A 103,123-nucleotide genomic window follows, 5' to 3' on the forward strand; every position below is an offset into this window, starting at 1 on the left:
GCTGTTAAAGTTGTTTTACCATGGTCAACGTGACCAATAGTTCCCACGTTTACGTGTGGTTTATTACGTTCAAACTTGGCTTTAGCCATGATGATTATCCTCGTTTACGCCGAGACTACTCTATCCAGACTCGTCGATTCAAACTCAGTTATCGACTCAAATGTTTAGCAAAAAACTAAACGCCCAATACTTTAAAAGCAGACTAAAAAGCCTGCTTTATTTAAAATCTTTTACTGTATCACTCTAAGCACAATCTGGAGCTCTTATCGAGATTTGAACTCGAGACCTCTCCCTTACCAAGGGAGTGCTCTACCACTGAGCTATAAGAGCGATAGACTACGCTTCGAGATGGAGCGGGAGACGAGGATCGAACTCGCGACATGCAGCTTGGAAGGCTGCCACTCTACCAACTGAGTTACTCCCGCACATGTTGGTACATTTTTATCGAAGACTTTAGATGGTGGTGAGGGAAGGATTCGAACCTTCGAAACTTTCGTGGCAGAGTTACAGTCTGCTCCCTTTGACCGCTCGGGAACCTCACCAAATCACACGCTCTTCAGTGTGCTCTTCTACTACATAAATGGTGCCGACACTCGGATTCGAACTGAGGACCTACTGATTACAAGTCAGTTGCTCTACCAACTGAGCTATGTCGGCGTTTCTTTATGCTTAACACTTATTTGTGTTTCGTATCAGAACGGGGTGCAGTTTAGCAAAACTCTCACATGATGCAAGTACTTTTTGTAAAAAAACTGCGAAAAACCTATAAAATCAATCCGTTTGACGATAATTCAACCGCCTTGATCACTGCGCGAGCTTTTATTTGGGTTTCATTCCACTCTGATGCCGGATTTGAGTCTGCCACCAAGCCTGCGCCTGCCTGCACATAGACCTTATCATCACGGATAATGCCGGTACGAATGGCAATCGACATGTCCATTTCACCATGCCAGCCCAGATAACCGACTGCGCCACCGAATACACCACGTTTAACCGGTTCAACTTCATCAATGATTTCCATGGCGCGGATTTTCGGGGCACCAGACAATGTGCCAGCCGGAAATGTTGCCTTAAGTACATCCAGCGCATCCACACCCTCTTTCACTTCACCCTGTACATTGGAAACAATATGCATTACATGTGAATAGCGCTCTATCACCATTTGATCGGTCACCCACACTTTACCAATCTTGGATACCCGACCAATATCATTACGTCCCAGATCAATCAACATCAAATGCTCGGCAATTTCTTTCTCATCCGATAAAAGATCTTTTTCCAGAGCCAGATCTTCTTCCTGAGTTTTACCACGGGGCCTTGTCCCCGCCAATGGACGCACAGTGGCGATTCCATCTTCCAGACGACACAGAATTTCCGGTGAAGAACCGACAATATAAAATGGTTTTTTATCCTCTAAAGTATAGCCCTGCACCAAAAACAAATAAGGCGATGGGTTTAAATGGCGCAAGGCACGATAAACAGAAATTGGATCACCATCAAAATCGGATACCATGCGATGTCCAGGTACAACCTGCATGACATCACCTGCCCGAATATATTCCTTGACCACCTCTATTGTTTCTAGAAATTTTTGTTCGCCAGTTAAGGAATGAAATACGGGTGCAGTATGCGGTTTTGCCACCAGACTGACTGGCTGTGCCAATAAGGCTTCAAGTTCATCTAGTCGTTGTTGCGCTTGTTGATAAGCATCTTCTTGTTCAATATCGGCATGGGTAATCAAAAACATGGTGTCTTTAAGATTATCAAACACGATGACTGTCTTGGATAACATCATCCATAAATCAGGCAAACCGATCGGATCGGCTTCGGGCACATTTTTCAGGCGTGGTTCGATATAACGTACCGAGTCGTAACCAAAATAGCCCACCAATCCACCAGTAAATTGTGGCAATGCAGGGACTAACGCATGCGGCGGCACTTTAAACTGTGCCTGATAATCACGAATATATTGAAACGGATCCAGACATTGCTGCGTGGAAACATTGCCCTGCTCATCCTGAATGGTTAATATGCCAGCATTACAAGAAAATACCGTACTTTCGCCCAGACCAATAATGGAATAACGTGCCCAAGTTTCGCCGCCCTCAACCGATTCAAATAAATAAGCCAGTTGTTGCTGGCGCAAACGGGCAAAAACAGTTAAGGGAGTTTCAGTATCAGCCAGACGCTGACGAAATACAGGAATGGTTAAATAGCCAGCTTGTTTTAATTGCTCAAATTGCGCAATAGAAGTCATGATCCGCTCTCAATGTGTCGATAGAAAATAGTGTTTTATTCGTTAATTTTTTAACGCCATCGAAACATCGTTGACTGGTTCATAATATCCTCAAATTTATGCTGGAATAAGTTGTTGCAAAGAGTCGATCACCCACTGCGGCTGACACAATTGTATGTCTTCTCCATGATTATAGCCATAGCTTAAAACAATACAATCTATTCCCGCGGCACGCGCCGCTTCGACATCATTACGGGAATCGCCAATCATTAAGGTCTGTGCCGCAGATTGACCAAAATATTGCATGGCATGTAACAGCGGTTCTGGATGCGGTTTACGATGGGTTAAGGAATCACCACCCAATACCAGTGCAAAGCATTCCAGTAAATTAAGCTGCCTGAGTAACTCCACTGCTGCCTGATAAGGTTTATTGGTGACACAGACCAGCGTTTTATTCTGAATTTTGCAATACTCCAGAAAATTCAGCACCCCTTCATAAATTGTGGTTTCTACACACAAATTATGCTGATACACCGGCAAAAAGTGCTGCAAAAGGATTTGCTGTTGCGCTGGATCAAGCTTTTGATCCTGATATTGAATCACGCAACCACATAATTGTGCCGCACCCTTGCCAACCCAGACCCGTACCTGCTGTTCGGTTACTGTTGGCCGCCCCAAATCCGCAAGGGTTAAATTCATGGCACGATACAAATCCCGTGCTGAATCCACCAGCGTACCATCCAGATCGAATAAAATTAAATTTCTTTGCGAAAGATCCATCAGTGAACTCATGTTAACCCCAAAACATACAACCTATTGCCCTACAAAAAACAGGCTCGCCACTATAATTAAAATGATCAGGATCACCAGACTCATCACGCCGACTTTGGCATTTTTCTGTTGTTGTTCAACCTGCTCGACCCTGCTCTCAAGTTCCTGAGTCGCCACGGGTTCTGGTTCAGGTTCAACTTTCACTTCAACATGTTCTGGAATTGGTGCGGGTTTTGGTACACCAATATTGGTCGGCATTCCATCACGGTTCAATTCTACATCAGCACCACGCTGTTCAAGTGTTGGCATACCTTGATCGCCCGGCACGACTTTTTCAATACTTGGCGCATCTGTCGTTTCAACCTGATCAGCATGCTCTTCAAGAATTTGAAAACGAATGGTTTCAAAATTAATTTCATCTTGATGGTGAAGCTGTTGTTCAGTTACTTGTTGATCGTTCACAAAGGTGCCATTGGAAGAACCCAAATCCTGAATCCAGAGCGAACCATCTTCTTTTAAAAGCAATGCAGCGTGGCGACGCGACACATGCGCCGCTTGCAATACGATATCGGCCTGTTGATGACGCCCAATCACCATATCCCGATCAATCACAAGTGTTTCACCTACAATAGGTTCACTTAATCCTACCAGCTTCCAACGCATGTGCTTATCCTATTCATTTCTCATGACAACTTACATCAGTTTAGCAAAGCCGTCTTTGGGTTTAAACCTTTATTCAGACAAACGATATTGGATTTGTGTTTCAGTATTTGCGGTGCGCTCAATATTTACTTGAGGCTGTACTGGTGTAGCCACAGCTGTTTGAGATACAGAATTCCCTTTAGGTCGTAAATCCACTGTCGTCGTGCTATTCGTTGCTGTTGGTGTCACTGGAATGGTTTGATATTTTTTACCATTCTGAACATTTGAGGGTACTGTTATTTTGGGTTGATAAATGTCATCTACATTTTCTGGCAATACTGCAAAACTACCGTCTTTATCAAATGTCAGTTGCAAACTATGCAGTTGACCATAACGCTGACGAGTGATATTACGACCATCTACATCATCTTTGATAATTGTGGGATGGATAAAAACCAGTAAATTGCGTTTTTCGGTTGAAGCACTATCGGAACGGAATAAACGACCAATGCCGGGAATACGCCCCAAGCCCGGTACCGCTTGCCGTTCATCTATGCGATCATCTTGCATAAGTCCACCCAATACGATGGTCTGCCCATCCTCGGCTAAAATTGCAGTTTTAATCGCACGTTTACTGGTAATAATATCTCTTGCAGCAGTACTGTTTGTGACCGCTGAAACCTCTTGTTCAACCTCTAAACGAATGGTGCCAGCTTCACCAACTTGAGGAACAACTTTAAGCGTAATACCAACGTCTTTACGTTCAATCGTAGTATATGGATTTGCAGTCCCACCACTTGTACTGACAGAACCAGTAACAAAAGGTACATTTTGACCAACGACTATATAGGCCTCCTCATTATCCATCGTCACCACAGAAGGTGCGGATAATAAGTTTGACTTCTGATTTTTTTCCAGTGCTTGTACCAAGATACCAAAAAAACTCTGTGTACCGTCACTGTTTCTCTTAAAATCGCCAATTCCAACTGTAGCACCACTGCTGATGTCACTTAACGCAGAGGCTTGCGTTGTACTTCCCCCCAAATACCCCGCAGCCAGACCCGCCAAACTCGCCCCGGCATTGGCAAAATTGATCAAGCCAACGCCGCTGGATAAATCACCCAATGCCCATTGCACACCGAGTTGATCTGCATTTGTTCCAGCAATCTCAACAATTGCTGCTTCAATCAGAACCTGTTGGCGACGAATATCCAGTTGTTGAACTGCACTTTCAATTTCCCGCATCAATTGTGGATCTGCTTTGACCACCAAGGCATTTTGTGTTGCATCGGCAATAATGCTCACGCCATTACCACTAAAGCTAGTTAAAGCATTCTGGTTGGTATTATTTGATCCAGTTAAATTAATACTAGATCCTGAAGTTCCCGATGTAGAAGACGTGTTTGAATTATTATTGAGCAGAGAGTTAATACTATTACTACTACTCGACGATGAATTATTGGCACTGCTATTGACTGCTTGCCCTGTCACCAAACCTTGCAAGATTTCTGCAAGATTTTTGGCATTGGCATGTTTCAAACGAAAGACCTGTAAACCACCCAAACGATTTGCCGAGGGTACATCCAACATTTCGATTAATTGCCGAATACGTTTACGGCTACTGGTATCGCCCTTAATCAAAATACGATTGGTCCGGGTATCTGCCACCACACGCACACGGGAACCTTTTAAATCCTTTGCCGCGCCTGTTGCACTCATAGAGTCAATTAGACCCAGAATTTCTTCAGCCTGACTCGACTGCAAAGCAATTGCTTCAATATCATTTTCACCAGTCCCATCCAGATTACGAATAATGGTTTCCAGTTGATAGATATTGGCAGCTCGATCAGAAACAATTAAGGCATTAGTCCCCGGTACAGCAGCAAGATTGGCAAATTGTGGCATTAAAGGTCGTAATGCAGGAATTAAATCACTGGGATTAGTATTATCCAGCCAGATAATACGGGTAACAATTTGATCCCCTCTGGCATTATTACGCGCATCATAGGGAATACCCGAGTTTTTTACATTATTATCCGGAACCAGTTTTATGGTATTCCCTGATGGTATGGCCACCACACCATTCACATTCAATACGCCTAGAAACAATTCATACACTTGATCTTTGGTCAGTGCTTTGTTTGAAATAACCGTGACATTACCACGCACACGCGGATCAACCGCAAAATTCTTGCCGGTAATATCAGCAACTTCATTAATAAATGCAGCAAGATCGGCATCACGCAAATTAATTTTCCAGGTTTGCGCATAAGCAACTGTACTTATCGCAGCCATCATTGGTGCTGCTGCCACCAAAGCCCATAGTTGACGATTTTCGATATGTAAACTCATGTGAACTCGTCTTGCCTCATCTCATTGTGCACTTCATGTGCCTTAAAAACTTTGTTGTATGGTCATCGTTTGATCACCACGCTGAATTTCAATTTTTGCCTGACCTGTTTTTCTAATTTGCTCAAGCAATTGTGCTTCATTTGTTCCATTGGAGAGGGTTTGCCCATTGACAGAAAGGATTCGATCACCGGGCTTTAATCCCAATCTAGTTCTTAACGCTGGCGGTGTTTTATCTGTGATTTCAAAACCATTTTGTCCGGCGCTTACACCCATCTGACCCAGATATTGTTCCCGATCTTTTTGCAATTGTTCAATCGCACCGCCAATTGCACCATCTGCTGTACTGTTATTCTGTGTAGGTAGTGATGTAGGATTAGACGGCGCCGTGCTACTCGCAGGTGGTGCTATATTGGCTGTGGTGCTTGCTTCGCCAAATTTCAATTCTCGGGTTTTTCCGCTACTTTCACGAATCATCACCCGATCCCAATAGACATCTGCTAGTTCTAGTCCGGTTTCAGCAATCTTATCACCAATTCGATAACTATCCGCTTTATCATTGACACGTAAAACAGCCGAAGATAAATAGCGAGGACTTGCCACAACAACACCTTCAAGTTTAAGTGGCAAACTTGACTGCGCCTGCACTTGTGGATCTTGTCCCGGCTCTTCAAACAATGAAAATCTTACAATATTGGGCATAACAGGTTGTTGTGAACCCAAAATCACCGGCTGAATAACAGGAATTTGTGGTGGTGCAACAAACCACCAAAATAAACTTGCTAATCGCCAGCATAGCCAAATCATGATGATCAAAAAGAATATCGGGGCAAGCTTATCAAGCTTTTGCAGATCAAATCTGGATAACCATTGTGGCATCATCACTGACCTCTTAGACTTGTCAGTGGTTGACGTGTACTGATTACAGCAGTATCCAGTCCCGCTTTGCCCTGATAACTTGGTGAATGTAGTAAGAAACGCTGGGTGATTTGCACATCCAACATGCCATCTGCACCCACCAACATATCTGCCATACGTTGTTTCTGGCTGTCTTTTAGCAATAATTTTAATTTTTCTTTTTCACCACTCACCTCTCCAACCAAAGGTGGAATATCTATCCGTTCAAAGCGTTGCCCTATAGGATAATTCAGCATGCCCCCCGACCATGACAATTGCCCTTCGGCCGATTGGAATCCGGTTTTTCCTTTATAATTAACACTTAAATCTTTGACATTGATTGAGGTACTGGGCCATTGCCATGCAACCAATGCAGACAAGGTTTCTGGACTGATTTTACCATTAAAGTGTTGTAGATAAATATTTTTGGCTACACCGTAGGCAATCACACCCTGTAATTGAGTTTGCCCGCTATGTATGGTGACCTGACTTGCAACGCGCAAACGTAATAATTCCCAAGGCCGTGTGGACCAGTGTACTGTGCCTTGCAGTGTATTAATATTCCAGTCCGCCTGCCCTTGCCAGATATTTCCACTGACGTTTTGCAACATACGCTGATCCGGAGCAAACTTTTTCAATAACCAGACCGCAGGTACCTGAAGCACGATAAATAGGGCAAATAAGACAAGAAAAAGTATCGCCCAAAATCGAATTCGTTTTTTATTTGTCATCAACATGCATACCTTAACTTACGTCCTGTATTTGATTGTGCTTGTTGTCGTACTCACTATGATGACATTATGCATATTTTACCAACTTAACAATACCTTTTAAGACACAAAAAACCAAGCATTTACGCTTGGTTTGAACTTTATAACTGATAAACATGACAGTGTCATGAACAATTAAAGTTTAGATCAGTAGATCATCGATGCTCTTGCCTTCAGCCAATGCATTCACAACCCAGCGTGGTTGTTTACCACGACCTGTCCATGTTTCATTGCTATTTTTGGGATTACGATATCTTGGCGCAACTGTACGTTTTACTGTAGATTTTTTGGTTTTACGACCATGCTCAATCAGTTCTTCCAGACTCAAACCCACGCTGTTCGCGACATCCAGTAATTCTTGATATGCGTCATCTACTTTTGCACGTTGTTTCTTTTCAATCAGTGCATCAGCTTGTTCTTTTAAAGCTTGCAATTGATTAATATCTAAATTTTCGATATTTGTTGACATATGGAACTCCAGTTAAATCTATAAACTATTTTTAATCTTACTTAGGCCGTATTATATACCACAAAATTATTATTTTTAGAATAAAAAATACACATTATATTATTATTTTGTGATTTATTCTTTATATTATGAAGTTAAGCTTTCATTTACCAGTTAAAAACCTACACAATTTCGACAAAATAAAAATAGAATGTTTTTCGCATGCAAAGATTATAAATCTAATGCATGCTGAACCGTTGCTTCGAATGCAATAATTTGCTGTTTTAATGCCAGCGGCATATTCGATTTTTTATGACTATGTTTATCAAGACAAACGATTACCGCCTCAGCTTCGGCAACTATTTTTTGCTGTTGTTCACTATATAGCATATAAGACATTCGCATCGCAGATTGACGTAACTCTTCAACACGGGTGCCGATATGTAATACATCTGGATAAATCACCGAACTTAAATAACGGCAATTGCTACTAGCGATCACAGTATAAACATCTAAATTAAAAATATTAAGCTGACTTAAATAGGCAATACGGGCACTTTCAACATAGCGATAATATTGCACATTATTGACGTGTCCAAATGCATCCATGTCACCCCAGGCAACAACTTGTTTAAAAACAAGTGGATAGTTAATTAAGGCTGGAACATTCATATGCTTGATCACTATAGGTCGAATTTAAAATCCTGCTTTGAATATTGTAGCAACAGTTTTAAATCTTCTTGCAAAGCATCTGAAGATTTAATTGCTTCCTGAATTCGCAGATATGCCATATAGGCATCATCGGGAAACTGTTTTAAAAGCTGCTCAGCTTGTTCAAAATTCTGCTGCCGTTGATAAATATGCCACTGGGCAAAGGTTAAACTTGGCTGGGCAGGATATATATCCTGCCATTGTTGTAATTGCTGTTCGAGTTGTTGTATTGGCTGCTGTTGGTTTAAAGCTTTATCTAACCAAATATATAACACTTCTGGCACAAATCTTTGCTGTAATATTTTTTGGGCAAACTCAGCACTTTCGGCATTAAATAGCTCAAATTGACTCAATAGTTTTAAAATCAGAATTTGTTCCTGAATGTCCATATCAGGCAGATCCAAAGCAATCGTTTGATACCATTCCAAAAACAACTGCTGATCCTCATCACTGGCCTCAAAACTTTGATCCAGTAAAGCCTGTAACCAGATTAAACTCTGTTCAGGATTAAACTGCGGTTGATGAGAAGCTTTAAATATCCACCAAGGGCAAGTTTTGGACAATAATAACCATTTTTCCCGTAATTCAGCCTGATAGGCTTTTTCCACCGGATGCAACCATATCGATAATGGCTGAACCGTTAAAAACTCCAGACGATCCAGTGCTTCGGCATAATTTTTGTCTGCCAGAGCGATATCGATTTTAAGCAGTTCAGCCAGCTCAAATAGCGGATTCTGGTTTTCTTTAAGCCATTGCTTGGCCTCATCGCCATGGCCTTGATCAATCAACAATCTAGCCGAAATCAGTGGATAAAGCCATTCTGAATTTTGATAGGTAGAGACGACCCGATCCTGCTCCACTTGCTCGGCATGTAATAACCAAACAATACCGATACGCTCATACGGATGCAGTTCCTGAAATGATTTTGGCATCAAATGTTTTTGTAATCGGCGACGAAACACTTTACGCAATAAATGCCATAAAGTAGAAAATGCCGCGATAAAACACACTACACAAACCAGTAATACCAAAAGATTACTTTGTATTTGCCAGCCTAACCATTGAATATAAACATAACCAAAACCAGTATTAAAACTCAGCACAAACATGACGGCTATCAGCAATAAGGTCAGGCAGATATAGCTTACAATCCGATCACGCATTTAATTCTCCTGACATTTTCACTCACCTGTACCTTTAAACTGCCTGTACCAAAGCCAGAGCACTCAGTTGCGGTGGCGCCGATAATGCCAGACGGTCAAGTTTTTGCAAACCCGCTAAAACCTGACGGGCATTATGATCCGGATATGCAGATAATCCTGTTATCATTTCCTGAATTTGTGTACGGTAGAATATGCTTTGACCCGCATATAATGCTTGTTGTGCCAGTAAAAGCTGCAATTGAAGTTGCTTAAAATACAGTTTACGCTGCTGTAAATCAGGAATTTCATCAGCTCTCCCCACACTCAACCAATTTGACCAACGCCATTTATTTTCTACATGATCAAGCGAATCCGCCTGTAAATTTTGTCCAATTTTAAGTAATTGCTGCTGTAAAATCTGCTGATGTTCTGCCCGTTGCTGCATATATAAAGTGATTGCGCTTTGATCTTTGCTTAATGCCTCAATTAATGCCAGGTTTAAACTTTCAGATAATAATTGTTGATCCATCAAACGCTGTCTTAACTGTTGAATCTGCTCCAAAGCCACGGTAAAACGTTGTTGCTGCAACGCTGCCTGAATCAACTGTAACCGATCTTGTACGTAATCCTGTGCTGAATAACTTTCTTCCTCTGTTGCAGTTATACTCGGTGAAGTAGATGTTTTCGATGCAGGTAAGGGTTGATGATTCTGTTGCTTTTGTAAAGCAATCAACTGATCATAAAGACTGGCAATGCGCTGATTTTGTTGTTCTATATTTTTATTTAAGACATCAACTTTACGATTTTCCAGCGAATATACATCCGTACTAAGCTTAAATAGCCATACGCTCAATATAATAAGAATAATCCATAAGACTTTATTCATAACCCATATGCTGCTGTAATCGTTGATGAATGGTATGCGCATCCAAATGATGCACGGTAAGGATAGTGGCAACGACATTATGATCACAAAAATAATGCTGTAATACCTGAGTTACCCTATCTCCAAGAACAATATAAATATTCTGTCCAAGTGCTTTTTGCGCTTGGATAAAATCCTGACATAAGAGAAGCCAGTTTTTCCAGCTTTCTTCACTGCTGATTAAGATAATTGCAGGTAAATGTGAAAATTTTATTGCCAGTTCTACAGGATTATACTGCGGGCATTGCCGACTATATAACAATATATTCTGGATATGACAACCCTGCTTTTGCAAATGTTGCATCATCAGGGTTCGACCGCCTATCCCACGCCAGAATGCAATGGTTTTATCCTGTAAGTGATGCAATACTTCCAGTTGTAACATGCCTTCACTGGTTTCAACCTTGGGACATTCACTATGCAATGCATATTCCTGTAAAGCCAGTTGTGTTGAACGCCCGACTGCAATCCATTTCTTTTGTTGCAGTAAGGCCATGTCCAGCCCAAGCTCACGATAATATTGCACACCCAATTGTGCAGCGATGGGGCTAACAACCACCACAATATCTGCCGAGCAAAACGCCTGAAACTGCAACCTTAGCGCAGCATCAAGTGGCAATGGCTTTAATGCCAGTAAAGGCAGTTCAAACACCTCGTAGCCTAAAGCCTGTAGCGCCTGACTAAGTGGTTGCGCACGTGCTTGCGGGCGTGTATTAAAAATCTGCATAGGCATGTTAAGGAACAAGAACTCTAGTGCTGATAAAGGGCTTGTAGCAGTTCACCTGCCCCCTGATGCAATAGATCCTGAGCCAGCGCAACACCGAGCTGCTCGGCCTGTTCTACATCGCCCTGCTGTGTTGCCACCAGCAACGTCTCACCATCAGCAGAGCCGACCCGGCCTTCAATACTCAAAATTCCGTTATCCTGCAACTGGGCAAACGCAGCAATCGGCACCTGACAACCACCCTCAAGATAGGCATTAAAAGCACGTTCTGCACGTACGCATGCCGAAGTTTCGTTATGTATTAAAAAATCGATATAATCCAGAATCTGGTGATCATTGCTACGACACTCCAGCCCCAAAGCACCTTGTCCTACTGCCGGTAAACTGATCTCCGGGGCAATACGATGGGCAATACGATCCCCTAAACCAAGACGTTTTAAACCTGCACTTGCCAAAATAATGGCATCATATTGACCAGCATCGAGTTTGGACAAACGTGTACCCACGTTGCCACGCAGATCTCGAATATCCAGATCAGGTCGTTTTGCCAATAATTGACTGCGGCGGCGCAAACTGGACGTGCCAACCACGGCGCCATGCGGTAATTGATCGAAACTGACATAGCTGTTGGAAACAAACGCATCAAACGGATCTTCACGCTCACAAATCACCGGCAGCGATAAACCTTCGGGCAGTTGCATCGGAACATCTTTCATGGAATGGACTGCAATATCTGCCCGTCCATCAAGTAATGCGGCTTCCAGTTCTTTGACAAATAAGCCTTTGCCACCAATTTTGGCCAAAGGCGTATCGAGAATTTTATCACCCTGCGTCACAAATTTGACCAACTCCACCTTTAGTGTTGGATAGTGTTGTTGTAATCGTTGCTGAATATATTCCGCTTGCCACAAGGCCAGCGGACTTTGCCGGGTCGCAATTTTTAATACAGACATGGTTTTTCAATTTCACAGACATTTGACCTAAGCCAACACTAACGCCATGCCTTAAAAATGCAAGTATAAATTGATTTTTTAGCTAAAAATTATAGCTTTTGCATTCTTTCTTTAATATGTGGTAAATGCCGCCGGCTGATTAACAACTTCTCATCAATTTCCCTGCATCTCACCTGATATTGACCATTTGCCAGCATTTCCAGACCTTCCAGATGTTTAAGTGAAATTAACGCATTACGATGAATACGAATAAAATCCGCAGTAAATTCATTTTCCAGTTCTTTTAAGGTTTCATCAATCAACACCTGTCCGTGTTTATGACGTACTGTGACATATTTCTGATCAGCAAAGAAATAATAAATATCTTCTATCGGAATTAATTCAACACCCCGATGTGTTCGGGCTACAATATTTTGGCGCGCTGTATTCTGAGAAACTGTGGAATTCAAATCTCTGCTTTGAAGCGGCAGCGCCTGTAATTGTGCTTGATTTAACCGAGTAGCTTTATGCAATGCATGCTGTAAATCATCTAAGGGGATGGGTTTTAATAAATAGGCCATCGCATGGGTTTTAAAAGCATCAATCGCATATTGATCAAATGCAGTACAAAATACAATCGCAGGAGGTGTATCCAGCTGACTCAGTTGTACTGCACAATCCAGACCATTCATTTCAGGCATACGAATATCCAGTAAAATCGCATCTGGTCTAAATTTTTCTACCGCTGCAATGGCCTGTTTGCCATTATTTGCCTGTGCAACCACACAATGCCCCAGCTGTGTTACCATACGCACCAGTCGTTCACGGGCTAAAGCCTCATCGTCACAAATGACAATATCCATGGTATTCCCCATTTTTTCTGACAGATGTCATCATTCACCATCTGCTTTTTATTGGTATTTATAACTCAACAAGGTCGTGAATATGCCATCCCGTGCAAAAATCTTAAAATTCACTGTTGCTCCGTAATAGGCCATCAACCGTTGTTTCACATTATCAATTGCAATGCCATTTCCCTGAGTTGATTGCAATCCGGATTGATAGGGATTGGTGAGCACAATACTCACCTGTCGATCAATCACTTCAATCAATATACTCACTGTACTTTGATCTGACATTGACTCAATGCCATGATAAATGCAGTTTTCAAGCAAAGGCTGCAAGGTAAGCAAAGGAATTTTGGCAAATTTAAGTTGATCTTCACCTTCAATTCGCCATTTTACATGCAGTCGATCGCCCAGCCGTACCGACTCAATTTTTAAATAACGCTGGCATAGCTCAATCTCTTCTTGCAAGGCAACTTCCCGCAATTCCGTCAGACTGGCACGGAATAAACCGGATAAATCAATTAGCATTTGCTCTGCCCGAAAAGGATCAATCGCAATTAAACTCACCACGGTATTTAAACTATTAAATAAAAAATGTGGATGAATACGTGCCTGTAATGCCTGTACCCGTGCCATTAATTCGGATTGTTGCTGTTCAATCCATTGTTCGCGCACATATAAATAACGCAGGCAAATCAACCCGACACCGCCACCTAACACCACATGATGTAAACCACCTGCAAAAATAGTGGATACATCTAATTGCTGTTGAGATCTGTCACCCATAAATTTTAGAATATTGACCGCACAGGTACTCGATAACACCAGCACAATTAAAATAAAAAAACAGATCATCAACGCAATATGACGATCAAAGCGGTTTAGAATTTTTTGTAATTTATCCACACAGACCGCAAAGCAAATCGCCACCCAACTGACAAATAAAAGATAATGCAGTAATGTGATGAATGATAGTTCTGATAAATCCTTAACACTGGCCACCGCCAGAATAATTGCAAGAAGATTGCTGGCCAATAAGAGTTCCAGTACATGCCGCCAACGTCTGAAATCACTGAAATAATAGCGTGATTTGGAAAAAGTCGAAGATAAGCGTTGTGGCGATGGCATTGGCGTACTCTACTTTAGACTGACTTTTTTAGACCAATTGTTTTGCCTAAGGTCTATTGATACTTCTTTTAGCAAGCATGCGATAATCTGCTATACTCTCATCGATTTAATGCTTCTGAAAACTAATTATTGTCATGACTACGCAATCATCAAACTCTCCAGCGACAACATCTGCAACTTCCGGCATGTGGGGTGGTCGTTTTAGTGAAGCAACCGATGCTTTTGTTGCCGAATTCACTGCCTCTGTACAATTTGACCAACGCTTTTATCGACAAGATATCGCAGGTTCCATTGCTCATGCAACCATGCTGGCCAAAGTCGGCGTCCTCACGACACAGGAACGTGATGACATTATCAATGGCTTGACCGCCATTCAAGCAGAAATTGAAGCAGGTCAGTTCGACTGGCGTATCGATCTTGAAGATGTGCATATGAATATTGAAGCACGTTTAACGGATCGGATTGGCATTACCGGCAAAAAATTACACACCGGCCGTAGCCGCAACGATCAGGTTGCAACCGATATTCGCCTGTATTTACGTGACGAAATTGATCAGATTCTGGCATTACTCAAACGTTTGCAAAGCGGCATACTTGTTCTTGCTGCTAAAAATACCGATACCATCATGCCAGGTTTTACCCATCTGCAAACTGCACAGCCAGTCACCTTTGGTCATCATCTGCTGGCATGGTTTGAAATGTTGTTACGTGACAGTGAACGTCTGATTGACTGTCGCAAACGTGTCAATCGTATGCCTTTAGGTTCTGCGGCACTGGCCGGAACAACTTATCCAATTGACCGGGCATATACAGCCGAATTGTTGGGTTTTGAAGCAGTCTGTGAAAATTCACTCGACGGCGTGTCGGATCGTGATTTTGCCATTGAGTTTAATGCTGCTGCGGCGTTGATCATGATGCATTTATCACGTATGTCGGAAGAATTGGTGCTGTGGACCTCTGCACAGTTTAAATTTGTACAGATTCCGGATCGTTTCTGTACCGGTTCATCGATCATGCCACAAAAGAAAAATCCGGATGTTCCAGAATTGGTTCGCGGTAAAACTGGTCGCGTCTATGGTGATTTAATTAGCCTATTGACCTTGATGAAAGGTCAGCCTTTGGCTTACAACAAAGACAATCAGGAAGATAAAGAACCTTTATTCGATGCGATTGATACTGTACGTGGCAGTCTGATGTCGTTTGCCGATATGATTCCGGCACTGGTTCCAAATATCGACAATATGCGTGAAGCTGCGCTACGTGGTTTCTCGACTGCAACCGATCTCGCCGACTATCTGGTTAAAAATGGTGTAGCATTTCGTGATGCGCATGAAATCGTGGGTAAAGCTGTGGCCTTAGGTGTACAGGAAGATAAAGACTTATCCCAACTGACATTGGCGCAATTACAGCAATTTTCGCCTTTAATTCAGGCAGATGTATTTGATAAGGCATTAACACTAGAGGCTTCTGTCGCTGCCCGCAACCATATCGGTGGTACTGCACCCGCTCAGGTTGCAGCCGCAATCGCGCGTGCCCGCACTCGTATCGAACAGCTTTAAATCTCCCTAAATCCCGCTTGGCTAAAAAAGTAAAGCGGGGCTTTTCAGGATCACAATATGACTAGACAAGTATTTTGCCGTAAGTATCAAAAAGACATGGAAGGTTTGGACTTTGCCCCATTCCCGGGTGCAAAAGGTCAGGAATTTTTCGAGACTGTGTCTAAACAGGCATGGCAGGAATGGCTACAACATCAAACCACGCTGATCAATGAAAAGAGATTAAATGTATTTGAAGCAGATGCCAAAAAATTCCTCGAACAACAACGGGAAAAATTCTTAAGCAACGATGATTCTGTCGAAAAAGCCGAAGGCTGGACCGAACAGAAATAAAAATACGCATGTAAAAAAACCTCGTCAATCGAGGTTTTTTTATGACTAGTCAAACCGAGCCAAAGGCTTATATCTTTAAATATTATTCTGGTGTTTTCTTCTGTTCAATGGCTGTGGTTTTCGCCTGTACCTGTTTTTCCACTTTATCCACATCCGTATGACGCACGTCCATACCTTTGACCATATAAATCACCTGCTCAGAGATATTGCGGGCATGATCCCCAATCCGTTCCAGAGAACGTAATACCCACATCACGTTAATCACCCGGCTAATATGACGAGGATCTTCAATCATATACGTCATCAGGGCACGCATGGCGGAAGAATATTCACGGTCAATATCGCCATCAGCACGCATCACCTGTACCGCAGCTTCTGCATCCAGACGTGCAAATGCATCGAGTGCCTCACGGATCATAATCCGCACCTGATTACCAATATGACGTGTTTCCATATAGCCGCGTGGCGATTCACCTTCTTCACAGAGATTCTGTGCAATACGAGCAATTTTTGCCGCTTCATCACCGATACGTTCCAGATCGGTATTGGCTTTACTCATGGCAATGACCATACGCAAATCACTTGCCGCAGGATGACGACGTGCCAGAATCAACGTCAATGCTTCATCAATTTCCTGCTCAAAACGATTCACTGCATTATCTTCAAATTGAACTTTGATCGCCAAATCTAAATCTGTATCCAATAAGGCATGAATGGCATTTGCCACTTGCTGCTCAACCAATCCACCCATGGCCATGAATTTGGTATTCACATCCTGAATGTCTTCGTTAAATTGTGATGATATATGATGACTAAACACAGTATTGTTTGGCTCCAAGGGGTGTACTCCTAAAAATTGTAATATTTTTAAGATTTATTAAATAGAGTTTATATGAAATTATCATGACAACATGAAAGAAAAGCATTTGAACTATTGCAACCAGACATTTAATTGCGCCAAATCATCTTCGGTCAATTGCCCGCTTAATGCACGTAGTTGCAGTACATTCAAAATATAATCATATTGTGCATTAACATAATCCTGCTTGGCAGAAAAAGCATTGCGCTGTGCCAGCAACACATCCACCATACTTTTCAAACCTTCCTGATAACTGGCCTGAGATGCCTCTGATACCAACTGTGCAGACTGCATGGCAACCTTATAGGCATTGAGCTGGCTGGCACCGGTTGATACTTGCAAAAAAGCACGTTTCACATCTGTTTGTACCTGCTTGAGCTCTGTATCAATATCGGTTTGTACTGCACTGGCTTCAAGCTGGGATTTTTTAATGATCTGCGAACGTGTGCCATCATAAGGTACCCAGCTCAACTGCAATCCGACCTGATCTGACCGACCATTACTACTGATAATATTTTCCGGGGTTTGTTTATTCCAAGCAGATGTCGCAAAGGCCTCTAATTGTGGATAATAATCAGCCTGATCCACTTTTATCTGCTGTTGACTGACCTGATACGTCGCTCGTACCTGATTCAAGGAAAGATTATGGCGCTCGGCAAGTGCAATCCATGCGTCAATATTGGAGGGAATTGGTGGCTGAAACTGAAAATCCGCACTTAACTGGGACAAATAAGAAGAATTTGCACCAATATATTGCCACAATTGTTCCAATGCCAATTGATATTGCACCTCCCCTGCCACACGACTGGCGAATGTGCTTTGATATTGTGCATCGGCTTCGCTGACATCCATGCGCGCCACCAAACCTTCTTTAAATTTGGCTTCCATCATTTTATATTGCTGGAGCAATACATGTTCCTGCTGTCGATTGACACTTAATAAACTTTGCTGGCGTAACACATCAAAATAACTTTTTGCAACATTTAGAATCAACTCCTGTTGTTGCGATTGTAATCGTAACTCTGCAAGTTGCTGTGAAATTTTAACTTTTTGATATTGTTGCCAGACATCCATACGAAATAATGGCTGGCGTAAACTCACCGAAGCCTGCCGGGTTGTGGTATTAGCATTATAAAAATGAATGTCTTGCCCACCAATGTTTAAACTACTGTTTGCAGATTGGTCATCATCTTGAAATTGCTTTTGCAAAGATGCATTCACACTCACTGTTGGCAATACTGCGCCTTTGGCAATGCCCAGATTTTGTTGTTCGATCTGAAAACGCTGTTGGTTGGCTTGCCATGCAGGATCATTTGCTAAAGCAAGGCGATAAGCTTCTATCAAGTCCAGTGCCCAGACAGAACTCATCTGCATCAACAATAGAGCACTTAAGCCAAGTTTCTTTTTCATCTTGTTATACAACTTTATTTATTCGCTGCAAGCCTAGCAAGTTTAATCTGAAATTCAAGTCTACATCGCAAATTTCTACATCTCTACCCTGCTAGAGATACAGATATAAAAAAACTGCTATCCAGAGAGTTGAATAAAAAACGGAACATGCTGTCCCGTTTCTTTATTCATCATCAGGTCATCACATTAATGTGCAGAAGATTTAAGTGTATTATCAGTATCAGAGACATTTTCTGTACTTTCTGCTTTTACACCAATATGGTTAAACCATATATTTAACACTACCGCCATTAAGCATGTTGCACTGATCCCAGAATGGAATAATGTTTTAAACCAAGTTGGAAATTGTGCATAAAAATCTCCATTTGCCAAAGGAATCATACCAACAGCCAAAGACGTTGCCACAATAATCAAATTCTTTTGCAAACTATAGTCAATTTTGCCTAAAGTACGAATGCCACTGGCAGCAACGGAACCAAACAGAACCAAACCTGCCCCGCCCAGTACCGGTGTAGGAATAGCAGCTACCACACGTCCCATAATCGGTAATAAACCAAGAATGACCAGAATTGCACCACCTGCGGCCACCACATAACGGCTTTTCACCCCGGTCATGGCAACTAAACCCACATTCTGTGCAAAGGCACTTTGCATAAAGGTACCGAATAATGGTGCAACAGCACTCGATAACATGTCTGCACGTAACCCATCGGCAATTCGTTTGTCATCGACTTTGGTGCCGACGATTTCACCAACCGCAATAATATCTGCTGTGGTTTCAGTCAAAATCACAATGGTCACAATGACCATCGCCAAAATGGCTGAGATGTTAAATACAGGTGCACCAAATGCCAGAAAATCAGGCATGGCAATCCATACACCCGAGGTCACACTGGAGAAATTGCCAAACCCCATGAGTGCCGCCAATACAGCGCCAATCACAATCGATAATAAAATCGATAAACGACGGATGGTTTCATTACCGACTTTACTCAGAATCAATAAAATCAATAAGGTCATGGCTGCCAGACCAATATTTTCCACCGAACCAAAATCTGGCGCTTTATTATTGCCACCCATCGCCCAACGAACTGCAACCGGCATTAATGAAATCCCGATAATGGTGATCACACAACCGGTCACAATCGGCGGGAAGAAACGAATAATTTTGGCAAAGAATGGCGCAATAATTAAACCAATCAAGGCAGCACCAATCACTGCACCAAGTACCACATTAAATCCACCGCCTGTGGTTGCAATCCCCACCATAGTTGCCACGCTGGCAAAAGACACCCCTTGTACCAAAGGTAATCTGGCACCGAAATACTTTACCCCCAGCGTTTGTAACATCGTGGCCAAACCGCCAATAAACAAGGAAGCGGTGATCAACATTGCAATTTGTTCGGCAGTAAATCCGGCTGCTGTACCGACAATCAAGGGTGGTGCGACAATTCCACCATACATGGTTAACACATGCTGCAAACCATAAGCAAAACTTTTTCCAAAGCCTAAAAACTCATGTTCTGGTGCAATCGTTGTTTTCTCATCCGACATATTTTAGGCCCCCATTGCGTTCCAAAAGAAATTTCACAAAAGAAAAAGCATGAAATATGCCAAACAGGCAAAATTTGTAGACATTCATTAAATAAATTGTTAACAACTTTAATTTAAAGTGTAAATCATCTTAATAAGCTGATAACCATTGATGAAAAAAAATTGCACTATTGCCCTTTATTTGCATGCTAAGCTGCGGATCAATTTACAAAAATTGAAAATAAACAAATAGAAATAAATGAGAATAATAAGCAGTAAATTAAATTTTCTTGATAATAACAAGTATTCAAATAAACAAATGACTATTCTTGATAAAATCTGGCTTAACACAATGAGTTTACTCATATTATTAAAAACATTAAACTAACACTTTACTCGAATCATTAAAGCTAATATAACCAACATATAATAATCGGGGGAACACACATGCATTTTTACCGCACTTGTTTATTTGCATTGGGATGTCTTTCTGCGACCCACACTTTTGCAGAACAACCATCACAGGCAGTAGATACAGAAAATGCAGCGACAGGAACATGGCTGGACACTATTCCAAAAACAATTGACAATTTACCCACCTTTTTGCCAGAACAATCTGACCAAGCAAATGTTCCTAGCACAGAAGAAACCAAAGACAACTCTTGGTGGGATAAAAAACAATATCGCTTTAAAGAGAAGTTACAGGATTATGCCCATCATATTGATGACTGGTTTGGAGAACCTGATCCAAATGATGCTGCTTCCGCCAATCTAAGGATTATTCTGGATACCGAATGGAATAAATATGATGAATTCAGTGTAAAACCTCGTATTCGAGGGAAAATCAAATTACCAACACTGGAAAATCGCTTTAGTGTGGTGTTTGGTGATGACTCGCTGGATAACGAAATCCGAGGTAACGTCGCCATTACCAATGAAAATCCGCAAGGTAATTCCAGCCGAACCATTGATCGTAAACAATCTAGAGATGACAACTCCTCCCTTGCACTGCGCTGGGATCAGTGGAAAAACCCTTGGGATATCGATACTGATGTCGATCTGGGTATTCGTTCTGGTGATGACGTGTATCTGCGCTTGAAAGGACAAAGAGATTGGCAATTAAATAATAATTTTAGCACCCATGCCGAGCAAATCTATCGCTATGGTCTAGACAGTAAGCATTATCTGCGGACCAATCTGGAAATTCGCCATGCTCGTCCCAATGAAGCATTTTTATCGGATCAATTCAGCCTAACCTATACCGACGATGGCAAGCAGGATTTCTTCTGGGATAATCGATTATTCCGTGAACACCAGTTTTTCAAAAATAATCGCTTTAACTATGGCGTGTATATGGGTGGTCGCATTGATGACAGTACACCTGATCTCAATAGTTATGGTCCGTTTGTTTCATGGCGACAACCGTTTATTCGTGAATGGCTATTCTTCCAGACCGAAGTCAATTATTACAACGATAAGGAAGAAGATCGTAGTCATAATTTGGGGGCATTGTTACGTCTGGAAACATGGTTCTAATTTAAATAGAAAGCCGATGCTGGTTGTTTATCGCCCCAATAAACGCCAGTATTTTTCATCATTCCCCTAAAAATTAAATACAATCATTCATCTTGGTAGTTGCTAATAATTCTCACTATTACTACAATAAATTATTATCCATGTGCTCCTCACGTCCATGAACAGTGTTTCAAAAACAGATTTATCCCTTGCGCTCGCCAATTTATATCAAGAACACCATCATTGGCTGTACCAATGGCTACGCCGCAAATTAGGCTCATCTGATCGTGCAGAAGATATTTTGCATGATACTTTTATCAAAATCATGAAATCCAAAGATATTCTAAATCTAAAAGAACCCAAAGCTTTTTTACATACCACTGCAAAACATTTGATTATCGATCAGGCTCGACGACAAAAAATAGAACAAAGTTATTTACACTATATTTCCCAATTTGATCATGATCAAGCCTATGCCTCACCAGAAGAAGCAATCATCGCGATCGAAACATTAGACCAGATTGCTCAAGCCTTAAGTCATCTGGAAGATCGACCACGACAAATTTTATTGATGCATTATCTCGATGGAATTTCACAAGTCGATATCGCAACACAGATGCAGCTTTCGATTAAAACCATTCAGCGGGACTTGATGAAAGCACTCATCTACTGTCATCATATTGGTCAAGCTTAATCACACCATTTTTATATGCCAGCGCAATCACCCTCTCCTGCCTCAGCACCGCCTAATTCCGAGGAATTGGTAGAGCAGGCTGCCGAGTGGTTGGTCAAACTTAGTAGTGATGATTGCACTGCACAGGATCATCAGGCATTTGAACAATGGCAGCAACAAAGTCCTGCGCATCAACACGCTGTGGCAGGTATGCAGGGCATGATTGAGCAGTTAAAGCAATTGCATCAAAACAATCAAGCGCAGACCCATATTGTTGAAGATGCGATTCAGGAACAGAGCCAACTGACACAAAAACTTAATTCCCGTTCTTCTCTATTTATTTTTATGATGGGCTGCATGTTTGCTGCCCTGCTGTCTTGGCAAATGCTGCCTGTAGAATATTGGCTGGCAGACCAATCCAGTCGCTATGATCAATGGACAGATCAGACTTTGCTGGATCAAAGCCAAATCAAAATCAGTGGACATAGTGCCTATAATATTCAATTTAATGCGCAGCAACGTCATATCGAGTTACTGGATGGCAATATTCTGGTTGATATTGCCAAAGATGCAACACGTCCATTTGTGGTAAAAACCGAGTTTGCTCAAATCAAGGCATTGGGTACACGCTTTATGGTACAACACAGTGACAATCAGACGATTCTGACCATGTTGGAATCTAAAGTTGAAGTGCGCTCAATACAGGGAAATCAAAGACAGATTATTGAAGCTGGACAGCAAGTGGTGATCAACAAACAAGGGATTCAAACTATACATGCCATTTCCCCTGCGATGCTGGAACAAGCTTGGCAAAAACACAGTCTTATGGTCGATCAAATGCCATTACCTCAAGTGCTGGATATTCTAAAATCGTATAATCAAGGTAAAATTTATTACCATGCGCATGAAATCAAACAGCTTCGTGTGACTGCAATTTTACCCCTCAATGATATAGACCAAGCTTTTACCCTGTTACAGGACAGTTTACCTATACAGGTGAGCCGGCCTGTACCTTATGTGACACGGGTCACGTTAAAAGACTAGATTATAAGCCGCAAAACTGACATTGAATTGTGCCATAAAGCTTTGTATGATGATGTTTAATTCATCAATCTGATTGAGTCAGTACATGCCAAATCTTGCTTATGAATTGCCTGTTTCTGAACAGGATTATCTAATGGGCGAATTAAATAGCCCAATTAAACATGAATATATTGATGGCGTGGTCTATGCCATGTCGGGTGCAAGTGCTGCACATAACCGCCTTGCTGGAAATATTTACCTTGCGTTCGCCAACCATTTAAAAGGCAATCCCTGCCAACCTTATACTTCTGATATGAAAGTCAAAGTAGGCAGCAAATATTTTTATCCCGATGTTTTGGTGGATTGTACTGACCTTGACGATAACAGTTATTTTAGTGAGCAACCCAGTATTATTGTCGAGGTTTTATCCAAATCAACACGGCAATTGGATAAAACCACCAAATTAGACAGCTATATTCAAATTCCCACGTTACAGGAATATGTATTGATTGAACAGGAACACGCTGAAATTGCGGTATTACGTCGTGCAACAGGTTGGCGAGCTGAATATTATTTTCTCGGAGATACCATCACGTTAAACTCGATTGATTTAACCATCAGTGTTGAAGATATTTATCAACGGGTAAAAAATAGCGATATGCTGCAATGGTTAGAACGAAAAGCTCAGGAAGAGGAACAATTACAAGCTGATTCCGCTTCTCACTGATTAATCATGTGATGAAAAGCTTTTTATCAATCTCATATTCATTCAGACACACATTTGCAACCAAAATAATATTGATATGAAATTCAATTAATTAAAAAAATTATAAATTATTTTTACTTTTCTATGTCCTGATTGGGAAACTCACCCGTCAAAGTCTATGTAAGAACAGAAATTTTAATCTTTGTTGACGGGGACGATCATGTCTAATCATTTACGCAGTAATTCCGTTTCAAAAAATATCTTATTAAAACCATTGGTATTGTCAATTCATTTTGCTTTATTTACGGGAACTGGGTTATATAGCACACAGCTTTTGGCTGCCGAACAAATTGCTCATTATTATCAAATTCCGGCGACAACATTAGCCCAGGCTTTGAGTCAATTTGCCTTACAATCAAATGTTACGATTTCCATGAATTCTGATCAATTACAAAATATCAAAAATCAAGGTTTATCAGGATCATATACACTTGAACAAGGTTTTGCCGAAATTTTAAAAAATACCAATTTTCAGATACAAAAATCTGGTTCTGGGTATGTCCTCGTGGAAAAGCAAAAACAGCATCAACCCCAAGCCCGTGATATGGGCCAGTTAAAAGATATTGATGTCATTGCAAGTGGTAACCGTGGGGACATAGCAAGTGATGGTGATACCGTACAGTTGCCAATGATAACTGTGGTGGCTGAAAATATAACTAAAACAGAAGGGACTAATTCCTATACAACACGCGCAACAACAACCGGAAAGTTTGAACAACCTATACGAGAAATTCCACAATCTATTTCTGTGATGACCCGCAAACAATTAGATGATCAAAATATTACCAATTTAAAAGAAGCAATGTTACAAGCAACAGGTGTGACTGTCACCTCAAATGGCGCCTTTGCTCAAACAGGCTATCAAATGCGTGGTTATACGGCATTACAGCAACAAGATGGCATGTCAGTCGGTGCAGGTGACTCCTATACGATTTCGCCCACACGAGATATGGAAATTTATGATCGTATTGAGGTTTTACGTGGCCCGACAGGATTACTTGAAGGTAGCGGCGACCCCAGTGGTGTGATTAATATGGTACGCCGCCGTCCAAGCACACAGCCAGAAGGATTTGTTAATTTATCCTATGGTTCATGGAACAATAAACGTGTGAGTGTGGGGGTGGGTAATGCCTTGAATTCGTCTGGAACTCTGCGTGGACGAATGATCCTAACCCATCAGGATAAAGATTTTTTTTATGATCATGCTGAGGAAAATCGTGATACAGCTTATGCCATTGTAGAAGCGGATTTAACGGATAAAACACTTTTAACCGTTGCAGCAAACTATAGCCAAATGGATAGTATACCTTTTTACGGCTGGCCACCGCATGGTGGTGGATTTTCCCGTAAAAACTATTTAGGCGCGTCATGGAATAAAACCAAAGTACCGCAACAATTAGAGAGTCTAATTGACTTAAGCCATGAATTCAGTAATGGATGGAAAATTAAATCGTCTACGGTATATCAAAAAAATGAGCTAGATACTCAAATGGGACTGGCAACTACACCAAATGCCTCGACTGGCTTAACGAGTTATTATGGCTATAAAGAAAAATCAAAAAATGACTTTATTGGCACCGAACTGAATTTAATAGGAGATTTCGACCTGTTTAATCGGACACATCAATTCGTACTCGGTGCAAACTGGAATCAAGCGGTTGAGAATACAGGCGGTAGTTCAAATTATGACAATGATGATCGTTCTTCCTGGTGGGATTCTGACAGTTTTATCAATCCACATATCAGTGCCGATGATATCCCTAGCCCTGACTTAAACCGCACCAAAACAGAAACAACAAAATCAGGTATTTATGCTGTCGTAAAATACAAATTGCTTGATCCTTTAACTTTAATTGCAGGTGGTCGATGGAGTAATTATGATGCAAAAAGTCGTGGAATTGGTTTATTAAATGCCAGTGATTGGGAGAAATCAACAGCTCAAGCAGATATGGAATTTACCCCATATGGTGGTTTGGTCTGGAATTTGACTGAACACTTCACTTGGTATGCAAGCTATACTGATATTTTTAGTCCACAAACAGCCAAAGATTGGCAAGGCATAATTCTGAATCCTCGTGTAGGCTGGCAAGTTGAAACGGGTATTAAAGGAGAGTTTTTTGATGGTCAACTCAATAGTGCCTTATCGATATTTAGAATCCGCGATAAAAACCGTGCAACAAATGATATGAATCCTGCACATTATCCCAATAATTATTGTTCTGGAGATGGTATTTCTTCTTATGGCTGCTCTATTGCCAGTGGTTTACAACAGACACAAGGTATTGAATTAGAGCTAGTGGGTAAATTAACTGATCAATGGCATGTGATTAGCAGCTATGTCTATACTGATGCTGAAGTCCTAGAAACAAACTCTACCAGTCAATGGGACTATAAAGTTGGAGAAAATTTTGCACCACGCACCCCGAAACATGCCTTTAAACTATGGACAACCTACGATTTCTCTAATGAGAAATTAACTGTAGGTGGGGGCTTAAATGCACAATCATCACTAGATGATAGTCAAGGAAACTTACATAATCCAGGTTTTGCTGTGTTTTCATTACAGGCAGGCTATAAAATTAATCCAGACCTAAATATTTCATTAAATGTGAATAATATTTTTGATACCAACTATTTTGTAGGTATGGGCTATGCAGCCAATCGTTGGATGTATGGCGAACCACGCAACTTTATGTTGACACTTCGAGCGAAATATTAATTTTTCCTATTAAGGCGGAGCACTGTATTATGCCCCGCCCCTCATAGTACTAACATTAATGCATTCATTATAGCTTACATAAAGTTACACAATAAAATGAGCTTTTTCCCATTCTCAAACGTCTTAGTATATAGGAACAAAAAAAATCAGAACAAGCCCATTACCGACCAATAATTCAAAAAGTAATACTTTAAGCTGCTAATTAATCTTTCCCTTTTTAAATCAAAACTAAAATTGCCCTACATTTAAACGCTGCTGCATGGTACGTTTTAACATCACTTGTGGATAAATAAACCATAATCCGATCAAGCAAAAACATGCCCATGCAAAAGCTGGGATATGAAAATGCATATATAATACCCGTACCAATTCGATGATAATAAAAAAGCTAAACATTAACAACATGGATACTGCCGCAGCCACCGTACCTTTACTGACATTAGATGACATCAAGGCAAAACGATACATCACCGAAAAACTAATGCCTTCACCAAAACTAATCAACGCCATGCCAATCAGCAAACACGGTACCAAATAATTATTCCAGATCGCACCAAAAATTAGGAATAACGTACCGAACAACATGATCGGCACACCGATTAAAGCAGTTTTTCCCAAAGGAAAACGGTCAATTATTTTGATTAAAACAATATTGCCTGCGATAAGGGCAAAAAAGATTGGAAACTGAGCCAAACCATATTGCATACTGCTAAAGCCTAACGCCTCAACCAGCATGACCGGTGATAAAGCAATCCACAGCATTAAGGGCATGGTAATGATAGGTAAGGCAAGCGTTAATCCCAAAAAGTTTCGATCAGAATAGATCGTCTTAAAATCCTTAAATAAATAGACAAAAGGTTGTTTGATTGGCTTTTGCACGGGTTCGGGCATTTTACTTTTTAGACCAAACCAGCTTAAAAAAGATAAGCTGGCAATTGCCACAAAGCCCCAATGCCAAGATACATAATCAATTAAAAATGCACCTAATATAGGACCCAGCAAAGGCGCTAGAAGAGAAATATTAGCCATCAATGCCATGACTTTAATCGCATCACGCTCAGCAAAAATTTCCTGAATTGCAGCATAACCCACCGCACTAATCACAGATAAGCCCATGCCCTGTAAAAAGCGTAAAGTCAGAAACTGCTGTATATTCTGTGTGAGTAAGATCAGTAGGCAACACAGCGTAAAAAATATGACGCCTGCCAGTAATACACGTTTGCGTCCCAAGCGATCAGATAAAGGACCCAGTAACCATGCGATACATGCGCCACCCAATAAATAAAAAGACATAGACGAAGGCGCCCAAGTCGCACTCACACCAAAATCTTGTGTAATCGCTAACATGGCCGGCTGAATTAAATCATTGCCAATATAGACTGCAAATTCAAATACCACTAATGCCAGTGGAAATAGTAAAGTTAAACGCGTTAATCGTTGTGCATGAATCGATTGCATGGAAGCTCAAACTATAAAAATAAATAGATGCAGTACTGGCAGAATAACCCCATGCGTTTAAACAAACATGATGATTCCCAGCATAACACTGTCCAAAATAACATTGATGTAAAGCGATAATTTTAAAATTTGCCTAAGATAATCGGCAGATGAAACGAGACACCGTATTCACAAGGTGTTTAAATAGAATCACAGCAAAATGATCAAAAGAGAAAAATTATGCATGCTTAAAGCGCTACAAAAATGTTATCAGTTCCCATTATAAAAGCAAGTTTTTTAAAGCTGATGACTCCACGAAAAATGGCTTATTATGACTGTTTGATACTGCTTGCAATTATAAGATAATGATAAATAAATTTTAAATTATCAATATCTTACAATAAAAACCATAAAAAAGCACACCATATTTCATGATGTGCTTTTTAAACTCAATATAGGTTTATTTTAATAACAAACTATTGATACGTTTAACATATGCTGCCGGATCTTCGGGTAAGCCACCTTCTGCAATCACCGCCTGATCAAAAATTACGTTGGCCAAATCGTCAAATTGCGCTGAATTTTCCAGTTTTTTCACCAATGGATGTTCAGGGTTAATTTCTAGCGTTGGCTTGGTTTCCGGAATGGCCTGCCCAGCTTGTTTTAACATACGGACCAGTTGTGGCGATAGTTCACCTTCACTGGTGACCAGACAAGCGGGTGAATCAACCAGACGGGTTGTAACACGAACTTCTTTGGTTTTATCTTTGAGTGCATCGGTTAATTTATCCACCACTGGTTTAAATTGTTCAGCGGCCTCCTCCAATGCTTTTTTCTCTTCGGCATCCTGTAAATCACCGAGATCAACCGCGCCTTTTGACACGTTTTGCAATGGCGTACCATCAAATTCATGCACAAAATTCATGGCCCATTCATCAACACGATCCGCCATCAATAGCACTTCAATGCCTTTTTTCTTAAATAATTCAAGCTGAGGCGAGTTTTTGGCAGCCGCCAGACTGTCCGCAGTCACATAATAGATGGCTTTTTGACCCTCTTTCATACGAGCTTTGTAATCTGCAAATGAAGTACTGATTTCATCATTGCTTGAGGTTGCATAGCGTAATAATTTTAAAATACGCTCACGATTACCAAAATCCTCACCCAAACCTTCTTTGATCAAAGAACCAAATTCGCTATAGAACTGTTTGAATTTTTCCTGATCTTTTTCATCTTCCGATTTTGCTAGACCATCAATCAGTGTCAGAATACGACGTGCATTTCCTTCACGAATGGTTTTAACATCACGACTTTCCTGTAATAACTCACGACTCACGTTTAAGGGTAAATCGGCACTGTCAATCACACCCTGTACAAAGCGTAAATAATTTGGAATCAGATTATCCGCATCATCCATGATAAATACACGTTTTACATAAAGTTTAATTCCTGCCTTGGCTTCACGGGTAAAAATATCCTGTGATGCTTTGCTAGGAATATAAAGCAATTGCGTATATTCAGTCGTCCCTTCAACACGGTTATGTGTCCATGCCAATGGTGCTTCGAAATCATGGGACAGATTTTTATAAAACTCGATGTATTGTTCATCGCTAATTTCATTTTTATTACGTGTCCATAGTGCACTGGCAGAATTCACAGCTTCCCATTCATCAGTTTTTACATACTGACCACCTTTAGGCTCTTCTCCCTCGGCAACGTCCTCTTCCTGCCAAACTTCTTTTTGCATTTCAATCGGCAAGCTGATGTGATCGGAATATTTATTGATGATTTGTTTTACTTTATAGGATTCCAGATATTCCAGTGCATCATCACGCAAATGCAAAATAATATCGGTACCACGAGAAGCTTTGTTGATTTGCTCAACCTCAAAGTCACCTGTCCCACCACTAATCCAGCGTACACCTTCATTGGCTGGCAAACCCGCACGGCGGGATTCTACTGTGATTTTATCTGCCACAATAAAACCTGAATAAAATCCAACCCCAAATTGACCAATAAGTTGTGCATCAGATTTTTGATCACCGGTTAACTTGGACATAAAATCCTTAGTCCCCGATTTTGCAATGGTCCCCAGATTGTCAATGGCTTCCTGCTCACTTAAACCGATACCATTATCAGAAATCGTAATGGTTTTATTGTCTTTGTCTAGACTTACACGGACGTGTAGATCTGGATCATTTTCATAATAATCAGGATGGTTGATCCCTTCAAAACGCAATTTATCACAAGCATCGGAAGCGTTAGAAATTAATTCACGTAAGAAAATTTCTGGATTGGAATACAAAGAATGCGTGACTAAATGCAATAATTGTGCAACTTCGGCCTGAAAACTATGTTTTTGTGCGGCCTGTTCTTGTGTAGCATTTTGTTCGCTCATTGATAACTCCTTGAATTGTAACTCTGTATTTGTCTGAGTAATCAATGGCGTTTTTAAAGCAAATTTCAATATACAAATTCAAAAAATTTTATTTAATTTTAAAATGGTCCCTGACTCAGCACCCGTTGATTGATGATTTCATCGAGATGCGTTTGTCGTGTCTGATAGGCCTTAGCAATACATCCAGTATTCGCAGCACATTGGTTTCTTTGTTTGAGCCACTGATATTGTAGCCCTTTCTCGGCATCACGGCTGCCCATCGGGACAGCTCTTAAAACAATGTTGTACACCGTTGCCATTTTTACATCCGCATCGTTCAGCTGTCTGACCTGACAAATCTGTTTTTCGGTTGCCAATCTGGCTTTACTACAGTCGAAACTTGCTGCGAAACTGCTTGATGAAAAACATAGAAATATACAACTAACCCAACCAATGGTACGCATTTTTAAACCTTCTTAACTTTATTCTATTTTGTCGTTTTACCAGTCTAATCATAGAAATTTTGAACTTATACTGTTAATCGTTGTACTTATTATGCTTTATGTAAAAAAGATATCTGCATAAAAATGCCCCGCATTCAGCGAGGCAAATTGACCTAATTTTTTAAGACATGATTAGAAGTTATAGCTATAACCTAATGTATAGATCCAAGGATTAACGTCTAAAGTGCCAATCTTGTCACCATTTAATTTTAGATCAGATTCAACTTGTGCATAACGTACATCCGCATATACACCCCAGTTCTTCGCATCAGCAGGTTGGAATTTAAAACCAACTTGTCCAGCAACACCATAACTTTCATCTGCTTCTAATTTTGCACCAGCTAAAGCACCTGACACTTTCTCATCCCAAGGCACTACAATAGTCGCACCTACACCAATATAAGGTGTAAAACGAGATGAATTTTTAAAATTATATTTAGCAGTAATAGTTGGCGGTAAATGTTTAAATGTGGCTGTAGAGTTTACTTCTGGTAATTTCACATCATGCTTAAAAGGTGCAGCAAGCAACAATTCAACAGACCATGGTGTTTCGCCAAAAGCATATTCAATAGAAGGTGTAAAGTTCGCTTCAGTAGATACATCTGGATGCACGGCACCACCCACCAGTGTTCCATTATCAGAATCAGGGACTAATACACTCGCACCGACTTTAACAGTCCATGGACCCGCCATGGCAACAGAAGACATACCCACTAACAAACCAGTGATGAGAGCTTTTTTTAACATTTTAAAGCACCTTAAAGTAAATAAAAAACTTATCTTGGGTTAATCATAAACCCACATATTTATACCTTGCAAGCATATTTATATACATTTTTTAACATTATTTATAATATGATGATTTTAAACATTTTATATTAATTTTACTAATTTGGTTGGATATTAAAACCAACCAAATCAATCTACTTTAAATTCCTACTATTTTAATATGTTTTATATTGATGCAACGATATTATTACAACTGATTTTTTAGACTATAAAATCATGGCTGCAATCCAGCCAAATATTAATAACGGAATATTAAAATGAATAAATGTCGGCACTACCGTATCCCAGATATGATCATGTTGTCCGTCCACACCTAGACCAGCTGTTGGTCCGAGTGTCGAATCCGATGCGGGAGAACCGGCATCACCCAGCGCTGCCGCAGTACCAATCAATGCCACAGTCGCCAAAGGAGAAAAGCCGAACTGTACACATAAAGGCACATAAATCACCGCAAGTACCGGTACACTGGAAAAAGAGGAACCAATCCCAATCGTCACAAATAAACCAATGAACAACATCAGAAATGCCGCCAGTGCATGATTATCGCCAATCAAATGAACCACACCATTGACCAGTTGATTAATATCACCGGTATGTGTCATGACCGAAGCAAAACCTGCTGCCGAGATCATGATAAAACCCACCAATGCCATCATGCGCATGCCTTGTACAAAGACATCATCGGCCTGTTGCCACTTAAAAATACCCGCAGTAGAAAGTATCGCAAAACCAACCAAGCCACCCAGAATCATCGAGCCAGAATACAATTGGGCTGCCAGTGTCAGTACAATTGCCAGAATCGCCATCAACATGACTTTTTTGGAAATCTTGGGTACATCCTGCGCTTCCTGTTTTAATTCCTCGGCATCCTGTTGCAGTGTGTCGTTTTGTAGATGAGCCTGTTGATGTTGCTCATCTTGGGCCGTGGCACGAAGCGGTTTATCCAAGTCAATTGTCGTAACCGGTTTAATTTCCCGATCCTGATAAATACGTGGTTTACGATAAGTGACAAAAACTGCAAATAAGGTTCCGATCACCATACCCAAAACCGAAATTGCCATACCGGCCGGCATCATCCAGCGATCGACATGCAAACCATAGGCTGCGCCAATCTTATTAATATTTCCCATCAGGATTTGTTCGAGAAAAATCGCACCAAAACCGACAGGTAAAAAGATATATGTCCCGACCAGTCCCAGTGTTAAAACACAGGCAGCTGCACGACGATCAAGCTTTAAATGATTCATCACTTTAAGTAAAGGCGGCACCAAAACCGGAATAAAGGCAATATGAACCGGAATCAGGTTTTGTGAGAAAATGGCAGAAATTAATAAAATACCCAGCAATAAATATTTTACCTTGGTGGCCTGATTCTGACTGGCTTCCATCCCGAGAATCCCAATCAACTTATGCGCCAGTAAATCCGGCAAACCGGATTTGGACAATGCCAGCGCAAAAGCCCCCAATACTGCATAAGCCAGCGCAACTTCTGCACCATCACCCAGACCGGCATTAAAGGCCTGAACAGTGTCCGACAGGCTTAATCCTGCAACCAGTCCACCGATAATTGCAGACACAACCAACGTTAAAACAACCGAAACTCTTGCCAATGAGAGTGCAAACATCACTGCAATGGCGACAACTACTGCATTCATATGAATCGTAAGATGAAATAAAAGTCGGTATTCTAACAGCCCAAAACCAGCCGATGATAGCGGCTATACAAAGAAACCCTGATATTTGCTTGAAAATATCAGGGTTAAAATGTGAATCAGGCATGAGCACCTTATTGCTGCTCGGGAAAAACCAATATTTTTTAATGATAGTTTTGTGCAAATGTCGCAATGTAGTTGGCAATTTTTTCCGGTTGACTCAAAATCGCCCAATGATTGGCATCGACTTCGACCTGACTAAAATCCTCGACCCAGTTTGGCATTTCCGCAATATAGTCTGGGCTGACAAAACGATCATATTTTAATACGATGGCTTGTACAGGACACTGTGCATAACGCTTCCGCGGTTTTGTCAAAGCCGGTAAAAAATTGGCACGATAGAGTTGTACCCCAAATTGACCATCTCTAGAGATATTGGAATTGGTCGGTAAACCTTGCTGTCTTTCTAAACTGGCAAGAAATTTTTGCCAAAATTTTTCTGAGGAAAAACGCCAAAATGTCGGTGCCAGCAAAGGTAAATGAAATATCCCGATATACCAGGATTTACTTAATAATTTTAACCACTTGGCCGGATCTTTTTTACGCAATTTGGCCAATGCAAATTGCGCATGGTCCAAACAAGGGCCGGAAATCGTAGAATACGACAAAATCTTGCCGCGAAAACGTGGTTCGGTCACAGACTCCCAACTTTGGATGGAACCCCAGTCATGTGCAGCAAGATGATAGGACCGATCCGGAATCACCTGATTCACCAATGCTTCCAGATCATCAGCCAACTGCGGTAGACGATAACTTTTGACGCTGGCAGGTACACTGGAATGACCAGCTCCACGAACATCATAAGTAATCACATAGAATTGATCACTTAAAAAAGGAATGATCGGTTCCCATGTTTCCTGATTATCTGGATAACCGTGTACCAAAACCAAGGGTGGCAATGTCTCATCACCCCATGTTTTGACATAAAGTTTTTGCTGATCCGTGGTATTTACCCAAAATTCTTGTTTTAACGTCATGGCCACAACCTTTTCTAAAATAGATACTATTGACTCAATCCACCCTACTCAGCGTAGATTGCACCAATGCTTTTACAACATCATGCTCTAGTATGATTAAAAACATCATGAGATAAATTGACCCTATGGACATTCTACGAACTGTAAAAAGCCTACCGGGTATTGCCAAACTTCTGATCAATCGCTATGCACCGTTTCGTGGGGCAGGCATCAGTGTCGATACACTGGATTTAAATCAGGGATATGTGCGGGTAAAAATGCCCTTAACTCGCCAAAACCGTAATATTGTCGGTGTACAATTTGGTGGCAGCCTGTATGCCATGGTCGATCCTTTTTATATGTTGTTACTCCTGCATTTATTAGGCAACAAATATATTGTCTGGGATAAATCGGCCACGATTAATTTTCTGTCACCGAGTCGAGGCACGGTATATGCCGAGATTCGCATTGATGCAGCAGAGATTCGTCATATCAAGTATCTTTGCGCCAATAACGCCCCCATTCTACGGATTTATAAACTGGATATTATCGATGAAACCGGACAGCGTATCGCCGAAGTCGAAAAGACCATCTATATACGCCGCAAAAAAGCCACAGCCTCGCGTTCATTATTTAAATCACGATAACGCTAAAAATAAACATAAGATGATAAAAATCGTCTCTGTACACGACAAAAATTTTTTGATTTATAAAAAATCCCTCCTTGCGTGGCATTGCCACTCACCCATTTGAAAAGGAGGATGAGGCGTGTACGCCGCAAGGAAATCAATATGTTATATGATTCGTGGAAAGTCCCCCTTTTCCAAAGGGGGATTTAGGGGGATTGGAATAAAAATATATAAATCATATAGTTATTTAATTTTGTCGTGTACAAAGAAAATCGTATAGAACTGATCTGATACGCTTTGATGATCACCTTTAATTCTCTGACTTGCGATCAGGATAAGTCAATTGTGCCTTTTGCATTAAGCCAATCATTTCCTGCTTTTGTCCAAACTGATCTGCGCTTGCACCCGCTTTTGCCATGCGGATAATCTCTTGCCACGACATGACAGGAATATCTTTACGTTGTTGCAGCTTAAAGGCAAATTGTGAGGCTGCGACCGCAAAATAAAGATCCTGATCCGCCTTCTCCCATGGCACCAGACTATTTTGTTTAATCGCTTGTTCAATCAGTTTTGATTGTGTCTGCTGCGGCAGTTTATAACGCAATCTCAGGTAGGCGATTTCACCATTTTTACTGCCCTGTACAGTTTTAGCATCAGCCTGATAACGTAGCGGATCAAGGGTTGCTTTTGCACTAACCGGGACAATTTCATACAATGCTGTAACCGTATGTCCAGCACCAATATCCCCTGCATCAACCTGATCATTATTAAAGTCTTCACGCGCCAATTGACGATTATCATAACCCAACAAACGATATTCCTGTACATAGGCCGGATTAAATTCAACCTGAACTTTTACATCATTGGCGACATTGGCAAGCGTCGAACTCATTTCATGAATCAATACTTTACGGGCTTCGCCGAGTGAATCCAGATAGGAATATTTTCCGTTACCAGCATCCGCCAATTGCTCCATCAGCCCATCATTAAACCGATAATTACCCACGCCCATAGTGGATAAGCCAATGCCTTTTTGTTGATGTGTAGCGATCATCTGTTTTAAGGTTTTGGTATCACTGACACCGACATTAAAATCACCATCGGTCAATAATAAAATACGGTTAATACCATGTTTAAGATAATGATTTTCTGCCTGTTGATAGGCCATTTGAATTGCCGATTCGCCATTGGTAGAGCCGGCGGCAGTGAGTCGACTAATCGCAGTTTTGATGGTGTGTTTATCACTCCCCGAAACACCGGATAAAACCACTTCCTCTTTGCCACTATAGGTCACAATCGAAATTTTATCTTGTGGGCGTAATTGATCAACCATTTCCAGTAAGGCAGTTTTCACCAAATTCAATTTATCTTCACTGGCCATTGATCCGGATACATCAATCAGATACACCAGATTGGTGTCTGGCAAATGCTGTGCCTTGATATCCTGCGCTTTTAAAGCAATTCGCAATAATTGATGATTTTTATTCCACGGTGCAGTGGTGAATAAAGTGTTGGTGCTAAAAGGCAGATTTTGATTGCTTTGCGGATAATCGTAACTAAAATAATTGATAAATTCTTCGGCGCGAATCCCTTCCGGCATAATCTTCTGTCCACGCCAGATCATTTGTCGTGCATTGGTATATGAGCCAGTATCCACATCAATTGAAAAGGTCGATACCGGATGCTCCGCCACACGTTTAATCGGATTATCTATTTTATCTTCATATTGCTGAGTATTGGCATTGGAAGACGGCACAGGTCGAGGTGGCAAAATTCCAATACGCTTAGTTTCCGTTGCCATCAGCCGAGTGGTATATAATCCGGTCGGTTGTATAGAAGGCGGCGCAATTTCAGCATTTACACCCGTTGGATGCTGTGCTGTAGAACAGCCGAATAATGTCGTTATACCCACTAAACCCAGTATGCTTAGATTGATCTGTTTCATTTTTATACTCTACTTATGCTTGTAAATTTTATTTTAAACGCGCTTGAAATGACTGCTACATTCCAGTACATCTGCAAGCGTAACAAAATACTGAAAAATCCTTCTTGTTCCTGATCTCAATATCTTTTATCGCACATTATACAAGACATGATGCAGATATGAAAAAAGCCTATCATAACCTCGATAAGCTTTTTCCGATTGAGCTTGCCTTAGCGACGATTTTCCTCAATAGCAGCACCTGCGCCACCGCCAATTGCACCACCAATGGCTGCGCCTTTATCACCACCAAAGATATGTTCACCGACGATTGCACCAATACCTGCCCCCACTGCACTTTTGGTTGTGCCGGATTTAGAACTGCCCTGTGTATTGGTTCCAACACCAGCACCGACCGCGGCACCTGCGGCTGCACCGACTTTACCGCCAGCATGATTTCCTACACCACCACCTAATGCACCACCGACTGCGGCTGCACCAATACGGTTTTGTGATGGAGTTGCACTGGCACAGCCAACCAATAATGCGCTACTGGTAATAATGCTGGCCAAAACAGGAAGGATCACTTTATTCATTCCCTTTTCTCCTTGATGAGATATTTTCTACTGTCATATTAAAAGAACAATGCGTTTAAAGATTAAAATTAAGTCGTATATTTGTGCATAAATGAATGCGGTTTTGTAACGTTTCAGGCCAGCAAATTAGGAGGAATTCAGGTATCGTGGACATAAGTAAAAAGATTTGATTGGATCATGACCACACAACCACAACGATGTTTTTGGGTCTCGCAGGAAGCCCTGTATCAATGCTATCACGATCAAGAATGGGGACAGGTTTGTCTTGATGATCAAGCGTTGTTTGAACAATTTTGTCTGGAAGGACAACAGGCCGGATTATCGTGGTGGATGGTATTAAAAAAACGTGAAAATTATCGACATTATTTTTTTCAATATCCAATTGAGCAAATTGCCAATTTTTCTGATGAACAAATCAAAGAGATATTACTTGATGCCGGTATTATCCGCCACCATGGCAAACTATTGGCAATCCGCGAGAATGCCCGCCTCTGGCTAAAATATACAACCGAATTTGAAAGCTTAAACTCCCATACCGAATTGTCTGCCATGACCTTTTGGCTATGGCAACATGCTTTTTATAGCAAGGCAGAAATTCTTAATCAAATCGCCGTGCGCCGTCATGCAAAATTAATCGATTATGATCTGGATCAGCTACGTAGTTGGTATTTGTCGGAGCGACTCAAGAAACTGGGATTTAAATTTGTCGGTCAATCTATTATTCATGCCTATATGCAGGCAGTCGGTATGTTTAACCATCATGATAAAAGCTGTTTTTGTTATCAACAGGTTGAACCGCAACGCTTTGCAGTTCAACAACGCTTTTTTCCACGACCTGATTAAAAAAGTGACTTAAGCCATTATGACTCAAGTCACTTTAATATGAAATCATCAATTTAATTGCGTCTGATTCCATTGTTCCAATAACTTTACTGCACTGGAAAAATCACTGGGTTGCGGCAAACTGTTACTGGCAGAACGCAACAATTGCTGGGTTAATTGTAAAACCGGCATCACTGTATTGCTATCACTGGCCAGATCCGTGGCAATTTTTGCATCTTTTGCCAGCAGATTCAGGGCAAATGTCAGTGGAAATTCCTGACTCAAAACCCGCTGGGCAAAAATATTATGGGAAATACCACTTTGTCCACTTGAGGCATTGATACATTTTAAGGCAGCATTTAAATCTACAGCTTGTGCTTTCAGGTTACACATCCCTTCGGCCAATGACCATAAATTCACGGCCATTAAAATATTATTCACCGCTTTTACAGCAAAGCCCGCACCACTTTGTCCGACATATTCGATCATGCCAGCAAAAGGCTGAATCGCAACACTGGCTATCGCTAAGGCTTCGGCATCACCGCCGACCATGACTGTCAGCGTACCATTTTCTGCTCCAATAGTTTGACCAGATACAGGTGCGTCCAGATAAGCAACCTGCCGTGCTTTTAAACTCTGTGCCAGTTTTTGAGCAGACTGTGGTTCACCGCTGGTGCAATCCACCCAGATACTTCCTGCCTTTGGCGGCGCCTGCGCAATAATGTCCTCGACCTGCTGGCTGGTTGGCAAACAGGAAAAAATCACATCGGCCTGTACCGCTTGTTGCAGTGAAACTGCTGTCGTAGAAAAAAGTTGCGCATGTTGCTCTGCTTTGCTAAATGTACGATTCCAGACCCGAACATCGGAAAATGCTTTGGGTAAATGGGCTGCCATATGCCAACCCATTGCGCCCAAACCAATAAATGCCACCGATTCAATTGCCATAATAAATCCTATTAAACATAAATAAAAAGAAGAGATTAGATATTAATAACTGTTGTTTATCTCTCCTGGGGAAAGATAAACAGGACAGCTAAATCAGTGTTTTTATTCTTTTAGAGGTGAAGCAGGCGAAGATAAAGGCGCAGTCACCCCAGTACTCGGTTTGCTCGACAAACTGTCACGATTAAATACCAGATTCATTAAAATCGCAGCGAAAGTTGCCGTACCAATCCCACCGAGATCAAAGCTGCCAATATGTAAAGCATAGTTGCCTGTGCCCATGATAATCGCCACCGCAGCCACCAGCATATTGCCATTTTGACTAAAATCGACCTGGTTGCTAATCCAGATTCGTGCGCCTGCAATCGTGATCAAACCAAAGACAACAATCGATGCACCACCCAAAATTGCCACAGGAATAGTGCTAATTAAAGCACCGAATTTTGGCGATAAACCCAGTAAAATTGCAAATGCACCGGCAATCACAAAAACAATGGTCGAATAAATTTTGGTGGCAGCCATGACCCCAATATTTTCGGCATAGGTAGTCATGCCTGTGCCACCGACAGAAGCAGACAGACTGGTACATAAACCATCGGCAAAAAATGCTCGTCCCATATACGGTGAAATGTCTTGTCCTGTCATGGCACTGACGGCTTTAAAATGGCCCAGATTTTCAGCAACCAGAATAATGAAGACTGGTGCAATCAATAAAATCGCTTTGCTATCGAATACAGGGGCTTGAAAATTGGGTAAACCAAACCATGCTGCATTAGAAATCGCATTAAAATCGATAGGCGTGCCCAGTCCCATGACATTTGCCATTATGAAATACAAAATATAGGCAATCACCAACCCGACCAAAAGCAATAAACGACGAACCATGCCTCGGGTAAACACAGCAATCGAAGCAATACTTAAGACGGTCACTAATGCCATCCACGTATCGAAAGTATTGCCAGATACACCCTTAATTGTTACGGGCGCAAGATTCAAACCAATGATCATGACAATTGCCCCGGTGACCACAGGTGGCATGAGTTTTTCAATCCACTGCGTGCCGGTACGCATCACAATGATCCCGACCAACGCATATAAAATTCCGCAAACAATGGTACCGCCTAAGGCCAAGGCAATATTGGGATTACTGCCTGCCCCGGCATAGCCTGTTGCCGCAGCAACAGCACCAATAAAGGCAAAACTTGAACCTAAATAACTGGGTACATGACCACCTGTAATCAGGAAAAATAAGATGGTGCCAATCCCGGTAATAAACATAGTTAAACTAGGGTCAAATCCCATTAACAAGGGTGCCAGTACAGTTGCACCAAACATGGCAAACGCATGTTGCAACCCTAAAGCCACACTTTGCCCTGCGGGTAAATATTCATTCATTGCCACTGGTGTTTTTTCGATATCACCAGTATAAGGTCGCCATTTTACAAACCAGCTTTCTTTCATTATGTACCGCCCCGAGATTACTCATTCATTGCCAAGATCAGGATTGCTTAGAGCAGATAGAATAATATTGAAGCTAAATATTTATAATTTCATAAAAATTTAGGATATAAATGACAACTTCATTAGATAGAACAATATAGTTTATACATTCTTCCATATGTCTATTATATCAATACCAACTACAAGCAATTTTATAAATAAGTAAGCATAAAATATGCCAAAATTATAAATATATTTATCATATAGTTATATAAATTAATCAATAAAAATATTTGACCAATTGTTCTAATTTGAGCCGAAAAAATCATATTGCACAATAATAGATCATTAATATAATTTCGTTTTCAATAAATAATAGATTTATTGCTATTTTTAACCCAAAATAGCAAGCATAGAAATAAAGCATGGAATAATGAGATATTTCATGCCTAAAATTAATTCAATATTTTACTTAATCACTTCATAACAAAAGAATATTAAATCTTCTATCTTTTTTGGATTAAACAATGTTAGAAATGATATTTCACTAAGGCACTGACATTTCTTTCATCTTTATCCGGTACACCATATTTATTGGTCCAGTGTGAATACTCAATCCCCAAATATAACTTGGTATCTGGAGAGATATGTTTCCCAGCATTCCACTTTAACTGGCTAGTCCAGTTCATTTCACTTTCATGATCATCTTCTTCAGTCGACCAATCCAGAAAACCATCAAACAAGAAATCCTCTGAAGCTAACTTGAATGGTACACCGTATGTCAAAGTTAATTGCCAATCATCAGTAGTTAAATCATTTTTTGCACGATATACATTTACACTGGCATATTGAAAATAGGGAATATCAAGGTCAAAACCCAATCCATAAAGATAATTATTCATATTATCTCCACCTTCCCATGTTGTTGATAATAATACATCTTTTAAAATACCAACTTGCATATTATATCCGCTTACAGCCCCCAAACTTAAGCGTGGAGAAACCTCAAAATATGTGTCTTTTTGTCCACCACTTTCAGTACGATCAGCAAAACCAAAAAAATCACCATATTTTAATTTGGCTGCATATTCAAAGGTTACTGTTGTCTGCTTTTCATCTGGTGTGAGTTCATAATTTGTCCCATACAAACCTGTAATACTAAAATCTTGCCAGATTGGTTGAGAATGTGCTGCTATTGGTAGATAACAAATAGCAGTAGAAAATAATATATGACTCAGTTTTTTCATTAACATACCCTCTTAATTTAAAGTTTGCTTTTTGCCATTTTACAAAAGCAAAAAATAAGCCAAATTTGACCAAATGGTCAAATTTTAAAAATAAAAAATTGGTATTATTATTGCTTTATCTATTACTGCGTTAATTATCCATTTTAAAATCATTAAGGTGTGACATGAAAAAAATGTTTCCATTAGGATGTGCTGGTCTTGGAATACAATCTTCCTCAATAGAAAATCCTGTTTCTCTGATTGAACCAACTATTGAAGAAAAATTTAACTTATTAAAAGATTCTGAAGTCTGGGATTTTCTAGATCATATTCCAATTAATGAACAACAAATTGATGCTTACATTAAAGCAAGTCAAAATGTTAACCTTCCCATTTATTCTGGTTATGGATTATATACATTAGGCGATAATGAAAAAAATGAGTTTAAGAAAAATATCGAACTGACTCATGCCGTGGGAGCAAAATATCATAACGTTATGCTTTCTGCCAAAGATATCAACAAGACCTATATCTCTAACGATCAAGTTGCAGAATTATATCTGCACTTTTATGAATATGCCGATAAAAAAGGAATCACCATTACTTTCGAAAATCATGTCGATAACTGGTCAGAAGATTATCGACGCGTGCTTCAAGTCGCAGATATTGTAGAAAGTAAAGGTGTGCGTTTTAATATGGCAATGGACTATAGCCATTGTATTTTTAAGATTGAAAATGAAATCGAAATATTTACCTCCGGCTTCAGAGGTAATAATGAAGCGATTATGAAATTAGACCCATATAATTCAAATAGTTATGCCGATGATTGGCTAAATCGACAATTAATCACTTGGGCACAAATACGCCCTGCTGTGCCAAATGGTCCAAGAAACTGGTGGGCTGGAGAAAGTTGCCCCTGGGATGGTCTAGGAAATGACAGGCCTGGGCGCAGTATACAATATCCTTTTAGTCAACCCAAAGCAGGAGAATGGCATACAGAATTTTGGCATGCACATAAATTAGCCTGTACCAAAGAAATTATTCGAAAAGTAATTGATCACTATCTGTATGACCCATTATCGAATATTAAGCTGATGACTGTCGATAATATTAACTTATGGTCATATGGTTTGGGATGGAAGTATAATATGTTTAATGATAGTTGTTTAGTTGCACAATATATTAGAGAAATTTATGCAGAACGAGCAGCCATTTATGAAGCGAAAAAAGATAAAAGTTCAAATCAATTTGTAGAACAGTATAGACTGTAAAACTTTGAGAGTTATTTTAATCTTGGATTAAAATAACTCTTCTTTTATTTTTAATAATAAGCAGCTTTCTTGGCCATTGATTCTTCTGCTTTCTTATAAGAGCGATTATACATTTGCTCTAAATGTTCTCCAACAGTACACGGCTCAAATTTTGGAATCTCATTTTCTTTAAGTGTTCCGGGTACAGGCGAAATCACAGCATGGTAATCTGGTTCATAAAAAAATGGGATAGAATATCTATATTCACCATTTGAATAGACATTTCTGACCCGATGCGGATTTGAATGATATAGACCATTGGTCCATTTTGGAATCATATCCCCTAAATTAACCACGAAAGTATCTTCAATTGGAGAAGCTTTTACCCATGTTCCATCAGGCATACAAACTTCCAGCCCTCCGATCTGATCCTGAGCTAAAATAGTGACCGAGCCCCAATCTGTATGTGCTCCAGCTCCAAATGTTAATTCATCTGCATCTTTTGGATGTGACGGGTAACGTATCATACGCAGAGTCCCCATAGGATCCTGACTTGAGGCATCAAAATAATTACTTGGCAAAGAAAGTGATAATGCCAATAATTTCATAATGAAATCTGATAATTTATACATTTCATCGATATATTCCAGACAAATGGACTCACATTCTGGTAATTCAGTAGGCCATTGATTTGGGCCATAATTTTGATATTTGGCAATCGCATATGGATGATCTTGTGGATAATTTTTACCACAATAATATCCTTCTTTTAAATCAGGTTTGGCATTTGGATCTAATTGCTGACCATTAATTTTGTCAAATCCCCTAAAACCAAAGAAATTTCTTACATTATACTTTTGCTTTATTTCATCAGATAAACTTAATAGCTTTTTCGCCAAAGTAAATTGTCTGGTAACCGTATCACGACCAACCCCATGATTTTTCACATAAAAAAATCCTGAGTTTGTTGCAGCTTTAAATAGCTCTCTCACAGCTTTTTGAGTTACCTCACTTTCAGGATCATTAATATCTACATCTTTTAAATCTATGACTGGAATACCCATTTCGTTGCTCCTATACCTCTTCAATCAATCATATTAAATAAATTAAAGATCTCACCTTTAAGCTATAATATATATAAGCAAATAACGAACCAATTTATAAAAAATAGACAATTAATATAATAAAAATATTTCCTTTAATTCTATAAACTTAAACCATATTAAATAAAACTTAATTTAAAGTAGTGTTACAATTTTAATATATAAATTAATTTTGCACAATAAAAATACAAGTTGCACATTATTGAAGCAAAATCACAACCAAAAAATATTATTACTTTAGAAATTAAAATATAAAAAAAGCACTTATTTAAAAGTGCCTTTTTAGATTATTGACTTTATACTTTTTTAAGATCAAAATCTTCCGGAACAGATTCTTTTATATTTTTCTCTCGATTTAAAAATAAATTAAGTAATATCGCTGCAAATGTTGCTGTTCCAATACCACCTAAATCAAAACTTCCAATATGAATTGAATAATTACCAGTTCCCATAATAACTGTCACAGCAGCAACAATCATATTACCATTTTTGGTAAAGTCTACTTGATTATTAATCCAGATACGTGCCCCGGCAATGGTAATCAAACCAAAAACGACGATTGATGCTCCGCCCAAAACCGCAGCAGGTAAAGTACTAATCACCGCACCAAATTTTGGTGATAAACCCAATAAAATTGCAAAACAACCAGCAATAACAAAAATAATAGTAGAATAAATTTTAGTTGCGGCCATCACGCCGATATTTTCTGCATAGGTGGTTAACCCTGTACCACCCACGGATCCGGACAATGATGTACAAAAACCATCAGCAAAAAATGCACGTCCCATATAAGGTGAAATATTTTGCCCAGTCATGGCACCAACGACTTTAAAATGAGCCAAATTTTCTGCCATTAAAATAATGGCAATTGGTGCAATCAATAAAATTGCATCCATTCTAAATTCAGGTTGATGTAAAGTTGGTAAACCAAACCATGCTGCATTTGCAATAGGCGTAAAATCAATAGGTTTGCCAAAACCCAATACATTGGCCGTAATAAAATAAATAAAATAGGCCAATAGTAAGCCAACTAATAGTAACAGTCTTCTTAGCATTCCCTTGGTAAATACAGCTACGCTACCAATACATAACACAGTGACCAATGCCATCCATGTATCAAAACTATTATCTGAAATCCCCTTAATCGTAATCGGGGCCAGATTTAAACCCACGATCATGACGATGGCACCCGCCACAACTGGAGGTAATAATTTTTCCAGCCAATCTGACCCCGTCTTCATGATGAGTAAACCCATCAATGCGTAGAAAATTCCACAAACAACTGTACCACCCAATGCCACACCAATATTGGGATTTCCACCACTACCACTATAGCCTGTCACAGCAACAACAGCACCGATAAATGCAAAACTTGCACCTAAATAGCTGGGCACGCGTCCACCCGTAATGATAAAAAACAGGATCGTACCTATACCTGAAAGCAGCATCGTCAAACTAGGATCAAATCCCATCAATAATGGTCCTAACACTGTTGCCCCAAACATGGCAAAAGTGTGTTGCAGTCCCAATACAATAGATTGTCCTGCGGGTAAATATTCATTCATTGCCACCGGTGTTTTTTCGATATCACCAGTATAAGGTCGCCATTTTACAAACCAGCTTTCTTTCATTATGTACCACCCCGAGATTACTCATTCATTGCCAAGATCAGGATTAAAAAATCAGTGATGTTTAGTGAGTTGGTGATATGCCCGGTCAAAATAAATCAGACTACGAGCGCCTTGTTTTTGCTGGATCTCAAGGACTTCGCAAAAGAAAATATCATGTGTTCCCATACTGGTGATCTGGTTGACCTTGCAATCAAATGCCAGCATGGCATCCTGTAATACAGGTGAACCGGTTACCAGTGTTTGCCATTGTCCCTGTGCAAAGCGTTCATCCATGGGGGTTTTGCCACCAAATAAATTACTTAAATCCTGATGTTCCAAAGCCAGCGTATTGACACACAGCACCTGATTTTTTTTAAAGATTTCATAGACCGATGCATTGCGGTTTAAACACACCAAGAGCGTTGGTGGTGTATCCGTGACACTACATACTGCGGAAGCGGTAAAGCCCGCACGCCCAGCATCGCCATCAGTGCTGATAATATTGACAGCAGCAGCCAGATTGCTCATGGCATTTCTAAACAATTGCTGGGTGTCAGATAACACGGGTTTTGCACCTGCGTTGAGGTCTTTTTCCACTTTAGCCACCATGTGATTTGATTGCGCTGTATGTGCTGTCAAATTTCTGGCCTGAACAATCGAATTCATTGATCTATCTCCTTTGCATCCGCAAGACTTGTATAGCCATGACTTGATGACTCACCCAGTCAATCCTGCTCAAAGCACCATACAATTGTCTTGCGTCTGGCGATTTATTGTTTCCAACATAGTGAATGGGCAGATTTATCCAATATGTGCAATTGATGCAATTTCGATTAATGCATCTGGTTTAACCAAACCGCACTGTATGCAATAGCGAGCAGGTTTATCATTGGGGAAAAATTCGGCATAGACCTGATTGATGGCAGCATAATCCGCCCAGTCTTTGACAAAGATCGAATTAAAAGTCACGTCATCCATGCTACCGCCCGCGGTTTCAATCACTTTTTTTATGGTTTCGAGTACATATCGAGCTTGTGCTGCGGCATCTCCAACAAAGACCACATCGTTATTTTCATCCAACGGCAGCGTACCTGAGACATAAACAATATTGTCAGCCAAGGTTGCAGGGACATAAGGGGCTAAAGGTGTTCCAGTACCTTCCGGGATAATGACTGTTTTCGCCATGATCGTTCTCCAAAATTTAAGCAATAATTGAATATGAAAAAATATGTTAGGCCGCAGAACTTTGTGTGGTTTTCACAAAACATTGCTGCATACTGGACACATCAGATACCCAGCCGAAAAAGGTTTTGACGTTATATAAGGTGGCCTCATGTGCTTCACGCGGACCGGCCTGATAACATGCGTCATCGAGTAAAACCCCAAAATATTCAAGGAAGAAACCATCACGCAAGGTGGATTCAACACAGACATTGGTGGCAATCCCAGTAAACAGCAAGTTACGAATGCCACGGGCGCGCAGCACACTATCGAGCGAAGTATTAAAAAAACCGCTATAGCGTGGTTTATCAATTACAATGTCACCTTCGGCTGGCTGTAATTCATCGACCAGTTCATAATCCCAACCGCCTTTGGCCAGTAATTTGCCTTGTAATTCAGGTTTTTTACGCATGGTTTTAATGGCATTGGATTTATGAAAATTGGGGGAACCCGCACCACCAGCTTCGACATATTGGTCGTCCCAGCCATTACGAAAAAAGATCACCTGAATACCAGCTTGATGCGCAATATCAATCGCCTTTTTAATCTGTTCAATCACTGGTTTGGTGGTCGATACATCAAAACCAGCCAGATCCAGATAACCACCAAGACTGGCATAGGCATTTTGCATATCCACCACGATTAATGCGGTTTGTTTCGGATCGAGCTGTAAAGACTCTGGTACAGCACTAAGGACAGGTGCAGATTCAGGGGTGAAATCGGCACGTAAAGTTTCTATATGGCTCATGCGCTTTTCTCCAGATTGGCAACCTGACTTGGAATCGGACTATCTACATCTATACGACTTTTCATGAGTGGTTGAATTTTGCTGCCAAAATCTTCTACGCCCTGCACAAAATCATCAAAGGTTAATAAAATGCCATCGGTCCCTTTGACTTCTGCAATTTCATCAAGCATGGCAGCAACTTTTTGATAAGAACCCACTAAAGTTCCCATATTGATATTGACCGGAGAAACACTCGATGCCATATGACGAATATTGGTATCACTGCCGGATTTGGTATCTTTGGCCCCCTGATCTTGTAACCAGTGAATGGCATCCATATCTGCACCATCGTTATAGTTCTGCCATTTTGCCAATGCTTTTTCATCACTATCGTCAGCAATCACCATAAACAGAACATACGTTGACACATCACGTCCGGTTTTGTCGGTTTGAGCTTTTAAACGATCATTAATACCGGCATAGGCAGTGGGTGTATTTAAGCCTTTACCAAAGACAAAGTTGTAATCTGCATATTTTGCCGAGAATGCCAGACCTTCATCAGATTGACCGGCACAAATAATTTTCATGTCTGCCTGAGGAATCGGTTTGACCTGACAATCATCCATCTTAAAAAATTCACCTTTAAAATCGGAATGTCCGGATGCCCACAAATCACGTAACACTTGCACATATTCAGATAAATATTGGTAGCGTTTGCCAAAATATTCATCACCCGGCCACATGCCCATCTGGCTATATTCCGGTTTTTGCCAGCCTGTGACCACATTTAAACCAAAACGGCCATTTGAGATTGAATCAATGGTAGACGCCATACGCGCCACAATCGCAGGTGGCATCACCAGTGTTGCCGCTGTTGCATAAATTTGAATTTTGGACGTTACGGCTGCCAGACCAGCCATTAAAGTGAAGGTTTCAAGGTTATAATCCCAGAATTCTGTTTCACCACCAAAACCACGCAGTTTGATCATCGACAAGGCAAAGTCAAAACCATAATGTTCAGCCAGTTGTACGATCTCTTTATTTAATTCGAAGCTCGGTTTGTATTGCGGTGCTGTTTTCGAAAGCAACCAGCCATTATTTCCAATTGGACAAAATACACCAACTTTCATGTTGCACCTCTCTTTAAAAATACATTTCAGTAAATGGATTAAAACCATTCTTCATATTTCGCTATATTTTTATTAAAGCAATACTCATGCCAATTAATTTTAATGATATCTATCATATATTTATATAATTTTATATGCTTTATTTTTTTGACCACATGGTCAAACCAAGTGCGCCAAAAAAGCACCTTTCGCACAATTCATGTGCAATTTATGCAAAAAATAAAGTCCTTTTTTTAGTATGGATTTATGACAGCGCAAGCCGTTTTTGCTATGATACGTACACCTTTATTGGCTATGAACCCATCATGACCGTGACCATAAAAAAGCAAACTATTGCCAAATCATCCATTTCAAAAAAACAACAACTGATTATTCAAGCTGCATTAAAAGTTTTTTCGCTCTATGGTTTAACCGGGGCAAGTATGGAGCAAATTTCCCAAGAGGCAGACATGTCCAAATCCAATCTGTTTTATTATTTTGACAGTAAAGATGAGTTATATACCGCTGTACTTTCTCATGTACTAACGGAATGGCTAGCACCGTTAAATGATATCCAGTTGGAACAAGAACCTGCACAGGCACTTAGTCACTATATCGATGTAAAATATCAGCTGTCGAAAAAAATGCCGGAAGCATCTAAATTGTATGCGCTGGAAATTATTCAGGGCGCTCCGCATTTAACCAAGATTTTAAAGGGCCCATTAAAAGCGTTGGTCAAAGAAAAAGTTGCAGTAATCGATGCATGGATTGCTGCGGGAAAACTAAAACCGATTTCTGCCATGCATTTAATTTTTCATATTTGGGCAGTGACACAACATTATTCTGATTTCGCGACACAAGTGGAAGCAGTGAGCGGCAAGAGCTTGTCCAATAAAGTCTTTGCACAAGATGCCAAAGCCACAACACTGCAATTGCTGGTCGAAAGTTTAGTCATTAAAGATGGAACAGCAGTTTAATCTTACTGTTCCAAAAATAAGGGATTGTTGAGATTTAATCTTTTTGATAAAAAATAAAATCCAAATAAGCAATTGTTTTTTTATATTAAAATATTTCTTATCTAATCTTTATTTGCATTATATTTCCGTTGGGCACTTTGAATATAATCAATATTTTGTCCAATCCATTGTGTAAATATCAAAAAATGTGGAACTAATTCCAAGCCAGTTTCGGTTAAATAATAACTCACCTTTGGAGGATTTGCATCTTCAAAAAGTTGCCAAAACCAATCAATCTTATCCTCAGGCTTAATTTGGAATTTTCTTATGAATTATGACGAAATTGCAACATTAATGAAAGAATCGGGCCCTATTGGCAGCTATGTTAAAAAATTAAATCATGCCTTTGAACATCTGATCCGTGATACGCAGTATGGTAAATTTGACCGAGCCGATTGGCAACTGATTAATTATCTTCACACCCATAAAGAACAAACAATTCAGCGTCAATCCGTGATTGAGTTTCTGATTTATTTCGCTGGAAGTGCAGAAGTTGCTAATCTTCGAATTGAAAAATTTATAGAGAAAAATATCATTCAGACCAATGTAGATCAACTGACATGGACAGGCTTAGGGCAAGTCAGTTTTGATGTGGTCTATGCAAAACATAAAATCATTAATGAACAGGTGTTTGAACATATTACATCTGAGCAATATGTGATGACGATTCAAACCTTAGAAAAATTTCTATCGAACATTCATCTATTTTTATATAGTGAACCCATAAAATGAATTCACTATGCAAAAGAGGTTTAATTAAACAACAGCAAAATAATGCTTAATAAAATATTCAGATTTTATTTGCCATATCGTAGAGGTACCCTTCTCTACAACCCAAAAATCGCCAGGTTTATAAGTTGTACAATGACCTGTGACTTCATCAGTAATTGTGATTTCACCAGCAAGAAGAATTGCCTGCTCACTAAATGAATATACTAACTGATACTTCCCTTTTTTAGTGGCAAAATATCCAGCACTGATTGGATCATTGGGCGCACCAAAAGTCATTTTTCCAAATATTTCAATATCTTCTGTTTGATCAACCAACTTACCAGAAATATTTGTAATATATCCCCATGCATCTAAACTCGTTAGTTCCGTTATTTTTTCTATTGCTGTTAGCGCCATGCTATTACCTTTACTATATCCAAAATGAAGTAATAGTAATAACAACTGAAATATTAATATTCTTGTAAAATAGCGACATAAAAAGGCATATCGCACATATAACAATAATTTCCAATCAAATCGATCTGTCTGGTTATTTTAATTCAATTGGCCTCACCTGATCATGATACCCAACTTTTAAATTATATTTTTTACTTAAATTACAACTATTTATATTAATTAAACCAGATTACCATAGTTCTAATCTACTATAGCCTGTAATAAAATTTCCGTTTTCCATTTACTCTACAGATATACTGACACTTTAATACCTACTAATGTCAGACTTGTAAAGCATAGTCATCTGTCCCTTTAATTAAGATACTCATCGAGTCAATTAAAAAACCAAAGAATATTTGTATAACAACGATAAAATAGTTAAAATTGATAATCATTATTGATTAAATTCGTCAGTCATGCACAATATTGTTGAGCATCTCTATCAAAATCACCATGCGTGGCTGTATCGCTGGTTAAAAAGCCGCCTAAAACAAGACTGCATCGCAGCCGATCTTGCACAGGACACGTTTGTGAAGCTCATTGAGCATCAGGAGCGTTATACACATTATGATCATCCACGTGCGTTACTGACCACTATTGCCAAAAATCTTGCCAATCAATGGTGGCGGCGTAAAAAAATCGAGCAGGCCTATCAAGACAACTTAATGCAGCTCGAAGAGCAATATCATCCTTCTCCAGAGCAAGAATTGATGATACTTGAAGCCTTAGATGAGTTGTCTAGCATATTGAATAATTTACAAGGCCGAGAAAAGCAGGTCTTTATACTATGGCAGCTAGATGGTTTGAATTATGCACAAATTGCCGAACAACTTGATGTCGCCTTAATTACCATCAAACGTGATATGAAAAAGATCATGCTGTGTTGTTTAACTGTATTAGATATAGAAGATTAAAAGGTTAACCCGTTGCAAGATTTTGAGCATTCTGATGATAAAACAATCATTTTAGAGCAGGCCGCAGACTGGTTATTGCTGATGGAAGAGCAGCCTTTAACACCGGAACAACAGCAACAATTTGAGCAATGGAAAAATACCAGTCCGCAACATCAAAAAATTTGGCGGCGTGCAGAAAAAATCAGACAAAAACTTTATGGACATGCTCAGCATGTACCAGCCGCTTTAGCAAAAACTATATTAAACCAGCAAGACGATGATAAGCCATTGATTGGCAAACTGGTGCTACTACTGGCAGGCAGTACAGTATTGGGCTTTAGCGGATATATCGCACAGCAACAGGCATGGTTTGCAGACCATCGCACGGCTTATGCCGAACAACAGCACATTACACTAGAGGACGGCACCTCCATTGCCCTCAACAGCAAAACAGCAATTGACGTCAATTACACCACGACCGAGCGACAAATCATTTTACGCTTTGGTGAAATCTATGTGGAAACGGGTAAAGATACTGCCAAGCGTCCATTTAAAGTGCTAAACCAACATGGTGAAATGTTGGCACTCGGTACAGCTTTCAATGTCAATCAACAAAAAGATCAAACCGTGTTGATGGTCACGGAACATGCCGTGCAAGTCACAACGGGGCTATCCAAACAAAAACAAACCATTGCAGCAGGACAACAGATTGGCTTTAATTCACAACACATTTACCCAACACAAGCCGTACAACTTGAACAATTAACATGGCGTAAGGGTTTAGTTACTGTCAATCGACTCAGTTTAGAAGATTTTGCCAAGATTATCGAAAAAAATTACGGGACAACGGTTGAGATAGACTCTCAGTTATTACAGGCAACATCTGAACAGATTGAAATTTCGGGTTCTTATCCGATTAACAACCTTGATCGATTAAGTGTATTACTGCAAAGCACCTACCCTATTCAGATTGAAAAATCATTTTTTGGGCATAAATTAGTGTTAAAAAGCGCCTTTAAGGCTTCTCACTAACTGTGCAAGCATATAAACACGTTACTCAATGAACAATAAATTATTTTTCAAGAAAAAATGATACTTTGTCCAATCTCAAGCATTAACCCTATAAGCACAACATATTTTCATGTTGATTTTCCGTACAACATTTTATGGGGTTAAAACAACGATGTCCAAATTTTTAGCACGTCCGTTAGCAATAGCAATCCAGCGGGCAGTTTTTGTAGGTTTTTTGGGAAGTAGTGCCATGACGACGCAAAGCGTAATGGCTCAAAATGCTGAAAGTTATCAATATAATATTCCTGCAAGCAGTCTAGATCGTGCCTTATCGTTATTTAGTGCACAATCCGGTATTGAATTTGCCTTTGATCCAAAACAGGTCAAACATTTATACAGTCAGGGTTTAAAAGGTGTATATACAGTTGATACCGGCTTTAGTGCATTGCTTGCACCGCATGGTCTGGATATTCAGTACACCACGAATGGCTATAAATTAATAAAAAAAGGACCCAATCAAGTTCGAAATATGGGACAGTTAAAGACCATTGATATTAATGCAAATGGTCAGTTAAATGACACTACCGATGCAGTGCGATTGCCGGTAATCATGATAACTGCGGAACAAAACAATAAAGTCAATCTAGGAAAAGCGGAACAATCCATAAAAGAAATTCCACAATCCATTACTGTAGTTAATCGTGAACAATTAGAGAAGCAGAATTTAACAGATTTATCCACTGCACTGGATAAGGTTGCAGGAATAAGTGTTTGGCAAGGTCAAGTCTTTGAGAATACTTTTATCGCTCGCGGTATGGAAGTGTCAAATATTCGTGTCGATGGCGTATCCAGCGCATTAAAATTACAGGATTTATCCCAATTTGAACAAATTGAAGTATTACGGGGGGCTGATGGTTTATTTAATGGTAACGGTGAAGCCAGTGCCAGTATTAATCTGGTAAGAAAAAAACCATTAAGAGAAAATCAGATTGCAGTTGAACTTTCAGCAGGAAGCTGGGAAAACTATCGTGCATCGATTGATGTCACTGGGCCTATTGCACTTGATGGTGCATTACGCGGTCGTCTGGTCGGCACATGGAATGATCAGGACTTTTTCTATGCAGTTGCAGAAAAAAACCGCCATTCTGTTTATGGCATACTAGAATACGACATTCTACTGACAACAACTGCCTCCATCGGATTTAGTTATGACAAATTACAAGGGAAACAAGACTGGATTGGTCTGCCACGTTATATAGATGGATCTGATATTGGCTTTGATCGTAAAACGTCCTTTGTCACCAACTGGGCAAATATTAAAGCAGAAAGTACGCAATATTTTGCAGGTATTCAGCATGATTTTAATCAGGATTGGAAATTAAAGTTTAATATCACTAAAGAACATATGCTAAAACTGAATGAATATCCACGACTAGGAGGTTCAGTCGATCCCAAAACCAATATCACCCAACTTGCTTTTATTAAAAACGGCGGAGAACCTGACTCTTGGGTTGGAGATATTAATATTCAGGGTAAATTTAACCTCTTTGGAAAACAACATAGTACAGTTTTTGGAATAGATTATCAGGATAAAAAAGATCCCTTTCATTATATGTCTGATCCACTGCAATATTACGATCTTAATATATTTAAATTTGATCCAAATATGAAATATAAAGCAGTCCATGGTTACAAGCCCACACGTACATTATATACCAAGCAACTGGGGTATTATGCGACTGCAAAATGGCAGATTAGTGATCCGTTAAAATTCATTACGGGTGCACGTTTGAATAATTACGATTTTTATCAAAGAAATGATACAACGGGTGCAACAACTTATGATTATGAAGATAACAATGTATTTATCCCTTTTGTCGGTTTGACCTATGATATTACGCCTGATTGGCTGGTCTTTGCTAGTGTTGCAGAAACCTTTAAATCTCAGGCAAATTTACTCGATGTCAATAAAAAACCACTCGACCCGATTACCGGACGTAATTATGAAGTCGGTATAAAAGGCGAACTTTGGGACGGTCAAGGTAATCTATCCTTATCGACTTATCGCACTGAACGAAAAAATCAAGGCAATTTACTTTATAGTGAAACCATGGATGATGGTAATGGCAGTAGCTGTTGTTATGTCGGTGGTAACGCAGTCACCATGAGTGGGGTTGATTTTGAGCTGACTGGAGAAATTCTACCAAATTTAACAGGTTCGATTGGCTATACCTATTTTGATAATAAAGATCATTTTAATGCCATCTCATGGCGTAAAATTACCACCCCACGACATACTTTAAAAGCTTGGCTTGATTACAAGTTGGAAGATTGGACCGTCGGCATCAATGTATCCGCACAATCAGAACAGCAAGCTACAGGCTCAACCCCTACCACTTATGATGAAAGTACCGGACAATGGGGCGAACCATATGTAGATTATCAGTTCAAATCCCCTAGTCGTGCAGTCTGGGGCACACAGGTCGGTTATCAAATTAATCCAAATTTACATGCTGCTTTTAGAATCAATAACCTGTTTGATAAAGTTTATTGGCAAACGATTGGTGATACCGAAGGTTATAACTGGTATGGCGAACCACGCAACTTTATGTTGACTCTAAGAGCCAAATATTAATTTTTCAATAACTTTAAATTTTTGGGGCGTAATTCGGTGCGCCCTTTACAACACCCTTTTTTCCCAGATCATTTTACCCAAGCATTAAAAATAATTTAACAAAACTTTACATACAAAAGTGAGCTTTTTTTCAATCTCGTTCGTCTTAGTATATAGAAACAGGAAATTTTTACAGCCGTCTTACAAGACAAGATTTCCAAGATCGTTTTAATTTTATCCATGTATATGACTCAAGATTCAATTTTGTTGCATAATTGCAATGATATACATTATCCATACATGATTAATCTATAAGCTTATTTAAATCTCTATTGTTCTTAAACTCGGCATAGTTCATAATTCAGCAATGTCTTTTAAGTGACTTTTTGGTTTCTTTTGACATAAAATATTATCAAGATTAATCCCATCCTGTATTTTTATTTCGTCTAAGTACTTGCTGGATGGCAAAATAGGATTGTTTTTAAAAATGACTCAGCATGCAACGACCATTCATGGTTCAATCGTCGCAATTGTCACCCCCATGTTTGAAGATGGCAGCGTAGATTGGGATGGCTTAAAGCAGCTTGTAGAATGGCATATTGAACAAGGTACCAACAGTATTGTTGCTGTGGGCACTACAGGTGAAGCTTCCACTTTAAGTATGGAAGAACATACCAAGGTTATCGCCGAAATCATTCGAGTCGCCAATAAACGTATTCCTATTATTGCTGGTACAGGTGCAAACTCAACTGTAGAAGCCATTGAGCTGACCAAAGAAGCAAAATATCTGGGTGCAGATGCCGCTTTGCTGGTAACGCCGTATTACAATAAACCGACTCAGGAAGGTTTGTATCAGCATTATAAAAAAATCGCAGAATCTGTAGATATTCCACAGATTTTATATAATGTTCCGGGTCGTACCGGTGTCGATATGCTAAACGAAACAGTGATTCGTCTATCCGCAGTCGATAATATTGTTGGAATCAAGGATGCAACTGGCGATGTGCCACGTGGTATTCAGTTGTTGCATGGCTTGGACAGCAAAAATATGGTGGTGTATTCAGGTGATGATCCGACTGCATGGGAGCTTATTCTTGCTGGTGCGCGTGGAAATATTTCAGTTACAGCAAATGTTGCGCCGCATGTCATGAGTCAGGTGTGTATTGCTGCATTGGCAGACAACAAAGCGGAAGCAAATCGTTTAAATACACAAGTATCACAATTACATGATATTTTATTCTGTGAATCCAATCCAATCCCTGTAAAATGGGCATTGCATGAAATGGGTAAAATTGGTACTGGTATCCGCTTACCACTTACTCCACTTGCCGAACAATTCCGTGCACCATTACGTGAAGCGCTAAAAGCAACGGGTGTTATTTAAACTTTTTCAAGAGCAATGTAAAGTATGCAATTACGTCTTAGTCTAACCCTTGGTCTGATCGCGATAAGCTTAGTTGGTTGTGCACGTTTTGGTGTTGGCAATGGTTCATTAGACTATAAACATACGCAAACTTTAGAACCCTTACAAATTCCTGCGGATTTGCAAATGCGTCCGCAGCAATCGCTTTATCCTGCACCAAAAATTGATCCTAAAGCATTGGAACAAGCGCCGAACTTTAGCAATAAACATGGCAATCGTTTTGAAATGCCACGTCCAACAGCAGATGTCAGTAATGTCAATATTACAGGTGCTGCACCATCACGTCCGCAACTGGTCACAGATGGTAATGGCGTACCCTTGATTAAAGTGGATGGCGCAACTGCCGAAGTATGGAAATATGTAGTGGCCGCCACCAGTACCGCGAATATCAAGGCAGAGCAAAATTCAAAAGTCCCTTATCAATTAGATGTAGAATATGAGGAACAGCCGTACCGCCTACGTCTTACGCCAACCGGTAGCAGCAATACTTTAGGTATTTATGATGCCAACGGCAATTTCATTGATGCTAAAATAGCAACTGATCTCTTATCTCTTATTTACCAGAATTGGCCAGCCTAACTGATTTAGGCATATTTCTTCTTCGAAGGTTATCTCATGTTAAAACAAGCCTTGCTCTATACTGGAAAAGCAAAATCTGTCTATGAAACAGATGATTCCGATCATCTTATCCTCGTTTTCCGTGATGATGCGTCGGCATTCAACGGCGAGAAGATTGCTCAGCTTGACCGTAAAGGCAAAGTCAACAACCGTTTCAATGCTTTCATTATGCAAAAACTTGCAGATGCAGGTATCGAAACGCACTTTGAAAAACTTCTGACTCCGACAGAGGTTTTAGTCAAAAAACTTAAAATGATTCCTGTGGAATGTGTTGTGCGTAATTATGCCGCAGGTTCGTTATGCCGTCGTCTTGGGGTAGAAGAAGGCAAAGAATTGACACCACCTACTTTCGAATTGTTCTTTAAAGACGATGCGCTGGGCGATCCGATGGTCAATGAATCACAAGCCATTGCTTTAGGTTGGGCGACTGCCGAACAACTGGAACAAATGAAAGTCATTACCTATAAAGTCAACGATGTATTAAGCCAGCTTTTTGCAGAAGGCAACATGCTTTTGGTGGACTTTAAACTTGAATTTGGTTTATTCCATGACCGTATTGTTCTGGGTGATGAATTCTCTCCAGATGGTTGCCGTTTATGGGATAAAGACACCAAGAAAAAACTGGATAAAGACCGTTTCCGCCAAGGTTTGGGTGGTGTGGTTGAAGCTTATGAAGAAGTTGCGGCGCGTATTGGTATCGATTTATCTGATATCTAAATACCCTATACGTCTTCTAAAAACCGGACTTGTTGTCCGGTTTTTTATGGTCAATTTTTAATATTGATCATTTATTATCAGCAAACCCCTCGTCTTTATTCAATTTCCATACATCTTTAATCATTTTTTCTGCTAGATATATTCATTTTAGTTATTTTTTATAAAATAGAAACTTACTTACCATAACAATAACAACATATTTTATTCATAATTTTGAGAGAAAAAAATGCGTCCTTTAAATTTTCCATTACAACTTGGCACAGCCATTGTTCTATCCGCACTTTATCAGCATAGTTTTGCAGCAGCCGATACGGTAAATACGTACAGCACTTCCTCTGATCATCAGGTTAAAACACTCGATACCATTGTTGTTACCGGGACGCGCAGCAAAAAGCGTTCTGCGACCGAATCCTTACAACCGATTGATGTGATTAGTGCAGAAAACTTGATACAGCGTACGGGTACGAATGAACTTGGCAGTGCATTAGCAAAACTGGTGCCTTCCATTAACTTCCCTCGCCCCACTGTGGTCGATGGTACAGAGCTGGTTCGCCCAGCACAGTTAAAAGGTTTATCACCGGATCAAGTTCTGGTTTTGGTAAATGGCAAACGCCGCCATACCGGTGCCTTTATCAATCTGGGTGGAACCATTGGTCGAGGGTCTGCACCTACCGATCTGAATGCCATTCCAATTTCGGCTGTAAGCCGTATTGAGGTTTTAAGAGATGGCGCATCGGCACGCTATGGCTCTGATGCCATCGCTGGTGTGATCAATATCATTTTAAAATCCGACCCAGCTCATGGTGAAGTCGGCATCAAATACGGTCAATATAAAGAAGGTGATGGCGAGCAAAAACAATCTTTTGGTTCAGGTGGCTTTGATCTAAATGATGGACAAGGCTTTTTAACCTTTGCCGGAGAATGGCAGGACAGTGAAGCAACCAATCGTGCCGGATTGGATCGTCGTGATGCAGGTGCCACAACCTATGGACAACGAACTTTCCGTTTTGGTGATCCGGAATCCCGAGAAGTCAAAATTGCGTTAAATGCTGGTTTTGATTTTAGCGATGCAGCGCAGCTTTATGGATTTGCCACCTATAGCCATCGTGATGCCGAAACTGCCGCATTTTACCGTTTAAGTAATGCCTCGAATAATGTACCTGCCTTGTTCCCCAATGGCTTTTTACCGCTGATCGAAGGCACACTGGATGATGTCGCTGCGGTTGCAGGACTAAAAGGCGATATTGGCAGTTGGCAATATGATGCATCACTGAACTATGGTCAAAACACCTATAAAGTAGATACGCAAACCATTAATCAGAGTCTCTATAATGATACGGGCACTACGCCGTTTTATTTTCATAATGGCAAACTGGAAAATGCGCAAACAGTTGCCAATCTGGATTTATCCAGAGAGATAGATATTGCCGGTTTATACTCGCCTTTAAATCTGGCCTTTGGCACACAATATTTACATCAGCAATATCAGATTAAAGCCGGTGATCCAGCATCTTATTATAAGGGTGGTTCATCAGGTTTGGCTGGCTTTCGTGATGCCGATGCAGGTAAGTGGTCGAGAGACAGTTATGCCGGCTATATTGATCTGGAAGCCGATATTACTGATAAGCTGAGCTCATCTATTGCATATCGTTATGAACATTATGATGATTTTGGCGATAGTAATAATGCTGCTTTCTCGGCACGTTATGCTTTTAACCCAGCAATTGCTATCAGATCCAATATATCAACCGGATTTCGGGCGCCCAGCCTTGCCCAGCAATATTATACCAAGACCTCATCACAACTAATCAATGGACAGTTTGTCGAGGCGGGCACATTTCCTGCTTCCTCGCAAATTGCGCATTTATTGGGTGCAGAGGAATTAAAACCTGAAAAATCGACCAACTATAGTGTCGGTATTGTCCTCACACCGACTGATAATACCTACATCACGCTAGATGCTTATCAGATTGATATTAAAGATCGTATCAGTTTATCCTCTAGTATTGATGCCAGTAGTGCCAATGTCCGTGCCTATTTAATTTCTCAAGGGATTACCGATACCAGTTTTAATACTGTTAATTATTTTAACAATGCTACGGATACTCGTACACGTGGTATAGACTTGGTGGCAAGTTATGACTGGAATCATCTGCCTTATGGCACATTAAATACTGCGTTAGCCTATAACTACAATAAAAACAAAGTCACCAAAGTGGATGGTAATCCAGAGGTACTGAATGCGCTGGGTGTCAATCTGACTCGTCTGGATCGACGTGAACAATATGGGTTACTCGCCGGTAGTACCCCTGAGCATAAACTCAGCCTGACCAATGATTATAAAATTGGTAATTTTGGGATTTATAGTAATCTGGCACGTTATGGAGATTTCAAGACTTTTAGTAACAGTGGTGCAGAAAAAGATCAGAAATTCTCGGCCAAATGGGTACTGGATCTAGCTTTATCCTATCAATATCAGAACTGGAATTTTATCGTCGGTGGAGACAACATTACCGATGAATATCCGGATAAAGATGTCTATGACATTAATCAACCAACGGGTGGCAGTTTACAATATAGTCAGTTCTCACCTTTTGGCTTTAATGGCGCATTTTATTATGCCAAAGCAAGCTATCGCTGGTAAATCGAATAATGATTTAATTTAAGTTTTATTTAGCAATGCACCTTATTCTCTGTAAAGGATAAGGTGCATATTTTGGTTTTAAAATTAATACTTAAAGTTTAAAGTCAGACGGAAAGTCCGTGGTTCCCCCCAACTCACAAGTTGCGCATTTGGTGTCGTACCGACCAGATATTCCTTATCAAACATATTTTTTATACTGAAATTTGCCCCCCAGTGCTTTGCTTCATATCCTGCTTTCACATCATATAAAGTATAATTGGAAAGCGGAACATAGTATGTACCGCGTTGTGCACTACGAGCCCCCTGATAGCTTACACCAGCACCAATATTCCAGCCCAATTGATCTGGACTAAAATAATATTGCGTAGACAAAGATGCTGCATTTTTAGGTACATGGTTAATGCGCTTACCAATATCACTAGCTGTTGTACTGTCCGTTGTTTCCGCTGTAGGAATATAACTATAGGTTGCATTTACATTCCATTGCGATGTTAATGCTGCTGCTAATTCTGCTTCAAATCCTTTGGTTTTTTGCTCGCCAATCTGAACTGAATATCCCAGTGTTGAATCAGACTCTGTTACATTTTTACGGGTTAAATCATAATAGGCAACATAACCCTGTAGCTTCTGATTGAAAGCCTGAAATTTCACCCCTGCTTCAATTTGCTCGCCTTCTTCAGGATCTAATAAAATCCCGCCTTCACCAGTATCACTTACAGGAAAGAATGAGGTTGAATAACTAACATAAGGCGCAAGCATATCATTAATCTGATACATCAATGATGCACTGCCAGTAAAAGCGCTATCTGAATTTTTGAATTCTGTATCATTGAACAAATCGTCAACTTTTACCTGAGTCCAGTCTTGACGACCCGATAAACCAATTATCCAGTGATCGTCAATTTTGAAATTATTGCGCAAATATAATCCCATATATTGCGTATCGATAATTTGATGAGCAATCGTCGTTGTTGCAGGTTCAATAACCGTATATACAGGATTGTCCGCATTGAATGCAGATAGTGTACGTCTACGACGTTCATAGTCGCTACGTTCATGCATCATATCCAAACCAATCATGAAGTCATATTGTGTTTTACCCCAATCAAAATGACGTGAAAGATTATTATCTAATGTAAAATTTAAATCATCTTTAATTTGTCTTTCCACAGTACGTTTTATTAGTGGTAAAATATTACTACTACCTGCTAGTATAGGATTATTATCTGCATCTGTCTGATTTACTGCAAAATTTGATTTAAGAGTCCAGTCATGATCAAAATAATGTGTGTAATTTGCGCCAAAACGATAATTGTCTACAGTGTTACTTAAATTGGGTGCGCCAAAAAATAAACCATGTGGATAATTTTTATAGTCACCATCGCTATAGGGCAATCCTTGTTGACGAATAAACTCACGATGCTGATAACTGGCAATCACTGATAACTCATCTTTATCGCCTAAATCAAAATTATAAGATGGTGCAATATAATAGTTTTTAAAGTAAATATAATCAGTTGCATCGTCCTGATCAGACACATGTCCAACAATCCGGAATGCGCCTTTAGCACTCTGATTTGGTGCATAATTGATATCAAATGTTCCATCTTTCAGGGCATAACTACCATAACTTAAACTACCACGATAAAAGGTTTCTGCCTGAGGACGTTTAGTAGTTAAATTCACCAATCCACCGGGCAATGCAAAACCAAAACCTGTAGAAGTTGGCCCTTTTACGACCTCTATAGATTGTACACCACTAATATCTTCAGAACGACCAACATTATCCGATGCCTGAACTCTCAACCCATCTACATATGTTTGTGAACTTGACACCTGTCCACGAATAATAAAATCATCCCAGCCACGGCGACCATATTGTCCAGACGTTACACCGGCAATGCCTTCGATTGCTTCTGCAACAGTTTTAGCTTGTTTTTGTTGTAATTGCTTTTCGGTAATTACCGAAATAGACTGTGCCGTCTCAAACAGTGGAGCATCTGATTTTAACACCGATGTTGCTTTTATTGCCGCATATGGATCAGTTTCAGCCTCTGCTTTTACAACAATGGTCGGTAAAACTTGGGCTTCTTCAGTATTTATTTCTTCAGCATGTACCTGAACAACAAATAACATTGCCAGTGTGATAGATGAAGCAAGTATGGATTTTTGAGCTAGGTACATGGGAGACAACTACAACTGGAAATGATTTTTATTATTATATTTAGCTAAAATTCAAAGTACAATATACTTGTTAATAAAAACTTAAATAAAATTCAATGCTGCTTTGGTATGATTTGTTTTTTAATGTGCATTTCAAATCTAGATAATCTGATCTTGATAACTTTGAAGCAAAATCTGTGTAATATGAGCACTTGATTTATTCATCATCTGATCAATAAGGTATAAAATCTGCTCTTTGATACTGAATGACCGAATATCGTCTTAGGGGTATAAATATGTTTTATCCTTTATTTGCCATTGCGCTTGGTTCAGTCCTCGGTGGCTGGCTAAGATGGTATGTGGGCTTAAAACTCAATCATATTTATCCCAATATTCCGATGGGAACGGTATGCGTGAATTGGGTTGGTGGCTTTCTGATCGGATTTGCCATTGCTTACTTTGCACAAAGCCAGCTCAGTGCAAATTATAAATTATTTATCATCACTGGTTTTTGTGGCGGCTTAACCACATTTTCAACCTTCTCTGCCGAAATTCTTGCGCTACTGCAACATGGCAAACTTATATTAGCCATGCTGGCCATCGCGATTCATGTGATCGGTGCATTGCTGTTTACTTTTTTGGGAATGGCGTGTCAGCATTGGATTGCTATGCACTAATGCTTACCTTCCTCCCCATAAACAAATAAAACTACTGTTGCTGTTGATCCTGCTGCCAGCGACGTTGTTGTAAACGCTCCGCTTCTACTTCACGCTTGTTTAAGGCACGCTGGTATAATTGTGTACCTTTTAATTCGGGCGGCAAATATTCCTGCAAGACAAAATGCTCTGGGAAATCATGCGGATAAAGGTAATCTGCGCCATAGCCCTGTTGTTTCATTAATTTGGTTGGTGCATTGCGCAAATGTAACGGTACGGGTAAATGGGCTGTCTTTTCTGCCAGTTGCAAGGCCTGATTAATCGCCAGATAAGTACTATTGCTTTTAGGGCTGGTCGCCAGATAAACCGCACATTGTCCAAGAATAATACGCGCCTCGGGCATACCGACGGCTTGCACCGAACGGAAACATTCACCCGCTAGTAATAGAGCATTTGGATTGGAATTACCAATATCTTCCGATGCCGCAATCAACATACGACGGGCAATAAATACCGGATCTTCCCCGCCCTTGAGCATCCGTGCCATCCAGTACAAAGTGGCATCAGGATCACTGCCTCGGATTGATTTAATAAATGCCGAGACCAAATCGTAATGTTGTTCACCTGATTTATCATAGCGGGCAATATTTTGCTGGGCAGTTTTTACCACCAAAGCATTGTTGATAATATTTTCCTGTCCTGCCTCAAAGGTGCTGGCAACCAGATCAAGTAAATTCAGTGCTTTACGCGCATCACCGGCAGAGAACTGAAATAAGGCATCATATTCTTCTATTTTAATTTGACGTTCTTTTAAAAATTTATCGCTACCCAGCGCACGTTGAATTAATTGCTGAATTGCTGTTTCATCCAGTGAGTGCAGCGTATAAACCTGACAACGGGACAACAAGGCACTGTTCACCTCAAAGGAAGGATTTTCTGTGGTTGCACCAATTAGGGTAATCTTGCCTTTTTCCACCGCACCTAATAAAGCATCTTGTTGTGACTTATTAAAACGATGAATTTCATCAATAAAAACCACAGGCGGCAACAAATCACCACTTTCGGCAATCACTTCACGCAATTCTTTTACACCGGTATTGAGTGCCGATAAACTAATAAACGGACGATCCACTGCCTGTGCCAACAATAAGGCAATAGTGGTTTTCCCAACCCCAGGCGGCCCCCAGAAGATGATGGACGGCAAATGCCCCTGATCAATCATCTGTCGTAAAGGTGCCTGTTCTCCTAATAGATGATCTTGTCCGATGATTTCAGACAAACTACGTGGACGAATACGCTCTGGTAAAGGAATGTTCGTATCAGACATGGCACTCAAGCAAGGGAAGAATTTAATAACAGTGTACTATGAACCTTGCTGAGTAAAAATAGTATTGCTGTATCAGTCATTAAAATGTTCAGGTTAAATGATATGCTGGCGTGGTCCAGCAGATGGTCCAAGTCGGCATGACAACGATGTTTTAAAGAATGGCATCTGGGAAGTACATATTATCTTTGTGTAATCAAATATTTTGACTGCAATCTCCCTCGGGATTTGCAGTCCTTTTATTTATGCTGCCTGTACCCGTTGTTGCAAAACCTTAACAGCCTGTTGTGCTTCTCTTGCCAATTCCTTTAAATCCACATTGGGAATCAGGTCATCTTCTACCACAATTTTACCTGCAATCAGCAAAGCCTTGAGATGCGCCCGTCCAGCACATGCCACTGGGCCAATGGCAATATCATGCAAGCCAAAATAACGCGGATCCTCCAGTGCATAGATGGCAATATCGGCTGCCTTACCGACCTCAATTGCACCCAAATCATCAAGACCAAGCACTTGCGCACCACCTAAAGTTCCCCAGCGAATGACATCGTCAATACTGGCTGCATCGGCACCGCCTTCAAATGTTCCGCCGGCATAATGCGGCTGAGCCAACATACCTTTACGTGCCCGTTGCATCAACCAAGCCGCATGGGTTTCCGATTGCATATCGGCAGCTTCATTGGAAGCGGCACCATCAACTCCGATAGAGATTTTCACGCCCGCCTGTTCCAGTGCCACAATATCGGCAATACCACTCCCCAAACGGCCATTACTTTGTGGACAATGCGCAATTCCTGTATGGGTTTGTCCCAAAATCTGGATTTCTTCTGGAAGCAGTTTTACCAAATGTGCCATCCAGACATCTGCACCAACCCAGTCATATTCGGCACAAAACTGTACGGGACTCATGGCAAAATTGGCCTTGGCACAGTCCAGATAGTCGACGGTTTCGGATAAATGCGTATGTAAACGAATGCCTAGTTCCCGGGCGATTTTTGCACTTTCTTTCAACTCGGCAGGCGTAGTGGAATGTAATGCGGTGGTCGGTGCCATCACCACCCGTCGAAAAGCATTAGCAGCAGGATCATGATATTTTTTTACCAGACGCTCGACATCCTGCATATAAGCATCAAATTTTTCCGCTTTCAAGGCTTGCGGAATTTCAGCTTCCAGTCCACGGGTATGGGTTGCCCCACCACGACACAATACAAAGCGCATGCCCAATTTATCAGCTTCATCAAACAAAATTTCCGCACCATCAAACTGCATTTCCGGCCAGTACAGATAATGATGATCGGCAACGGTGGCACAACCGGAACGTAATAATTCAATCAAACCAATACGGGCAGCCAGACGAAAGTTCTCGGCATCAAACGCACCTCGAAAACGATAAGGCGTTGCCGCCAGCCAAGGGGTCAAGGTCTGATTTAGCCCCCACGGTTCACCTTTTAATAAGGACTGGAATAAGTGATGATGGGTATTGATCCATGCCGGATAAACCACACAATCTCTGGCATCAATGATTTTTTCATCTGCCTGAGCAAGCAGATCCTGACCAATTTCGCTAATCACGCCTTGTCTGATACGAATATCGCTTGCATCGGCACGGGCCAGATCACCGCTTAGTCCGGTTAAAATACGCTCGGCATTTTTGATTAACACATTATCGCTCATTAACTCATCTCACTTTCATGCCATTTTCTTAAAAATGCAGTGCTGATCATCGACATGGCAATAAACAGCACCAAACCTGTACAGGTAATTAAAAACAATGCTGCAAACATCAAAGGTAAATTTAACTGGAAACCTGCCTGTAAGATTTGATACGCCAATCCTGCACTGGTGCCACCAGTTCCTGCAACAAATTCCGCCACCACAGCACCAATCAAGGCCAGTCCACAGGAAATACGCAAACCACTAAAAAAATATGGCAAGGCATTGGGGACACGCAATTTCATTAAAATTTGCCAGCGGTTGGCTTTATTGATTTGAAATAGATTGAGTAATCCGGGATTAACACTGCGTAAACCCATCGTGGTATTGGTCAGGACTGGGAAAATTGCGACTAGCATGGCACACACCACCAATGCCAACGTGGTATTTTGAATCCAGATAATGATCAAAGGTGCAATCGCAACAATCGGTGTAACCTGAAATAAAATTGCATAAGGCATAAAGCAGGCTTCAATTACACGACTTTGTACAAACAGAAATGACACCAGGGTACCGATCAAAATGGCAAGGGCAAATGCCAATAAAGTAATTTTCAGTGTTACCCATAAACTGCCGAATAACATGCCGCCATACTGCATAAATGCCTGTGCAATATCACTAGGTTTGGGAACCAAATAAATCGGCACATTCAATTCACGAAAAGCCAGTTCCCATGCCAACAGTAAAATAATACCCACGACAAGTGGTGCAGCAATACGTTGGACTTTCGGGTGACTCAATAAGGGTTTAGTCATGATGTGCGCCTCCACTGGCTTGTTCCAATAATGATGATAACTGCGCACATTGCTTGATAAAGCTTTCCGATGTTCTGAAATTTTCATCCCGAAACTCCGGCGCATCAATTTTAACATCTGCCACTACTCGACTCGGACGTGCTTCCATCACAATCACACGGGAAGATAAATACACCGCTTCATAAATACTGTGGGTTACGAACACCACGGTTAAATCACGTTCAGACCACAGCTTACGAATATCACTGTCCAGTTTGTGGCGAGTAAATTCATCCAACGCACCAAACGGCTCATCCATCAACAATAAATTCGGCTCAGTCACCAGCGCGCGAGCCAGTGATACGCGCATTTGCATCCCGCCGGATAATTCACGCGGATAGGATTTGGCAAATTTCCCTAATCCAACGGCTTCTAGGGCTGCCAATACCTTTTCGATACTTTGCTTTTTCGCCACACCACGCAAATCCAGTGGTAACCGTACATTGTCCTCGACATTTGCCCAGGGCATCAGAGTTGCTTCCTGAAATACCATTGCCATACGGCATTGCGATTGCATATCACGCTTACCATTCCAGCGAATCTGTCCTGCTGTAGGCTGTTCAATATCGGCAAACATTTTCAGTAAAGTACTTTTACCGCACCCCGATGGACCTAATAACGATACAATCTCGCCACGTGCAATATTTAGATTTAATCGCTGCAAGGCATGCGTGCCATTGGGATAAATTTTCTCTACACCTGCTGCCATCAGCATCGGCTTGTCCAGCGAGCCATTTAGCTCGACCATGTCTTCTATGGAAATTGCTGTATTCATTGCGGTTCCCCCTTGCATTTTGTCAACCTGCTCGTTTATTTCACCGATTTAATTGCGGGCGGAACGAACTGTAAGGTAAAGGCTTTTTTCCAGTCGGTTTTATCTTCAAGTAATCCGGAAGTAACCATCATATCCCGGGTGGCTTTCCAGCGCGCCTCAGTCATGACAGCGATGCCACTGGTTTCTGCATCACCACCAGTCACCAGTTTTAACGCTTTGATTTGATCTAATGCAAATGCCAGTACTTCATCCGTCATCTGTGGATTTTCTTTCTTAATAATAGCGTTGGCAGGTGCAGGGTTCTCCAGATAGCTTTTCCAACCCTCTGCAGATGCTTCAACAAAGCGTTTGATCACATCAGGTTTGCTAGCAATCACATCATCACGAGTCACCAATGTGCCACCATAAGCTGGATAACCATCATGCGCGAATAAAAAGAATTTACTGTCTGGGTCAGCTTTCTTGGCAGGTAAAACTTCAGAAGTGGCATAGCCTTGTTGCGCAATATTTTTATCTGCCAAAAATGGTTGTAAATTAAAGGTGTAAGGACGTACCTGACCATCATTCAGATTATATTTTGCTTTTAACCACGGCCACCAGCTGGTTTGTCCGCTGGTTGAGACCAGAATGGTTTTACCCTTTAAATCTGCCAAACTATTGACATCACCATGGGTGATAATGCCTTGCGGATCATACTGAAAAGAAGTGGCAATCGCTTTGATCGGAAAACCCTGTTCTATGCCTTTTAATACTTGTAAATCGTAATTAATAATGATATCGGTGTTTTTAGCCAGCAATAACGTCATACCGTTGACCTGTGGTCCACCTTGCTTGATGGTCACTTCCAGACCATATTGTTTATAAATACCCGTAGCTGCCGCCTGATAAAAACCGCCATGTTCTGCTTGTGGATACCATGAGGTGGTCAGTGTGATTTGATCTAATGGTTTTTGTGCTTCACTTTCTGATGGTGTTGCGGCTTGTTGTTCGGTCGGCTTGCTACACCCCACCAAAGCGGAGGCAGATAATACGACAGCAGAAGAAAATAGAAATGTTCGAGAAAGATTTGAGCGGATATTCATTGAGTGCCCCCTAGAGCTGACTTAACCAAGACCTTGTCTCAATATCGGGGGAGATGCATTCACATTCACACATTCTCTGCAAAGCAATAGACTTGCTTTATCCCCGTATTGAGGACAGCTTAACGCTGCAGAGCAATGTCCCGCATATGTGCTTTTTGTAGCACCATATACTAACCGCTTATGCTCACTAGGGATTATGCAAGGCTTGTGCCAATCTTTGTTTTTATCTCTTAATCCTATCTATTTACTTTGTTTTTTGACCATGTATGTGGTTCTTGGTTATTTTATTGAATAGATAACCAGCATATCTTCCTCTAAAACCGCCTTTTCGCTTTAAAATGGTGCAAAAACATAGCTGACTTAAAGAAATAATATGGCATAAACTTTGCTTAAAATATGAGAACGAGTATAAGCGTTCAACATTCAGATGATGTCTTGGATCATTTGAATGTGGGTCATTGCTCCATTGGGAAAGTCTATTTGCCATCATGAGATGGACAAACTTTCCTTAATGAGACGTGACCCGAAATACCGCTTGGTGCTTTTGCATTTTGGGTCACAACCTTGATTGTACCAATGCAGGAAAATACCATGAACAGCTCAAACACCCTCTCTCCAGATTTTCAACAAAATCAATCAGAAAGCTACAGCTTGGACGAGCTCAACAAGGAATCCCGTATGGGATCCATGGGTAAAGAAACCGAGCGTGAAGTCCGCATCATCGACCTATCAGATTTTGAACAACGCAAATATGAAATTGCCGATCAACTCTGGAATGCAGCCATAGAAATTGGCTTTTTTCAGGTGGTAAATCATGGCATTCCACAGGCAGACATCGATCATGCCTTTGCCATGACAGAGAAATTCTTTGCACTGCCACAGGACATAAAGGCACAGTATCCACTCAGCCGTAACTCAGGTTGGGAAAGCCGTGCCCAGATCCGTCCTTCAACCAAAACTGCCGATCAAAAAGAATCTTATCAAATCACCCGACCACGTATGAGCGATCTCTGGCCTTCAGAACAGGAATTGCCTAAATTCAAACAGGATATGCTGGATTTTGAAGGTAAATGCTGGACTGTAGGGATGCAAATTTTATCCTGTTTTGCCTATAAAATGGGCTTTGCCGAGGATTTCTTTAGCCATGCTCATGATCCAGAACAAGAGAGTTATCAAAGTACCTTGCGTATGTTGCATTACTATGCCATTGATCCGGCATTAAAAGATCAGTTAGGTTTATGGCGTGCAGGTGCACATACCGACTTTGACTGCCTGACTTTATTGTTCCAGCGTGAAGGTCAAGGCGGTTTGCAGGTTTGCCCTGGTAAAGATATGGAAGATCAGGCTTGGACCAGTATTACCCCACGTAATGACGTGATCACCTGTAATATTGGCGATATGCTGACACGCTGGAGTGATGATGTTCTGCCATCCAATTTCCATCGGGTCAAAAATCCGGAAGCCCATGAATATCAAGGTGCACGTTATAGTCTGGCATTTTTCTGTCAAGCCAATGAAGATGTCATGATTGAAGGTCCAAACCGTAAATATCCGGCCATTAGCGCCAAAGACTATTTAAAACAACGGGTCAGTGCCAATTTTTCCGGCAAATACTGATTCCGGTATGATCTTGAATCGTTGATTTTAAGTCATTTATTTTTAAAGACTTTCTAAATAGCTTTTTTAAAGGGCTTTTTAAAGGATCATGGGTATTTCTCCCCCACCCATGATCCCTTTGGCATTACCGAAGTAACTCTTTTTTCATCTCGTATAAATACTTAATTTGCAGTTAATTTTAATAACTGACCATTTTTACCATCTTCAATGACCCAGATTCCGCCATCAGAAGCCTGTAGCAGTCCACGAATTCGCTCGCGCATATCAATACGTTGCACTTCCTGCACTGGTTTTGTTGCTAAATCTACCACTACAATCGCTTTGGAAGATAATCCGCCAATCATTGCCTTATTTTGCCATTTTGGAAATTGTTTGCCGGAATAAATGATCAGACTAGAAGGTGAAATAACCGGAGTCCAGCTGATATCAGGGGCCTGAAATTCTGGTCGAGTATCATGATTGGGAATAGGTTTACCCCCATAATGATTGCCCTCGGAAACCAGTGGATACCCATAATTTGTGTCTTTGCGAATCAAATTAAGTTCATCGCCACCTTCTGGCCCCATTTCCACCACCCATAATTGCTGATCTTTATCAATGGCGATTCCCAGAGGATTACGATGTCCAAGGGACCAGATTTGTGCAGTTACGCCCCCTTTTGCAGCAAACGGATTACCTTCGGCTGGTGTTCCGTCCTCATTCAGACGTAAAATCTTACCCAGATTGGATTGCATATCCTGCGCTGGATCAAAATGCTGGCGTTCACCCGAAGCAATCCAGAGTTTTCCGTCGTTTCCAAATAACATCCGATGCCCATAATGTCCCTGTCCGGAGACTTTTGGCACTTGCTGCCAAATCACTTTTTCATCCAGTAACCGCGGCTGTTTGGTATTGGATAAATCCAGTTTGGCACGAATAACTTTTGCGCCATAGCCGCCCTGTCCTTGTTCGGCATAGCTTAGATAAATCCAGTGATTACTGGCAAATTGCGGATGAAGAATAATATCGCCCAATCCACCTTGTCCGCCATAGGCCACTTTGGGCACACCCAGAACATTAAGTTTTTCCTTGCTTGCAGGATCAAATATAATCAGTTTTCCGGCACGTTCAGTGACCAATAATCGACCATCGGGCAAATTGGTCAATGCCCAGGGTTCATTGAATGTTGCAATTTTTTCAGTTTTAAATCCCTGTTGAATCTTTTGTGATGAAGATGGATTGGATTCTGCGGCAGTAGTCGGTTGTGTGGGCGAAGTACATGCCCATAACAAGATACTGCTCAATATAACGGCAGGAATATGCTTTTGGCTTAATTTACGCTTTGACTTTTGATTTAATCGCATCATGTCCTGTCCCTCGATATTGATTTATTTTTAAGCATATCGGAAAAACCCAAGCATTAAATAGACCTGTTTTGTTTCAAAATGAAGCAAAAGCAAACTTTTATTTTTGCTATGTTATATTTATAGCCAGCTTCTTTTTATTTATTTTCCCATCATGCCGTCTAAAAAATTCCATAGCTTATTTCTGATCTTTTATTCAATTTTGCTACTCAACACGGCATCGATAACACATGCGAATCCACAGCAGGTTGAGATTCAGCAACAAATCCCTCTGGCAGGTGCCAAACAAAATCAGCAATTCGCCCTGACCAAGCCCATCAATCAACAACAGTATTTAATTCAGGTATTTAAACCTAAAGTACCTGCCCCCAAAGCTGGCTATCCTGTTGTTTATTTACTCGATGGTAATGCTGCATTTCCCTATGCTTCGGTGATAGCGCAGTCGATAGAATTTGGCTATCAACGTAACAAGAAAGTCCCGCCTGTAGTGGTGGCCATTGGTTATCCGATTGATGGAACAATTGATGTCAAGTCCCGAACCTTTGACTATACACCACCATTTAAGGGTATATTACAACAACATCCTGACCGTCCTGCATCGCCTTATCCACAAGGCGGCGCAGAACAATTTTATCAATTTATCCAGCAACAATTAAAACCTGTCATTGCGCAGCATTATCAAATCAATCATGAACAGCAAACCTTGTTTGGTCATTCTTATGGGGGATTATTTACCCTCTATACGTTTTTAAACCATCCTGAATCTTTTCAAAATTATGTTGCTGCCAGCCCTGCAATCTGGTGGAATGATTTTGCCATCAAGACACAGGCAGAAAAGTTTACAAACCAATTCAAACAGAAACACATCAACAAGACTTTATGGTTATCCGTGGGTGAACTGGAACTTGAAAAACGGGTTCAAACCACAGATCGGCACACTGCATCAGATATTGTACAACTGGCCGATAAACTTAAAAACATAAAGGGATTAGACGTTAAAACCTTTGAGATTGCTCAGGTCACGCATTTTGAAGCCATGTTTCCAGCCATTAATCTGGCATTTAAACTGGCTGAGTCCGGCTTCACACCGTCTGATTAACGGACCCAGCGCACGATATAATCTTCAATATCGTCTTCATGGATTTGTGTTTCGGAAATACAGCGTTTTGCTGCCGATTTTTTGGCTTTAATCACACTTTGTTGATCACCGGAAATCAGATAATGCCAGCGTGGTAAATCTTTGCCTTCATAGACTCTGCGATAGGCACAAGTTGAGGGTAACCATTTAATCTGTTTGAGCAATGCTGGTGTCAGTTGAATACAATCCGGCACATGCTGTTTACGATGCACATAATCACTGCATGCAGCGGTTTGACAATCTAATAATTTACACGCCACCTTGGTATAAGCGACTTCCTCAGTTTCGGCATCTTCAAGTTTCACCAGACAACATAAACCACAACCATCACACAAGGCTTCCCATTCAGCATGATTGAGTTCATCAATGCTAAATTTTTGCCAAAATTGCGGGCGTAGATCATTTCTCATAGCTGGCAAATCATTTGTTAAAATTATCATGATTGTAACATTTTTTGGCTGTGAATTTTATCTCCTCAACACAACAATGCCCGACCACAAAGCATTGTAGCCAGATTGATACAATCACAAGATAAAATTAAACTGAACAAATAACACACATAACATTCTTAAATCACATAGATTCTTTACATTCATTTTAAAAATTTTCAGTATTATCAAATGATAAACAGGGTCTGCTGACACTTCGTCTATGTTTGCGACAGCGGCCGTTTTTTAGGCAATACAAGGCAGGAATAGTGAAATTTAGTGATTCTAAATGAACTATTCATAACGCAGTAGTGTCAAAAAACGACCCTGTCCCGAAGGGTTGTGGCTAAAATTCCCCCATACATCGTTATGAAACTTGTTAATGGAACCACCATTACCTGCGTTTCATGCCTAGTCTGAAGAAATTTTAGCCGACAACGCAATCCATTTATGAAATGTCAACAGACCCATATATTAAGGGAGAGAGATTATGTTTCGTTGGGCGATTATCTTTGCAGTCATTGCACTGATTGCAAGCTTTTTAGGTTTTGGTGGTGTAGCGGGATTATCCAAAGATTTTGCAGTGATTTTCCTCGTGGTGGCTGTGGTATTATTTATCATTGGCTTTATTTCCCGCGGTAAAGTTTAGCCATTTGCCAACATTTTTAAACATAAAAGGTAATCGAAAGATTGCCTTTTTTATATGTTATTCGTTATAACTAAATGTAATAAATCTAAAGCAATACATTAGGGAAAAGTAATGGTTAATCAAGCAACAACCACACCTGAAATTATCATCCGTGAAATCTCCTACACAGATTCAAAAGGTCAAAGCCTGATCGGGTATCTGGCCTATCCTGAGGGTAAAAATAAGCTGCCGGCTGTATTGGTCTTTCCAGAATGGTGGGGCCGCAATGACTATATTGAAAAGCGCGCCCGTGAGCTTGCTGAACATGGTTATGCAGCATTTGCCATTGATATGTATGGCGATAAAAAAGTAGCTGAAGATGCCAAAACAGCCAATGCTTATATGAGTGCAACGTTTGATGAACCGGATACCATTGTCGATCGTGCGACGGCTGCCTTAAACACTTTGAGCGCGCAACCCGAAGTCAATGCTGCAAAAATTGCCGCCATTGGATTTTGTTATGGCGGTAAAGTTGCACTGGATCTGGCACGTTCTGGAGCGAATATTCAGGCAGTTGCCACATTTCATGCCAATTTAAGTACGCAGACACCTGCACAGAAAGGACACTTCAACGCTGAAGTGCTGGTTTCACATGGCCACGATGACAGTATGGTAAGCCTTGATGATGTGGAGCAATTTAAACAGGAGCTGGATCATGCTGAGGTAAACTATCGCGTTGATATCTATCCGAATGCAAAACACGGCTTTAGTAATCCCGCAGCAGATGAAAATGCACGTAAGAATGGGGTTGATCTTGGTTATAATCCATTGGCAGAATCACAATCTTTTGATGCCACCTATGCCTTACTGGATCGTGTTTTAAAATAAATACCCCCTAATATTGCATGAAATATCGTACTGGGCAATGCAGCTATTTCAGTAATTATACAACTTTGCATTAGCTTACAATTTAAGCCTGAAAGTCATTGCCCTTTTTGCCTTTGTTTTTTATATCTATTCATAATTCAATAAAATAGCGACATGAGGCATATTATGACGCACGCTAAGGAAGATTCTATAAACTGCCCATTTTGTCAGGTTGACGAAGCAGATATTCTTTATCAGAATGATTTTGGTTTAGTCATTTATGATGATAATCCAGTGTCTAAAGGACATAGTTTGGTAATCCCACGTCGTCATATTTCTTCTTTTTTTGAAGTGAGTGACAAAGAACGTAAAAGTCTAGTCACCCTGCTTGAATTAGCACGTAATCAATTAAAACTGCTCTATCAGCCCGATGGTTTCCATGTCGGTTTTAGCGATGGACACGTTGCCAATCAGCGTATTGATCACTTGCACATTTATATTATTCCACGTTACTCCAATCAATTAGTACACTTAGATCAACGTTGGGGTGTGATTAGCGAATCCCCCCATTAAGAAAGAAGCACCTACCTCCCCACCAAAGACTTGTTGAATACTTTAGCCGTCATAAGCAAGATGTATTTGACAAGTCGCAATTCAAAAAAATATGATCAATAGCCCCATTCTACTCAGATGAATATATAAACTTGCCTTGGCAGTTGCTGGAAAAAAATCATATTAATGGCGTTGAAAATTTCTGGAATCAGGCTAAGCGGATTCTTCGAAAATATAACGGTATTGACCGAAATGTCTTTCCATTGTTTATTAAAGAATGTGAGTTTAGATTTAACTATGGAAGTCCAAAAGAGCAACTTACGATTTTGCTAATTTGGACAGCAATTTAACCTTATCTACTACAGCCCCCATTTTAAGAGATTGCATTAAGTCTAAATTGTTTAGAAACAAACCGATTAATAAAAATTTTTCATATATAAATATTGTTTTATTTTAATAATTTATTATTATTTTTACATAAAATTACATTTTAAAGTGTACATTTCTTCCTTCTCAAACGTCTTAGTATATAGAAACAGAATGTTTTTTAAAACTTACAGCTCAAAACCCACTATTCGGTTGCTTTAAAAATTCGATTTCTTCCGGTGTGGAAACTCGCCCTAGAATTTCGTTACGATGTGGATAACGACTAAAGCGTTCGATAATGACTTTATGCTTTTTTTCAAAATCCAGACTGGATTCATCACCCAGATGCTGGAATAATTTAAGTGCAAACTCATGAATATATAATGATTCACTGTGCATAAAGGGCATATATAAAAATTTTCGTTGCAGTGGGTTAAGCTGTTGATCAAGCCTTAAGGAAATCGTTTCCTGCGCCAACGCAAGTGCCATTGCATCATAGGCAAAAGATGCGGCCTGACCACGAAAAAGATTACGGGAAAACTGATCCAGCACAATAATTTCTGCCAGTCGTCCTTCAACATCATTTCGCCATGACCATAACTCACCCAACGTCGCGCGTTTATGGGTTTCGGTAAATTGTGTGCGGATCAGTTGATCAAAATCATCTGATTTTACAAACCATAAAGACTGTTGTTCTTGATCAAACCAGAAATCCAGTACATCTTGTGCATTCATTATTTTTTCTGCCCTATTTCGCATTATTTGTATAAAATCACAAATCCGCAGTGTTTAATAGCATCAGTTTGTGTTAAAAACTTGTCTGCATTTATGCATAACGATTCAATAGCTTGTTATCATAAGCATCTATTTGCTGTTTATGTTTATACAGTATCAAATTTGATAAGAGTGACTATATGAGTGAGCCTTTAAACGCTTCCACATTACAATTGCCAACATGGCTCCAACCTTCATTACTGCAAGGCATGTTACGTGGGATCGAGCGTGAGAGTTTGCGAATGCAGGCCAATGGTTTTTTATCCCAGCAACCGCATCCTGATGGCTTAGGTGCAGCACTAACCCACCCTTATATCACGACCGATTATTCGGAAGCTTTATTAGAGTTTATTACACCGCCCAAGCGCAGCATTCCGGAAGCATTAGATTTTTTACAGGATTTACATGCATTCACTTACCGCCAATTGCCGGAAGGTGAAAGTTTATGGTCCCTGTCCATGCCCTGTATGCTAGATCGTGAAGAAGACAATATTCCGCTTGCACAATATGGCAGTTCCAATATTGGCAAATTCAAAACCTTATATCGTCATGGCTTGGCGATTCGCTATGGTCGCCGGATGCAAACCATTTCCGGAGTGCATTATAATGTGTCGTTTCCAGACCCACTATTTAAGCAACTACAACAACAAGAAAATGATGGCGCATTAAAACAGCTCAGTTTGCAAGATTATCGCAGTCATCGTTATTTTGGTTTGATTCGTAATTTTATTCGTAATATTCCCATGGTGATGTATCTGCTAGGTGCCAGTCCAACCGTCTGTCGCTGCTTTGTCACTGGTCGTGAGCACAATCTACAGCCATTAATTGCAGGCACTTTATATTTACCTGAAGCAACGGCTTTACGAATGGGGCGTCTGGGTTATCAAAACTCTGCGCAACGTGCGCTCGGTATTCATTACAACGATCTACCCGGCTATTTGCAAGGCATGCATAATGCGATTCATACGCCTTATCCCGCATTTCAAGCATTAGGACTGGACGATGTCCGTGGTAATCCGATTCAGATCAATGATCATATTTTGCAGATCGAAAATGAATATTACAGTTTGATCCGTCCAAAACAGCCACCTCAGGGCGATGAAACGCCATCACAGGCATTAGAAGCGCGCGGCGTCGCCTATGTCGAATTACGTGCTGTCGACGTTAACCCCTATAGTCCGATCGGGATTAGTTCGGACAGTGCCGCATTTTTAGAAGTATTGGCGCTATATTGTTTGATGAGTGATAGTCCGGACATCTCCGAACAGGAGCAGGATATCATTGATCAAAATCAGGCGAATATTGTTAATACAGGTCGTAGTCGTGATTTAAGTATTGACACACCACAGGGTCAAGTGAATTTCCACGACTGGATTGTTCAACATTTAAATCAGATGCAAAGTTTTGCCAAGTTGCTGGACCAAGCGCATGATACACATTTATATACAACGGCAATTGAATTGATGCAACAACGCTGTAATGATGTTGATCAAACCCTTTCCGCACAAATGCTAAAACAGACCACAACATTCGGTGGTACTTGGAATTTTGGTGCTCATCTGGCAGAACAATATAAATCATTTTATGCCAATCATGATCTTGATCAGGTGACCTTGCAACAACTTGAACAAGCGGTACAAGATTCCCGCCAACAACAACAGTTATTGGAATCTCAACCTCAACCCAGTTTTTATGAATATTTAAGACCCTATCGTAATTTGCCCCATCATCTTGGGGCGGAGAAAAAACAATGCAGCTAAGCTATCGTGTGGTTAATGCCTTACTGCTCATAGGTAGTATTGTCGGCATATCTTTTGCTCTTTATTTGGAGCATGTACAAGGTCTCAATCCTTGTCCGCTCTGTATTTTCCAGCGTGTCGGCCTTATTGCCATGGGCTTGATTGCGTTAATCGCCCTGCTGCATAATCCTAGAAAATCATGGCTAAAACGTGGTTATGCACTCTTTTCCAGCTTGGCCATTGGCTGGTCGGCTGGTGTAGCTGCACGGCATGTTTGGTTACAACATTTGCCAAAAGATCAGGTGCCTTCTTGTGGTCCCGGACTGAATTATCTGGTAGAAGCTTTACCCTTTAAACAGGTCTTGCAGCAAGTGCTTACCGGTTCTGGTGAATGTGCTGAAATTGACTGGTCATTTCTAGGCCAGTCCTTGCCATTTTGGTCGTTACTGTTCTTTGCCGCTTTACTATTGATCAATCTATGGCAACTGTTTAGAAAATATAAATAACTGTATTATCAGGTGCAAACCTATTTTTTTGCGCCTGATGCTATTACAACAGAAAAAGAAACCAAAGAGCACAAGAATATGAACGATGAAACGCTAGTCAAAGAAATCGCTGCCCAGCTTCGCAATCCGCAAGGATCAAAAGGCATTGAAATGGCAGAAATGATGAATCAGACCAATATTGCCATGACCTTACACAGTATTGCCTGCCTAGATCTTAAACAGCATCAAAGTATTTTAGAGTTGGGACATGGTAACTGTGGCCATCTGGCACATTTACTGGCTCAGCAGGACGAGTTGCACTATACCGGGCTAGAAATTTCCGCTTTAATGCAGCAAGAAGCCATCCGTTTAAACCAATCCTTTATTACACAGCAACACGCTGAATTTCTACTTTATGATGGTTTAAAGCTGAACTTTTCCGCACAACAGTTTGACCGTATTTTTAGCGTCAATACCCTGTATTTCTGGCAACAACCTGTCGCACTTTTAAATGAATTATATCGGGTGTTAAAACCACATGGTTTGCTCAACCTGACCTTTGCACAAAAAGACTTTATGCAACAATTGCCATTTACCCAATACGACTTTGAACTCTATGATCTAGAAAAGTTAGAGCATCTGGTTGGTCAAACCGCTTTTCAGATTAAGACCTATTCAACACAACAGGATGTGGTAAAAAGTAAAATGGGTGATCTGGTTAAACGTGAGTTTATTACGGTTACTCTCAAAAAATAAAGTTTCGAGGTACATATAATGCCTGACAGCAATGTTTAACTTTAGGATTCTGCTTTAAAAATCTTACGCTGATAAGGAATTCCTTCTAAATCATACACCTGATAAATACAATCAAATAAGATACGGATTTCTTCACTTTCATCAAGATTGCGTATAGTCAAAAAAATCGGACTCACCGCAGTCGAATCGAGAATCGGGATATAGTGTAAATGCGGAAAACGTATGGTATCGGCACTACGTGGAATCACACAAATCCCCTCGCCTGCCGCCACCAGCCCCAAGGCCAGCTGAATTTCCCGCACAGTTTTGGTATTTCTGGGTTCAAGTCCAGATTCAGAAAAAATCGACAGCACTTGCGTCGAAAAATTCGGCTGAGGTGTATTGGGATATAAAAACATATCCTCATCGACAATATCGGTCAGATGAACGCCTTCGGTTCGTTTGGCAATGGGATGACGGGAATGTGCTGCCACCATTAATGCTTCCTCACGTAACATAAAACGGCGCACGGCAGGATCACTAATTCTTAAACGCCCAAAACCAACATCAATTTTTCCTTCTTTCAATGCCTGAATTTGTTCAGTGGTGTTCATTTCTACCAGTTGTACCTGCAAATGCGGTTGCAATTGCCGATATAAAAATACAATGCGTGGCAATAAACCATAAAGTAAAGAACCCACAAAACCCATGGTAATCACCCGATCCAGTGAGCCAATACGTTTGGTCATGGATTTTATTTCTTCCGCATTCGACAAAAGTTTGACGGCATGCTGATAAAAAAATTGTCCTGCGGGAGTGGTCTGCAATGGTCGGCTACCACGTTCAAATAATTGTATTCCAAGCTCATTTTCCAGATTTTGAATCTGTCGGCTAAGCGGTGGCTGAGCAATAAAAAGCTTTTCCGCCGCCTTGGTAAAGCTTTGTTCTTCCACTACCGCCACAAAATATCTGAGGTGTCTTAATTCCATGACACATCTCCATACCTTTAAAGTATAAAAAAATATAAATTCAGTCTTAGACACAGTTTAATCATTCTTTTAAGGTATATACAAGATAAAAGTGATCCATAGCGATAAAAGCACGACAACGTCGCAAGCTGATAGGACAGCAGCAAGCCAACAGTGTATTTCGGATGTATATGGATGATTAACCCTACACTGAGGAACCAGACCACATCTCACAGGATATCGGTCTGGTGACTTCCCCATTTGGAAAGTCGGAGAACGGACATGCCACGTATTCCTGTAATTAATACCAGCCATCTTGACCGTATTGATGAGTTACTGGTAGATAATATCGAAACCGGTGAATTTAAACTGCATCGCTCAGTCTTTACTGATCAAGCCTTGTTTGATCTTGAGATGAAATATATTTTTGAAGGCAATTGGGTCTATCTGGCTCATGAAAGCCAGATCCCGAATAACAACGATTATTACACCACCTATATTGGTCGCCAGCCAATCATCATTGCCCGTAATCGTAATGGCGAACTCAATGCCATGATCAATGCCTGCTCCCATCGTGGTGCACAACTATGCCGTTACAAACGTGGCAATAAAGCCACTTATACCTGCCCATTCCACGGCTGGACATTTAACAACTCAGGAAAATTGCTTAAAGTTAAAGACCCGACCGATGCAGGTTATTCTGACTGCTTTAACAAGGATGGTTCGCACGATCTCAAAAAAGTGGCACGTTTTGAGAACTACAAGGGTTTTCTGTTCGGTAGTCTAAATCCTGATGTTCCACCACTGGAACAGTTCCTGGGCCAAGCCGGCAAAATCATTGATATGATTGTTGATCAATCCGAAGATGGTCTGGAAGTATTACGTGGTGCTTCTACCTATACCTATGAAGGTAACTGGAAACTGACTGCTGAAAACGGTGCCGACGGTTACCACGTTTCTGCTGTTCACTGGAACTATGCTGCAACCACACAACAACGCAAGGAAAAACAGGCACAGGATAATATCCGTGCCATGAGTGCAGGTGGCTGGGGCAAACAGGGCGGTGGCTGCTATGGTTTTGAACATGGTCACATGCTGCTCTGGACACAATGGGCAAATCCGGAAGACCGTCCAAACTATGCCCGTTATGAGGAATATACCGAGAAATTCGGTGAAGCCACGGCCAAGTGGATTGTAGAACGTTCCCGTAATTTATGCCTATACCCCAATGTTTACATCATGGATCAATTTGGCTCACAAATTCGTGTCCTGCGTCCGTTAAGTGTCAATAGAACTGAAGTCACGATTTACTGTATCGCACCAAAAGGCGAAGCACCAGACGCACGTACCCGTCGTATCCGCCAGTATGAGGATTTCTTTAATGCCTCTGGTATGGCAACACCAGATGATCTGGAGGAATTTCGTGCCTGTCAGGCAGGCTATGCCGGAATTGAACTGGAATGGAACGATATGTGCCGTGGCTCAAAACACTGGGTCTATGGTCCTGATGATGCAGCCAATGAAATTGGTTTAAAACCGATGCTCAGCGGAATTAAAACCGAAGATGAGGGCTTATACCTTGCCCAGCATCAATACTGGTTAAGCTCAATGAAACATGCCATTGCTGCCGAAAAAGAACTTGCAGAACATCAAGGTCTGGGAGAAATTGCATGAATGCTGCGACTACACTCAATAATATCAGTCTAGAGCAAGTGGCTCAGTTTTTATATCGTGAAGCACGTTATCTGGATGATGAGCAATGGGAAGACTGGCTGCAATGCTATGCACTCGAGGCTTCTTTCTGGATGCCAGCATGGGATGATGATGATCGCCTGACCGAAGATCCACAAGCAGAAATTTCCCTGATTTATTATCCAGATCGTCAGGGTCTGGAAGATCGCGTGTTCCGAATCAAGACTGAACGCTCATCCGCCACCATGCCCGATACACGTACCAGTCACAACATTGCCAATATCGAAATTGTAGAACGTGATGGCGACAAGGTGACGGTACGTTTTAACTGGAATACGCTGAGCTTTCGCTACAAAACCAATTACAGCTATTTTGGCATGTCACGTTATGTGATCGATTTCTCGGACCAACAACCCAAAATTCTAAGTAAATATGTCGTACTGAAAAATGATTATATCAATCAGGTGATTGATATTTATCACCTCTAGGCACGACACCTGACCAAACGGACTGTTGGTCAGGCTTGATTCATGAAAAATTTCAGTAACAGGATGACTGCCATGTCAAATCATAATGTCGCTCTTCAATTTGAAGATGGCGTAACCCGATTTATCAGCGTCGCGCAGGGCGAAACCTTATCTGATGCCGCTTACCGCCAAAAAATCAATATTCCTCTGGACTGCCGTGATGGGGCATGTGGAACTTGTCGTGCCTTCTGCGAGTCCGGTCATTATGATATGCCGGAAGACAGCTATATTGAAGATGCGCTTACACCGGAGGAAGCCGAACAGGGCTATATCCTTGCCTGTCAGTGCCGTCCTACATCGGATGCAATATTTCAGATTCAGGCCTCTTCTGATGTCTGCAAGACCGAAATCCATCATTATCAAGGCACATTACATCGTGTAGAAAACCTATCTAATTCCACGATTACTTTTGATATTCAACTGGATGAGGATCAGCCTGATATTCATTTTCTGGCAGGTCAGTATGTCAATGTCGGTATTCCTGGCAACTCGGAAACCCGTTCCTACTCTTTTAGCTCCAAACCGGGTAATCGCCTCACAGGCTTTGTGGTGCGTAACGTGCCCAATGGGCAGATGAGCGAGTTTCTGAGCCAGCACGCCAAAACTGGCGATAAGATGAGCTTTACCGGACCATTCGGCAGTTTCTATTTGCGTAGTGTAAACCGTCCGGTATTAATGCTGGCAGGCGGTACAGGCATCGCCCCATTTCTGTCGATGTTACAGACCCTTGCCGAAAAAGACTGCCAATATCCTGTGAGGTTGGTCTTTGGTGTCACCAATGATTTCGATCTGGTGGCAATCGAAAAATTAAACGCATTGCAAGAGCAATTTTCATGGTTTGAATACCGCACTGTCGTGGCTCACCCGGATAGTCAGCATGCCCGCAAAGGTTATGTCACAGGTCATATCGAAAATGAGTGGCTAAATGGCGGTGATGTTGATATCTATCTGTGTGGCCCTGTACCAATGGTGGAAGCTGTACGTGGCTGGCTGGACAGTGAAGGTATTCAGCCTGTCAGCTTTCTGTTTGAAAAGTTCTCTGCCAACTAAATGCTTACAGCCAAGAGGTTTAAGATGAACCATCGTTTTAAGGATAAAGTCGTCATCATTACAGGGGCAGCACAAGGCATTGGTCGTGGTGTAGCCCTGCAAATTGCTGAGGAAGGCGGACAAGTGGTACTGGTCGATCATTCGGTTCTGGTCGATGAAGTATTGGCTGAAATCCAGTCCCGAAAAGGGCAAGGTATTTGTGTACATGCCGATCTGGAAAGCTATACCGGTGCACAGACTATGGTCGCTCAGGCGATTGAACGTTTTGGTCGGATTGATGTACTGATCAACAATGTCGGTGGTGCCATCTGGATGAAGCCTTTTCAGGAATTTTCCGAACAGGAGATCATCAAGGAAGTGAACCGTTCGCTATTTCCAACACTATGGGGTTGTCGTGCCGTATTGCCCGAGATGCTTAAACAGCAACAAGGTGTTATCGTCAATGTTTCGTCAATTGCCACCTGCGGAATCAATCGCATTCCCTATTCTGCCGCAAAAGGTGGTGTCAATGCTCTGACCGCTTCTCTGGCCTTTGAACATGCCCAACATGGGATCCGTGTCAATGCCATTGCAACTGGCGGCACCGATGCACCGCCTCGCAAAATTCCACGTAATTCTGCACCACTGAGTGCAGACGAACACATGTGGATGCAACAGGTTGTGGATCAGACCAAAGCTCGCAGCTTGATGGGACGTTATGGCTCTATTGAAGAACAGGTCAATGCAATCCTGTTTCTTGCTTGTGATGAATCTTCCTATATTACAGGCAGTGTGATCCCTGTAGGCGGTGGCGATCAGGGTTAACCCTGTTTTTAGACATATCCTGACAGGATCATCATGCAAGGAGGCAATATGACAACCCTGTTACAAACCCTAAAACAAGACTGGTCACTTTCGGCCACTGTTGCAGGATTTCTGGCGGTACTAATTTCCTATTCAGGTCCATTGATTATTTTTTTTCAGGCTGCACAACAAGCCAATGTATCTCACGCCATGATGATCTCATGGATTTGGGGTATTTCTATCGGTGCAGCCATTACCGGCATTTATCTATCTATTCGTTATAAAACCCCCGTCATTACTGCATGGTCTGCCCCTGGTACCGCATTACTGGTTACACTATTTCCCAATATCAGCCTGAATGAAGTAGTGGCTGCCTATATTACCTCGGCGATTGTCATCTTTATGGTCGGTATTACAGGCTATTTTGATAAATTATTAAAATGGATTCCGCAGGGTATCGCTGCCGGAATGATGGCAGGAATTTTGTTTCAGTTCGGACTAGGATTATTTCTTGCCACAGATAGCATGCCATTGATTGTGTTTAGTATGCTGCTGTGCTATCTATTGGCAAAACGCTTTTCACCTCGCTATACCATGGTGTGGGTGCTGCTATGTGGTGTATCGCTGAGCCTGATATTCGGCAAAATGAATCCCGTTGATATGAGTTTTAGTCTTGCCATTCCACAGTTTATTCAACCGGAATGGACATGGCACTCAACCTTTAACCTTGCTATCCCCTTGATTTTAGTCAGCCTGACCGGGCAATTTTTACCGGGTATGGCGATCTTAAAACTCAGCGGCTATGACACCCCTGCCAAACCGATCATCATGGCATGTAGTATTGCCTCGTTGGTCTTTGCCTGTGTTGGTGCAATTAGCATTGTACTGGCGTCCATTACCGCAGCCTTGTGTACCGGCAAAGATGCACACGAGTTAAAAGACAAACGTTATATCGCCGGTATTGCCAATGGTATTTTTTATATTCTGGGTGGATTATTTGCCGGCAGTATTGTGATGTTATTCAGTTTGTTACCCAAGGAACTGGTTGCTGCACTGGCAGGATTGGCCTTACTGGGTGCAATTGCCAGTAATGTCACCATCGCCATGAAAGAGGAAAATCAACGCGATGCTGCCCTGATGACCTTTTTAGCGACGGTTTCAAGCATGCACTTTCTTGGATTAAGCTCTGTATTCTGGGGTATTTGTATCGGTTTAATCGCCCATTTTTTACTTGCAAAACGTCATCATTTAAACAGCCCTGTTGTTCAGTCCTCATCTCGTCCGTGATGAGGAAGATTTGTTAATATACAATTAAAAATATAACGTGAAATTATAGGAGTTTTCTGATTAAAATTTTTAGATAAAAAGAGTTAATGTATCATTAAAGTTGGAATTTAAAATAATCAGATATTTTCAATAAAAATTAAATATCCTCATTTATAATTATGCCACAAATTTAAATATCATAAAATTAAAAGTAATGCGCTCATTAAGATTTACTCGTTTTATTTAACAACTTAATTTAAATTGCTTTATTTTATTTAAATTACTAATATCTTAGCGCACTAAACTGATCAATTAAAACATAATATTCAAAATTCGCCTACAACGTTCTGGATCCGCATGAATTATCAATATTTATTACTTTTAAAATCAAAATTTTGAAATCTGATGAATACTTTAAAAGTATAAATTTATATTTATATAGTTTTGGACTTTTTTTACACAAATCCATACCTTATATAACACAAGATAAAAATACTTCACAACAGGAGGTGAAGGATGGATTCACAGAAAGTGAATGTCAATGATATTGTTGATCAGGCAAAGTTTACACCTTTTCATTGGCAGGTTTTAATCTGGTGTTTATTGATTATTATTTTTGATGGCTATGATCTGGTGATTTATGGTGTTGCATTGCCATTATTGATGCAGGAATGGTCATTAACTTCGGTACAAGCAGGATTACTCGCCAGTGCCGCATTATTCGGAATGATGTTTGGTGCCATGACCTTTGGTACCCTGTCAGATAAATTAGGTCGTAAAAAGACCATCATGATTTGTGTCGCCTTATTTAGCGGATTTACTTTTATCGGTTCATTTGCCACAGGTCCGGTCGAATTTGCTATTTTACGTTTCCTTGCAGGTTTGGGGATTGGTGGTGTAATGCCTAATGTGGTCGCCCTCACCACAGAATATGCACCGAAAAGAATGCGGAGTACGCTGGTTGCTATCATGTTTAGTGGTTATGCCATTGGCGGTATGTTATCTGCCCTGCTTGGTGCTTGGCTGGTCGCAGATCATGGCTGGAAAATTATGTTTCAGATGGCCGGCATTCCTTTACTTGCTTTACCACTCATCTGGAAAATGCTACCTGAATCGCTGATGTTTCTGGTCAAGGAAAAACGTGATAATGAAGCACGCAATATTGTACAGAAAATTGCACCTGAACAAGTGGTCACACCAACCACAGCACTGGTTTTCAATGAGTCAACGCAAGAAGATGTGGTGCCGCTCCGTGCGCTGTTCCAGCAAGGCAGAACATTCAGCACATTGATGTTCTGGGTTGCGTTCTTTATGTGCTTATTAATGGTTTATGCACTGGGAAGCTGGTTGCCAAAACTAATGATTCAGGCTGGCTACTCACTAGGTGCAAGTATGATCTTCCTGTTTGCCCTGAATATTGGCGGTATGGTCGGTGCGATTGGTGGTGGTGTATTGGCAGATAAATTCCATTTAAAACCAGTATTGACCACGATGTTTGTGATTGGTGCGATTGCCCTGATTCTGCTCGGATTTAACAGTCCCCAGTTTGTACTTTATACCCTGATTGCCGTTGCTGGTGCTGCGACTATTGGTTCACAGATTCTGCTTTATACCTTTGTGGCGCAGTTCTATCCAACTACAGTGCGTTCCACAGGTATGGGATGGGCATCAGGTATTGGCCGTATTGGTGCGATTGTTGGCCCGGTATTGACTGGTGCATTATTGACCCTAAATCTGCCGCATCAAATGAATTTTTTGGCAATCGCCATTCCGGGGATTATCGCAGCCTTTGCAGTATTTCTGGTCAATCTGAATGCCGCAGTAGATGCCAAAAAGAATTTGTCTGCATCATACAAGCCCTCGAAATCCTCCGTATCAAATTAAACATTTTAGACAACTAAAAACATCTATATCGACGTGCCCATAGGAATGGGCATCGCACTCACAGCAAATGGAACTATCGCTATGTATATTATCACTATGTATAGAATTCTATCTCAATTTAAAGCTCAACATCTAATGATCGCCATGCTTACAGCAAGCACCACAACATTAAGCCACGCAGAAAATAGTCAGAATGAATTAGCTGAATTGCGTCAACAGATCATGGATTTGCGTCATGAACTTCAGCAAATCAAAAATCAAACCTATCAACCTGTTACAGCTGTACAAACTGTGCCTGCACTTCCCATCACCACTGCTGTTTCGGAAAAAAAATCTTTAATCAGTAATCATGGTGCAGAAGTCAGCCTCTATGGTTATATCCGTGCGGATGCCAGTTATCAGGCCAAAGGTGCAGCTACGATGTACAATAATATCAGTGCTGTACCACTGGAAAATACAACCGAAGCTGCCAAGCAAAGTGATCAACTCCGTGCAACCGCCAGTGCAACACGAATTGGAGTCAACTTTAAAACCCCAACTGCCTTTGGTGACATCGGCGGTAAATTTGAAACCGATTTTTTTGGCAGTGCAACACGGGATCAATTCCGTATCCGCCACGCCTATTTAACCTATGGGAACTGGCTGGTTGGCCAAACCTGGTCAAACTTTATCGCACCGGAATATTTACCAGAAACTGTTGATGCTGCAACTTACGTGGGTGGTTCTTTGCAACGTACACCAATCATTCGTTACAGTGACAAAATCACTGATCAAACCAGCTTTGTGGTCAGTATTGAAGACCCGAAATATACCGCAGCAACTGATCCTGATCATGAAATGCGTTTGCCGGCCTTCGTTGGGCGAGTCAATCATAAATTTGACAATGGTTCTATTCTCTCTGGTCGAAGCTTCGTTGCAGAAAAGAAAACCAGCAATGATCACGAGTGGGCATGGGGCATAGGTTTGGGAGGTAAATATCAGATAACACCTGATACCATGCTCAAAGCAGATTACTACCATGTCAAAGGAGATGGAAGATTTCTATTCTGGACCAACAGCGGTTATGTGATTGATGGTCAACAGCAAATGCACAGCAATGAGTTTGATACGATTTCACTCGGTTTAACCCATCAATTGAATCCGAAACTCCGCTCGACATTGGGTTATGGCTATATGAGGACCAAGGATGATAATACCTTTGCATCTTTAAAATATAATGATGCGACACAAAACAAGGCACTTTGGCAGGGTTGGGCAAATGCAATCTACAATCCATACAAGCCGATCAGTCTTGGTATCGAATATGTCTATGGCGAACGTGAAACCTTTGATGGGCGCACGGGAACTGACAACCGTATCAATATGATGGCGATTTACGATTTCTAAAATAAATACTTCATCATTTCCTGATTAAATCGTCGGGAAATGATGTTTGATTGTATCCTCATCTACTCTATCAAATCATCACACTTTGCATTTTTTAAATAATACTTTTACATTCATCTTTTTCAGCACAGATAAAACATTTACATCTACATTTTTTTTCAGCTATGCTGCAAATAGACAATTGGGAGAAATATCATGCGTACTCTCTTCAACATACTACTATTGAGCAGCAGTATCACACTGGTTGGATGTGCAACCACACCGAAACAACCATTAACATTCAATCAACTTGGACAATATCAGGAAATTCCATTAAATGCTTCAAGCTATCGTGTCAGTTTTAAAGCAGGTGGCAATTTATCGTATGGCAATGCCGAAGAAATTACATTATTAAAATCTGCACAAATTACCGTACAACAAGGTTCTGATTTTTTTAAAGTCATTGATGATCCAAGCAATCGCTTAACACGACAACCGCCGCGTCAGGCTGTTGTTTATCCGGATCGAGGATATTCTCCATTCTACGGTCCATATGGACGTTTCTATCGCCCCTACTGGAATGATCCTTTTTTTGATACACCTTATGTCGTCAATGTTGACCCGGTTGAAGTATCCTATACCATTCAGATGTTTAAAAAAGAACAAGCACCAGCAGATGCCTTTGATGCAAGACGTATTCTGCAATCGTTGGGTGCAAAATATGGCTTAACCGCAGATGGTACAGTGATCGTACCACAAAACAAAAATACCCCTTAAATATTGATAGATTAGCGGCTTATGAGTACAGCAACAGAGATACCCAATCTGAATAGATCCAAACGTTTGGCCACTATAGCACTGATTATCGCAGTGCTGTGCTGGATTGCCTTGATGATTGCCGTCAAAGTCCTGCCGGAATATGCATGGCTGATTCATATTCTGATGCTTTCGGCAGAAGCAGGCGTGGTGGGTGGACTGGCAGACTGGTATGCCATTACCGTATTATTCCGTAACCCATTTGGCAAGTTGCCCTTACCCAGATTACTACGTGATCATACCGAGATTATTCCCCGTAACAAGGCACGTATTGCCGAATCGATGGGACGTTTTGTTCAGGAAAACTTTTTATCACCGACCATTGTGCGAAATAGCCTGGCAAAAACCGATATCAGTTTATCGGTAGGAAACTGGTTGAGTGATGCACAAAATAGTCAAAAAATCGTGGAATTTGTACAGTATGGGGTACCCAAGATTTTTGAATTTGTGGGTGAGCAGCAAATCAGTAAATTTATCCAAGACAATAGCGTGCAATGGGTTAAAAATACCAACATTAACCGCATCAGCAGTGAAATGTTACGTGCAGTACTGGATAATGACTTCCATCAGGATGTGTTACAACGTGGGCTGGATATGGCACATCAATGGGTCAAAACCCATCCCGAACAAACTTATCAGATCACTCAACGTTTATTCGATGAACTCGGTGTCGGCAAACTTGCCAAAGGCGCAACCTTTATCGGCATTGATGTCCAACAACGCACCATTAACTCCTTTATTAACAAAGTTGAACAGATCCTTGCCAATCCTGAACATCCCTATCGGCAAAGTATCGAGCAGGCTGCAAGAAACTTAATGCAGGAATTGGCCAATGATGAAAGTGAAACCAGCCTACGTCTGAACACCAGTAAAAATGCCTTATTGGACAGCCCGCAATTACTGAATTTTATCGGCAGTTCGATTGCAATTTTATGTGAAGCGATCACACACGACCTGCAACAACCCCATTCCGGTATTGCAACAAATTTACATGCCATGATCATTCAACTGGGGCGTAATATCGAAAAAAATACCGCAGTGCGTGAAATTTTTAACGAACGCATCAGCAGTATCGCCACACAATTGAGTGCCGACTATAGCGACAAAATCATTACTTTCATCAGCGAGCGAATCCATGAATGGGATTCCACCGAGATGATTGATAAAATTGAAAGTGAAGTCGGTGGTGATTTGCATATGATCCGCGTCAATGGTGTAGTGGTCGGTGCATTTATCGGTTTAGTACTGGGGATTATTCGCGCCCTGTTCGAAAATTTCATTTAATTTTTATTCTGGAATCCATATGTTTGCAATTGACAGTAAATTTCCTCAGGCGGAAACCACCATTTTCACCATCATGAGTGAACTTGCCGAACAATTGCAGGCCTTAAATCTTTCGCAGGGATTCCCCGACTTTGCTCCACCTCAAGCCCTACTTGATGCCTTTAAACATGTACCCGAGCATTTGCATCAATATGCAGCAGGTAATGGCATTTTGCCACTCCGACAAAAAATCAGTGAACAATACTTACGCTTACACCAAATCAGTTTTGATCCCATAAATGAAGTAACCATCAGCGCCGGGGCAACCATTGCCATTTACTGTATTATTCAGGCATTTATCCATAGCGGTGATGAAGTGATCATCTTTGATCCCAGCTATGACAGCTATGCGCCTTCGGTACAACTTGCCGGTGGAAAATCCATTCATCTGCCGCTTCAGGCACCGGACTTTCGGGTTGATTGGCAACAATTTAAAGACGCGCTAAGCGATAAAACCCGTATGGTGATTGTCAATACACCACACAATCCCACTGGACAGGTGTGGTCAAAACAGGACTGGCTCACCCTGATTGAATTGATTCGGGATAAAAGTATTCTGGTGTTATCGGATGAAGTCTATGAACATTTGATTTTTGATGGCCTAACTCATTATTCTGTCATGGATTTTCCCGAACTTCAGGATCGGGCTTTTGCGGTCGGTTCATTTGGTAAGAGTTTTCATGTCACGGGCTGGCGCACAGGTTATTGTGTGGCCAAAGCGCCACTGATGCGTGAAATGCGACAAGTCTATCAATTTGCCAATTTCTGTGGCGTACATCCCTGCCAAATCGCCCTGAGTGAATTTATGACACAGCATCCCGAGCATTTAAGCCAGCTCAGTCAGTTTTATCAGAACAAACGCGATTATTTTTTACAGGGCTTACAAAATTCGCGCTTTAAAAGTGTGGCAAGTTCGGGGACTTATTTTCAATTGGTTGATTATTCCGAAATCCGTGATGATTTAAATGATAGCGAGATGTGTCAATGGCTTGCCCGAACACATAAAATCGTCGGTATTCCCATTTCTGTGTTCTATCAACAACCGCCCAAAACACTGCGTTATGTACGGTTTTGTTTTGCCAAGAAAGAACAAACACTGGCACAAGCCATCGATATTTTATCACGATGTTAATGGGGGCTATCGATAGCACAGTGTTATGACAAATTGAATATTAAAGATCTGATTATTTACCAAAGCATACAATGCACCACTGCTTAATTCTGTACAATATCCAGCATTTAAGATCATCTTCAAAATACTATGGCAACACAGGGACAGTTACTCAAAGAACGAAAATTATGGAAAGTCTTTTTGATTTTTCTGCTTCCGTTGATCGCCACCAATATTTTACAAAATCTATCCGGCACCATTAATACCATCTTCGTCGGTCAAATGATGGGGGTCGATGCCATTGCGGCAGTTGCGGTATTTTTTCCGATTTTATTCTGTTTACTGGCCTTTGTGATCGGCTTGTCAGCGGGCAGTACCATTTTAATCGGACAGGCTTGGGGTGCAAAAAACTATGAAAAGTTACATTGCATTGTCGGTTCAACCATTTTTATGACACTCATTGGCGGCATATTCATTGCTGCTTTGGGCGTTTACTTTGCCAAACCGATCCTTGAGCTTTTAGGCACAGATGCAAAAGTCATGCATTTGTCATTGCCCTACGTACAATGGATGTTGGCCGGCAGTCCCCTACTTTTTGTGTATATTATCTATACTTCAATTTTACGGGGTGTTGGAGATAGTATTACACCGTTAATCGCCCTTGCTTTGACCAGTGTCATTGGCCTGATTGTTACACCAATCCTGATTCAGGGCATGTTTGGTTTTCCCAAAATGGGCATCATTGCCCCTGCGATTGCCACCTATGTCGGTTATGCCAGCGTGCTGATCTTTCTGTTTTTCGATTTAAAACGCAAGAACCATCCGCTTAAAGTGGATGCGGCATTGTTAAGCAAAATCCGTCATCAACCACAGATGAGTAAACTGATTCTTAAACTGGGCATTCCCACCGGTATTCAAATGGTCACTACCTCTCTTGCAGGGCTAGTCATTATCGGTATGGTCAATCGTTTTGGCGCAGATGCCACTGCGGCCTATGGTGCAGTTAATCAGGTCCTCAACTATGTACAGTTCCCGGCTTTATCCATCGGTATCGCTGCCTCGATTTTTGCAGCACAAGCCATTGGTGCCAACAAAATCGAACTGGTGAGAAAAGTGACCCGCACAGCATTAATGATGAATTTAATCCTGACCGGCATTTTAATTACACTTGCCTACTTGGGTTCAAAATACCTGATGGCATTATTCATTACCGACCCCGAAGTGGTGGCATTAGGACAGCAACTGCTATTTATCGTACTGTGGTCTATCCTGTTCTTTGGTGCAAGTGCCATATTTGCGTCCATCATGCGTGCCAGTGGTACGGTCATTGCGCCCATGCTGATCAATATCTTTGCCATTCTGGCGATTGAAATCCCATTAGCCTATTGGTTTAGTCATCTCTGGGGACTCAAAGGCATCTGGATTGGATATGCCGTTGCATTTCTAAGTTTATTTGTGCTTCAAGGTCTGTATTATCAGTTCATCTGGCGAAAAAAATCCATTCAACGCCTAATTTAGGCCCTTCCAAGTTTTGCTTTAAACTATGTTTTCTTTAAAAAGTAATCAGGCTGTGCGTTGATGAATTGTTAATGCACAATTACGCAACTTGATTCTCTTTTAAACATTCGATATAAGGTACAGGTCACAGATTACCTTTTTATTGCGATGCAATTAATACAAAAGTTTTGCCTCATTGTCTTTATTTCTTTCTCAGCCGTGCTATTGACGGGTTGTAAGGAAACCGTGGAACAAATTGCATCTATTGGACAAGATGATCCTGTCAAAAATCAGACGCATAGTGATAAGCTTAAAGCAGACATGAATCTTTTTGACCAGATTCATCCGCAATCCAATCAAGTATTTTTGCAACTAAATCAACAATTAAATAAAGCCACAGCAAAACAGACCTCAACCGTCGAATTACGCAAAGACTTACAGGATTTTGCAAATTCCTTGCGACATCAAAATGATCAATTTAAAACAGAATCTTTTCATACCCCTGAAGTTGCCAATTTACGCAATACCATCATGCAACTCAACTATGATACCCTTGCAATCATTGATGTTATGGATAATCCCAGCACAGTAAAAAATCGTTTAACACCTTATTTAAAACAACAGCAACGCTTAATTCATCAATATAATAAGTCAAGAATAGACATAGAAAGTAAAATCTAATGACCTCGCCACTACATCTACATTTTCTAGCAGGCGCCTCGGGTGATCCCAGTTTTTGGCAAGCGGTTGCTGACCAATTACAACCGGATTACCCCAATTATTGCTTACAAGCCTATCCTGCCTTTGCAGGACATGCCAATCCGCAAAATATTCAAAGCTTTGACGCATTATGTCGCTGGGTCGTCGATCAAATCCAGCAGCCGAGTATCGTCATCGCACAATCTATGGGTGGTATATTTGCGATACAAGCAGCGCTACAAAAACCACAGCTGATTAAAGCCTTGGTTTTATGTGCAACTTCTGGCGGTCTAGACTTAACACCCTTTCAGGTCAAAGACTGGCGACAGGATTATCAACAGCTGTTAACTGACGTTCCCGACTGGTTTATTCAAGCCAAGGTTGACCTGAGCCCGGAGTTTCATCGCATCAACATACCGGTATTATTGTTGTGGGGAGATGCAGATGAAATTAGTCCAGTTTCTATTGCTGAATATTTACAACAACAACTTCCACATGCCGAATTACATATTATTCCTTCCGGACAACATGATTTTGCTAAAATACATGCCGATATGGTTGCTTCCTATATTCAAAAATTTCTGATAAAACATATTGATGACGTTTAAAATCAAGTACAAAATATCGCTTCTCTCAATCTTCCCTTATCTTGGAGATCTCTCTTGCGTGCTTTAATTCAGCGATCTAAATCTGCCAGTGTCACGGTTGATCATACCATTGTGGCATCCATTGAGCAGGGCCTGGTTGTTTTTTTGGGATTAGGCCGAGATGACACGCTGGAAAAAGGTAAAAAATTGATCGATAAGCTATTAAAATACAGAATTTTTGAAGATGAACAGGGCAAGATGGGCTGGAATATTGCTCAAGCGCATGGTTCAATTTTATTGGTGTCACAATTTACCTTGTATGCCAACACCCATAAAGGACTACGTCCAGATTTTGGCCCAGCGATGCCGCCAGTACAAGCCCAGCAACTCTATCAACAATTGGTCGATTATTTAAAATCCCAATATAAACATGTGGTAACAGGTATTTTTGCAGCTGATATGCAGGTCGCATTGGTCAATGATGGACCTGTGACCTTTATGCTTGAAGTGGAATAACCGTCTCCTCTCAAAACCAGATGAATGCTGTCATATATTTCGCATTAAAAACCATTAGTAATAATTCTCATTATTATATAAAATCATATTTAATCCGTGCCTAAGCTATAGACCATTACTGCTATGGAATCAACTACGTCCTCGAATCAATCCCGTCATTTCACTAGGCTATACAGTGAACATCACACTTGGCTCTATCACTGGCTAACCAAACGTCTGGGAAATCAACATGATGCAGCAGATTTAGCACAGGAAACCTTTATCCGCGTATTACAAAAACAAGAACAATATCAAAATTATGATCCTCGGGCGCTATTAACCACGATTGCCAAAAATCTGAGTAATAGCTGGTGGCAACGCAAACAAATCGAACAAGCCTATTATGATGCCTTGCAACAGCATGATTCCCATTATGCCCCCTCACCCGAAGAAGAAATGATCGCCATTGAAACTTTAATGGCCTTACAGGATATTCTCAACAGCTTGAAAGAACGGGAAAAACAAGTCTTCCTACTTTCACAAATTGAAGGATTAAGCTATGCACAAATTGCCGAAAAACTTGAAATTTCAGTCATTACAGTCAAACGGGATATCAAACAAGCCATGCTAAAATGCCTGATGACCATGCAATTAGATTAGCAATCTTATCATTGATAAATGCATGTTCACTCATACCCTAAGCTGGAGTATTTCCTTTGCCCAAACGCCAAGCTATTGATGCCCAAATTTTAGAAGAGGCGGTTGACTGGTTTATTCAAATATCTGAACAGCCACTGGACGATATACAGTCCGAACAATTTGAAGCATGGAAAACGCAAAGCCCACAACATCAATTGGCATGGCAAAAAACCCAGAAACTACAGCAGCGGCTTGGTAACATTCCGGTTGAAATCAGCAAGCAGACATTAAGTCAGAATGCTTCTACAAAATTCCCGCTTGGAAAACTTATCCTTATTCTAGCCTGCGGTAGCATAATCACCAGCGCAGTTTATTTTACCGATCAACTGGCATTACTTGCCGATTATCGTACCCCCTATGGCGAGCAACGACATATTACATTAGAAGATGGCAGCCGATTGATCCTGAATAGTAAAACTGCAATTGACGTCAAATATACAGCGCAAAACCGTCAGATTATTTTGCACTATGGTGAGATCTTTATTCAGACAGGCAAAGAAACCAACCCACATTATCGTCCATTTATGGTACTGGGCAAACATGGCACCATTCAGGCATTGGGGACACAATTTGATGTGCGCCAACAACAGCAACAGACTAGTGTTGCTGTGATCGAACATGCAGTCAAAATTAATACAACCGCCTCACAACAACAACACATCGTGGCAGCCGGACAACAGGTCTATTTTGATCAAAACCAGATTGAAGGACAACAAGCCATTCAACCCCAAGATCTGATGTGGCACAAAGGATTATTGGTGGCCAACCAAACACCTTTAAAAGTCTTTGCACAACAGATTGAAAACAACTATGGACGCTCAATTAAAGTCGCAAAAGATTGTGAAAATATTTTGATTTCAGGAACCTATCCAGCAGATCATCTGGAACGTCTACTCAATGCATTGGCAGAAACTTATCCTGTACAGCTTGATCAAAATTGGTTTGGCAACAAAATCACGATTAAGAAAAAATAGTATCGAGCAAAGAAAGATTTAGAGGTAGTAACATACAACTAAAGCACCTTAGCTGCGCTTTTAAACTTTAGCACCTTATAATCAAAAATATATTTACTTAAAATACAATAAATTATCTATATTTTTTAATTTTTTATAAAAATTAATGATACTTATTTTTATTTCATTGGTTAATGGTAAGTCAAACACGTTTTAATCTGCCAGTGGAGCAACTAAAAGATGTTTATTTCACAATTAAAGCCATTAAATCAGGCGATTCAACAACTATTTATTATCGGGGTAATGGGCTTGGGGCAAGTGGCGACGATACAAGTGGTACAAGCCAATACAGTCTCAACACAATACTATCAAATTTCAGCCGGTTCACTGGATGCTGCGTTGATTCAGTTTGCAAGCCAAGCGGGCGTGGAATTATCCTTTGAACCAGAATCCATCCAAAGCTTAAAAACAAACGGATTAAAGGGTAACTATTCTGTCAGTGATGGTTTTAATACCCTACTCGCTCCGCATCAATTACAAGCACAACAAACTGCAACAGGTTATAAGCTGTTGGCGCAAACAAAAGCGCAAGCCCGTGATATGGGACAGTTAAAACCGATTGATGTTACAGTAAGTGGATTAGCAAGAGCAAATAATGGTGTAGCGCGGTTACCTGTGATTATAGTCATGGCAAGTGATAATTCGGCAAGTGAGGGAACAAATACATATAAAGCCAAATCTTCCCGCAGTGCCACCAAACTGGATTTAACATTAAAAGAAACCCCACAATCTGTAAGTGTGATTACCCGTGACCAGATTGAACAACGTGGCTTAACCGATATTAATGAAATTTTAAAAGCAAGTCCAGGTGTAACCGTTGGCAAGTTTAGATCAGACGAAATTGATGTTTACTCTCGTGGTTTCTATGTAAGTAATCAGCAAATTGATGGTATTCCCTTAATTAGCAATGCTCCTGCAACGGATAGTTTTTTTCTTGATCGGGTAGAAGTGATTAAAGGGGCATCAGGTCTAACAGGCTCTACAGGAAATCCATCTGCCACAGTCAATATGATTCGTAAAAAACCCAGTAAAGAATTTAGCGCTAACGTGTCTGCATCTTATGGTTCATGGAATAATTTACGGCAGGAAATCGATGTTTCCATTCCTCTAACTACGGATGGTTCGATTCGTAGTCGTGTTATGGCAGCACGTACCGATAAAGAATCTTTTATTGATTATTATCAAAATAACAACATTGCTGCAATGACAGTCATCGAAGCCGATCTAGGTGAAAATACGGTCGCTTCTGTTGGTTACCAATATCAGGATAATCAACCTAGAGGTACGACTTATACTGGCGTACCTTATTGGTATGCAGATGGCAGTGAATCAAATCTACCTCGTAGTTATAGTATGGCAGCTAAATGGGGAACAATTAGTCAACGGAATAAGACAATATTTGCAGATATACAACATACTTTTGCTAATAGTTGGTTAATTAAAGGTGCCGTAAGTCATAATAAATCAGAGCAATTTGATACAAGAGCATCATCTTTCGGTTTTCCTAATCCAAGTACAGGCACAGGAATGGATACTATATGGGCGACTGCCGGTACTGACATTAATTATAAGTCTACATCTTATGACCTATATGCAACAGGTCCTTTTCAACTATTTAATCGAAGACATGATTTAGTTCTTGGTTATAGTCATTTTAATACAGATACTGTAAATTATGGTTTAAGTGCAGTATCAGATGATTCATATACAATTGAAGATTATCGAAGCTATAATGGCAATATCCCAAAATCTAACTATTATAAAAATGGTAATAATACTAAAAATTATATTGACTTAAATAGCACTTATACTACATTGCGTTTAAATCTGGCTGATCCACTAAAAGTGATTCTGGGAGCACGTTATACTGATTATAAACAAACAACTGAAATTAATTATTCCACATATTCTATATATTCTGCCTCCACCGAAACCACAGATGCCTTAACCCCATATTTTGGTGTGTTATATGATATTAATGATCAATTTACTGCTTATGCTAGTTATACTGATATGTTTACGCCATCCAGCTATAAGGATAGGAATGGGAAATACCTTAATCCACAAATTGGTGAAAGTTATGAGTTTGGTATCAAAAGCAGTATATTTGAAGATAAATTATTGTTTAGTACCGCAGCTTTCTGGACTAAAATCAAAGATGTAGCGATTGAAGATACGGAATATAATGATGCAATGAGAGAAGGGATTACAAATGGTACAGTGCAAACAGCTTATGTCGCTTCCGGTAAAGGTTTAAAAGTTGAAGGTTTTGAAATAGAAGCGATTGGTAAAATTACTGATAATTGGAATTTGACTGCTGGTTATACTTATGTAAATAGTATTAGTTCAGTGCTTGCTACCACTTTAATCAATATCCCGCAAAATCAGTTTAAGTTGTATACAAATTATACCTTGCCAGAAACATTATTTACTGGTGCAGATCGCTTAACAGTCGGTTTAGGGGTAAATTGGCAAGATGATATTTCATTAAAAAATGTTTATGGTGCACCAGCCAATGCAGCAAATAATGGTGTGGTGACACAGAAAAGTTATTATTTAGTCGGTGCTTCTGCAAGTTATAAGTTTAATGATTATTTTTCCGCAACATTGAATGCCAATAATCTGTTGGATAAAAAATATTATCAAAATCTGGGAACTTATGGTGGTTATTATGGCGATCCACGTAATGCAGTACTTACTTTACGGATGAAATGGTAATTTTAGGTTTTAAAAAGAGATCCCTTAATATAAATCCTCCCTTGTGGACTTGTGCAATATATTGCTCTTCCTTTAAAAAGGACGGATGAGAAGTGTACTTCGCAAGGTATCTAATACAGTTTTGGATTCCTTGCGGCGTACACGCCTCATCCCCTCTTTTACAAAGATGAGCCATATATGGCGCAAGGGGAGAGATTTTAGATTAGATAAAATAAATATATATTTCAAAGTATTACAATATATTTACGAAACTTTACATGAGGAGATTTTAAAGCACTGCTTTAAAATTGACGCAAGGATGAGCTCTTTTCTAATCTCAAACGTCTTAGTATATAGAAACAATGATTTTTCGATCCAAATCAGGAACTTTAACGTTTTTTACAAAGGGATTTTATTTTTTTAAAACTGTAAAACATTTCCCCATAAGTTTCAAGTTTTTGATCTACCGTAAACAGTATCACTGATTGCCTGTGCAATCAGCATTCGATCAAAAGAGTCTTTATGTTGGGGAAAAATAGGGAATGTCGCAATGGTCAAAATATGTTGTTGGGAAATATCCAGCCATTCAAAACCAACTTGTTGGGTAAATCGAATGAATTGGCTTAAGTCGATATTAATTTTTCCCAGTGATTTTTTAATCGACATTTCCCAAAGACTCGCCTGACTAACAAACACATGTGGCTTATGTTTGTACCAGATGAACTAGATTTTTGGGTAACTTTGGGTCATTGGTTTGCCACCAAATCGCAACGTGTGTATCTAACAAAATACGCATGTTTATGATTCAAGACTATTGAAACGTTCATCTAGTGGATCACCAAAATCATCGCTGACCCACACGTTTTGATCGGACATTAAACCCAGTGCAAAGCGAGTTTTGATTTGTAAACTACCCGATGTCTGTTGCAGCAGTGTTTTTTGATCGTCGGTTGCTTTCGGGTTATTCACAGCTTGTCGAATGAGTTCGGTCACTTGTACAGGATCAAGCAGACCTTTGCGCTTTGCTTCATCAGCTAAGTCATCAGGCAAATGGATGGTTAAAGAAGTCATGATATACCTCTTTATTTTGGATTTTTTAGATCATAGCATAGATTTGCTGATTAATTACTAGACAATGAATACCACTTTTTCAAAGGTGAACCCCATATGGTATGAGAGAGGAGATTGGTAGAGATTTTTAATAAAAATAAATCTATATATTTCAAACATTTTACAAAAGTTAACACACTAATCTGAGCTTTTTTTCAATCTCAAACGTCTATAGTATATAGAAATAGAGATTTAATCGCCTTTAAAACGGCCGTAAAACTAGAAATGTTTACTTATACTTTTAGAAAGAAATAACCTTTCATCAACTTAAACTACAAAAAAGTCCATAACGCATGTCGAAAGCCTTACACAACAGGCTCTTCTATCCTCTATGCTAAAAATACGTTGTTAAATTATAGGAAATAATGATGAGTAAAAAAGCACTTTTTATTACTGCAAATTTTGGTGTCGAACATGATGAATTGATTAAGCCTTTGGAATATCTACAATCTAAAGGCATTGAAGCGATTCATGCAGCCATTGATCAGGATCAGGTTCAGACGGTTAAAGGGGATAAAGACTTAAGCGCCAGCTATACTCCACAAACCTCATTAGAAAAAGTTGCATATCAGGACTATGATATTTTAGTGATACCGGGCGGTACAGTAAATGCAGATCAATTACGGATTAATCCTGAAGTGCAAACAATCATCCAATATTTTACCGATCAGGGCAAACCGATTGCAGCAATTTGCCATGCACCTTGGGTATTAATCGATGCCGAACGTATTAAAGATAAAAACCTGACATCTTATAAGAGTGTCAAACTTGATCTGGAACATGCAGGAGGTAAATGGGTTGATGAAACCGTACATCGCTGTAATACCGGCGGCTGGGTATTAATTACCTCACGTAATCCAGACGATATTCCCGAGTTTAATCAAGCTATTATAGAAGAACTGGAACGCTAATTACGGTCTCTCTTAAATAAAAGCCGAATCTAAGCCAATCTCATTTTTCCCCCCATAAAAAAACCCCC

94 protein-coding genes, 4 tRNA genes and 1 pseudogene are annotated in these 103,123 nt (G+C 40.6%); 47 read left to right on the forward strand and 52 right to left on the reverse strand.

Going from position 1 to position 103,123, the window contains the following annotated elements; all coding sequences use genetic code 11:
• The 19 genes from CRO21_RS14355 to CRO21_RS14445 form a co-directional block, all read right to left on the reverse strand.
• Nucleotides 1–89: GTP-binding protein (locus CRO21_RS14355; RefSeq protein WP_072292276.1), on the reverse strand; the 89-nt coding region annotated here is incomplete at its 3' end.
• A gap of 166 nt (nucleotides 90–255) precedes the next feature.
• A tRNA-Thr gene (locus CRO21_RS14360) sits at nucleotides 256–330 on the reverse strand.
• A 19-nt stretch (nucleotides 331–349) separates the two neighbouring features.
• Nucleotides 350–425: transfer RNA gene (locus tag CRO21_RS14365), tRNA-Gly, on the reverse strand.
• A gap of 33 nt (nucleotides 426–458) precedes the next feature.
• Nucleotides 459–542 (reverse strand) — tRNA-Tyr (locus CRO21_RS14370).
• 39 nt (nucleotides 543–581) lie between these two features.
• Nucleotides 582–657: transfer RNA gene (locus CRO21_RS14375), tRNA-Thr, on the reverse strand.
• A gap of 106 nt (nucleotides 658–763) precedes the next feature.
• Nucleotides 764–2,257: an anthranilate synthase component I gene (gene trpE / locus CRO21_RS14380; protein WP_097080008.1), complete on the reverse strand. Its 1,494-nt coding sequence runs from the start codon at nucleotides 2,255–2,257 to the stop codon at nucleotides 764–766.
• A gap of 96 nt (nucleotides 2,258–2,353) precedes the next feature.
• Nucleotides 2,354–3,028, reverse strand: coding sequence for a phosphoglycolate phosphatase (locus CRO21_RS14385; RefSeq protein WP_097080009.1), 675 nt, complete (start codon nucleotides 3,026–3,028; stop codon nucleotides 2,354–2,356).
• A gap of 21 nt (nucleotides 3,029–3,049) precedes the next feature.
• A complete protein-coding gene (locus CRO21_RS14390; RefSeq protein ID WP_097080010.1) occupies nucleotides 3,050–3,670 on the reverse strand; it encodes an FHA domain-containing protein in 621 nt (206 codons plus the stop codon).
• Nucleotides 3,671–3,739: 69 nt separating this feature from the next.
• Nucleotides 3,740–6,001 (reverse strand): type II secretion system secretin GspD, encoded by a 2,262-nt coding sequence (gene gspD, locus CRO21_RS14395; protein ID WP_097080011.1) that lies wholly within the window; start codon nucleotides 5,999–6,001, stop codon nucleotides 3,740–3,742.
• A 42-nt stretch (nucleotides 6,002–6,043) separates the two neighbouring features.
• Complete coding sequence (locus CRO21_RS14400; protein ID WP_228150460.1) at nucleotides 6,044–6,877, reverse strand: type II secretion system protein N; 834 nt, start codon at nucleotides 6,875–6,877, stop codon at nucleotides 6,044–6,046.
• A 2-nt stretch (nucleotides 6,878–6,879) separates the two neighbouring features.
• Entirely contained in the window at nucleotides 6,880–7,626 is a 747-nt protein-coding gene (gspN, locus tag CRO21_RS14405; RefSeq protein ID WP_097080013.1) for a type II secretion system protein N, read from the reverse strand.
• 181 nt (nucleotides 7,627–7,807) lie between these two features.
• Nucleotides 7,808–8,134 carry an H-NS histone family protein gene (locus CRO21_RS14410; protein ID WP_097080014.1) on the reverse strand — a complete coding sequence of 109 codons (327 nt, stop codon included), beginning with the start codon at nucleotides 8,132–8,134 and terminating at the stop codon, nucleotides 7,808–7,810.
• Between the two features lie 210 nt (nucleotides 8,135–8,344).
• Nucleotides 8,345–8,785, reverse strand: coding sequence for an acyl-CoA thioesterase (locus tag CRO21_RS14415; RefSeq protein ID WP_097080015.1), 441 nt, complete (start codon nucleotides 8,783–8,785; stop codon nucleotides 8,345–8,347).
• A gap of 11 nt (nucleotides 8,786–8,796) precedes the next feature.
• Nucleotides 8,797–9,987, reverse strand: a complete 1,191-nt coding sequence (locus tag CRO21_RS14420) for a hypothetical protein (protein WP_097080016.1) — start codon at nucleotides 9,985–9,987, stop codon at nucleotides 8,797–8,799.
• Between the two features lie 34 nt (nucleotides 9,988–10,021).
• On the reverse strand, nucleotides 10,022–10,852 hold the full coding sequence (locus CRO21_RS14425; protein ID WP_097080017.1) for a hypothetical protein: 831 nt from the start codon (nucleotides 10,850–10,852) through the stop codon (nucleotides 10,022–10,024).
• Nucleotides 10,845–11,624, reverse strand: coding sequence for a uroporphyrinogen-III synthase (locus tag CRO21_RS14430; protein ID WP_097080018.1), 780 nt, complete (start codon nucleotides 11,622–11,624; stop codon nucleotides 10,845–10,847). Before CRO21_RS14430 ends, CRO21_RS14425 begins: the two co-directional genes overlap by 8 nt.
• Nucleotides 11,625–11,641: 17 nt before the next feature.
• Nucleotides 11,642–12,568 (reverse strand): hydroxymethylbilane synthase, encoded by a 927-nt coding sequence (gene hemC, locus CRO21_RS14435; protein WP_097080019.1) that lies wholly within the window; start codon nucleotides 12,566–12,568, stop codon nucleotides 11,642–11,644.
• Between the two features lie 89 nt (nucleotides 12,569–12,657).
• Nucleotides 12,658–13,410, reverse strand: coding sequence for a LytR/AlgR family response regulator transcription factor (locus CRO21_RS14440; RefSeq protein WP_097080020.1), 753 nt, complete (start codon nucleotides 13,408–13,410; stop codon nucleotides 12,658–12,660).
• Nucleotides 13,411–13,458: 48 nt separating this feature from the next.
• A complete protein-coding gene (locus tag CRO21_RS14445) occupies nucleotides 13,459–14,523 on the reverse strand; it encodes a sensor histidine kinase (RefSeq protein ID WP_097080021.1) in 1,065 nt (354 codons plus the stop codon).
• 134 nt (nucleotides 14,524–14,657) lie between these two features.
• Between CRO21_RS14445 and argH the strand changes: the two genes are divergently transcribed.
• Nucleotides 14,658–16,082 (forward strand): argininosuccinate lyase, encoded by a 1,425-nt coding sequence (gene argH, locus CRO21_RS14450; protein WP_171294064.1) that lies wholly within the window; start codon nucleotides 14,658–14,660, stop codon nucleotides 16,080–16,082.
• Between the two features lie 57 nt (nucleotides 16,083–16,139).
• The gene (locus CRO21_RS14455; RefSeq protein ID WP_097080023.1) at nucleotides 16,140–16,412 is read left to right on the forward strand and encodes an oxidative damage protection protein; all 273 of its coding nucleotides are present in this window, start codon (nucleotides 16,140–16,142) and stop codon (nucleotides 16,410–16,412) included.
• Nucleotides 16,413–16,494: 82 nt separating this feature from the next.
• On the opposite strand, the gene phoU is transcribed toward CRO21_RS14455, so the two are convergent.
• The 3 genes from phoU to CRO21_RS14470 form a co-directional block, all read right to left on the reverse strand.
• Nucleotides 16,495–17,250: a phosphate signaling complex protein PhoU gene (gene phoU / locus CRO21_RS14460; RefSeq protein WP_097080024.1), complete on the reverse strand. Its 756-nt coding sequence runs from the start codon at nucleotides 17,248–17,250 to the stop codon at nucleotides 16,495–16,497.
• Between the two features lie 93 nt (nucleotides 17,251–17,343).
• Nucleotides 17,344–18,681 carry a TolC family outer membrane protein gene (locus CRO21_RS14465; protein ID WP_097080025.1) on the reverse strand — a complete coding sequence of 446 codons (1,338 nt, stop codon included), beginning with the start codon at nucleotides 18,679–18,681 and terminating at the stop codon, nucleotides 17,344–17,346.
• A gap of 186 nt (nucleotides 18,682–18,867) precedes the next feature.
• Nucleotides 18,868–20,235 (reverse strand): nucleobase:cation symporter-2 family protein, encoded by a 1,368-nt coding sequence (locus tag CRO21_RS14470; protein WP_097080026.1) that lies wholly within the window; start codon nucleotides 20,233–20,235, stop codon nucleotides 18,868–18,870.
• Between the two features lie 426 nt (nucleotides 20,236–20,661).
• Between CRO21_RS14470 and CRO21_RS14475 the strand changes: the two genes are divergently transcribed.
• From CRO21_RS14475 to CRO21_RS14495, 5 genes are all read left to right on the forward strand, one after another.
• Nucleotides 20,662–21,750 (forward strand): hypothetical protein, encoded by a 1,089-nt coding sequence (locus tag CRO21_RS14475; protein WP_171294065.1) that lies wholly within the window; start codon nucleotides 20,662–20,664, stop codon nucleotides 21,748–21,750.
• 157 nt (nucleotides 21,751–21,907) lie between these two features.
• Nucleotides 21,908–22,423, forward strand: a complete 516-nt coding sequence (locus CRO21_RS14480; RefSeq protein ID WP_097080027.1) for a sigma-70 family RNA polymerase sigma factor — start codon at nucleotides 21,908–21,910, stop codon at nucleotides 22,421–22,423.
• Between the two features lie 15 nt (nucleotides 22,424–22,438).
• A complete protein-coding gene (locus CRO21_RS14485; RefSeq protein ID WP_097080028.1) occupies nucleotides 22,439–23,446 on the forward strand; it encodes a FecR family protein in 1,008 nt (335 codons plus the stop codon).
• An 85-nt stretch (nucleotides 23,447–23,531) separates the two neighbouring features.
• Nucleotides 23,532–24,152 (forward strand): Uma2 family endonuclease, encoded by a 621-nt coding sequence (locus tag CRO21_RS14490; RefSeq protein ID WP_097080029.1) that lies wholly within the window; start codon nucleotides 23,532–23,534, stop codon nucleotides 24,150–24,152.
• 199 nt (nucleotides 24,153–24,351) lie between these two features.
• On the forward strand, nucleotides 24,352–26,910 hold the full coding sequence (locus CRO21_RS14495) for a TonB-dependent receptor (protein WP_097080030.1): 2,559 nt from the start codon (nucleotides 24,352–24,354) through the stop codon (nucleotides 26,908–26,910).
• A gap of 228 nt (nucleotides 26,911–27,138) precedes the next feature.
• Here CRO21_RS14495 and craA read toward each other — a convergent pair whose 3' ends face one another.
• From craA to CRO21_RS14525, 6 genes are all read right to left on the reverse strand, one after another.
• Nucleotides 27,139–28,368: a chloramphenicol efflux MFS transporter CraA gene (gene craA / locus CRO21_RS14500; protein WP_097080031.1), complete on the reverse strand. Its 1,230-nt coding sequence runs from the start codon at nucleotides 28,366–28,368 to the stop codon at nucleotides 27,139–27,141.
• Between the two features lie 439 nt (nucleotides 28,369–28,807).
• A complete protein-coding gene (gene htpG, locus CRO21_RS14505) occupies nucleotides 28,808–30,745 on the reverse strand; it encodes a molecular chaperone HtpG (protein ID WP_097080032.1) in 1,938 nt (645 codons plus the stop codon).
• Between the two features lie 98 nt (nucleotides 30,746–30,843).
• Nucleotides 30,844–31,188, reverse strand: coding sequence for a lysozyme inhibitor LprI family protein (locus CRO21_RS14510; protein ID WP_097080033.1), 345 nt, complete (start codon nucleotides 31,186–31,188; stop codon nucleotides 30,844–30,846).
• Nucleotides 31,189–31,359: 171 nt separating this feature from the next.
• A complete protein-coding gene (locus CRO21_RS14515) occupies nucleotides 31,360–31,974 on the reverse strand; it encodes an OmpW/AlkL family protein (RefSeq protein ID WP_097080034.1) in 615 nt (204 codons plus the stop codon).
• A 248-nt stretch (nucleotides 31,975–32,222) separates the two neighbouring features.
• On the reverse strand, nucleotides 32,223–33,671 hold the full coding sequence (locus tag CRO21_RS14520; RefSeq protein WP_097080035.1) for a Na+/H+ antiporter family protein: 1,449 nt from the start codon (nucleotides 33,669–33,671) through the stop codon (nucleotides 32,223–32,225).
• Nucleotides 33,672–33,832: 161 nt separating this feature from the next.
• Entirely contained in the window at nucleotides 33,833–34,705 is an 873-nt protein-coding gene (locus CRO21_RS14525; protein ID WP_097080036.1) for an alpha/beta fold hydrolase, read from the reverse strand.
• Nucleotides 34,706–34,830: 125 nt separating this feature from the next.
• Here CRO21_RS14525 and CRO21_RS14530 point away from each other — a divergent pair, with 125 nt between their 5' ends.
• Nucleotides 34,831–35,331: a DUF4442 domain-containing protein gene (locus CRO21_RS14530; RefSeq protein WP_097080037.1), complete on the forward strand. Its 501-nt coding sequence runs from the start codon at nucleotides 34,831–34,833 to the stop codon at nucleotides 35,329–35,331.
• A gap of 292 nt (nucleotides 35,332–35,623) precedes the next feature.
• On the opposite strand, the gene CRO21_RS14535 is transcribed toward CRO21_RS14530, so the two are convergent.
• Nucleotides 35,624–37,258: a vWA domain-containing protein gene (locus tag CRO21_RS14535; RefSeq protein ID WP_097080038.1), complete on the reverse strand. Its 1,635-nt coding sequence runs from the start codon at nucleotides 37,256–37,258 to the stop codon at nucleotides 35,624–35,626.
• Nucleotides 37,259–37,467: 209 nt separating this feature from the next.
• Nucleotides 37,468–37,830, reverse strand: coding sequence for a DNA transfer protein p32 (locus CRO21_RS14540; RefSeq protein ID WP_097080039.1), 363 nt, complete (start codon nucleotides 37,828–37,830; stop codon nucleotides 37,468–37,470).
• A gap of 177 nt (nucleotides 37,831–38,007) precedes the next feature.
• On the opposite strand from CRO21_RS14540, the gene CRO21_RS14545 reads away from it, so the two are divergent.
• Nucleotides 38,008–38,673 (forward strand): DNA-3-methyladenine glycosylase I, encoded by a 666-nt coding sequence (locus tag CRO21_RS14545; RefSeq protein WP_097080040.1) that lies wholly within the window; start codon nucleotides 38,008–38,010, stop codon nucleotides 38,671–38,673.
• A gap of 48 nt (nucleotides 38,674–38,721) precedes the next feature.
• Here the strand turns inward: CRO21_RS14545 and CRO21_RS14550 are convergent, their stop codons facing one another.
• From CRO21_RS14550 to CRO21_RS14560, 3 genes are all read right to left on the reverse strand, one after another.
• Nucleotides 38,722–39,597, reverse strand: coding sequence for an NAD(P)-dependent oxidoreductase (locus CRO21_RS14550; RefSeq protein ID WP_097080041.1), 876 nt, complete (start codon nucleotides 39,595–39,597; stop codon nucleotides 38,722–38,724).
• Nucleotides 39,598–39,699: 102 nt separating this feature from the next.
• On the reverse strand, nucleotides 39,700–41,055 hold the full coding sequence (locus tag CRO21_RS14555) for a solute carrier family 23 protein (RefSeq protein ID WP_097080042.1): 1,356 nt from the start codon (nucleotides 41,053–41,055) through the stop codon (nucleotides 39,700–39,702).
• A 509-nt stretch (nucleotides 41,056–41,564) separates the two neighbouring features.
• Nucleotides 41,565–42,281, reverse strand: a complete 717-nt coding sequence (locus tag CRO21_RS14560) for an outer membrane protein OmpK (RefSeq protein WP_213064427.1) — start codon at nucleotides 42,279–42,281, stop codon at nucleotides 41,565–41,567.
• Nucleotides 42,282–42,445: 164 nt separating this feature from the next.
• Between CRO21_RS14560 and CRO21_RS14565 the strand changes: the two genes are divergently transcribed.
• Nucleotides 42,446–43,531 (forward strand): sugar phosphate isomerase/epimerase family protein, encoded by a 1,086-nt coding sequence (locus CRO21_RS14565; protein WP_097080044.1) that lies wholly within the window; start codon nucleotides 42,446–42,448, stop codon nucleotides 43,529–43,531.
• A 50-nt stretch (nucleotides 43,532–43,581) separates the two neighbouring features.
• Here the strand turns inward: CRO21_RS14565 and CRO21_RS14570 are convergent, their stop codons facing one another.
• The 6 genes from CRO21_RS14570 to rutA form a co-directional block, all read right to left on the reverse strand.
• Entirely contained in the window at nucleotides 43,582–44,574 is a 993-nt protein-coding gene (locus CRO21_RS14570) for an isopenicillin N synthase family dioxygenase (RefSeq protein ID WP_097080045.1), read from the reverse strand.
• Nucleotides 44,575–44,909: 335 nt separating this feature from the next.
• Complete coding sequence (locus tag CRO21_RS14575; RefSeq protein WP_097080046.1) at nucleotides 44,910–46,244, reverse strand: solute carrier family 23 protein; 1,335 nt, start codon at nucleotides 46,242–46,244, stop codon at nucleotides 44,910–44,912.
• A 51-nt stretch (nucleotides 46,245–46,295) separates the two neighbouring features.
• A complete protein-coding gene (gene rutF, locus CRO21_RS14580; RefSeq protein WP_228150462.1) occupies nucleotides 46,296–46,832 on the reverse strand; it encodes an NADH-dependent FMN reductase RutF in 537 nt (178 codons plus the stop codon).
• Nucleotides 46,833–47,024: 192 nt separating this feature from the next.
• On the reverse strand, nucleotides 47,025–47,408 hold the full coding sequence (gene rutC / locus CRO21_RS14585; protein WP_097080048.1) for a pyrimidine utilization protein C: 384 nt from the start codon (nucleotides 47,406–47,408) through the stop codon (nucleotides 47,025–47,027).
• Nucleotides 47,409–47,454: 46 nt separating this feature from the next.
• Nucleotides 47,455–48,192 carry a pyrimidine utilization protein B gene (gene rutB, locus CRO21_RS14590; RefSeq protein ID WP_097080049.1) on the reverse strand — a complete coding sequence of 246 codons (738 nt, stop codon included), beginning with the start codon at nucleotides 48,190–48,192 and terminating at the stop codon, nucleotides 47,455–47,457.
• Entirely contained in the window at nucleotides 48,189–49,301 is a 1,113-nt protein-coding gene (rutA, locus tag CRO21_RS14595; protein ID WP_097080050.1) for a pyrimidine utilization protein A, read from the reverse strand. The genes rutB and rutA overlap by 4 nt, the downstream gene beginning before the upstream one ends.
• Nucleotides 49,302–49,606: 305 nt before the next feature.
• On the opposite strand from rutA, the gene CRO21_RS14600 reads away from it, so the two are divergent.
• Nucleotides 49,607–50,257, forward strand: coding sequence for a TetR family transcriptional regulator C-terminal domain-containing protein (locus CRO21_RS14600; protein ID WP_213064428.1), 651 nt, complete (start codon nucleotides 49,607–49,609; stop codon nucleotides 50,255–50,257).
• A gap of 306 nt (nucleotides 50,258–50,563) precedes the next feature.
• Entirely contained in the window at nucleotides 50,564–51,028 is a 465-nt protein-coding gene (locus tag CRO21_RS14605) for a hypothetical protein (RefSeq protein ID WP_097080051.1), read from the forward strand.
• Between the two features lie 24 nt (nucleotides 51,029–51,052).
• Here the strand turns inward: CRO21_RS14605 and CRO21_RS14610 are convergent, their stop codons facing one another.
• Nucleotides 51,053–51,424, reverse strand: a complete 372-nt coding sequence (locus CRO21_RS14610) for a cupin domain-containing protein (protein WP_097080052.1) — start codon at nucleotides 51,422–51,424, stop codon at nucleotides 51,053–51,055.
• A 455-nt stretch (nucleotides 51,425–51,879) separates the two neighbouring features.
• On the opposite strand from CRO21_RS14610, the gene CRO21_RS14615 reads away from it, so the two are divergent.
• From CRO21_RS14615 to CRO21_RS14645, 7 genes are all read left to right on the forward strand, one after another.
• Nucleotides 51,880–52,377, forward strand: coding sequence for a sigma-70 family RNA polymerase sigma factor (locus CRO21_RS14615; RefSeq protein WP_097080053.1), 498 nt, complete (start codon nucleotides 51,880–51,882; stop codon nucleotides 52,375–52,377).
• Between the two features lie 12 nt (nucleotides 52,378–52,389).
• Nucleotides 52,390–53,388, forward strand: a complete 999-nt coding sequence (locus CRO21_RS14620; protein ID WP_097080054.1) for a FecR family protein — start codon at nucleotides 52,390–52,392, stop codon at nucleotides 53,386–53,388.
• Nucleotides 53,389–53,539: 151 nt separating this feature from the next.
• Nucleotides 53,540–56,002, forward strand: a complete 2,463-nt coding sequence (locus CRO21_RS14625; RefSeq protein WP_171294066.1) for a TonB-dependent siderophore receptor — start codon at nucleotides 53,540–53,542, stop codon at nucleotides 56,000–56,002.
• A 466-nt stretch (nucleotides 56,003–56,468) separates the two neighbouring features.
• A complete protein-coding gene (dapA, locus tag CRO21_RS14630) occupies nucleotides 56,469–57,365 on the forward strand; it encodes a 4-hydroxy-tetrahydrodipicolinate synthase (RefSeq protein ID WP_097080056.1) in 897 nt (298 codons plus the stop codon).
• Nucleotides 57,366–57,389: 24 nt separating this feature from the next.
• Nucleotides 57,390–57,983, forward strand: coding sequence for a lipoprotein-34 precursor (NlpB) (locus tag CRO21_RS14635; protein WP_097080057.1), 594 nt, complete (start codon nucleotides 57,390–57,392; stop codon nucleotides 57,981–57,983).
• Nucleotides 57,984–58,019: 36 nt separating this feature from the next.
• Nucleotides 58,020–58,739, forward strand: a complete 720-nt coding sequence (gene purC / locus CRO21_RS14640; RefSeq protein WP_097080058.1) for a phosphoribosylaminoimidazolesuccinocarboxamide synthase — start codon at nucleotides 58,020–58,022, stop codon at nucleotides 58,737–58,739.
• A gap of 226 nt (nucleotides 58,740–58,965) precedes the next feature.
• Nucleotides 58,966–61,383, forward strand: a complete 2,418-nt coding sequence (locus CRO21_RS14645; protein WP_097080059.1) for a TonB-dependent receptor plug domain-containing protein — start codon at nucleotides 58,966–58,968, stop codon at nucleotides 61,381–61,383.
• A gap of 84 nt (nucleotides 61,384–61,467) precedes the next feature.
• Here CRO21_RS14645 and CRO21_RS14650 read toward each other — a convergent pair whose 3' ends face one another.
• Nucleotides 61,468–63,567, reverse strand: coding sequence for a TonB-dependent siderophore receptor (locus tag CRO21_RS14650; RefSeq protein WP_097080060.1), 2,100 nt, complete (start codon nucleotides 63,565–63,567; stop codon nucleotides 61,468–61,470).
• Between the two features lie 275 nt (nucleotides 63,568–63,842).
• Between CRO21_RS14650 and crcB the strand changes: the two genes are divergently transcribed.
• Complete coding sequence (gene crcB / locus CRO21_RS14655) at nucleotides 63,843–64,223, forward strand: fluoride efflux transporter CrcB (RefSeq protein WP_097080061.1); 381 nt, start codon at nucleotides 63,843–63,845, stop codon at nucleotides 64,221–64,223.
• A 31-nt stretch (nucleotides 64,224–64,254) separates the two neighbouring features.
• On the opposite strand, the gene CRO21_RS14660 is transcribed toward crcB, so the two are convergent.
• The 5 genes from CRO21_RS14660 to CRO21_RS14680 form a co-directional block, all read right to left on the reverse strand.
• A complete protein-coding gene (locus CRO21_RS14660; RefSeq protein ID WP_097080062.1) occupies nucleotides 64,255–65,529 on the reverse strand; it encodes a replication-associated recombination protein A in 1,275 nt (424 codons plus the stop codon).
• Between the two features lie 240 nt (nucleotides 65,530–65,769).
• The gene (locus CRO21_RS14665) at nucleotides 65,770–67,200 is read right to left on the reverse strand and encodes an amidohydrolase family protein (protein WP_097080063.1); all 1,431 of its coding nucleotides are present in this window, start codon (nucleotides 67,198–67,200) and stop codon (nucleotides 65,770–65,772) included.
• The gene (locus CRO21_RS14670; protein ID WP_097080064.1) at nucleotides 67,200–67,994 is read right to left on the reverse strand and encodes an ABC transporter permease; all 795 of its coding nucleotides are present in this window, start codon (nucleotides 67,992–67,994) and stop codon (nucleotides 67,200–67,202) included. Before CRO21_RS14670 ends, CRO21_RS14665 begins: the two co-directional genes overlap by 1 nt.
• Entirely contained in the window at nucleotides 67,987–68,808 is an 822-nt protein-coding gene (locus CRO21_RS14675) for an ABC transporter ATP-binding protein (protein WP_097080065.1), read from the reverse strand. Before CRO21_RS14675 ends, CRO21_RS14670 begins: the two co-directional genes overlap by 8 nt.
• Before the next feature lie 35 nt (nucleotides 68,809–68,843).
• Nucleotides 68,844–69,890, reverse strand: coding sequence for an ABC transporter substrate-binding protein (locus CRO21_RS14680; protein WP_097080066.1), 1,047 nt, complete (start codon nucleotides 69,888–69,890; stop codon nucleotides 68,844–68,846).
• Nucleotides 69,891–70,481: 591 nt separating this feature from the next.
• On the opposite strand from CRO21_RS14680, the gene CRO21_RS14685 reads away from it, so the two are divergent.
• Nucleotides 70,482–71,507, forward strand: a complete 1,026-nt coding sequence (locus CRO21_RS14685; protein WP_097080095.1) for an isopenicillin N synthase family dioxygenase — start codon at nucleotides 70,482–70,484, stop codon at nucleotides 71,505–71,507.
• Between the two features lie 161 nt (nucleotides 71,508–71,668).
• Here the strand turns inward: CRO21_RS14685 and CRO21_RS14690 are convergent, their stop codons facing one another.
• Nucleotides 71,669–72,853 carry a PQQ-dependent sugar dehydrogenase gene (locus CRO21_RS14690; protein ID WP_228150461.1) on the reverse strand — a complete coding sequence of 395 codons (1,185 nt, stop codon included), beginning with the start codon at nucleotides 72,851–72,853 and terminating at the stop codon, nucleotides 71,669–71,671.
• Nucleotides 72,854–73,004: 151 nt separating this feature from the next.
• Here CRO21_RS14690 and CRO21_RS14695 point away from each other — a divergent pair, with 151 nt between their 5' ends.
• Complete coding sequence (locus CRO21_RS14695; RefSeq protein ID WP_097080067.1) at nucleotides 73,005–73,949, forward strand: alpha/beta hydrolase; 945 nt, start codon at nucleotides 73,005–73,007, stop codon at nucleotides 73,947–73,949.
• Here the strand turns inward: CRO21_RS14695 and CRO21_RS14700 are convergent.
• Nucleotides 73,946–74,398, reverse strand: a complete 453-nt coding sequence (locus CRO21_RS14700; RefSeq protein WP_097080097.1) for a YcgN family cysteine cluster protein — start codon at nucleotides 74,396–74,398, stop codon at nucleotides 73,946–73,948. The two genes, CRO21_RS14695 and CRO21_RS14700, sit on opposite strands and share 4 nt — an antisense overlap.
• Before the next feature lie 508 nt (nucleotides 74,399–74,906).
• Between CRO21_RS14700 and CRO21_RS14705 the strand changes: the two genes are divergently transcribed.
• The 4 genes and pseudogenes from CRO21_RS14705 to CRO21_RS14720 all read left to right on the forward strand — a co-directional run.
• Nucleotides 74,907–75,065, forward strand: a complete 159-nt coding sequence (locus tag CRO21_RS14705) for a DUF1328 domain-containing protein (protein ID WP_087621123.1) — start codon at nucleotides 74,907–74,909, stop codon at nucleotides 75,063–75,065.
• 111 nt (nucleotides 75,066–75,176) lie between these two features.
• The gene (locus CRO21_RS14710) at nucleotides 75,177–75,932 is read left to right on the forward strand and encodes a dienelactone hydrolase family protein (protein WP_097080068.1); all 756 of its coding nucleotides are present in this window, start codon (nucleotides 75,177–75,179) and stop codon (nucleotides 75,930–75,932) included.
• A 165-nt stretch (nucleotides 75,933–76,097) separates the two neighbouring features.
• The gene (locus CRO21_RS14715; protein ID WP_097080069.1) at nucleotides 76,098–76,484 is read left to right on the forward strand and encodes an HIT family protein; all 387 of its coding nucleotides are present in this window, start codon (nucleotides 76,098–76,100) and stop codon (nucleotides 76,482–76,484) included.
• A 152-nt stretch (nucleotides 76,485–76,636) separates the two neighbouring features.
• Nucleotides 76,637–76,813, forward strand: a pseudogene (locus tag CRO21_RS14720) (IS1595 family transposase); the annotation flags it as partial.
• Nucleotides 76,814–77,024: 211 nt separating this feature from the next.
• Here CRO21_RS14720 and CRO21_RS14725 read toward each other — a convergent pair.
• Nucleotides 77,025–77,564, reverse strand: coding sequence for a DUF924 family protein (locus CRO21_RS14725; protein WP_097080070.1), 540 nt, complete (start codon nucleotides 77,562–77,564; stop codon nucleotides 77,025–77,027).
• 179 nt (nucleotides 77,565–77,743) lie between these two features.
• On the opposite strand from CRO21_RS14725, the gene gshA reads away from it, so the two are divergent.
• The 3 genes from gshA to CRO21_RS14740 all read left to right on the forward strand — a co-directional run bounded on the left by gshA (nucleotide 77,744) and on the right by CRO21_RS14740 (nucleotide 80,583).
• Nucleotides 77,744–79,363: a glutamate--cysteine ligase gene (gshA, locus tag CRO21_RS14730; protein ID WP_097080071.1), complete on the forward strand. Its 1,620-nt coding sequence runs from the start codon at nucleotides 77,744–77,746 to the stop codon at nucleotides 79,361–79,363.
• Complete coding sequence (locus CRO21_RS14735) at nucleotides 79,354–79,848, forward strand: disulfide bond formation protein B (RefSeq protein WP_097080072.1); 495 nt, start codon at nucleotides 79,354–79,356, stop codon at nucleotides 79,846–79,848. The genes gshA and CRO21_RS14735 overlap by 10 nt, the downstream gene beginning before the upstream one ends.
• A 78-nt stretch (nucleotides 79,849–79,926) precedes the next feature.
• Nucleotides 79,927–80,583, forward strand: a complete 657-nt coding sequence (locus CRO21_RS14740) for a class I SAM-dependent methyltransferase (RefSeq protein WP_097080098.1) — start codon at nucleotides 79,927–79,929, stop codon at nucleotides 80,581–80,583.
• A gap of 41 nt (nucleotides 80,584–80,624) precedes the next feature.
• On the opposite strand, the gene CRO21_RS14745 is transcribed toward CRO21_RS14740, so the two are convergent.
• Nucleotides 80,625–81,551: a LysR family transcriptional regulator gene (locus CRO21_RS14745; RefSeq protein WP_097080073.1), complete on the reverse strand. Its 927-nt coding sequence runs from the start codon at nucleotides 81,549–81,551 to the stop codon at nucleotides 80,625–80,627.
• Nucleotides 81,552–81,812: 261 nt separating this feature from the next.
• Between CRO21_RS14745 and benA the strand changes: the two genes are divergently transcribed.
• From benA to CRO21_RS14830, 17 genes are all read left to right on the forward strand, one after another.
• On the forward strand, nucleotides 81,813–83,204 hold the full coding sequence (gene benA, locus CRO21_RS14750; protein WP_097080074.1) for a benzoate 1,2-dioxygenase large subunit: 1,392 nt from the start codon (nucleotides 81,813–81,815) through the stop codon (nucleotides 83,202–83,204).
• The gene (gene benB / locus CRO21_RS14755; protein ID WP_097080075.1) at nucleotides 83,201–83,710 is read left to right on the forward strand and encodes a benzoate 1,2-dioxygenase small subunit; all 510 of its coding nucleotides are present in this window, start codon (nucleotides 83,201–83,203) and stop codon (nucleotides 83,708–83,710) included. Before benA ends, benB begins: the two co-directional genes overlap by 4 nt.
• A 72-nt stretch (nucleotides 83,711–83,782) precedes the next feature.
• On the forward strand, nucleotides 83,783–84,799 hold the full coding sequence (gene benC, locus CRO21_RS14760) for a benzoate 1,2-dioxygenase electron transfer component BenC (RefSeq protein ID WP_097080076.1): 1,017 nt from the start codon (nucleotides 83,783–83,785) through the stop codon (nucleotides 84,797–84,799).
• 24 nt (nucleotides 84,800–84,823) lie between these two features.
• Nucleotides 84,824–85,603: a benzoate diol dehydrogenase BenD gene (gene benD / locus CRO21_RS14765; protein WP_097080077.1), complete on the forward strand. Its 780-nt coding sequence runs from the start codon at nucleotides 84,824–84,826 to the stop codon at nucleotides 85,601–85,603.
• A 48-nt stretch (nucleotides 85,604–85,651) separates the two neighbouring features.
• Nucleotides 85,652–86,869: a benzoate/H(+) symporter BenE gene (gene benE, locus CRO21_RS14770; protein WP_097080078.1), complete on the forward strand. Its 1,218-nt coding sequence runs from the start codon at nucleotides 85,652–85,654 to the stop codon at nucleotides 86,867–86,869.
• 495 nt (nucleotides 86,870–87,364) lie between these two features.
• Nucleotides 87,365–88,732, forward strand: a complete 1,368-nt coding sequence (locus CRO21_RS14775; RefSeq protein ID WP_097080079.1) for an MFS transporter — start codon at nucleotides 87,365–87,367, stop codon at nucleotides 88,730–88,732.
• A gap of 96 nt (nucleotides 88,733–88,828) precedes the next feature.
• The gene (locus tag CRO21_RS14780) at nucleotides 88,829–90,118 is read left to right on the forward strand and encodes a DcaP family trimeric outer membrane transporter (RefSeq protein WP_097080099.1); all 1,290 of its coding nucleotides are present in this window, start codon (nucleotides 88,829–88,831) and stop codon (nucleotides 90,116–90,118) included.
• A gap of 195 nt (nucleotides 90,119–90,313) precedes the next feature.
• Nucleotides 90,314–90,874: a CC0125/CC1285 family lipoprotein gene (locus CRO21_RS14785; protein ID WP_097080080.1), complete on the forward strand. Its 561-nt coding sequence runs from the start codon at nucleotides 90,314–90,316 to the stop codon at nucleotides 90,872–90,874.
• Between the two features lie 21 nt (nucleotides 90,875–90,895).
• Nucleotides 90,896–92,197 (forward strand): DUF445 domain-containing protein, encoded by a 1,302-nt coding sequence (locus CRO21_RS14790; protein WP_097080081.1) that lies wholly within the window; start codon nucleotides 90,896–90,898, stop codon nucleotides 92,195–92,197.
• 19 nt (nucleotides 92,198–92,216) lie between these two features.
• Nucleotides 92,217–93,368: a methionine aminotransferase gene (locus tag CRO21_RS14795; protein WP_097080082.1), complete on the forward strand. Its 1,152-nt coding sequence runs from the start codon at nucleotides 92,217–92,219 to the stop codon at nucleotides 93,366–93,368.
• Nucleotides 93,369–93,497: 129 nt separating this feature from the next.
• Nucleotides 93,498–94,865, forward strand: a complete 1,368-nt coding sequence (locus CRO21_RS14800) for an MATE family efflux transporter (protein ID WP_097080083.1) — start codon at nucleotides 93,498–93,500, stop codon at nucleotides 94,863–94,865.
• Nucleotides 94,866–95,090: 225 nt separating this feature from the next.
• Nucleotides 95,091–95,525 carry a hypothetical protein gene (locus CRO21_RS14805; protein WP_097080084.1) on the forward strand — a complete coding sequence of 145 codons (435 nt, stop codon included), beginning with the start codon at nucleotides 95,091–95,093 and terminating at the stop codon, nucleotides 95,523–95,525.
• Nucleotides 95,525–96,151, forward strand: a complete 627-nt coding sequence (locus CRO21_RS14810; RefSeq protein ID WP_097080085.1) for an alpha/beta fold hydrolase — start codon at nucleotides 95,525–95,527, stop codon at nucleotides 96,149–96,151. The genes CRO21_RS14805 and CRO21_RS14810 overlap by 1 nt, the downstream gene beginning before the upstream one ends.
• A gap of 54 nt (nucleotides 96,152–96,205) precedes the next feature.
• A complete protein-coding gene (gene dtd, locus CRO21_RS14815) occupies nucleotides 96,206–96,646 on the forward strand; it encodes a D-aminoacyl-tRNA deacylase (protein WP_097080086.1) in 441 nt (146 codons plus the stop codon).
• 123 nt (nucleotides 96,647–96,769) lie between these two features.
• Entirely contained in the window at nucleotides 96,770–97,285 is a 516-nt protein-coding gene (locus tag CRO21_RS14820; RefSeq protein WP_097080087.1) for a sigma-70 family RNA polymerase sigma factor, read from the forward strand.
• Nucleotides 97,286–97,341: 56 nt separating this feature from the next.
• Nucleotides 97,342–98,298, forward strand: a complete 957-nt coding sequence (locus tag CRO21_RS14825; protein WP_097080088.1) for a FecR family protein — start codon at nucleotides 97,342–97,344, stop codon at nucleotides 98,296–98,298.
• 219 nt (nucleotides 98,299–98,517) lie between these two features.
• On the forward strand, nucleotides 98,518–101,055 hold the full coding sequence (locus CRO21_RS14830) for a TonB-dependent siderophore receptor (RefSeq protein ID WP_097080089.1): 2,538 nt from the start codon (nucleotides 98,518–98,520) through the stop codon (nucleotides 101,053–101,055).
• A 429-nt stretch (nucleotides 101,056–101,484) separates the two neighbouring features.
• On the opposite strand, the gene CRO21_RS14835 is transcribed toward CRO21_RS14830, so the two are convergent.
• Both CRO21_RS14835 and CRO21_RS14840 read right to left on the reverse strand, forming a co-directional pair.
• Nucleotides 101,485–101,700, reverse strand: coding sequence for a PIN domain-containing protein (locus tag CRO21_RS14835; protein WP_097080090.1), 216 nt, complete (start codon nucleotides 101,698–101,700; stop codon nucleotides 101,485–101,487).
• 132 nt (nucleotides 101,701–101,832) lie between these two features.
• Nucleotides 101,833–102,105 carry a hypothetical protein gene (locus CRO21_RS14840; protein WP_097080091.1) on the reverse strand — a complete coding sequence of 91 codons (273 nt, stop codon included), beginning with the start codon at nucleotides 102,103–102,105 and terminating at the stop codon, nucleotides 101,833–101,835.
• A 407-nt stretch (nucleotides 102,106–102,512) separates the two neighbouring features.
• Between CRO21_RS14840 and CRO21_RS14845 the strand changes: the two genes are divergently transcribed.
• A complete protein-coding gene (locus tag CRO21_RS14845) occupies nucleotides 102,513–103,055 on the forward strand; it encodes a type 1 glutamine amidotransferase domain-containing protein (protein ID WP_097080092.1) in 543 nt (180 codons plus the stop codon).
• Nucleotides 103,056–103,123: the final 68 nt, after the last annotated feature.

The organism is Acinetobacter puyangensis (assembly GCF_900096995.1).
GTDB classification, from domain to species: domain Bacteria; phylum Pseudomonadota; class Gammaproteobacteria; order Pseudomonadales; family Moraxellaceae; genus Acinetobacter; species Acinetobacter puyangensis.

Bases quoted from the DNA above. Each gene is read 5' to 3' on its own strand.
- trpE (WP_097080008.1), bottom strand. From the start codon at position 2,257: ATGACTTCTATTGCGCAATTTGAGCAATTAAAACAAGCTGGCTATTTA.
- CRO21_RS14385 (WP_097080009.1), bottom strand. From the start codon at position 3,028: ATGAGTTCACTGATGGATCTTTCGCAAAGAAATTTAATTTTATTCGAT.
- CRO21_RS14390 (WP_097080010.1), bottom strand. From the start codon at position 3,670: ATGCGTTGGAAGCTGGTAGGATTAAGTGAACCTATTGTAGGTGAAACA.
- gspD (WP_097080011.1), bottom strand. From the start codon at position 6,001: ATGAGTTTACATATCGAAAATCGTCAACTATGGGCTTTGGTGGCAGCA.
- CRO21_RS14400 (WP_228150460.1), bottom strand. From the start codon at position 6,877: ATGCCACAATGGTTATCCAGATTTGATCTGCAAAAGCTTGATAAGCTT.
- gspN (WP_097080013.1), bottom strand. From the start codon at position 7,626: ATGACAAATAAAAAACGAATTCGATTTTGGGCGATACTTTTTCTTGTC.
- CRO21_RS14410 (WP_097080014.1), bottom strand. From the start codon at position 8,134: ATGTCAACAAATATCGAAAATTTAGATATTAATCAATTGCAAGCTTTA.
- CRO21_RS14415 (WP_097080015.1), bottom strand. From the start codon at position 8,785: ATGAATGTTCCAGCCTTAATTAACTATCCACTTGTTTTTAAACAAGTT.
- CRO21_RS14420 (WP_097080016.1), bottom strand. From the start codon at position 9,987: ATGCGTGATCGGATTGTAAGCTATATCTGCCTGACCTTATTGCTGATA.
- CRO21_RS14425 (WP_097080017.1), bottom strand. From the start codon at position 10,852: ATGAATAAAGTCTTATGGATTATTCTTATTATATTGAGCGTATGGCTA.
- CRO21_RS14430 (WP_097080018.1), bottom strand. From the start codon at position 11,624: ATGCCTATGCAGATTTTTAATACACGCCCGCAAGCACGTGCGCAACCA.
- hemC (WP_097080019.1), bottom strand. From the start codon at position 12,568: ATGTCTGTATTAAAAATTGCGACCCGGCAAAGTCCGCTGGCCTTGTGG.
- CRO21_RS14440 (WP_097080020.1), bottom strand. From the start codon at position 13,410: ATGGATATTGTCATTTGTGACGATGAGGCTTTAGCCCGTGAACGACTG.
- CRO21_RS14445 (WP_097080021.1), bottom strand. From the start codon at position 14,523: ATGCCATCGCCACAACGCTTATCTTCGACTTTTTCCAAATCACGCTAT.
- argH (WP_171294064.1), top strand. From the start codon at position 14,658: ATGACTACGCAATCATCAAACTCTCCAGCGACAACATCTGCAACTTCC.
- CRO21_RS14455 (WP_097080023.1), top strand. From the start codon at position 16,140: ATGACTAGACAAGTATTTTGCCGTAAGTATCAAAAAGACATGGAAGGT.
- CRO21_RS14465 (WP_097080025.1), bottom strand. From the start codon at position 18,681: ATGAAAAAGAAACTTGGCTTAAGTGCTCTATTGTTGATGCAGATGAGT.
- CRO21_RS14470 (WP_097080026.1), bottom strand. From the start codon at position 20,235: ATGTCGGATGAGAAAACAACGATTGCACCAGAACATGAGTTTTTAGGC.
- CRO21_RS14475 (WP_171294065.1), top strand. From the start codon at position 20,662: ATGCATTTTTACCGCACTTGTTTATTTGCATTGGGATGTCTTTCTGCG.
- CRO21_RS14480 (WP_097080027.1), top strand. From the start codon at position 21,908: ATGAACAGTGTTTCAAAAACAGATTTATCCCTTGCGCTCGCCAATTTA.
- CRO21_RS14485 (WP_097080028.1), top strand. From the start codon at position 22,439: ATGCCAGCGCAATCACCCTCTCCTGCCTCAGCACCGCCTAATTCCGAG.
- CRO21_RS14490 (WP_097080029.1), top strand. From the start codon at position 23,532: ATGCCAAATCTTGCTTATGAATTGCCTGTTTCTGAACAGGATTATCTA.
- CRO21_RS14495 (WP_097080030.1), top strand. From the start codon at position 24,352: ATGTCTAATCATTTACGCAGTAATTCCGTTTCAAAAAATATCTTATTA.
- craA (WP_097080031.1), bottom strand. From the start codon at position 28,368: ATGCAATCGATTCATGCACAACGATTAACGCGTTTAACTTTACTATTT.
- htpG (WP_097080032.1), bottom strand. From the start codon at position 30,745: ATGAGCGAACAAAATGCTACACAAGAACAGGCCGCACAAAAACATAGT.
- CRO21_RS14510 (WP_097080033.1), bottom strand. From the start codon at position 31,188: ATGCGTACCATTGGTTGGGTTAGTTGTATATTTCTATGTTTTTCATCA.
- CRO21_RS14515 (WP_097080034.1), bottom strand. From the start codon at position 31,974: ATGTTAAAAAAAGCTCTCATCACTGGTTTGTTAGTGGGTATGTCTTCT.
- CRO21_RS14520 (WP_097080035.1), bottom strand. From the start codon at position 33,671: ATGAATGCAGTAGTTGTCGCCATTGCAGTGATGTTTGCACTCTCATTG.
- CRO21_RS14525 (WP_097080036.1), bottom strand. From the start codon at position 34,705: ATGACGTTAAAACAAGAATTTTGGGTAAATACCACGGATCAGCAAAAA.
- CRO21_RS14530 (WP_097080037.1), top strand. From the start codon at position 34,831: ATGGACATTCTACGAACTGTAAAAAGCCTACCGGGTATTGCCAAACTT.
- CRO21_RS14535 (WP_097080038.1), bottom strand. From the start codon at position 37,258: ATGAAACAGATCAATCTAAGCATACTGGGTTTAGTGGGTATAACGACA.
- CRO21_RS14540 (WP_097080039.1), bottom strand. From the start codon at position 37,830: ATGAATAAAGTGATCCTTCCTGTTTTGGCCAGCATTATTACCAGTAGC.
- CRO21_RS14545 (WP_097080040.1), top strand. From the start codon at position 38,008: ATGACCACACAACCACAACGATGTTTTTGGGTCTCGCAGGAAGCCCTG.
- CRO21_RS14550 (WP_097080041.1), bottom strand. From the start codon at position 39,597: ATGGCAATTGAATCGGTGGCATTTATTGGTTTGGGCGCAATGGGTTGG.
- CRO21_RS14555 (WP_097080042.1), bottom strand. From the start codon at position 41,055: ATGAAAGAAAGCTGGTTTGTAAAATGGCGACCTTATACTGGTGATATC.
- CRO21_RS14560 (WP_213064427.1), bottom strand. From the start codon at position 42,281: ATGAAAAAACTGAGTCATATATTATTTTCTACTGCTATTTGTTATCTA.
- CRO21_RS14565 (WP_097080044.1), top strand. From the start codon at position 42,446: ATGAAAAAAATGTTTCCATTAGGATGTGCTGGTCTTGGAATACAATCT.
- CRO21_RS14570 (WP_097080045.1), bottom strand. From the start codon at position 44,574: ATGGGTATTCCAGTCATAGATTTAAAAGATGTAGATATTAATGATCCT.
- CRO21_RS14575 (WP_097080046.1), bottom strand. From the start codon at position 46,244: ATGAAAGAAAGCTGGTTTGTAAAATGGCGACCTTATACTGGTGATATC.
- rutF (WP_228150462.1), bottom strand. From the start codon at position 46,832: ATGGTGGCTAAAGTGGAAAAAGACCTCAACGCAGGTGCAAAACCCGTG.
- rutC (WP_097080048.1), bottom strand. From the start codon at position 47,408: ATGGCGAAAACAGTCATTATCCCGGAAGGTACTGGAACACCTTTAGCC.
- rutB (WP_097080049.1), bottom strand. From the start codon at position 48,192: ATGAGCCATATAGAAACTTTACGTGCCGATTTCACCCCTGAATCTGCA.
- rutA (WP_097080050.1), bottom strand. From the start codon at position 49,301: ATGAAAGTTGGTGTATTTTGTCCAATTGGAAATAATGGCTGGTTGCTT.
- CRO21_RS14600 (WP_213064428.1), top strand. From the start codon at position 49,607: ATGACCGTGACCATAAAAAAGCAAACTATTGCCAAATCATCCATTTCA.
- CRO21_RS14605 (WP_097080051.1), top strand. From the start codon at position 50,564: ATGAATTATGACGAAATTGCAACATTAATGAAAGAATCGGGCCCTATT.
- CRO21_RS14610 (WP_097080052.1), bottom strand. From the start codon at position 51,424: ATGGCGCTAACAGCAATAGAAAAAATAACGGAACTAACGAGTTTAGAT.
- CRO21_RS14615 (WP_097080053.1), top strand. From the start codon at position 51,880: ATGCACAATATTGTTGAGCATCTCTATCAAAATCACCATGCGTGGCTG.
- CRO21_RS14625 (WP_171294066.1), top strand. From the start codon at position 53,540: ATGTCCAAATTTTTAGCACGTCCGTTAGCAATAGCAATCCAGCGGGCA.
- dapA (WP_097080056.1), top strand. From the start codon at position 56,469: ATGACTCAGCATGCAACGACCATTCATGGTTCAATCGTCGCAATTGTC.
- CRO21_RS14635 (WP_097080057.1), top strand. From the start codon at position 57,390: ATGCAATTACGTCTTAGTCTAACCCTTGGTCTGATCGCGATAAGCTTA.
- purC (WP_097080058.1), top strand. From the start codon at position 58,020: ATGTTAAAACAAGCCTTGCTCTATACTGGAAAAGCAAAATCTGTCTAT.
- CRO21_RS14645 (WP_097080059.1), top strand. From the start codon at position 58,966: ATGCGTCCTTTAAATTTTCCATTACAACTTGGCACAGCCATTGTTCTA.
- CRO21_RS14650 (WP_097080060.1), bottom strand. From the start codon at position 63,567: ATGTACCTAGCTCAAAAATCCATACTTGCTTCATCTATCACACTGGCA.
- crcB (WP_097080061.1), top strand. From the start codon at position 63,843: ATGTTTTATCCTTTATTTGCCATTGCGCTTGGTTCAGTCCTCGGTGGC.
- CRO21_RS14660 (WP_097080062.1), bottom strand. From the start codon at position 65,529: ATGTCTGATACGAACATTCCTTTACCAGAGCGTATTCGTCCACGTAGT.
- CRO21_RS14665 (WP_097080063.1), bottom strand. From the start codon at position 67,200: ATGAGCGATAATGTGTTAATCAAAAATGCCGAGCGTATTTTAACCGGA.
- CRO21_RS14670 (WP_097080064.1), bottom strand. From the start codon at position 67,994: ATGACTAAACCCTTATTGAGTCACCCGAAAGTCCAACGTATTGCTGCA.
- CRO21_RS14675 (WP_097080065.1), bottom strand. From the start codon at position 68,808: ATGAATACAGCAATTTCCATAGAAGACATGGTCGAGCTAAATGGCTCG.
- CRO21_RS14680 (WP_097080066.1), bottom strand. From the start codon at position 69,890: ATGAATATCCGCTCAAATCTTTCTCGAACATTTCTATTTTCTTCTGCT.
- CRO21_RS14685 (WP_097080095.1), top strand. From the start codon at position 70,482: ATGAACAGCTCAAACACCCTCTCTCCAGATTTTCAACAAAATCAATCA.
- CRO21_RS14690 (WP_228150461.1), bottom strand. From the start codon at position 72,853: ATGATGCGATTAAATCAAAAGTCAAAGCGTAAATTAAGCCAAAAGCAT.
- CRO21_RS14695 (WP_097080067.1), top strand. From the start codon at position 73,005: ATGCCGTCTAAAAAATTCCATAGCTTATTTCTGATCTTTTATTCAATT.
- CRO21_RS14700 (WP_097080097.1), bottom strand. From the start codon at position 74,398: ATGAGAAATGATCTACGCCCGCAATTTTGGCAAAAATTTAGCATTGAT.
- CRO21_RS14705 (WP_087621123.1), top strand. From the start codon at position 74,907: ATGTTTCGTTGGGCGATTATCTTTGCAGTCATTGCACTGATTGCAAGC.
- CRO21_RS14710 (WP_097080068.1), top strand. From the start codon at position 75,177: ATGGTTAATCAAGCAACAACCACACCTGAAATTATCATCCGTGAAATC.
- CRO21_RS14715 (WP_097080069.1), top strand. From the start codon at position 76,098: ATGACGCACGCTAAGGAAGATTCTATAAACTGCCCATTTTGTCAGGTT.
- CRO21_RS14725 (WP_097080070.1), bottom strand. From the start codon at position 77,564: ATGAATGCACAAGATGTACTGGATTTCTGGTTTGATCAAGAACAACAG.
- gshA (WP_097080071.1), top strand. From the start codon at position 77,744: ATGAGTGAGCCTTTAAACGCTTCCACATTACAATTGCCAACATGGCTC.
- CRO21_RS14735 (WP_097080072.1), top strand. From the start codon at position 79,354: ATGCAGCTAAGCTATCGTGTGGTTAATGCCTTACTGCTCATAGGTAGT.
- CRO21_RS14740 (WP_097080098.1), top strand. From the start codon at position 79,927: ATGAACGATGAAACGCTAGTCAAAGAAATCGCTGCCCAGCTTCGCAAT.
- CRO21_RS14745 (WP_097080073.1), bottom strand. From the start codon at position 81,551: ATGGAATTAAGACACCTCAGATATTTTGTGGCGGTAGTGGAAGAACAA.
- benA (WP_097080074.1), top strand. From the start codon at position 81,813: ATGCCACGTATTCCTGTAATTAATACCAGCCATCTTGACCGTATTGAT.
- benB (WP_097080075.1), top strand. From the start codon at position 83,201: ATGAATGCTGCGACTACACTCAATAATATCAGTCTAGAGCAAGTGGCT.
- benC (WP_097080076.1), top strand. From the start codon at position 83,783: ATGTCAAATCATAATGTCGCTCTTCAATTTGAAGATGGCGTAACCCGA.
- benD (WP_097080077.1), top strand. From the start codon at position 84,824: ATGAACCATCGTTTTAAGGATAAAGTCGTCATCATTACAGGGGCAGCA.
- benE (WP_097080078.1), top strand. From the start codon at position 85,652: ATGACAACCCTGTTACAAACCCTAAAACAAGACTGGTCACTTTCGGCC.
- CRO21_RS14775 (WP_097080079.1), top strand. From the start codon at position 87,365: ATGGATTCACAGAAAGTGAATGTCAATGATATTGTTGATCAGGCAAAG.
- CRO21_RS14780 (WP_097080099.1), top strand. From the start codon at position 88,829: ATGTATAGAATTCTATCTCAATTTAAAGCTCAACATCTAATGATCGCC.
- CRO21_RS14785 (WP_097080080.1), top strand. From the start codon at position 90,314: ATGCGTACTCTCTTCAACATACTACTATTGAGCAGCAGTATCACACTG.
- CRO21_RS14790 (WP_097080081.1), top strand. From the start codon at position 90,896: ATGAGTACAGCAACAGAGATACCCAATCTGAATAGATCCAAACGTTTG.
- CRO21_RS14795 (WP_097080082.1), top strand. From the start codon at position 92,217: ATGTTTGCAATTGACAGTAAATTTCCTCAGGCGGAAACCACCATTTTC.
- CRO21_RS14800 (WP_097080083.1), top strand. From the start codon at position 93,498: ATGGCAACACAGGGACAGTTACTCAAAGAACGAAAATTATGGAAAGTC.
- CRO21_RS14810 (WP_097080085.1), top strand. From the start codon at position 95,525: ATGACCTCGCCACTACATCTACATTTTCTAGCAGGCGCCTCGGGTGAT.
- CRO21_RS14820 (WP_097080087.1), top strand. From the start codon at position 96,770: ATGGAATCAACTACGTCCTCGAATCAATCCCGTCATTTCACTAGGCTA.
- CRO21_RS14830 (WP_097080089.1), top strand. From the start codon at position 98,518: ATGTTTATTTCACAATTAAAGCCATTAAATCAGGCGATTCAACAACTA.
- CRO21_RS14835 (WP_097080090.1), bottom strand. From the start codon at position 101,700: ATGTCGATTAAAAAATCACTGGGAAAAATTAATATCGACTTAAGCCAA.
- CRO21_RS14840 (WP_097080091.1), bottom strand. From the start codon at position 102,105: ATGACTTCTTTAACCATCCATTTGCCTGATGACTTAGCTGATGAAGCA.
- CRO21_RS14845 (WP_097080092.1), top strand. From the start codon at position 102,513: ATGAGTAAAAAAGCACTTTTTATTACTGCAAATTTTGGTGTCGAACAT.